Source organism: Pseudolysinimonas sp. (assembly GCF_039912695.1).
Taxonomy (GTDB): Bacteria; Actinomycetota; Actinomycetes; order Actinomycetales; family Microbacteriaceae; genus Pseudolysinimonas_A.
In genome coordinates this window covers 1-109,301 of the sequence record NZ_JBDSPJ010000023.1, presented here as the reverse complement: position 1 = coordinate 109,301, position 109,301 = coordinate 1, and the positions used below count along the sequence as shown (strand labels likewise).

Here is a 109,301-nt window from a genome sequence, read left to right as displayed (position 1 = left end):
GGCCGCGAAGGTACCCGCCGAGGCGGCTTCGCCCTGCGAGTTGATGAACCACATCTGGTAGGTGCGGTCCGACGGCAGGCTGCTGAGGTGCGAGACCAGGATGGCTGCTCGCTCGAGCGAATCCGACCACACGAGCGTCACGGTGCCTCCGCCGTCGACGTCAGCGCTCGCCCGTTCTGAATCAGCAGCGGCGACGATCCGGTCGACGCCCGATGCCTCGTGCGGGCTGAACGTCAGAGCGGCCACGCCACCCCCGACCACCAGCACAACCGCCGCGGCAGCCCCGATGAGCGCGGCAGCGGGACGTGCAAACCATGGCCCGCGCACGATGTTGGAGGTCTGCGGGAGCTCGTTCACGGCGCCGAGGATGGAGTCGCGCAGCGAGGTCGGCGGAGCGACCTGCTCGGTGGCGAGTCCGAGCATCGCCGCGGTCTCCCCGAACTCGCGCACCTCGGCGGCGAGACGCGGCGACCGACGCAGGTCGGCTTCTACCTCGCGGCGTTCCGCAGCCGTCAGAGCACCGGCAGCGTACGACGCAGCTCGCGTCGTGACATCGTCACGGGTCTCAGTCATGAGTTCACCCCCAGTTCGTCACGCAGCCGGATCATGCCGTCGCGCAGTCGGGTTTTCACAGTCCCCAGCGGGATGCCGAGGATCGAAGCCATTTCGTTGTGCGAATATCCGCCGTAGTACGCGAGGATCACCGCTTCGCGCTGCAGCGCTGTGAGGCGACTCATCGAGCGTTTGACACGTTCGTTTTCGATGCGGATCTCGACCAACTCTGAGACCGAGTCGAAGTCGCGCTCCATGTCGCGAATGCCGATCTTCAGGTCACGCTCGTGGCTCTTCTGCGATGCCCGGATGCGGTCGACCGCTCGGCGGTGGGCGATCGTGAGTACCCACGAGATGCCGCTCCCCCGGGTCAGATCGAATTTGCCCGCGGACTGCCAAATCTCCAAGAAGATCTCCTGAGTGACCTCTTCCGACTGGGCGCGATCGCGCAGCAGGCGGGTGACGAGACCCATCACCCGATTCGAAATTCGGTCGTAGACCTCGGCGAAGGCGGTGCGATCACCGGCGGCGACCTCCATCAACAGGTTCTCGATCGAGAGCTCCTGTGTGGATTCGGTGGCCGGCGGCACGATCGTCAGTCTCGCATCGCGGCGAGCTTCTGCCCGGAGGCGACGACGTTCGCCCCCTGCGTCGGAGAGCGAGATGACGACTGAACTCATGGCGTCCGCTCCTTTCTGGTGGGCGAGTCGCGGGGAAAGTTTGTCGACCGGGACGCGATGTCTGGGATGGCCTAGGCCCACCGCATCCCGGTCTGTAGAGAGTTCGGCGCCCCTCCCCCTTTTGGATTGGAGGCCCGTGGATGGGGAGGGGCGCCGAAGTTGTCGAGAGAAGTCGAGATCATCCGAACGTGAACGAGTACACGGTGACTCCGGCCAGCACTGTGAGTTCGATCTCACCCTGTTTCGCTCCGGTGAGTTTCAGCACCTCGTAGGAGTTCGGTGAGCCGTTGACCGCGATCTCGACGCGTGTGCCGTCGACGGTGGCGATCACCGTCCCCGATCCGCCGAGTACCGCGCGCACCTCCTGGGTGGCCGTGTACTCGAGCCTCACTTTCGCCGAGCCTCCGGTTGGGGTGGCTCCCTGAAAGTCGACGGTCCAGTCGCCTGTCAGGGCGAAGGTGTCTCGGGCCTGGTCGGCCGGGTAGCTGAACTTCTGGTCGCCGGAGCCGTACGCCCCCTCGCCGCCGTAGTTCACGACTTTGCCGGCACTCAGGTAGGTCTCCGGAGTGGTGGAGCCGGCGACGGGAGTATCGTCCTCGACGGAGGTCAACGCGGGCAACGTAAGGCCCGGGTCGGCATCCTGAAGCAACTGCCGGATGAGCGCTTCCGTGGTGCCGTAGCCGCCCTCACCCAGATGGATGTGACGCACCACCCCGTTGGCGTCGATCAGGTAGCTCGCGGGCCAGTACCGGTTGCGGTAGTTGGTCCAGGTCGAGAGCGAGTTGTCCATCGCGACGGGGTAGTCGATCCCTAAGTCCTGGATCGCCTGCTCGACGTTGCGCTGCTCCTTCTCGAAGGCGTACTCGGGCGCGTGGATGCCGATGACCTGCAGCCCGGCATCGCGGTACGCCTGATCCCAGGCCGTGACGTGAGGCAGGGACCGCTGGCAGTTGATGCAGGCGTAGGTCCAGAAGTCGATCAACACGACCTTCCCGTGGAGGTCGGCCAGATCGATCGCCTGACCGTCGGGGGTGTTCAGCCAGGCCGTGATGCCGGTGAGGTCGGGAGCGGTTCCACAGCTCTCGAGCTCGGTGGCGCCCTGGGTGCAGAGGTCGAGGTCTTTATTTTGGTCGTTCACCAGCCCGCCGAGGTCGAGAGCCTGCTGCACCTCATCCGATTCCGCGAGGGTCTGCTGGATGCCGCCGGTGTAATCCGGGATCAGACGCTGCAGGAGGGCCGGCAGGTTGAAGACCAGCCCGACCGCCAGGGCGAGCATGGTGACCCCACCGACGACGCGAATGAGTCCCTGACGCTTGCGGAACGCCTTGATCCGTTCGGCGACGCCACGGCCGGCGAGCGCGAAGATCAACAGCGGAACCGACGTACCGATCGCGAAGGATGCCGTGAGCACGACGGTGTCGAGCCCGATCCGTCCGGTCGAACCCGCGACGGTGATGGCCGCAAGCACGGGGCCCGCGCACGGGACGAAGACCAGCCCGAGTGCGGCTCCCAGCAAGAATCCGTTGCGGTCGGGGCTGACGTACTTCTGCGGAATCTTCGAGAACGGCTTTTCGAGGAGGTGCTGGAACTGCGGCACGATCAGGCCGATCCCGATGAGGCTCAGCACCACGATGCCCGACCAGCGCAGCACATCCTGAGGCAGCCCGATGAGAGCGAGCAGCAGCGACCCGATGAGGGTCACCACGCTGAAACTGAGGGCGAGCCCCGCGATAACCAGGAACGGTCGCCAGCGTGACGGCTTCTTGGTTTCGCCGTCCTCTGACATCCGCGAGCTCGCGGCGCCACCGGACAGGAAGATGACGGGGAGCACCGGGAGGATGCACGGCGAGATGCCCGTGACGAGTCCGCCGAGCAGCCCGATGAGGATCAAGGTGAGTGACATGACCCGGTGTTCGGAACCGGAGAGCCTTTCGACGGGTCTGCGGATTTTCTTCGCCACCGACCCATCCCTCGGCCGAGGGGCTCCGAAACATCCCTCGAAGCGAACGTCAATGGGGCGGACGCCGGGGGATCTGGGCCCCCTTCACACCGAAGGGATGATCCACATGCGCATCACAACTCGTATCGCCGGAGTCGCCGTGTTCGCGATGCTCGGCATCGGTCTCGCGGCTTGTAGCCCGGCGGCCACCACCGCTGACCCGACCATGGGTTCGTCGCCCAGCGCGGAAGCCATGGACCCGGCGTTCAACGACCTGGTCGGCTCGGGCTGCGCGGCCTACGCTGCCGCGGTTCCGGATGGCGGCGGCTCAATCGTCGGCATGTCGCAGGACCCGGTGGCTGTCGCGGCCTCTAACAACCCGCTGCTGACGACCCTGGTGGCCGCAGTTTCGGGCAAGTTGAACCCCGACGTGAACCTCGTCGACACGCTGAACGGTTCCGAGTTCACGGTCTTCGCTCCGGTGGATGACGCTTTCGCCAAGCTCGACCCGGCGACCGTCGAAGCCCTCAAGCTGCCCGAGAACGCAGCGCTGCTCTCGAGCATCCTGACCTACCACGTTGTTGCCGGCCAGATCCTTCCGGCTGACCTCGACGGCATGCTGACCACGGTCAACGGCGCGACCCTCACGGTCACGGGGAGTGGCAACAACATCAAGGTCAACGACGCCAACGTGATCTGCGGTGGCGTTCACACCGCCAACGCGACCGTCTACCTGATCGACAGCGTTTTGATGCCGTAACTTTCCACGGTTGATCGAAGCGACCGAGTCCTGTCTCCTGGGATTCGGTCGCTTCGCCGCTTAATGGCGGGACAGGGATGGGGGGGAGAAGTACCAGGCCGCAGAAACGCCTCTCGGCGCAAGGCCGCTCGAAGCGGCGAAATATGGAGCCCGGGGTTACTGCGGCCCGGCGTCGCCCAGTTTAGTCGAGGCCATCCGAGCGGGCGAGTCGTGCGCAGACCGAGAGTTCGTTCGCCGTGGTGGTCAGCCGCAGAGCACGGGTCGTGAGTTCCGTCGCACGGTCGGGGCTCGCGGCATCCTGATCGTCAGCGACGCTCGTGGCGCCCGCGGCGGTAACTCGGCAGAAGGCGGCGGCGCGGTCGAGCGCGAGTGCGAAGTCCCCGTCGAACACCCCCCGCAGGATGCGATCCGCGAGTTCGGTGATCTCGTCCGGCCCCGCCGGGGTCGGCGCGCCCACGACGACCGGGTCGATCGTCGACAGCACTTCAGCGCCGCGCTGGAACAGCAGACTCACCCCCGCCGGATCCTGGTGGATGAGCAGCCGGACCAGGTAGATGCGCCAGAGGGCGCCGGGAAGAGTGTTGGATGCCGACCGCGCCCACAGTTCGGCGAGCGCGTCGAGTCCGTGCTCGTCGGTGTAGTGAACCAACCGGTCGACGATCTCGGGGTCTCCCGACGACCGTGCGCGGTGCAGCAGCGCGTGCGCGCTCTCGTGGGCGATACGGATCACCTTGGCAGGATCCTCGCCCCCCACGAAGGACTCGAACTCGAAGCCGCCGAAGAGCGCCGGCTTGTGGAAATCGTCGGACACTCCCCCAACGGTACGCCGGTGCGGGGCGGTGTCTGAGCCGTCGCCTACTGTCGGGTTCCCCACCGATCGCGAGGTTCCGTGCGTCAACTTCTTTGCCCAGCGTGGTGCGTCGACACGCACGACTCCCGCGACGGTCGGCCCGTTCGCCATCACGGTGACACTCAGAGGGTGCCGGCGACAATTGAGGGGCGCGGCGCAGGCGGCATCCATTCGACCGAACTGGTTGTCGAGTTGTCGCGCATCCACGACGAGGTTGCCGTATGGCTCTACCTCGGCGACGGATGGACGGGTTTCTCGCTCTCCCTCGACTCCGCGGCACGACTGACCTCGGCGCTGCAGTCGAGTCTCCGCGCCGCCGGTACTCTAGATTCCGCGGGCCTGTAGCTCAGTCGGTAGAGCATCGGACTTTTAATCCGTTGGTCGTGGGTTCGAGCCCCACCGGGCCCACCAACTCACAACGTGACGGTGTGCGACTCCCCGACATCGGGAGCAGAACCCGTCACCAGCGCCTTGGCAACTTCGAAGGCGCGCACGACGCCCGGCTTGTCGACGTGCCAGTACTCGACGGAGTCGGCTGCCACCTCGAGCAATGCGACCGTTGGGTCCTCGCGACCGCCCTCGAACCAGGCTTCGGCCCACGGGTTCCAGAAGCGGTCGATGAGGGCGGCATCCCGCGTGACTGTCGCCGTGCCCGCGAGCGAAACGTGGCTGGCGCCGTCGGCGTAGGCAACGTTCACGTGAGGATCACCGGCGACGTCCTCCGTCTTCGGGCTCGGGTCCTGAGTGAAGAACCACACGTGACCGTCGAAGTCGTGGTCGAGCACGGCGAGGGGACGGCTGAAGAGCTCGCCCTTCGCACCGCGCGTGGTGACAGTTGCGAAGCGGGCGCCGCGCATGATGCCGTGAATCGTCTCAAGTTCGTCGTTCATGCCTCTACTTCATCCCGATCGATGCAGATCGGAAAGAGGTTGACGAGTGCGGCGTTCCGTGCTTATTGGCCGACAGCGACAGGCCGGTCCGGATGATTCGACCACTGACTCCACGATCCCGCGTAGAGCGAGGGGCGGAAGCCCGCGATCGTGAGTGCGGCGATCTCGTGGGCTGCTGTGACGCCCGACCCGCAGTAGACCGCGACCTCGTCGCTGGCATCGACGCCCACGTCGGAGAACCGGGCGCGCAGGGCTTCAGCGCTCAAGAAGTGCCCCTCGGCATCCACATTCGCAGCGGTCGGCGCACTGATCGCACCGGGGATGTGTCCCGCGCGCGGATCGACAGGTTCGACCTCGCCGCGGTAGCGTTCGCCGGCACGGGCGTCGAGTAGCGTGCCGTGGCTCGGGAACGATGCAGCGCCGTCGATGTCGATCGTGGGAAGGTGCCCGAAGTCGAGCACCACGTCGCCCCGAGTCGAGACCGCTTCGCCCGACTCGAGCTCGCGGCCGGATCGGGTCCAGGCGGCGAGCGCCCCGTCGAGCAACCGGACGTCGGCGATGCCCGCGTAGCTCAGCAGCCACCAGGCACGCGCAGCCGACTGGTTGGCGAGATCGTCGTAGACGACGACGGCGTCACCCTCGTTGATCCCCCACGACCGCGCCGCCTCCTGCAACCGTTCGCGGTCGGGGAGCGGATGACGCCCCTCGCTGGGTTCGCCGTGCGCGGCGAGTTGGGCATCGAGGTCGACGAACCGCGCTCCCGGAAGGTGCCCCGCGAGGTACTCGGGCCGACCGTCCCGGCGGTCGAGGCGCCACCTCACGTCGAGAACGATCGGGGGCGCATCCGATTCGAGTTCGCGCGCCAGCTCATCGACCGTGATCAGGATGCTCATCTCCCGAGTGTTGCCGGTTCCGCTCGCGCTCGCCAACGTTTCGTTGTGTGACGACGGGTGGCGTAACAGTAATTCACACTCGGATTCCGTCCCCGATCGCGGCATAACGTTGGCGCACCATGAACCCTGAAGCGGTCGCACTTGCGCTGGTGGCGCTCGTCGCCTTGGCGACCGTCGTTGGCATCGTGCTGCGTGCGACGGCCGGACGGGTTCGTCGTGCGACCGACGGCACCGTGATCCGCGCTCGGGAGCTTCCCGGCGTGCGAGGCCTTGGCCGTGGTGCGACCCTCCTTCAGTTCTCGACCGAGGTGTGCGCCCCCTGCACGACCACCCGTCGCGTTCTCGGCGGAGTCGCTGAGGCCGTCAGCGGTGTCACCCACGTCGACCTCGACGTGACCCACCGGCCCGACCTCGCGAGCAAGTTCCACATCATGAGTACCCCGACCACGCTCATCCTGGATCGTCGCGGTGTCGTGCGGGCCCGCATCGGCGGAGCCCCCCGCACCGCAGATCTGCGCGCCGAACTCGACCGCATCCTCGCCGCCGCCTAGGAAACCCCATGTCTACCGAAACCCAGAAGTCCGCCCACGCTCTGGCGGCGCAGCCGGGCCAAAAGGGCATCGACCCGCGAAGTCCGCGCTTCGGCGCCGGTATCACGGCGGTTCTGCTGCTCGTGGTTGTCGCTCTCGGCCTGAGCGTGCCGATTGGTGCGACGGTCGGCCAGCGGGTGCTCGAGCCGGGCTTCATCCTGTTTGCTCTCATCACTCTGCTGTTCGCGTGGGGTGCCTTCGCGGGCGTTCAGCGTCATCCGTACGGGCGCATCTTTCGCGCGCTCATTCGCCCGCGGCTCGCCCCGCCCACCGATCTTGAAGACCCCATTCCGCCGACCTTCGCCCAAGGCGTGGGATTTGTGATCACGCTGGTCGGCGTCGCGCTGCATCTGATCGGCGTCCCGTACGCCCTGGTGATCGCGGCCGGGGCGGCCTTCGTCGCCGCGTTCCTCAACTCGGTGTTCGCGTACTGCCTCGGCTGCCAGATCTACCTCGTGCTGCTTCGGCTGGGCCTGCTGCGTCGGTCGAGCGTGGCCGCGGGCTGAACCGACTCCGCCGGGCTTGCCCGCTGTCACGTCGATCTACTCAGACAGCCCGCTCAGGCCGCCCACTCAGGCCGCGAGGCCGTGCCGCGGGAGCCGCACGTCAAAGCGACAGCCGCCGGGAACATTGCGCACCGAAATGTCGCCGTCGTGAGCCTCGACGATGCCCTGCACAATCGCCAGCCCGAGACCTGCGCCGGATGAACGGCCCTCCCGCCCTTCCGGTGTGCGCGACGAGGTTGCCCGCCATCCAGCTTGGAAGATCTTCGACAGGTCAGCCTCCGGGATGCCGCCCCCGGCATCCTCGACCGTCAACATGACGTGACTGTCCCCGTCACGCCGCCCGGTGATCGAGATCTCGCTCCCGTGTGGCGAATGCTGGATGGCATTGATCAGCAGATTGCCGATCACCCGAGCGAGTTCGCGGGGGTCGCCGGCAACCGTCAGATCGCCACTGCCGGCCTCGGTGAGACTGATCGAGCGAGACCGCGCCAGCGCTCCCAGCTCGGCGACCGAGTCGCTCACGAGGTCGTAGAGCGACACGGGCTCGACCGTGAGCGCGAGAGCGCCCGAGTGGATCTTCGAGAACTCGAAGAGATCGTCAACGAGGGCGGTCAGATGGTCGACCTGAGACCGCATCTGCCGATGGAACCGCGTCGGGTCGTCGGCTAGGCCGTCTTCGAGGGCTTCTGCCATCGCCCGCAACCCGGCAAGCGGCGTGCGCAGATCGTGCGAGATCCACGTAACGAGTTCCCGACGCGACGCGTCAAGCGCCGCGACTTCTTCGCGCGCAGCAGCCAACTTGCGGCTTGTCGTCGCCAGGTCGCGGGCGAGGGCGGCGAACTCCGAACTGTCCGTGGTCGCGATCGTGGCAGTGATGGGTTCTCCGTCGCCGAGGGCGCGGGCCATCGCTCGCAGTCGAGCACTGTCCCGGGTGAAGCCGCGGGCCAGAAGCAGGGCAACTCCGACCGAGACCAGCCCCGAAATCACCGAGACGTAGGAGATGACCATGAGGTCGTGATCCGAGAGGTACATCGCTTGAGCCACCGCGATGATCCCGATCGAGACCGAGACGATCGCTGTCGCCACCATCACGCACAGCCGAACGAGCATCGGGGCGCGTCGCGTCGCCCGGAGGAGCACCAGACCGATCAACCCGACGCTCACCGCGCAGGCCAGCGAGATCGCGACGACGACGACGAGATCGGAGAGCGGCAACATCACGAGCCCTTCATAGGTCGAGGCGGTATCCGACGCCCCAGACTGTCACCAGAATCACGGGCTCCGTCGGGTTGAGTTCGATCTTCTCGCGCACCCGCCGCACCGTCACGGTCACTGTCGACAGATCGCCAAACTCCCAGTTCCAGACCGCGCGCAGCAACTGCTCGCGATTGAATGCTTGGCGGGGGTGCTTGAGCAGGAACGAGAAGAGATCGAACTCCCGCGCCGAGAGCGGCAACTCGGTGCCGTCGCGCCGAACGATGCGGGCCGACGGGTCGAGCGAGAACGGCCCGAGCTCGAACGCGGCTTCGGGAGTGAGATCACGAAGACTCCGGCGCAGGATGGATTGAACGCGCAGCACCAGCTCGCGGGGCGAAAACGGCTTCGACAGGTAGTCGTCGGCACCCGCTTCGAGGCCCACGATGCGATCCTCGGGCGACCCCAGCGCGGTGACCAGGATGACCGGGATCGTCGAACTGCTGCGAATCCGGCGGCACACCTCGGCCCCGTCGATTCCGGGGAGCATGCGGTCGAGCACGACGAGATCCGGCTTGCTCGTTGCGACGGCGGCAAGAGCCTCGAAACCGTCGGTGGCGGTGATCACCGAGAAACCCGCAGCGCGCAGATAACTGCTCGAGACTTCACGAACGGTGGGGTCATCTTCAACCAGGAGAACGCGCCGATCTGCCAACTCTCGATTGAGCTGTAAGACGGTGGATGGCGAACTCACACTCCCGAGTATGGACGGTGCTCTTCGCCACAACCTGGTGAGAGGTGCGGCTACAGGTTCACCGTCTCGAAGAGCAGCCCGAGCAGGTAGGTGACCGCGGCCGCGCCGAGGCCGATCGCGAGCTGACGCAGGGCGCGCTTGAGCAGGTTGCCGCCCGACAGCAGTCCGACAATCGTGCCCGTTGCCAGCAACACCAGCCCCACCGAGGCCGAGGCAATCGCGACCGCGACGAATCCGTCCGACCCGGCGAGGTACGGGATGACCGGAATGAAGGCCCCCGACGCGAAGAACAGGAAGCTCGACAGCGCGGCCGACCACGCCGATCCGATTCCGTCTTCATGTTCCTCTTCGGCGGTCTCGACACCGACCTCGTCAAGATGCAGCGTTGCCAGTACTTCGCTCGCGTGCTTTTCGGCGTCCTTCGCCGACATGCCTCGTGCCCGGTAGACAAGCGCGAGTTCGTTGGCATCGACGTCGAGGTCGGGCAGCGCACGCTGCGACTCGGGATCGGGCCGGGATGCCTCGAGCAGCTCGCGCTGTGAACGCACCGAGACGTACTCCCCGACCCCCATCGAGAGAGACCCTGCGAGCAGACCCGCGACGCCGGTCACCAGCACTGTCGCGGCCGGAAGGCCGGTAGCCCCGACTCCGAGCACCAGGGCGAGGTTGCTGACCAGCCCGTCGTTGACCCCGAAGACCGCCGCCCGCAGGCCACCGGCCAGGCGCCGCCGACCGCGGGCCGCGAGCCCACGCAGCACTTCGCCGTGAATGCGTTCATCGGCCGCCATCGCATCTGAGGCATCGGCGTCAGCGTCGTACGGTGAGCGCCCTTCGGCGCGTTGGGCCAGGACGAGCACGAAGAATGAGCCAAACCGGCGGGCGAGGCGAATCAGCAGGCGGCTGCCGAGGCTCGCCCGCGGAGTCGGGTGGGCGCGTTCACCCAGGAGGTCGAGCCAGTGCTGCTCGTGGCGCTGCTCGGCTTCGGCCAGGCCCCGCAGAATCTCGCTCTCCTCGCCGGTATAGCGCTCGGCGAGTTCGCGGTACAGCGCCGCCTCGGCCCGTTCATCGGCGAGGTAGCGGCGCCAACGACGGATCCGCGCCGGTGAGGCCGTCATCAGGCCGTTCCGCCGCCGGGGATGTACCGCAATCCCCACGACCCTTCGGAGGTCGCACCGGGTTCTATCCACTGCAGCCCCTGGCCGGAGTTGAGCGCGTCAGGCGGGGCGGTCATCGGCTCAACAGCAATTGCGTAGCCCGCACCGCCATCTTTCGGAAAGACGTCACCCGGCGTGAACACCTGCAGGTAGCCCCAGTCGACATCCTGAACCAATTCGACTTTCGAGCCGTCAGGAGCGGTGAGCCAGGCGCTCGCGCCATCGCGCAACGTCACGCCCCCGAAAGCGGTGTCGAGGTCGAGATCTCCGACCCTCAACCCCTCGCGAAGGTCAAAACGGGTCCCGTCGACGGCGAGCTCGCCGATCGGGTTGAGCCGGTCGTCGACATCGAAGTAGGTCGACGCCGCGAGGGTGAGCACGAGCTGGTCGACCGGAACGTCGCCGACGCGCAGGAACGGATGCGTCCCCACCGCGTAGGGCGCTCGATGCTCGCCGAGATTCGCAACGCCGTGGGTGACCGTGAGGCCGTCGGCACGAAGTTCGTAGCGCACCCAGGTGTCGAGCAGAAACGGCCAGCCGTGCTGCGGCGCGACGAGCGCACCGAGCAGCACGCTCGACGCCGTCTGCTCGCGAATCTCATAGTCGGCGAACCGCAGAAGCCCGTGCAGGGCGTTGCCTCGCGCGGTTTCGGTGATGTCGAGTTGCTGAATCTCGCCCTCCAGCATCCACTTTCCGTCGCGAACGCGGTTGGGCCAGGGGACGAGCACCGTGCCGTTGCCGAACGCCGGTGCGTCAGCCCCGTCGTTTGGCTCCGTGAGGTGCACGCCGCCCGCCACGGAGAGCGAACGCAGCACAGCCGCGACCGTGCCGACTTCGGCGCGAGCGCCATCCATCTCGAGAGTGATGCGGTGGCCAAGAGAGTCACGATTCGTCACGGATCAAGCCTAGGCCGGTGCGCGTCGCACGCCCGGCGGGAAGGACCGTATCCTCGATCCTGTGACCTGGCTCGTGACCGGCGGCGCCGGCTACATCGGCGCGCACGTCGTTCGCGAGTTCCTGGCTGTCGACATGCGCGTCGTCGTCCTCGACGACCTGTCGAGCGGTCACCGTGCATTCGTTCCCGCCGGCGTGCCATTCACTCGGGGAACGATTCTCGACGGCGGCCTGGTCGAACGCGTCATCGACGAGCACGACGTGAGCGGTGTGGTTCACGTCGCGGGTTTCAAGTACGCCGGAGTTTCGGTCGAGCGCCCGCTGCACACCTACGAGCAGAACGTCGACGGCACAACCGTGCTGCTGGCCGCGATGGCCGACCGCGGCGTCGACAAGATGGTGTTCTCGTCGAGTGCGGCCGTCTACGGCACCCCGGATGTCGATGTCGTGACCGAGCAGACGCCGAAGGCTCCGGCCTCCCCCTACGGCGAGACGAAGCTGATCGGCGAATGGCTGATGCGCGACCAGTCGATCGCGGCGGGGCTTCGCTACACCGCGTTGCGCTACTTCAACGTCGTCGGGTCGTCGGCCGACTCGATCTACGACAGCAGTCCGCACAATCTCTTTCCCGTCGTCTTCGAGGCTCTTCTGGCGGGGAAGACTCCTCGGATCAACGGCGACGACTACCCCACCCCTGACGGCACCAACGTGCGCGACTACGTTCACGTCGGTGACATCGCTCTCGCCCACGTCGCGGCGGCGAAGCGTCTCGACGCGATCGAACCACTCGAGCCTGCGTACAACTTGGGCAGCTCCACCGGCGTCTCGGTGGCGGACATCATGGCTGCGATCGCCCGCGTGACCGGCATCGCGTTCACGCCCGAGATCAGTCCACGTCGACCCGGCGATCCGCCCCGCATCGTCGCCAACGGCGACCTGGCGACCCGCGATCTCGACTGGCAGATGCGGCACACTCTCGACGACATGGTCGCGAGCGCGTGGTCCGCGCGACAGGCCGCGGGCGGCGCCGAGTGAAACACTCCGCCCACCTGGCCGACGGTCGGGAACTGTTTTACTTCGACGACGTCGACACCGTGCTCGGACCCGAGCGTCGCATCGACACCCGAACCCTCGACCCTCGCCCCGAGACCTCGAAGATGCGCCAGGACGTGCTGACCGGCGACTGGGTCTCGATTGCTGCCGCCCGTCAAAATCGGGTCTTCCTGCCGCCCGCGGATCGCGATCCACTCGCCCCCCAGACTGCCGACAACCCCTCGGAACTTCCGGATGTCTACGACGTCGCGGTGTTCGAGAACCGCTCGCCGTCGTTTGGGCCGGCCCTGGGCGACGCCCCCGGCGCGCCGCACGGACTCGATGACCTCGCCGAACTCGGACTCGGCCGCGAGCGCACCTCGGTCGGTCGGTGCGAGGTCGTCAGCTTCAGCCCCGAGCACGAGGGATCGTTCGGAACTCAGACCGAAACCCGCGCCCGTACGGTGATCGAGGCCTGGGCCGACCGCACCGCAGCCCTCTCCGCGCTGCCGGGGATCGAGCAGGTCTTCCCGTTCGAGAATCGCGGCGAGGCGATCGGTGTGACCCTGCACCATCCGCACGGCCAGATCTACGCGTACCCCTACGTCACCCCGAGAACCACCCGGATGCTGGAGGCCGCGGAACAGTTCGGGCCACGACTCTTCGACGACATCCTCGAGTTTGAGCGCGGGTCAGACCGCGTGGTGCTGGCCGGTGACCACTGGACGGCATTCGTGCCGTTTGCCGCCCGCTGGCCCATCGAGGTGCACCTTGTTCCGCACCGACACGTGCCCGACTTCTCGGCGACCGACGATGACCAGCGCGCCGAGCTGGCAGGTCTGTATCTGCGCCTGCTGCGCGGAGTCGATGCCCTCTATGACACTCCGACCCCGTACATCGCCGCCTGGCACCAGGCCCCGGTGCACGTGGGACGCGAGGCGCTGCGATTGCACTTGCAGTTGACCTCACCCCGCCGCGCCGTCGACCGCTTGAAGTACCTCGCGGGTTCGGAAGCCGCCATGGGTGCCTGGGTCGCCGACGTGAGTCCCGAAGCTGCGGCCGCCCACCTCCGCACCGCGATGGAGTCAGCATGAGCGACATCCGCGACGACGCGACCGAACTCTTCACCGCCATCACCGGCCGCACCCCGGACGGTCTGTGGTCAGCACCGGGCCGGGTCAATCTCATCGGCGAACACACCGACTACAACCAGGGCTTCGTGCTGCCGTTCGCGATCGACCGGCGAACTGTGGTCGCTGCTGGACTCCGAGAGGATGCCGTCATCCGGGTAGCCAGCACGTTCTCGACCGGGGTCGTCGAACTCCCGCTCGCCGAACTCGACGGCGTGCGGGGTCAGATGGATTGGGCGGATTACCCCCTCGGCGTCGCCTGGGGACTGGGCCGGTCGGGTGCCGACCTCGCCGCGGTCCCGGGTGTCGACCTGGTGATCGATTCCACGGTTCCGGTGGGCGCGGGGCTCTCGTCATCCGCAGCGATCGAATGTGCGGTCGCGGTCGCTCTCGACGAGCTGTGGCGACTTGGGATGTCGCGCCCAGCTCTCGCCCGAATCGGACAGCTCGCCGAAAACGAGTTCGTGGGTGCCCCCACCGGAATCATGGACCAGTCGGCATCCCTGCTGGGTCGCCCCGATGCCGCAGTGTTCTTGGACTGCCGAAGCCTCGAGGTCGAACTCGTCGATCTGGGGCTCGCCGCCGCCGGGTTGACTGTTCTCGTGATGGATACGCGCGTCGCGCACGCGCATTCGACCGGAGGCTACGGCGAGCGCCGGGCGTCCTGCGAGCGCGGCGCGGCAACCCTCGGGGTGAGCTCGCTGCGGGAGATCGGCATCCAGGATCTGGATCGCGCCCGCGAGCTGCTCGACGACGTCACCTTCCGGCGGGTGCGGCACGTGGTCACCGAAAACCAGCGGGTGCTCGACACGGTTCGCGCGTTGCGCGAGAACGGCCCCCTGGCGATCGGCGACCTGCTCGACGCGTCTCACCGTTCGTTGCGCGACGACTTCGAGGTCTCGGTGCCCGAACTCGACCTCGCCGTCGAGACCGCGCTCGAGAACGGCGCGATCGGAGCCCGGATGACCGGCGGCGGCTTCGGCGGATCGGCGATCGCCCTCGCGCCCCTCGACGCGGTCTCCCGCATTCAGGTCGCCCTCGACGGCGCGTTCGCCGAGCACGGTTTCACCAACCCCGAGGTGTTCACGGTGACGCCGTCAACCGGAGCTGAGCGAGACTCCTAGCGCAGGCCTAGCGGTTCTGGCGCTTAGCGGTTCTGACGCTCCGCCGCGTCGACAACGTTCGACAGCAGAAGGGCGCGGGTCATCGGACCGACGCCGCCCGGGTTGGGCGACAACCAGCCGGCAACTTCGGCGACTGCCGGGTCGACGTCGCCGTGCAGCAGCGCCTTGCCCGACGCGGTCATCCCGACCCGGGTGACCCCGACATCCAGAACCGCGGCGCCGGGCTTGATCCAGTCGGCCTTCACGAAATGCGGTACCCCGATCGCGGCGACGACGATGTCGGCACGGCGCACCTCGGCCGGCAGATCGACCGTGCGGGAGTGGGTGAGCGTGACAGTCGCGTCGGTGCCCTTGCGGGTGAACACGAGTCCCAGCGGCCGCCCGACCGTGAGACCGCGGCCGATGATGACGACGTGTTTGCCCGCGATCGGCACGTCGTAGCGTCGCAGCAGTTCAACGACACCCGCCGGGGTGCAGGGCAACGGGGAGTCCAGGTCGCCGTCGACGCCCAGCACCAGTCGACCGAGGTTGGTCGGGTGGAGGCCGTCGGCATCCTTTTCGGGATCGATCAGTTCGAGGATCGCGTTCTCGTTGATCCCCTTCGGCAGGGGCAGCTGCACGATATAGCCGGTAACGCTCGGGTCGGAGTTGAGTCCCGCGACGGCTCCCCGCACTTCGGCTTCGGATGCCGTTGCCTGCAGCGTGACCGGGATCGACGCGATCCCCACCTCGGCACAGTCGCGGTGCTTGCTCGACACGTACGAGATCGAACCCGGGTCCTCCCCTACCAGGAGGGTGCCCAAACCCGGGACGATCCCCCGTGCGGCAAGCACCTCAATACGGCCGCGCAGTTCGTTCTTGATCGCCGTCGCCGTCGCGATGCCGTCCAGCGTGATGGCGCTCATTTCCACGTTCCTGGGCTGGTCAGGCCGGGGTAGAGCGGGAAGGCCGAGGCAAGGGCCTCAACCCGGGCGCGCAGAGCCGGCAAATCGGGGTCGGGAGTGAGTGTTGCCGCGATGATCTCGGCGACCTGCACGAAGTCCGACTCCTGAAGACCACGGGTCGCCAGGGCGGGCGTTCCGATGCGGATGCCGGAGGTCACCATCGGCGGACGCGGGTCGTTGGGCACCGAGTTCTTGTTGACCGTGATGCCGACGTCGTGCAGAAGATTTTCGGCATCCTGACCGGTCAGCACCGAATCGCGGAGGTCGACGAGCACGAGGTGCACGTCGGTGCCGCCGGTCAGCACCGTAACGCCTGCTGCCGCGAGATCGGGCTGAGTGAGACGCGCGGCGATCACCCGCGCACCGTCAAGGGTGCGCTGCTGGCGGTCAGCGAACTCCGGCTCCATCGCCAGTTTGAACGCCGTCGCCTTCGCCGCGATGACGTGCATCAGGGGTCCACCCTGTTGGCCCGGGAAGACGTTGGAGTTCACCTTCTTGGCGATCTCGGGATCGTTGGTCAGGATGAAGCCCGAGCGAGGACCACCGATCGTCTTGTGCACCGTCGACGAGACGATGTGCGCGTGCGGGACGGGGTTGGGGTGCAGACCCGCGGCGACGAGTCCGGCGAAGTGCGCCATGTCGACCCAGAGGATCGCGTCGACCTCATCGGCGATCGCCCGGAATGCGACGAAATCGAGCTGCCGCGAATACGCCGACCAGCCCGCGATCAGCACCTTCGGCTTGACCTCGAGGGCCCGCTGGCGCACGACATCCATATCGATGCGCATCGTCTCCGGGTCGAGACCGTAGGCGTGCGCGTCGTACAACTTGCCCGAGAAGTTGAGCTTCATGCCGTGGGTCAGGTGACCGCCCTGGGCCAGTTCGAGACCCAGGATGCGATCCCCGGGCTGCGCGATGGCTGACAGCACCGCGGCGTTGGCCGACGCTCCCGAGTGGGGTTGAACGTTGGCGAACTCGGCGCCGAACAGCTTCTTGGCCCGCTCGATCGCGAGCACCTCGACGACGTCGACAAACTCGCAGCCGCCGTAGTAGCGCTTGCCCGGGTAACCCTCGGCGTACTTGTTGGTCAGCACGGAACCTTGGGCCTCGAGTACCGCACGTGGCACGAAGTTCTCGCTGGCGATCATCTCGAGGGTGGTGCGCTGACGGTTCAGCTCTTGCTCAAGCGCGTGGGCAACTTCGGGGTCGACTTCGGCGAGTGGAGCTGTGAACGCCGAGCTGGGCGCGGTGATTGACGACACGGGAGGTTCCTTTCAACGCAGGAGGCTATCGAGACGGCCCAGGCGTACGGCCGCGATCCTCTACTGCGTCGCTTCCTGATGGTGACCCATCCGAACGCCAGTCGCGACCCGCTGAGTCTAGCGCGGTGAGCATCTCCTCGACCGTGGTCAGCTCGATCAGCGGAGCGTACATCGCCATCGTCGTGAGTGCGCGCTCGTGGTCGGCCGCAGTTGGGGCGGCACAGGCGTCGGCCACCACTCGCACCCTGATGCCGGCATCGGCGGCCGCGAGCGCCGTCGAGATGACGCAGCAGTCGGTCGAGACGCCGGCCAGAACGATTTCGGATGCACCCCCGATCGCCGCAGCGAGCGCGGCATCCCACTTTCCGAAGGTCTCCCGAGTCTCGACGGGTCCGGCGCCGACGAAGCGTGCGTCGAGGGCGTACAGCTCATCAGTCGCGGGCACGAGCGCAAACGGCCAGACCGCGAAGTAGTCGGCCCAGGCGCCCTGCGGGTTCTCGGGAGCGACGTAGCGCGTGAATACCGTGCGACCACGGAATGCGGGCATCAGACGGGCAATTCCGGATGCCGCCCGCTCGTAGTCAGGGGCGGCCCAGGGGCTCGAGGGGTGCGCGAAGATCTTCTGGAGGTCGATGGCGACCAGCCACGGCATCCCGTTCGCGGTCATCGGTTCAGCCATGCGGACCATCCCCGGGGTGAGCGGCGATCCGCGCCCGATCGGTGCTCAGCACCCAGACGAGGCCGGCCGCGACCACGGCGGCGGCGACCCACGGGATGACGGCGATCCCCAACTGGTCGAGGACGACGCCGCCCAGCAGCGCTCCCAGGCCGATTGCGCTGTTGAACGCGGTGGTGACGACAGCGCCGCTGAGATCGCGGATCCGGGCCGAAGCGCTGTGCAGGGCGCGGGTGTGAAACATCGCCGGAAGGCCGCCGAAGGCGGCACCCCAGAGCATCATGACGATGATCGCCGGCACCAGACCCCTCGCCAAGAGTGCCGTGAGCACGATGCACACGACGAGGCTGACGGCCATGAGGTTGAGCACGAGGCGCGGGAAGCGGTCGCCGAATACGCCCGCGATCACCACACCAACACCGCCGGCGATCCCGTAGAACAGCAGCAGCAAGCTGACCAGATCGGCGGGCACTCCCGCCACGGCGATCGACCACGGAGCGATGTAGGTATAGAAGAGGTTGTGTCCCGTGGCGATGATCAAAACGGTGACCGCAACAATCGTCAGCGCGAACACCGATCGATCCTTCGCGGGAATGACGATCGAGCCGGTTACGGTGAACTGCTTCGGCACCCGGTGTTCGACGGGCGGCAAGAAGATGACCGTCAGAACGGCGAACAGCACGACGAGTGCCGCCATCGTTGCAAACGCCAGCCGCCAGCCGAGCGCGTGGCCGATCGCGGCGGTAAACGGGACCCCGAAGATGAAGGCGAACGCTCCCCCACCGGTCGTCACGGAGACGGCGCGAGCGAGTTGTCGCGGAGAAACGAGCAGGGCGATGTACGGGCTTGCGACCGCCCAGAACAGACCGTGCGCGAGCCCACCCAGGATGCGGGCGGCAGCAAGCAGCTCATAGGTCGGCGCCACGGCGGCGGCGACGTTCGCGATCGCGAAGACGCCGAGGAGCACGACCAATAGCCACTTGCGAGAAAACCGGCGGGTGAGCAGGGTGAGCGGCCCGGTGCTGATGACCACGGTGAACGCGAACAGCGAGACCAGAAGGCCCACGCGAGACTCGGAGACCTGAAGTCCTTCCGCAATGTCGGGAAGGAGACCGGTCGGCAAAAACTCGCTGGAGACCGAGACGAAAATCGCTCCCGCCAGGATCAGGAGGCGAAAGAGAGGGAAACGCTCGCCGGACGGCGCAGACATCGAGGTGAAAGCCTTCGATCGGGGTGGGACGTACGCCGCCCGCGGGAGCCCGAGGAGTGCCGCGCTCGATTCCACGATACTCGCGGCGACGCGACGCACGGCTTCTTCGGGATGCCGGGGAAACCTCCGCCGTCAGAAGATTCCCAGCACCGATTGCGACTGTCCGTGCCGGAATCATGTCAGGGTAGTTGTCATGTCGACTTCATCCCGCGTTGCTGCTCTCGGATTCGCCGGCCTCGGCCTCGCCGGAGCGTTGGCCGGATGCTCGGCCGGTACGCCCGCAGGCCCGGCCGTCGACACCTCGGCCGTCTACACCGACGGCACCTACACCGCCGATGGGTCGTATGTCGTGCCCAGCGGCACCGAATCGGTCACCGTCGAATTGACGCTCAAGGGCGACATCGTGACGAATGTCGTGGTCACCGGCCACGCAACTGACCCCCAGGCGATCCAACACCAGAGCGAGTTTGCGGGCGGGATCGCTGCGGTCGTCGTCGGCAAAGACATCGACACGCTCCAGGTGTCTCGGGTCGGCGGCTCGTCGTTCACCAGCATTGGGTTTAACAAGGCCCTCGCCGAGATCAAGGCCGACGCCGTCCAGTCCTGACCTCGCGTCGAGGTCGATCTGATGATCGTCGACCCGCTCCCGATCGCCTGGCAGTTCGAGGCCATTGGCACGGTCTGGCGCATCGATACCGCCGTGCCCCTCGGCGATGGGATGCGGCGGGCGGTCGAACAGCGCATCGCACGTTTCGACGCGGATTGGTCGCGATTTCGTGACGATTCACTCGTCGCTCGAATCGCGCGCGAGCCCGGCCACTACCGCCTCCCCGACGATGCGGGCCCCCTTCTTGACTGGTACCGCGAGCTCTACGTTGCGACCAACGGGCGGGTCTCGCCCCTCATCGGTCGCACGCTCGAAGCGCTCGGCTACGACGCGTCGTACCGCCTCCGGCCGGCCGACGACATCCCGTCCGTTCCCGCCTGGGACGACGCGGTTGCGTGGGACGGCACTTTCCTCGACACCGTGCGGCCGGTGATGCTCGATGTCGGGGCGGCAGGAAAGGGCTACCTCGTCGATCTGGTCAGCGACCTGTTGCTCGAGGGGGGCGTGGCCGAGCACATCGTCGATGCCAGTGGCGACCTGCGCACGCGCGGAGTACCGATGCGGATCGCACTCGAGAACCCGATCGACCCGACTAAGGCCGTTGGGATCGCCGAACTTGCTGACGGGGCGTTCTGCGCGAGCGCGGTCACCCGTCGCGCCTGGGGACCTGGCCTCCACCATGTCCTCGACGCGGTGACCGGCATCCCGGTCGCCACCGTGCTCGCAACCTGGGTGATCGCCCCGACCGCGCTGTTGGCCGACGGTCTGGCGACGGCACTGTTCTTCGAACCCGCGCCCGAACTCATTGAGCGGCACGGCACGGCTTTCGCCAGAATGTTCCACGACGGTCGCATCGAGGCGTCCGACAACTTCCCCGGGGAGATGTTCGCATGATCGCACGGCTCGACACCCTGCTCGGCAAGATGACGATGTACCGGCAGGTCGTCTACACGCTGGCTGTCCTGCAACTTCTCGCCGTCCTGTTCTCGGCGCTCGGCCTGATCGGTACGGGCGGGCCACTCGAAATGGTCGTGTCGTTTGCCGTGCTGTTCGTCGCGACGACGCTCATCAACCGGCTCTTCGCCGCCATCTTCCGAATGCGCGCGCACAACCTGTCGACCTTGATCACGGCGCAAATCCTGTTCTTCCTACTCGCTCCCCCCCACCTGGACCAGCCGCTGCGCCTCGTCGCGTTGGCCGTCGCCGGTGCGATCGCCGTCGCGAGCAAGTACCTTCTCGCCATCCGAGGGCGCCATCTCGTCAACCCGGCGGCTTTCGGCACGTTGGTCATCGTGGCGCTCAGCGCGGTGGTCCCGGCCTGGCGCACCACCACCTGGTGGATCGCCACCGACTGGATGCTGCCATTCGTTGTCGTCGGCGGCATCCTCATCCTGTTCCGCACTCGACGTCTGCCGATGGGTGGCGTGTTCGTCGCCGCCGCGACGGTCGCCGGACTCGCCTACTACGTCATCCTCGGTGCTCCGCTTCTCGACTCGGTGCGGTTTGTGCTGGTCACGTCGCCGATCCTGTTTCTCGGCGGTTTCATGCTCAGTGAGCCACTCACCCTCCCCCCGCGTCGCTGGCAGCAGCTCGGGTACGCGGTCGTTGTCGGCGTGCTGATGTGGGGAACCTCCTGGATTCCGGTGGTCGGAAATCATCCCGAGTTCGCCCTCCTGGTCGCCAACGTTCTCGCGTTCCTGGTCGGCCAGCGCCGCGGCATCCGCCTCGTCTTCGCGGGCAAACGTCAGCTCAGCCCGACGTCGTGGGAGTTCGACTTCACCCCCGAGAAGCCGGTCACTTTCCGTCCCGGCCAATTCATGGAACTGACCCTGCCGCACGCGGGGAGCGACTCTCGCGGCTGGCGTCGCGTGTTCAGCATCGCGTCGGCTCCGGGCGGTCAGGTGCGCTTCGGCATCCGGTTGCCCGAGAAGTCGAGCAGTTTCAAGCGCGCGCTTCTCGACCTCGCGCCCGGATCGCAGGTGTCGGCGACGGCTGTCGGCGGCGACTTCCTGCTGCCGGCCGTCCCGAAGACGCCGCTGTTGCTCGTCGCGGGCGGGATTGGCATCACCCCGTTCATCGGATCCCTGGAGCAGGCGGCCGTCGAGAAGGGCTTGCGAGACATCGTCGTCGTCTACGCGATCTCGTCGACGGATGATCTCGCCTACGTCGACCGCCTCACCGGTGCCGGGTGCCGCGTCATCCTGGCGTCGCCCGAGAAGCCGGCCGAGCTGCCTGCTGGCTGGACCTGGATCGGTCCGGGGCGAGTGACGGGTGAGTCGCTGCTGGCCGCGGTTCCGGATGCGGTGAAACGCGAAGCATTCCTCTCCGGGCCGCCGACGATGGTCGCTGACCTTCGCCGAGCACTGCGTCAGTCCGGCGTACACCGGGTGCACACCGACGTTTTCGTCGGCTACTGAGCGCGCGGTCGTAACTGGGTCGGAGGCTGCTCGTAGGCTCGACGCATGGTGAGTTTCGCCGACAAGCCGATCCACGACTTCACCCTCGCGCAGTGGGAGACGTTCCTCACGAGCGATCCGTCGGCTGACGGCATTCGGCTGAAGCTCCGAAAGAAGTCGTCGTCGGCACCGGGCATCACCTGGCAGGAAGCACTCGACGTCGCCCTCTGCCACGGCTGGATCGACGGCCAGGCCGGTCGGTTCGATGACGACTACACCCTGCAGGCGTTCACTCCGCGGCGCAAGAACAGCCCGTGGTCGCAGATCAACCGCGAGCACGTCGCGCGACTGATCGACGAGGGTCGCATGCGGCCGGGAGGGCTGGCCGAGGTCGAGCGGGCCCAGGCCGACGGCCGATGGGATGCCGCCTATCGGCAGAAAGACGCCGTCGCGCCCGACGATCTGCGGGCTGCGCTCGACGCGAGCCCCGACGCCGCCGCCTTCTTCGCCGCGATGTCAGCGATCGAACGATTCCGCGTCATCTTTCGGATCGGAAATATCAAGACCCCCGCCGTGCGCGCCGCCCGCATCGCCGACGTCGTCGAGAAGGCGGCTCGCGGCGAGCACCACTATCGCGAGCCCGGTTCGACCCCGCCGCCTTTGTAGGCTCGCACTACGTAGTGCTGGCACTTCGTAGGCTGGGCCCATGCGCGGAGCCCACGAACCCGATCACCGCGGCCGCAGCAACCTGCACCTCACCGGACTCGGCCTCGACCGAAATCCGGATGTCGTGGTCGACGAGGTCGAACTGGTTGCGGCGGCCTGGCACGTTCTGCGCACCACCCGGTACCGGATGCGCGCGCCCGACGGTTCGTGGGAGTCGCACCAGTCGGAAACCTATGACCGCGGCAACGGCGCCACGATCCTGCTGTACGACCCGGATCGTCGAACGGTGCTGCTGACCCGGCAGTTTCGCTACCCGGTCTACGTCAACGGCCACCCCGACGGGATGCTCATCGAAACGGCGGCCGGGCTACTCGACGCCGACGATCCCGAAACCGCGATCCGGCGCGAAGCGATCGAGGAGACCGGTCACGAGGTGGGCGACCTTGAGCACGTCTTCGATGTCTACATGAGCCCCGGCTCGGTGACCGAGCGCATCCACTTCTATGCGGCGCGGTATTCATCCGAAACGGCGAAGCATCTCGGTGGCGGGCTCGTCGAGGAGGGTGAGCGCATCGACCTGGTCGAACTCGCCTTCGACGACGCGCTCGCCCGCATCGGGGATGACATCGTCGATGCCAAGACGATCATGCTGCTGCAGTGGGCCGCGCTGAACGGCCCGTTCAGCGACTAGCCCAGTTTGGCTTTCAGGTTGTCGTCGATCGCCTCGAGGAAGCCTTCGGTCGTCAGATACGCCTGCTCGGCAGAGACCAGCGACGCGAGGTCCTTGGTCATCTTGCCGCTCTCGACGGTCTCGATCACGACATCCTCGAGGGTCTGCGCGAAGTCGATGAGGGCCTGGTTGCCGTCCAACTTGCCGCGGTGCATGAGCCCCCGTGTCCAGGCGTAGATCGAGGCGATCGGGTTCGTCGAGGTGGGCTTGCCCTGCTGGTGCAGGCGGAAGTGCCGGGTGACGGTGCCGTGTGCCGCCTCCGCCTCGACGATCTTGCCGTCAGGAGTCGTCAGAACCGAGGTCATCAGGCCGAGCGACCCGTAGCCCTGGGCGACGGTGTCACTCTGCACGTCGCCGTCGTAGTTCTTGGTCGCCCAGATGTAGCCGCCCTCCCACTTGAGCGCCGAGGCGACCATGTCGTCGATCAGGCGGTGCTCGTAGGTCAGGCCGCGCTTGTCGTATTCGGCCTTGAATTCGGCCTCGAAGATCTCTTGGAAGATGTCCTTGAACCGGCCGTCGTAGGCCTTCAGGATCGTGTTCTTCGTCGACAGGTAGACCGGGTAGTTGCGAGCCAAGCCGTAGTTGAAGGTGGCGTGCGCGAAGTCGCGGATGCTGGCATCCAGGTTGTACATCGCCATCGCGACACCGTCCCCCGGAGCCTGGAAGACCTCGAAGCTCTGCGCTTCGCTGCCGTCCTCCGGCTGGAACGAAATGGTGAGCGTGCCCTTGCCGTGGAAGCGGAAGTCGGTCGCGCGGTACTGATCGCCGAACGCGTGGCGGCCGACGATGATCGGCTTGTTCCAGCCCGGCACCAGGCGCGGGATGTTGGAGATGATGATCGGCTCGCGGAAGATCACGCCGCCCAGGATGTTGCGGATCGTGCCGTTCGGGCTCTTCCACATCTTCTTGAGGCCGAACTCTTCGACGCGCGCCTCGTCGGGCGTGATCGTCGCGCACTTCACGCCAACACCGTGCTTCTGGATGGCGTGGGCCGCGTCGATCGTGATCTGGTCGTCGGTCGCATCCCGACTCTCGATGCCGAGGTCGTAGTACTCGAGGGTCAGGTCGAGGTAGGGGTGGATGAGGCGGTCCTTGATGAACTGCCAGATGATGCGTGTCATCTCGTCGCCGTCGAGTTCGACGACGGTTCCTTCGACCTTGATCTTCTCCACAATGCCCTCTTCTCGCACAGCCCGACTGGCCGCGGACCAGCCTACCGGTTCTCCGAAGTATCTCGACATCAAGATACCTAAAGGGAAAGCTCGGCACCGTCATCCCTCCGGGTTACCCTGGGACGCATGGCCGAGCTGCGCATTGAAGAGCTGACCGCGGAAACAATCTCGGCGGCGAACAAGCTGACCCTGAAGCCCGGGCAGCAGGTCTTCGTCGAGCCCGCCACCTACACGAGCGCCGAACAGCATCTCGACCCGTCGGGCTCCTGGCCCCGAGTGATTCGCAACGGTGACCATGTCGTCGGGTATGTGATGGGTGCTTTCGATCCCGATGCCTCCGAGGAATGGCTGCGCGCTGCGCTGTGGCGGATCACCGTCGCGGCCTCCGCGCAGGGTTTGGGAGTTGGACGCTTCGCCATCGAGGCGTTTGCGGACGAGGCCCGCAAGCGTGGCTTCGAGCAGGTCACGGTCGTCTGGGCCCCTGGCGAAGATGGCCCGGATGCTTTCTTCCGCGCCGTTGGTTTCGAAGAGGTCGGCGAGACCCCGTTCGGCGAGACTCTCGGCGCGCTGAAACTCTGACTTCGAAACACTGAACTCGAAGCCCTGACATTCGGTGAGACCAGTCGCACCGGAGTTCGTGGAGGCGGTCCTCGACGTGGTCGCCGCCATCCCGCCCGGCTCGGTGATGACCTATGGGGATATCGCCGCAGTTCTCGGCTCCCGCGCCGCGCGTGCTGTCGGCAACGTGATGGCGGGCTTCGGGTCGCAGGTTCCGTGGTGGCGCGTGATCCGCGCCTCGGGGCATCCGGCGATCGGCCACGAAGACCGGGCTCTCGCACACTTCCGCGCCGAAGGCACGCCCCTCATTGAGACGGTTGACGGCTACCGGGTCGACCTTCGTCGTGCCCGACACCATCCCGAATAGACCCGCAGCGCCCGGCAGAGATCGTCGGCTAGACCAAACTGTCGCGCCAGGCCGCGTGCAGTTTCGCGAAACGGCCGGTGCCGGCGATCAGATCGGCGGGCGTGCCGTCTTCGACGATGCGTCCCTTCTCCATCACGAGCACGCGATCGGCGATCGACACGGTCGAGAGCCGGTGGGCGATGATGATCGCCGTACGGTCGGCCAGCAGGGTCGTAAGACCCTCCTGCACGAGGCGTTCACTCGGGATGTCGAGGGATGCTGTCGCCTCGTCGAGGATGAGCACGGCCGGGTTGGCGAGAAATGCACGCGCAAACGACAGCAACTGTCGCTGTCCGGCGGAGACCCGGCCGCCGCGCTTGTTTACGTCGGTGTCGTAGCCATCCGGAAGCTTCTCGATGAAGACGTCAGCGCCGACGGCTCGCGCCGCCGCACGGATCTCGTCGCGCGTCGCCTCCGGCTTGCCGAGCGCGATGTTCTCGGCGACCGATCCGCTGAACAGGTAAGCCTCCTGCGTGACCATGACGATCGCACGACGGAGGTCTTTCGGGTGCACCCGACGCAGGTCGATGCCGTCGAGGGTGACCGCACCGCTCGTCGGGTCGTAGAACCGGGCAAGCAACTTGGCAAGCGTCGACTTTCCGGCCCCGGTCGTACCGACCAACGCGACCGTCTGCCCAGCGGGGATGTGCAACGAGAAGTCCGGCAGGATGATGCGATCGTCGCGGTAGGCGAAGCGCACGTCATCGAAGTCGACCGCACCTTTCGCATCCCAGAGATCGACCGGATCGCTCGGATCGGGCACGCTGGGCTGCTCGTCGAGAACGCCGGAGATCTTCTCGAGCGCAGCCGCGGCCGACTGGTAGGAGTTGTAGAACATCGCCATCTCCTCCATCGGATCGAAGAAGCGACGGGTGTAGAGCAGAACGGCCAGCAGCGACCCGATCTCGAGACCGCCATCGATCACCCGGAATCCGCCGACGAGCAGGACGACGGCGACGGCGGCGTTTCCGATCAGAATGAGTCCCGGGTCGAAGAAGCCGAACAACTTGATGACCTTGGCGTTGGCATCCCGGTAGTCCTCGACGAGTCCGCCGAACTCTGTGTCGTTGCGGCTCTCGGTGCGGAACGCCTTGACGGCCCGGATGCCGGTCATCGTCTCGACGAACTTGACGATCACCCGGGCGGAGACGGTGCGCGTCAACCGGAAGCCCTGCTGCGACCGCTTTTGGAACCATCGGGTGAGGAACGCGAGCGGGATGAGCGCCCCGGCGATCACGAGCCCGCTCACCGGGTCGAACGCGACGAGGGCGACCGCAACGAACGTCATGTAGAGCACGCCGCGCACGAGCCCGTTGAGACCTGAGTCGAGAAGCTCGCGGATCGACTCGAGGTCGCTGGTCTGCCGCGCGATGATGCGCCCCGACGTGTAGCTCTCGTGGAACTCGAGGCTGAGCCGCTGCGCATGCAGGAAGACACGTCGGCGCAGGTCGAACAGAATCTCTTGGCTCACCCGCGCCGAGAGCATCGTGTACCAGGCGATCAGTACCGCCCCGACGATCCCGGCGACGAGGTACGCGACGACGCCGATCCCGAGGGGCAGGAGGTCACCCTTCAGCGCGGCGGGCAGCCCTTGGTTGATCCCGTACGCGATGAGCGCGGGTCCCGCGACCTGGCTCGCCGTGCTGATGACGACCACGATCAAGGTCACTGCGATCCGGGCCCGCAGCGGACGCAACAGCGACCCGAGCAGGCGAATCGAGCGCGCGCGGATCAGCTTGCTTTCAGCGCGCGAATAGTCGGTTCGCTCTTCGCCTTCGACTCCGCTGACGCTCACTTCTCTACCTCCCGCCGGTTGTCGGGTTCGAGGGATGAGATCACGTAGCGATAGTGCTCATTCGTCGCGAGCAACTCGGAGTGCGTTCCGACGGCGGTCACGCGACCGTCTTGCAGCAGAGCCACCCGGTCGGCGAGCTGCACGGTCGACGGCCGGTGGGCAACGATCAGCGCGGTCGTGGTGGCGAGTACCCGGCGCAGCGCCGCTTCGACCCGTGCCTCGGTGTCGACGTCGAGTGCCGAGAGCGGATCGTCGAGCACCAGTACCGCGGGACTGGCCGCGACCGCCCTCGCGAGAGCGAGCCGCTGTCGCTGTCCGCCCGAGAGGGAAAGTCCCTCCTCACCGACCGTCGTGTTCTCGCCGTCGGGCAGTTCGGCGACGAATTCGGCCTGCGCGATATCGAGCGCTTCGGCAAGAACTCGATCCCCTTCGGGTGAGGGCTCGGTCAATTCGGGGCGACCGAGCAACACGTTCTGCCGCACCGATGCCGAGAACAGGGTCGCGTCTTCGAATGCCATCGCGATGCGGCGACGTAGCTCTTCGCGAGTCAGATCCCGGATGTCGACCCCGTCGAGTTTGATCGCCCCACCCGTCACGTCGTAGAGCCGGGTGGTGAGAGCGGTCAGCGTCGTCTTGCCCGACCCGGTCAGGCCGACGAGCGCCATCGTTTCGCCGGGCTCGAGCACGAGGTCGACTCCGTCGACAAGATCGGGGCTGGATGCTGCCGTGTCGGGGTAGCGGAAGTGCACGCCTTCAAACGAGAGCCGGCCTTGGGGCTCGCGGATGGTGAGGGGGTTCTCGGGGTCGACGATCGGGTTGGGTTCGTCGAGTACCTCAAACAACCGGTCGACGGCGGTGCGGGTGTCGAAGGTCATCGAGAGCAGGAAGCCGATCGACTCGATCGGGAACCGCAAAACCGTGGCCGTTGCGAAGAACGCGACCAGCGCTCCGCCGGTCATCTGATCGTGTGCGACGAGCCACACGCCGGCTCCGAGGCACAGCGCGAAGGCGACATCCGGAACCAACAACAACCACAGCCAGATATTTGCGATCGCACGGGCTTTGTCGAGTTCGGTACCGCGCAACTCGTCGGCCTGACGCGTGAATTTCTCGAGCGAATACTTGCCACGACCGAACGCTTTGAGAACTCGGATGCCGTGCACGCTCTCTTCGACGGCGGTGGCGAGATCACCCTGCTGGTCTTGCGAGCGCCGCGCGACGACCGAGTACTTCTGCTCGAACACGTAGCCGTAGATCCAGAGCGGGATCGAGCAGACCAGGAAGATGAGCGCGAGGATCCAGTTCCAGAAGAACAGCACGACCGCGCCGACGGCGATCATGACGAAGTTCACGACCAGCAGGACGATGCCGAACGCGAGCCAACGGCGGATCAACCCGAGATCGCTCATCGCGCGGGAGAGCAGCTGCCCGCTCTGCCACTTGTCGTGAAACGAGACCGGCAAATCTTGCAGCCTCGCGTAGAGCGTCCTGCGCATCGCGGCCTCAACGTGAGTACCCGGGGTCAGCACGAAGAACCGGCGAGCCAGGATGAAGGCAGCCTCGAGCACACCGAGTACGAGCACGATGATCGCGGCGGGCCAGATCTGCGATCCGTCGCCGCTCGACAACGGACCGTCGACGAGCGCCTGCAGCACGAGCGGAAGCCCAAGTGCGACGAGACCGGCGAGCAGCGCCGCGACCATCCCGAGCGCGATTCGTGGCAGGGCGGAACGCACGAACGGCAGCAACCTCAAGAGGGTGCGCGCGGTTCCGTGGCGAGGGGTGCGGGGCGTGGACTCTGACATGGCGAGAAGTGCCGCCCCCGTCCCCGGGGGCAGCCCTCCAGCTTAGACGGTTAGTAGTCCTTCATGCGCTGCTGAAACTCCTCGACGTCGGTCTCGCTGAGAACGGCGTGCACGAGCACATCGATCTGCAATCCCTCGATCGGTTCGCTGCTGCCGGCGACCTGTGCCTCCCGTGCTGCGCGGAAAGTGCCGTCGTCGTCATGAGTCAGGTCGGAGATATCGGCATAGAAGGCGATCGGATCCGGCTCGTTGTCGCTGTACCACGACCACAGGGGCTGCGTTCGGGGGTTGGTGCTGCCGTAGAGGCGTTCGATGTAGGCCGGGTCGAAACCGCTCGACGGTTCGTTGAACGCCACCGCTCCCCGGAATCCGGAGTCCTGAAGCACCTCGTCAATCGTGTTCATCACTTTGAGCTTGAGGGCGTAGTCGGTAATCGGAACCGTCGTTGCCCAGGTTCCCGAGCGGTACTGCACGAGCATTGACTCGCCGCCGTAGCCATTGCGCTCCTTGCGGGTGGTGCCTGCGATCCCCTGCACCCACTGGAACCCGAAGTCGCGGGTCAGCCGAGCCCGGATCGCGGCCATCAGCTCGTCGCCCGCGGCCACAGCATCCTCGAGTGACATGCGCTCAAGGATCTCGTTTTCGCTCTGGCCCTTGATTCCCGGGTACGCGGCCCAGTGTTGATCCTCCGGGTCGACGGTCGCCCCAGCAACAGCATCCGGGCCGGGATGAGCGCCGATAGCGCTCGCGGCGCCGATCGTGCCCACATTGACCAGCAACACGATCGCGAGCGCGATCGAGCCGAGGGCTCGTCCGCGTCGGTCGGTGAGCGCTGCCACGACGGCGATCACTACTCCGAGCTGGAAGGCGAGCGTCACGACGCCATAGATCGCCTGCGTCGCCCCAGCCGCCCACATGCACAGCAGCACGAGGGCGAGCAATGCGGCAGCGCCGAGTGCGATCCAGCTCAGGGTGCTCGGCGGACGCCTCACCACGGGAGAAGGGTCGAGAGGCGGCTGGAGGGGCGACACTCGTCGCGCCGCGCGGTATCCCCCGGGCGGCGGCGAAGGGGGCGCGCCCTCCGATCCCCCCGAGTACTGGTTTCGGTCACCCCGAGTGCTCACCATGGACGATCCGTCCCGGACCCGCCGTCACCCTGTTGACCATCGAGGTAGTCGTCGCGCTCGTCTGTTCCCTGCTGGAGCTGCTCCTCGATGTTGGAGATCTGCCCGTCATCGGGGGTCGGCGGCGGCGGGGTCTCGTCCGGCGGCGGCGATTGATTGGTGCCACTGCCATCCGCGAGTTTTTCGCGGAGCCGCCGCTCCTCCTCCGTCATTGTGTCTTCCATGTTTTGGGTGGGATCAGGCGATACGGCGTCCGCTTCAGGCGTTGGGCATCCCTCGGGGCCCTCCAACATCACGAGAAGCGCCTGCTGCCAGGCCGCACTGGCCGCTGCGCGATCACCCGCGGTCGCCGCCGCGTCGCCGATTCGTTCGATCACGATCGCCAGGTTCACGCGCACGGCACACTGTTCCAACCCGTGCGCAAGCCCGAGCGATTCCTCGAATGCCGCGCGAGCACCCGTCAAGTCACCAGAACCGGTGAGACCCACTCCGACATTGAACGGTGCCTTGTACGGTTCGAAGAAGTTGAGCGGTTCCTGCCATCGCGCTGCCTGCACGGTTCCCGCGTAGTCGCCTGCCGCGTAGGCCGCAGCCGACTGGTAAGCGAAGGCGTACATGCTGAGCACTTTCACGCCGAGCAGCAGAACGAGAACGAGGATCGGGGTGGCGGCGATCATGGCCACCCGTCGCGCCAGGCGTCGACGGCGGTTAGCGCGCAGGACGGTCGTCGGCTCAGTCACGCGTCCCCCTTCGATCGGGTCCGCGACGGCACCCGCGCCGTGGTGACCAGCAGTGTCATCGCGCGAGCGAGTTCGACGGCCAGGAGGGCGGCAATCACGAGCGCGACGATCCAACTGAATTCCGCAACGGTTTGGGTCGATCCATCCGCTGTCGTCGTCGTGGCCGGAATATCCGGGAGATCCACCGCCTCGCCTGCCGTTCGCTCTTGGTACGTCACGCCGAGATCATCCGCGATGGTGTTCAGGTTCGCGGGATCGATCGTGGAGAGCGCTTGCTCACCCTGATAGGTGATGTAGGGGCCCGGGCCATTCCCGAGCGACGTGGTGCGCATGGGACCCCCGGCAGCGGTGCCGTAGCCGAGCACGGCACCCCCGGAGATCAGGTCGGCGCTGCCATCGAATGACTCGACCGCCCCGGACGACGTCTGTTCTCCGTCACCTAAATAGAACGCCAGTCGGATGCGTTCGGGCGTGAGTTTCTTGGCGGCCTGGAGGGTGTCTTCGAGAAGAGGTGCGGCAACACCGACCGAGCTGCCTCGGGAGTTCGCGGTGACTTCGGGCCGCAACACCGACACCGACGAAACGATCGCCGTCGAGTCGGTCGTCAGCGGCACGCGCACCACGGCGTCCGCGTCGAAGGTGATCACGCAGAAGCGCGCGCCGGGATAGCGGTTGACGATGTCTTGAACGTCGGCACGGACGCCGTCGATGCGCGGATTGTCGCCGTTCCAATCCTCGGCGACGATGCTCGCCGTCGTGTCGATCACGAACACGACGTCGACCTCGGTCGCGAGCGTTTGGGATTCGCCGCCCGGGACACCGGGGCGCAGCAAGAGGAGGCCGCAGGCGAACACCAGCAGGATGCGACTGACCCAGATCAGGCGAGTTCCACCGCGGCTGCGGACCAACCTCCACACTGCGGCTGCCGCGACCGCCAGCACGATCAGGACGACGAGCACGGCGGGAATGACGGGTTGGAAAATCATGTGCGTGCCCTCCAGCCGACGAGTACGAGGGCAAGCGCGGCGACCGCGAGCACCGCGAGCCAGGGTCCCGGTGCGTCGACGCGCACGATGCGGGGCTCACCCTCCAACATCGTCGCGTCTTCGGCCTGCACCTCGGCGACGACGCTCTCGACGGTGGTCGCATCGTGCAGGCTGAAGTACCCGCCCCCGGTCTGGATGCTCGCCTGCTGCAGGGCGAGACCTGTCGCCGATCCCGCCGTCGCGGGGTCAATCGCGAACACGCGCACGCCGAGCGAATGAGCGTAGGCGGCCGACTCCGCAAGGGTGATCGTCTCGGCGCCGTTCACCTCGTTGTCAGTAGCCAGGATGATCGAGCGTGCGCGGTCGGCATCCGGGTGGTCAAAGCCGAGGGCGCACGCCGCGAGCCCGTCGCCGACGAGCGAAGCGCCCGCGCCGTTGAGAGTGCCCACCCAGTGCTCGGGGGTGCCACTGTCGAGGTAATCGAGACTGTCCCCCATCCGGTCGAGCTGGTCGAGGATGAAGTCGTAATCGTCGGTGAGCGGAAAGATCTGTACCGGCGAGCTGTTGAAGATCACCAACCCGACGCGCTCTCCTTTGAAGTCCTTGGCGAGCCGCGAGAACACGTCGACGACCTCCCCGTCGACATCCGTCATCGAGCCCGACACATCGAGGCACAGCATGATGTCGCGGCTGAGCGTTTCGGGCTGGATGACGTGTTCCGCCATCGGGCGGGCAGCGACGACAGCTGCCGCCGCGATGGCGGTCGTTGCCAGAAGCAGGGCTCCCGTGATCGCGACGACCCGGGTTCGGGTGGCGCGCGCGACACTCGGAAGGGCGCGCACCCGTTCGGCACCGACGATCATGCTCCCGGAGGTCCGACGTCGACCTCGCAGCGCAAACAGGAGGCCGATCACGAGGGCCGCAGCCCCGAGGGCGGCGACGACGATTCCCAGCCAGGGAGTTTCTAGTGCCACGTGTGCACGACCTGCCGTGCGGCCTCGGCTCCGAGGGCCGGATCGAGCGGTGCCTCCCGGCGGAACTCGCTGGGATAGGCAAAGCGCCGAAGCGCGTCAACGAGTTCCGGTTGTGCGCCGCGCGCGACGAGGTCCTGCAGGGTCAGCACCGGTGCCTCGAGCCCGCTGTACTCGTTGACGAACGCCCGCATGAGTCGACTGAACTCGGCGTGAGCACGTCGAGCGTCGAGTTGGCCGACCGCGGCTTGCTGCTCGACCTCGTCGATTTGGGTCTGGTATTCCGCCCGCAACTGGGCAAGGACAGCGGTGGGATCGGCCGACGGCATCGTGTTGAGTCGGCGGGGTTGGGTCAGCGCTCTCACGAGCAGCCCGACGAGGATCGCCGCGACGACGACAGCGAATGTGAGCAGCAGCCAGGCTGCCCCGTATTGGGCAGGCGGGTAGAGCAGATCATCGTCGGGCATGTGCCCTCCGATTCAGCATCCGCAGCAGGTCGTCAACGACAGAGTCTTGCCCGACGATCATGGCGTGAGTGACTTCGAGGCGATCCAGCAGCGACTGGCGACGGGCATCGGCTTCGGCCCGCTGCGCATTGAACTCGGCGACGATCTCGGCACTGCCCTGAAGAAAGTCGGGAACCGTCCATCCCGAGTTGGCGTCGCGACGGGCGCGGACGGGAGGCTTGAGAAGTACGGGGTCGGCATCCCGCAGCGTCAGCCAGACGACATCGTGTTGCACCCGCAGCCGTCGAAGGTCGCGTTCACTGGCTTCGCTGATCGGCACGTCGTCAGAGATGACGACGATGATCATGCGCCGCGCGACCGTCTGCACAACGGCGCGCAGCAGCATGTCTCGGGGAGCGGCGTCGGTGGCGGCGTCGAGCGCCGTATCGAGAGAACGCAGCATCACCTCGACTCCCCCTTCCGAACGGCGGGACGCCAGTCGGCGAGCGCGGCCATCCTGCGCGTACATCAGCGTGACGTCGTCGCCGTGCTTCACCGCGAGAGACGCCAACGCCCCAACAGTGAGGATCGCGAGGTCTCGTTTGCTTCCCTCGTCGTGGGCGAGCGCGCGCATCCCGACTCCGCTGTCGACCACGAACAGAATCGTGTGACGGCGCTCGGCGTACGAGCGCTTCACCATCGGCTCGCCCGTGCGCGCCGTCGCCCGCCAGTCGATGTCGCGCACCTCGTCGCCCATCTCGTACGCCCGCAGGTCCTCGAAATCCAGGCTGCGACCGCGCACGAGCGAGGCGTATCCGCCGTCGAGCGGATGCATCGACTTGAGGGTCGATGCGATGAAGAGTTTGCTCTTCACGCGGGCGAGAATGCTGGCCATCGGATGCCGGTCAGGGCGTCGGTACCGCGCCGAAGACCGCGTCGATGATGTCCTCGCTGCGCACGCCTTCGGCTTCTGCTTCATAGCTCAGCAGCACCCGGTGCCTCAGGACGACGTGTCGCAGGGTCGAAATGTCGTCGGGCAGGACGTGGTCCCGGCCGTTCAGGAGCGCGTAGGCCCGCGCGGCGCGTACGAACGCGATCGAGGCTCGGGGGCTCGCCCCGTACCTGATCAACCGCGCCCGCTCGGCACCGATGTACTCCGTCGGGTTGCGGGTGACGTACGCGAGTCCGACGATGTACTTGCGCAGATCGGGCGACACATAGATCTGCTCCGCGACGTCTTGCAGCAGTCGCACATCGGCGACCGACGCGACCTTTTCGGCGTGGTTCTGCGGCGCGAGCACTCCCGAGTCGAGGCGATCGAGGATCTCGATCTCCTCCTCAGGGCTCGGGTACTGCAGGATCTCTTTGAGCAGGAAGCGGTCCATCTGCGCCTCGGGAAGCTCGTAGGTACCCTCTTGCTCGATCGGGTTCTGCGTCGCAATGACCAGGAACGGATCGGGCAGCAGGTGCGTCTCGCCGCCGATCGTTGTCTGCCGCTCCTGCATCGCTTCGAGCATCGCGCTCTGGGCTTTCGCGCTCGAGCGGTTGATCTCATCGAGCAGCACGATGTTGGCGTGCACGGGCCCGAGCACGGTGCGGAACTTGCCGGTCTGGGCCTCGTAGATCTGGGTGCCCGTGATGTCGCTCGGAAGCAGGTCGGCCGTGCACTGGATGCGCTTGAAGGAGGCGTCGATTGTGTCAGCCAGGGTGCTCGCGGCGGTGGTCTTCGCGAGGCCCGGGACGCTCTCCAGCAGCACGTGACCGCCGGCGATCAGCGCGACGAGCAGACTCGTGCGCAGGCGGTCTTGCCCCACGATCCGCTGCGAGTACGCGCCGGAAATCTGCGCGATGATCTCCCGCGCCTGGTCCATATGGTCGACTGCGTTCTGGGCCATAGGTGAAGACCTTCTGTTGAAATCGCGTGAGTGAAGCCTTAGGTGAGCACTTTTCACGCCCGGCGATCAACCCTAACGGACCCGTGGTGCTACTCCGCGGCGATGCCACCCACAACCAGCAGTGAGACGTCGTTCGAGCACCCTTCGAGGCCCTCGGCCGTCGCCTGCATCGCATTCGTGTCGATGTCAAAGCCCACCCCGGGTGGTGAGACCGCGAAATAGTAGGTGTCGACAATCGCGCAGCCGTCGACGATGCCCGCTTCGGTGATGGTGAGGTTCGCCACCGCCGTGTCATTCAGACCGAGCGTGACGGGGGAACCGGGGTCCGAGCTGTCGTTCGATGCCGGAGCGCCCATTCCGCCGGCCGTGTCGGGCTGCCCGAAATAGACCGTCGGATAGCCGCTCAGCGTGCACGGGGTGTCGAGGTGGTTTTGGAAGGTCAGGATGCCGTGGAGGTGACCGGCGGTGCCATCTGTCGCGGTGTAGGTCGCAATGAGCGAATCGCGCGTGCAGGGAGCACCAGCGACGGGCGCGCCCGAGGCCGCGCCACTGGGACTCGGTGACGCGGAGGCGCTCGCGGCGCCGCTCGGGGAGGAGGAAGGCACGCCGGCGCCTGCGCCCGGGACGCATGCGGCGAGCGCGGCCACCACGATCAGGGCGCCGACCACGGGCAGCGCGCGACGAACCGGGAAACGGTGAGGAATCTGAGGCATGCCCGAATCATAGGCGTGCCGTTCAGTGAAAGAAGTGCCGCTCGCCGGTGAAATACATCGTCACGCCGGCAGCCTGAACCGCGGCAATAACCTCGTCGTCGCGCACCGAACCTCCGGGCTGAACGATCGCTTTCACTCCCGCGTCGAGAAGCAGTTGCGGGCCGTCGGCGAACGGGAAGAACGCGTCGGATGCCGCCACACTCCCGCGCGCCTGGTCACCCGCCCGGTCGATCGCGAGCTTGCAGGAGTCGACGCGATTAACCTGCCCCATGCCGATGCCCACTGCGGCTCCGTTGGAGGCCAGCAGGATGCCGTTGGACTTCACGGCGCGGCACGCGATCCAGGCAAATTCAAGATCGGCAAGGGTCGCCGCATCCGCGGGGTCTCCCGCGACGAGCTTCCACTGCAGCGCTGGCGCGAACTGCCGGTCGACGGTTTGAACGAGCAGCCCACCCGAGATGCGGCGGAACTCGGTGGCGCCGTCGCCGAACCCGTCGGGTAGCTCGAGCAGGCGCAAGTTCGTCTTGCCCGCCAGCACGTCGAGGGCACCCGGTTCGAACCCGGGGGCGACGATGACCTCGGTGAAGATCGGGGCGATCGACTCCGCTGCCTCGCGAGTGATGGGACGATTCGACGCGATGACCCCGCCGAACGCCGACACCGGGTCGCACGCGTTCGCCAGCGCGTGAGCCTCGGCGATCGTCGAAGCGGTCGCGATCCCGCACGGGTTCTGGTGCTTGATGATCGCGACCGTCGGAGTGGCGTGGTCGTACGCGGCGCGCAGCGCGGCATCCGCATCGACGTAGTTGTTGTACGACATCTCCTTGCCCTGCAGCTGTCGGGCCTGGGCAATGCCGACGCCGTTCGGGCTCGCGTACAGGGCCGCGCGCTGGTGGGAGTTTTCGCCGTAGCGCAGCACCTCGCTGCGGATCCAGTTGGCAGCCATCCAGCCGGGGAATCCGCTGCCCTCATCGTCGGGGGCGAGCACACTCCCGATCCAGGAGGCAACGCCGATGTCGTAGCTCGCGGTGTGCCGGAACGCCTCGCGCGCGAGGTCGCGGCGCTGCAACAGCGTCGTGCCGCCCGCGGCGAGAGCATCCACGAGGTCGCCGTAGAGCGCCGGGTCGGTGAATACCGCCACGTTGGCGTGATTCTTTGCCGCCGCACGCACCATCGCCGGGCCACCAATGTCGATCTGTTCGACGATGGCGTCAGGTTCGGCTCCCGACGCGACGGTCTCGGCGAACGGGTAGAGGTTGACGACGACCAGCTCGAACGGCTCGATCTCGAACTTCGCGAGCTCCGCCTCATGTGATTCCAACCGCAGGTCGGCGAGCAGACCGGAATGCACTTTCGGATGCAGGGTCCGCACCCGACCGTCGAGGTGTTCGGGGAATCCGGTGAGGTCACCGATCTGGGTCACCGGGATGCCGGCCGCCGCGATCGCCGCCGAGGTTCCGCCGGTCGACACGATCTCGACCCCCGCCGCGACCAGCGCGCGGGCGAGCTCGACCAGACCGGTCTTGTCGCTCACCGCGACGATCGCGCGCTTGATCGGCACGAGGTTGCGTTCGCGGTAGAGCGAGGGGTCGATGGTTGCGCCGCTCAACTGAGCTCCTTCAAATCGATGTGGCCGTTTGCGATGTCGAGGACGACCTGCACCAAGAGTCCGCGTTCGACGAGCTTGATGCGGTCGTGCAACCGGGCCTCGGTGTCGCCCGGCAGAACCGGAACGCGGGTCTGAGCGATCACGGGACCCGTGTCGACACCATCGTCGACCACGATTACCGTCGCTCCGGTTTCGGTCGCCCCCGCGGCGAGCGCATCCCGAACCGCGTGAGCGCCGGGAAACTCGGGCAAGTACGCAGGGTGAGTGTTGAGCAGGCCGGGAGCAAGGGCCGCCACGACGGCGGGTGGGAGCAGCCGCATGAAGCCGGAGAGGATGACGACATCCGGCTCCCACTGCCGCAGCTGCGAAAGCAACTCGACACCCCACTCCTCGCGGGTCTCGAACGCCCCGAATGGAACGACGAAGGTCGGGATGCCGTACTCCTCACCATGAGCGAGACCGTCCGCATCGCGGTCTGCACCGATCGCGACGACCCGGGCCGGGAACTCGGCATCTTCGGAGGCTTCCAGAAGCGCTCGGAGGTTCGAGCCACCCCCGGAGATGAGAACGACCAGGCGCAGCACGGGCTCAGCCTACCGGCGGCGAAACTAACGTCGACGCGGCAGGCGACCCGCGGCCGCCAGGCCGATCGCCGTCGCGACGGCGAACTCGAGAGCCGCGATCAGACCAACCGCGATCGGGTCAGGACCGACGACGGCAAGGCGTCCGGGTCCGGCCGAGCCGCCCGATGCCGCCGCCAGGAAACCCAGCAACAGCCCACCGACCAGTCCTGAACCGACGGCGACGACGACGACGACGCGCGCACTGACATAGCCGTCGAGTGCGCGGGCAAGGGCGGGCCGCACGGCCACTCCGGTCAGGAACGCCGCGACCACCGGCACCAAGATCCCGACGAAGCCGAACGGCAGGTCACTCGTGGGCAGCGCACCCAGGACGGGAATCGCGGGCAGCGGCCCGAGCGCGGTGCCGAGAGCCGAGACGTGCGACCCCGCACCGATCGCGAAGCCCGGCCCGATCAACCACGACATCGCCCAGATCACCAGGTTGGGAAGCACGGCGACCTGACCCGCGGTCAGCGCGACGCCGCCGATCACTTCGGTGTGCAGGGTTTCGTAGAGGCCGATCATCTCGGTGAAGTGCACGACGAAGAGCACCGCGATCAGCACCGACGCAACGGCCGCCGTAACCGCGACAGCGCCGATCCCGGCTTTGAAGGATGCCACCACGCCGGCCCGCACATCCGGGCGCCAGTCGTCGATCCAGTCCCGCACCGAGCTCCCGCCCGCCCCGGGATGTCGATCACGCCCTGCCCGCACGACGCCGATCACCAGTCCGACCCCGAAGACTCCGGCGGGGAGGATGATTCCCTGCCAGAGCGAAGGGCGCGCGAGCGGGTGAAGCGCGCTCAGCGTGATGATCAGCGACACCACCGCGAACGCGACGAAGGCTGCGCATCCCCCGAGCAGACGGTGGCCGGTCTCCGCAACTCGACCTCCGGCGCGCGCGCCGAGCAACAGGGTGAGCAGAGCGAAACCGAGCAGCGCGATGGTGATCTTCACCGGGTCGCCCGCGGCGGGCAGACCGAGCGCGACCGCGATGGACGGATCGAGCGTGAACGTCACATCGACGCCGTGACCGAGCAGCCAGACATCCACCGACGCGCGCCAAAACACCGTCCAGTCGGGGCCGAATCCGAAATGCCCGACCCAAATCGCGGTCAAGGCCACGAGGGGAATCGCAACCCCGATCGCGGCGACCAGCAGTGCTTCGAGGGTCGCAAACAGCACTGTCAGTCGTCGAGTCACGACCCGACACCCTCGGTGTGCAAAAGGCGGCGCGAAAAGGTCAGCACATCGGGTCGGCGCTCGGCACCGTGCCACTGACGAAATACGCGTCCACGAGATTGTCGATGCACGCGACGCCCTGGTCGTAGACCGTGTGCCCCTCGCCCCGGTAGGTGATCATTACGCCACTCGAGAGCTGCTTGGCGAGCGATACCGCCTGCGCATACGGCGTCGCGGGATCGTTCGTCGTTCCGATCACGAGGATCGGCGGCGCGCCAGGAGCGTCGAACTGTGTGGGCAGGGTCGCGACCGGATACGGCCAGTTCGAGCAAGTCGCCTCAAGCGCCGCCGTATCGTCAAGCGCGGCATAGAAACCGAGCGACGGGGCCTTGGCCTTGATCACGTCGAGGTCCTGAAGAACATCCTTGTTGTCAGTGCCGAGGGTTCCCTCGTCGCAGGTTACTGCGGTGTAGATCTCGTAGCCATTGCCGTCGTAGTAGCCCGAAGAGCGGTGGTTGTACTGGTCTGCGGCGTCGAATGCGCCCTGGGCGTCGCCGGCCTTCAGATCGGTCAGCATCTGCTTGAGATCGGGCCAGAGGAACTGGGCGTAGAGGTCTTCGATCAGACCTGTCGCGGCAGTTGCCGAGTCGAGCGTGCGACCGTCAGCCGACGTGAGGTTCTTGCCATCCACCGACTTGAGTAGGTCGACGGTCTGCTGCACGGCCTGGTCGACTGATCCGCTGAACGGGCAATCTTTGCTGCCGAGGCACTGCGTGAGGAAGGCACGGTAGCCGCTCTCGAAACCGGCCATCTGCGTCGCGAGGGCGTCGAGGTCGTCGACCAGCGGATCGACCGCGCCGTCGAGCACCATTCGCCCGACCTTGTTCGGGAACAGCTCGGCGTACATCGTGCCGAGGTAGGTGCCGTAGGAGTACCCGAGGTAAGTCAACTTCTCGTCGCCGAGCACCGCGCGGATGACATCCATATCGCGCGCGACGGATGCCGCATCGAGGTGCCCGAGCAGGTCGCCGGTGTTCTCTTGGCAGGCCGCGATCCAGTCCTTCTGGCGCGCTGTCAACTCGTCGACCCAGGCCTGGGTTCCGTAGGCAGCGTCAAAGGTGCCGTACAGCAGCTCGTCTTTGTCGCTGCCATCCGTGTAGCACGTGATCGGAGTCGACTGTCCAACGCCGCGGGGGTCGAAGCCGATGATGTCGTAGTTCGCCGCGACCTTCGAGGTGACCGCGCCGCCCGAGTAGGCCACAAAGTCGAAGCCCGAACCGCCGGGGCCACCCGGATTCATCAGCAGCGAGCCCTGGGGGTTTTGGGCCTTCTGGCGCGCCATCGCGAGTTTGATCGTCGCGCCCGTCGGTTGCGACCAGTCGAGCGGCACCGTGATCGTCGTCGAGTCGAGCCGACCGCCCATCGACGTCCAGGTCAGGCTCTGGGTGTAAAACGGCACGAGGTCGGCATCCACCTTTTCGTCGGTGTGCGACGTCTCGGTGGTGGTCTGCCCCGATCCTCCCCCGGTACCGAAACCGAACGGGAAGCATCCAGTGAGCACGAGGGTGCCCGCGGCGAGAACTGCGGCGAGCGAAATGAAACGGCGGACAGACATCGATCCCCTTGGTCGGTGGCGGTTCGCCCAGCCTATCGGCGGACTCCCGACGGCTACAGCGCCGCGATGATCTCCCGCATGAGAGCCGCCGTTTCGGACGGCGTCTTGCCGACCTTGACGCCAGCTGCCTCAAGGGCGACCTTCTTGCCCTCGGCGGTGCCCGCACCGGCGGACACGATCGCTCCCGCATGGCCCATCGTCTTGCCTTCGGGGGCGGTGAAGCCCGCGACGTAGCCGACGACTGGCTTCGTCACGTTGGCCTTGATGAAGTCGGCAGCGCGCTCTTCGGCGTCGCCACCAATCTCGCCGATCATGACGATCGCCTTCGTCTCGGGGTCGGCCTCGAAGGCGGCGAGCGCGTCGATGTGGGTGGTGCCAATGATCGGGTCACCGCCGATGCCGATTGCGGTCGAGAAGCCGAGGTCGCGCAGTTCGTACATCATCTGGTACGTCAGTGTCCCCGACTTCGAGACCAGACCGATCGGACCCTTGTGCGTGATGTTGTTCGGGGTGATGCCGACCAGCGACTCCCCCGGGGTGATGATGCCGGGGCAGTTGGGGCCGATGACTCGGGTCGTGCCCTTCTGCTGGGCGTAGGCCCACGCCTCGGCGGTGTCCTGCACCGGGATGCCTTCAGTGATGACCACGAGCAACGGGATGCCGGCGTCGATCGCCTCGATCATCGCGTCTTTGGCAAACGCCGGCGGCACGAAAATGATCGACACATCGGCGCCCGTCTGCGCCATCGCCTCGGCGACGGTGCCAAAGACGGGAAGCGTCACGCCGCCGTCGTGCTCGACGGTCGTGCCGGCCTTGCGGGCGTTGACACCACCGACGACCTGAGTGCCAGCCTTCAACATCAGCGCGGTGTGCTTGGTGCCCTCGCCGCCGGTGATGCCCTGGACGATGACCTTGGAGTCCTTGGTGAGGAAGATCGACATACCGTCAGTCCTTTACTTCGAAGCCGGAATTAGTGAGAAGCCAGTGCAGCGGCCTTGTCGGCGCCGTCATCCATGGTGGTCGCGAGCGTGACCAGGGGGTTGTTCGCCGCAGCGAGAATCGCGCGGCCCTCGTCGACCTGATTGCCGTCGAGGCGCACGACGAGCGGCTTGGTCGCCGCATCGCCGAGGATCTCGAGCGCCTTCACGATGCCGTCGGCGACCGCGACGCAGGAGGTAATTCCGCCGAAAACGTTGACGAACACGCTCTTGACCTGCGGGTCACCGAGGATGACGTCGAGACCGGCGGCCATCGTGGTGGCGGAAGCCCCGCCGCCGATGTCGAGGAAGTTGGCGGGCTTCACGCCGCCGTGCCGCTCGCCCGCGTAGGCCACGACATCCAGGGTGCTCATCACGAGCCCGGCGCCGTTGCCGATGATGCCGACCTCGCCGTCGAGTTTCACGTAGTTGAGGTCGTGCGCCTTCGCCTTCGCCTCGAGGGGGTCGGCAGCATCTTTGTCTTCGAGAGCCTCATGGTCGGGATGCCGGAAGCCAGCGTTTTCGTCGAGCGTGATCTTGCCGTCGAGGGCAACGATCTCGCCGGCGCCGGTGAGCACGAGCGGGTTGACCTCGACGAGGGTGGCGTCTTCGGCGACGTACACGCCGTAGAGGCTGACGATCACCGGAGCAACCTTGTCGATGATCTCAGCGGGGAACTTCGCGGCGATCGCGATCTCTTTCGCCTTGGCCAGGTCGATGCCCTCGATCGGATCGACGGCGATGCGCGCGAGCGCTTCGGGCTTCTCGACGGCGAGCTGCTCGATCTCGACGCCACCTTCGTACGAGGCGAGAGACAGGTAGCTGCGATTGGCCCGGTCCAGCAGCACGGAGAAGTAGTACTCCTCCTTGATGTCGGCACCGGCCGCCACCATGACGCGCTTGACGATGTGGCCCTTGATGTCGAGACCGAGGATCGCCTTCGCGGCCTCTTCGGCATCCGCCGGGGTCTTAGCGACCTTGACGCCGCCCGCCTTACCGCGACCGCCGATCTTGACCTGCGCCTTGACGACAGTCACCCCACCGAGCTTCTCGGCGGCTGCCCGCACCTCTTCCGGGGTGTCGGCGACAATGCCCGCGAGCACGGGCACACCGTGCTTCTCGAACAGATCACGGGCCTGGTACTCGTACAGATCCACGGCTGAATTCTCCCGATGCGAAGTGGGCGGGCGGCCGAGGAGCGATGGCGATATCTCGATGTCGAGATGCTTCTGTCGGCCCCGCATAGCCTACCCCTGCGAACATGGGTGCATGACTGACCCCATGACGAGCCACATCCTCGGGCGTACCGCCCGCTCCGTCTCAGCAATCGGCCTCGGTACCTGGCAGCTCGGCGGCGACTGGGGGACGGTGGATGATGGCGACGCCCGCGCCGTGCTCGATGCCTCGCTTGAGGCCGGGGTCACGATGTACGACACCGCTGATGTCTACGGCGATGGGCGTAGCGAGTCGCGGATCGGCGCGTGGCGCACCGACCGCGGGCTCGGCGACAGCATCTTCGTGGCGACCAAGATGGGCCGTCGGGTCGCTCTTGACACGGCAAACTACACGCTTGCGAACTTTCGCGAATGGACCGACCGGTCGCGGCGCAACCTTGCCGTCGACACTCTCGACCTCGTGCAACTGCATTGCCCGCCGGAAGGCGTCTTCGCCTCCGACGAGGTCTTCGACGCTCTCGACACTCTGGTCGCCGAACAGGTCATCACCGCCTACGGCGTGAGCGTCGAGACGACGGCTCAGGCACTCGCGTCGATCGCCCGCCCCGGAGTTGCGACGGTGCAGATCGTCCTCAACGCCTTCCGGCTCAAGCCGCTCGACGAGGTGCTGCCGGCGGCTGCGGCTGCCGGCGTTGGCGTCATCGCCCGCATCCCCCTCGCCAGCGGGTTGCTCTCGGGACGGTACGACCACGACACGCAGTTCGCTGCCGACGACCACCGCAGCTACAACCGTGACGGTTCGTCGTTCGACGCCGGCGAGACCTTCTCGGGCGTCGACTACGACGACGGGGTCGAGGCGGCACGCGAGTTCTCGGCGCTGGCCCGCGAACACGGCCTCGAACCAGCCGCGGCAGCCATCGCCTGGCTGACCCAAATCCCGGGTGTCAGTACCGTCATCCCGGGCGCCCGCAATGTCGACCAGGCCCGACGCAACGCGGCAGCGGGATCGGTCGCCCCGCTCGGGCCCGAGTTCACCGCCGCCGTGCGCGACCTCTACGACCGTCGCCTCCGGGCAGCGGTTCACGACCGCTGGTGAGGTGCGGAGGCGATCGGGGCCCACTTAACGCACACGACCGCTGGTGCCCGGCGAGTACCGGGTCACCAGCGGTCGTGGTGTGGGTTGGGCGAAGGGCTTAGCGGCCCCGCGAACCCTGCGTACGGGCGAAGAGCACGCCGGTGACGATCAGGAGGATCGCGAACAGCACCGCGAGCACCGTGCCGAAGTCGCCGAGCGCGGTGGCGGCAACGGCCGCCACCAGGATGATCGCCGCGACGATCGCCGTCACGATAAACGCGATCGCCGACTGGTTGGTGACCTCTTTGCCGACGTAGAGCGCGATGGACGCGATCAGCGTGCCCAGAGCGGCCGCCACGAGGGCGACCGTCACAAGCGCGGCGGGCAGCCCGCTGACCACGAGGGCCAGCGCGAGCAACAGCCAGCCGACGGCTCCGACGACCAGCGCGATCCGCGTGATCGTGCCGCGGAACGACGCGAGGGCGAGGATCAGGAACGCAACACCGATCGCCAGGTAGGCAAGGAACTCAAGCCACGGGGTGAGCGCCGCCACCTTGGCGAGCACGAGCACGAAGTTGAGAAGCAGCAGTGCTCCCGCGACGACGAGGACCATGCCGGCAATGGACCGGCGAGAGTTGGTTACAGCAGCCATACCTTGTTCTCCTTTGAACTGAGGGACTCAGCCATGCTGAGCGGCCCCAGCATAGGGGTATTGGGCCCTCGCGCGGCAGTGCCTCGCGCCTAGGCTGTGCGGCATGGCCGACATCCGCAGCTTCCTGTTCCGGCGACACCTGCGCAGCACCCCGACCGCTTTCATCGTGCATGCCAAGCGTGGCAAAGTGCGCCACCGCGGTGCCGGGATCTCGTTCTACTTCCGTGCGCTCAACGCGGCAATCAGCGAAATCCCGATCGCCGAAGGTGAACTCTCGATGCTCTTCGGCGCGCGCACCAAAGACTTTCAGGAGATCTCGGTGCAGGCCACCGTGACCTACCGTTTCGCCGACCCTGAGGTCGCCGCGACGCGGATCGACTTCTCGATCGACCCGTATCACGGGCGCTGGATCGGTAAGCCGCTCGAACAAGTCGGCACCCGCATCACCGAACTCGCTCAGCAGTACGCGGTGGAGTACATCTCAACCGTGCCCCTCACCGAGGTCTTGGGCACGGGGATTCCGAAGGTGCGGGCAGTCACCTCGCAGGGGCTGGTCGGCGACGCGCGCCTGGCCGAAACTTCGGTCGTGGTGATCGCCGTGCGTATCGTCTCGATTCGTCCGCAGGCCGACGTCGAGAAAGCCCTCGAAACTCCCGTGCGCGAGAAAGTGCAACAGCAGGCGGATGCCGCGAGTTACGAGCGCCGAGCACTCGCGGTAGAGCAGGAGCGCACCATCTCGGAGAACGAGTTGCAGAGCAAGATCGAACTCGCGACCCGCGAGCAACTGCTCGTGCAGCAGGAGGGCGCCAACGCTCAGCGCCGCGCGACCGAGGAGGCCGCGAGCGCGCTCATCGCGAGCAAAGCTGGAGCTGAGCGGCTCGGGCTCGAGTCGGCATCACGAGCTGACAGCGTTCGGGTGGTCGGCAAGGCCGAAGCCGAGACCGAGAAAGCGAAACTCGCGGCGTATGCGGGGGTCGACCCCAGCATCCTGACCGCGATGGCCTTCCGGGAAGTGGCGGGCAACCTGCCGTCGATCGGAACGCTCAACCTCACGCCCGACGTGTTGACGCAGGCGCTCACCCAGCTCAGCACCGTGCGACCGCCGAAGGCCTGAACCGGTGGCACTGCCCACCCGGGTCGTCCTCGTGTACCGCAGGTCGGAGTACGAGGAGTTGCTCGACCGGCACGCGACGTTTGGCCAGGCTGAGTTCTTCTTGCGCTCGCGAGGGCGCAACATCGACGACGTTCTGGCTCGCCACGAGGCGATCGAGAACGCGATGCACCTCGTGTCCACCAGCCTTCCGGATGACGTCCGCCAGGCGCGCGTCGAACGTTCCGACCTCGACCGCTACCTCTTCGCCCCCGAAGACGTGGTCGTCGCGGTCGGCCAGGACGGCCTGGTGGCGAACGTCGCGAAGTACCTCGCGGGCCAGCCCGTGATCGGTGTCGACCCCGAGCCGGGCCGCAACGCCGGCATCCTGGTGCCGCACTCTCCCGACCACGCTGCGGCGGTCGTCGCCAGCGTGCGCCGCGGAACGGCGGCGTTCGAGGAGCGCGCGATGGTGCAGGCGACGCTCGACGATGGCCAGACCCTGCTCGCCCTCAACGATCTCTACCTCGGTGACCCCGGCCATCAGTCGTCGCGCTACACGCTCGCGGTGCCGCAGCAGGATCCCGAACGGCAGTCGTCGTCAGGCATCATCGTGGGCACCGGGACCGGGGCGACCGGATGGTCATCGTCGATCGCCAACGATCGTGGGCTCGTCGACCTGCTGCCACCCGCGGAGTCAACCCAGCTCGCCTGGTTCGTGCGGGAAGCCTGGCCCTCCCCGGCGACCGGCCGCCGCCTGGGCTTCGGATTGCTCGATGCCGGCCAGACCCTCGACCTCACCGCCGAGTCGGAACTGCTGGTCGCCTTCGGCGACGGCATCGAACGCGACCGCCTGTCGATCGCGTGGGGTCAGCGGCTCACGGTCTCCCGCAGCGAGCATCGCTTGACCCTGGTGACCGGCGCCACCTGAACGTCGCTCTTGCCGCGGCTAGACGAAGCGCGCGGCGCTTTGGACGCGCGTCCGCACCTCAAACAGGTCGGTTCCCCCGAAAGCGACACCGGGCTCGCGTGCGCGGATGAGGTTCGCGAGGCGAGCGCGCTGCACGAGAAACGTGGGCGCGCCACGGATTGTCCCAACGGTCTCGACGCCCTCGGGGCTCGCGTCGTCGGGGGCGACAATCGCCAGCGCGGAGAACCTGACTTTCGCCTGCCGTTCAAACTCACGCGCCCTTGTCGCGAGGTCGTGCATCGGCCGTTCGTCCGGGTGGATGTCGTGGCCGACGATGTCTCCGCCTCGCGCAGCCACGCTGGCACCCCAGTCTTCACTGAGCATCCCCCAGAGACCGGTCGGCCCGAGCACGATGTGGTCGATTTTGCGCGCGGCACCTTGCCCCACAGCGCCCGAGGCAGTTCGCACGCTATTCCAGACCGTGAAGCCCATCCCGAGGCCGGCAAGCACGATCGCCGTGTCCTCCTCAGCGATCGCGGAGGCGAGGGGGTGCCGAACCGCGCGGGGCGTCGAACGAACGAGCTTGGGGTCGTACGGGTCCGGGATGTTGACGCCCGCCCCGACCCATTCGTGCAGCAGCTCGAGGTACTGCTCGCGGTTCCACCTGCCGGCATGACCGTGCATCAGTGACTCCGGACGCGTCGAGCCCATTCGCGACGACGTTGCCTGCGGTGCCCAAGATCGCGCGGATGGATTAGCGCGACTCCCCGGCCGCGCGGCCCCCGAGTCGTAGGCGGCCCGACCTTCGGGCGTGCCCAATTGCTCCCACGCGCGTTGGATGAGGTCGAACCGGGCCGCCTCCCCGCCGGTGTCGGGATGAGTTTCCCGAAGCTTGCGCCGATACGTGCGTCTCAGCTCGGAATCGCTCGCCTGCTCCGAGACGCCGAGCACCGTGTACGGACTCTCGGCGAGGGGGCTATCGGACACCCCACCATTCTCTTGCAGGCCTAGAGATTCGTGACCGGCGTGTCGGTCATCTCGACCGGGTCGAGAACCCGAGCCACTAGCTGACGCTGCTCGTGCGGGGCGCCCCAGAGGACGACAAACTCGATCCCGTCGTCGCCGAGCTCGCGGACCGAGACTTCGGTTACGTCCGACCGATCTGCACTCAGATAGTCCTGACCGTCTTGACGCCAGACCATCTGGGCGGTGCCGCGAGCCGTGTCCCAACTGACGGTGACCATGTTGTCGTCGCTCCAGGCCGTGACGGTGACGATGCCATTCGCCGCCCGGTCGACTTGCACGGGAAGGTCTTCAAGCTGCTCGGGCGAAGGTGCCGCGATCGGCGTCATCCGTCCACTCCGTAAACCCGGTCGGGATTGATGCCCAGGCGTGCTTCGCTGCGTGCCAGGTCGACCAGGTGCTTCGACTGAAGTTTCAGCAGCACGCTCCTCGGAAGGCGTTTGACCTGAACCCGGCCGCCGGAGGGCAGATCCCACCAGACCGACGGATCGGTTCCGCCCCGCGATCCCGTCGGTTCCCCGAGCAGATCCTTCAACACCTTCTTCTCGGCCGCGTGCGCTGCTCGCACCACCGCACCCGTTGCCGGATCGTCACGCCGGTCCAGCGGGATGCTGTCGGTGATCGAAAACTGGATCTCGTCGAGGTCGCCACGGAACATTACGAACCCGGCTTCCCGCCAACTCACCGCGAGGGTCGTCTGGGCGGCGCGAGGGCGAGTCATCTGCCATCCCAACTGGGCCGCGAAAGCAGCAGCAGTCTCGGCCGGAGCCGGCCAGATGATCGCGCCGAACGCCTCGAGGATCGGGCGCACATCGTCAGCCTCAGCCACGGCGAACCCGTCAAGGTCCTTCATCGGAGGCCTCCCAAGAGATCGCTGAGGTATTGCTGGTTCAATCGTAGATCGAAGACCGACACCGCTCCGGTGCCGCGCGCTTGCACCAAGTCGTACCGGACTCCGATGGTGCCGCCGGCGAGACCTTGCGCGAGATCCGGGCGGGTGTTCAAGAGCTCGCCGAGAGCGGGGTCTTTGCGGAACACGTCCGCAAAGTAGGCCGTAGACCCCTGCGGGGCGCGCACGCCATCCGGGAGCAGGCGACCTTCACCCAACGTCGCTGAACCACCTTTCGCCTCGACCACGATGAGCGTGTGACCGTCGGCCGACAGGCCGACGAGGTCAAACCGACCAGAGCCGGGAACATCGTCGATGAGCAGGGTGCTCTGTTCCGATGCGAGCCAGTCGCGCGCGGCGACCGTTCCGAGATCCTCGCTCGCGGCGCGCAGGTCACCCAACGACTGGCGTTCCGCTCCGGACGCGTCAAGGAGGTCGTCGAGAAGGCCGCCGATCGCCGGATCCGATCCGAACTGGGCCTTCAGGTCGGTGATCACGCGGTCAATATGCCCAACCGTCAACTCGGCTGGGTTCACCTCGACACCGTGATCCCGCAGCTCCGAGATGAGGTCATCGCGCGCGGCGACCGCCTCCGCACGTTCGCCGACAGCCGCGTCTCGCGCAGCCAGCGCCTCGTCGAACGCCGGGCTTGGCGGCAGGTCGACGTCAATCGCCACCTTGTCGACTTCGTACGGCAAGGTCGCGTCATCGGGGTTCGCTGGCGGCCCATCGGGATTCGTGCCGGGGTCGTCGGGGTCGCGAGTGGGCCCGTCACCGTCGTGCGTCGGATCGCCATCGTGTGGCGTCGGTTCTGAGTCCGGATGCCCGCTGGGAGGCTCGGCTGCCGGGTCATGCGGTGGGGGCGCGCCGTCTGCAGGATGCGAAGGCGGGCTGTCGGGGGCTTCGTGGGCCGGATGCGAGGGCGGGGGCGAGTCGTCGCCTCTGCGCGCCAGGTCATCCGCTCCCGTGCCGATGTCGTCGACGGGGCGCGTACCCCGCAAGTCAGCGAGGTCGTGGGCCGCGTGCGAGCCCACTCCCGCGACGTCGTCGACCACAACGGCCAAGTCATCGCCGTGCCGAACGACGACCGAAACACCGTCTACCAGGTGAGTTCCGGCCCGAGTGGCGGCTCCGGCAGCGTCATCCGCGAGTCGACCAGCGTCGCCAGCGGCTTCCAGACCGTGCGCGACGGCTCCCCCACCCTTCACCGGGAGGAGCAGGGAGGCGATATTGAAGACCGAGCGACCAGCCTGATCGCCCGGATCGTCGACCCAGTGCTGGAATCCGTTGTAGCCGTCCCAGGTTTGCGCGTCCCACCACTTGTCAGGGATCTCGTAGCCGACGAGTCCGGTCACCATGTTCCACGACGCCGTGTTCGAGTCGCGCATCCATTGCTGGGTGCCGTCGACGAAACCGGCGTCCCACCCCAAGTCACGCAGTTGGGGAGCAACGATCTCGCTGTAGATGGGTCCGCCCGTGAAGCCGACCAGACCGGTCGCCAGGTGGGCGAGGCCGAGCCACGCGGCGGCGTAGGTATCACGCTGCTGGGCGGTTCCCGGCATGAAGTAGCCGTCTTCGCGTTCCCCGGTGAACAACCCGGCGACCATCTGGAACTGCGGAGGTGGCCATGATCGGAAGTCGTAGCCAATCAGAAGAGCACCGAGCGCCGACCCCATCTCGCCGAGTCCGCCGATCGCGCCGCCGATCAGATGAGGAACAAAGACCGTGGACTTCTCGGCGCAGGATTCCTCGCGGTCTCCTGTTGCGCCCCACGGCGCCTCCAACTGGTCGGGGACCTTGGTGGCTGCCGCTACGACTGCCCCCGACGACAAACGGCCCGCCGCACGGATGTCGGCGGCGCACTGATCAGCTGCCTCACGCAACCTTTCGCCGATGAGGTAGGCGCGACCGACCAGGTCGTTGTTGGTGCGATTGAGGTTCGGGTCCTCGTACCAGTGCTCGATGATCGTCTGCCCGAAGCCGAAGCCGACCCAGAAGTCTTCAGGGTTAGCCATCCGAGGAGTGAAGGCGTTCGCGATCCGTACGAAGATGCGAGCCGACTCGACGAGATCGTCGGCGTCGCGAACGATCGGTCGCGTCGTGTCTGCGTAGTCGTAGAAGGCGCGCGCAACCCGCCGGAGCGCGTCGGCGAGGCGTTCCGATGCCGACTCAACCGGGCCCATTGCGGAATAGAGCACCGCGGCGCCATCGGCTGAGTACACGGCACGTAGCCCGTTCCATGCCTGGGTGATGTCCACACCGCCCTGGCCGATCGTGTCAGCTTTCGCCGAGATTGCGTCGGCTGCTGTCGTGACATTGTCGGGTACGACAGTCCGGCCCGGGATCAGGCTGGGATCGATGAGTTGCTGATGCATCAAATCGCTCCGTGCGGGGGAGGACTGCCGGCGCGAACCGCCTGGGACTGGATGATCGCGGCCATTTCGCTGTCACCGTGGTTGAGCGCATTCGTCGCTTCCCGCGCCGCGGTGACGGCACCGGGAACTCGGCCTTGGATCATCTGAAGTTCGTCGGCTGCGGTGCCCAAAAATGCGACGACGGCGTCGTTGACCGCGCTCGAGCGTGTGCCGTTGATCGCGAGCACGAAGTCGTCGTTGAGCCCATCCAGCGCGTCAAATACCGGGATGGCAACTTCGATCACGTCATTGGTAACGTCCCAGACCCCGTCCGGGAGCACACTCCAACTCGCCATATCGCACTCCCCTCCAGTCAAGATGATATGTTCTCGGCATTGTTGACGGCGCACCAAATTTCGCACCGGCCATGGAGCACCATCCGATGGTCGACAGCATCGCCGACGGCATCGTTCGTTCGGAGACGCGGTCGCCGCTCGTCATCCTCTCCCCCTCGCGCGCAGATCTCATCGTGCGCGCTGCTCAGGCTGGCCTGCGCCTCGCCATCGTCAGCGACGAGCGCAGCCGCCTCACGGAGCCGTTACGCTCCGCCCTTGCCGGCGGCGGCGGGCGGTGGATCGTCCGAGGCCCGAGTGGTCTCCGCGACGGTCTGACCGGGCGCGCACTCGCATCCCTGGTTGCCGCCTTTGACGATCCGGTGGGTGGCTCACCGGGTTCTCCCGACACTCTGCGCCTCGACCGGCCGTTGCAGACGCAGCTCGTCGTGTCGATGTCGCTGCGCCATCGGGCCGACGACGAAGCGAGGGTGGGCGGCGCAGTTGAGGCCTTCGCCGCGCTGTCCGGATCATTCCCCGCGGGGTGGGCACCTCACGAGCCCGTCGACCGGCCCTGGGATCCGGCAACCCTCACCGCATTCGCCCGCGAGCGGATGCCGAACGACTCCCGTCTGGTGGTCGCGGGATCGCCCGACCACCCGGTATCGGGAACGATTACCGTGAGCCGCACCCGGCACGGGGTCGAGGAAATCGACGAGGTGCTCGTCGGCGTCGGGCGACCCGGCACCGCGGCTGCCGATGCCGCGGTCGCTGCCGTTCCCGAGGTGCTGGCTGCGCTCGCCGAGCCGGGTCAGATGCTCCCGCTGTTCGTATTCGTCGGGATGCGTACCGGTTCGCCCGACCTCTCGACCGGGCCCTTCCTCGCGCCCGGAGTGCAGCCGCTCGCCCTCCTGTTTGGCGCAACCACCGTGCGCGACCTGAAACTCGATCCCGGTTCGCTCCGGGGGCCTTTCGTGGTGCGCGTCGTCGGGCGACCCCGCACGCCGTCGATCGTGATCGGGTTTCCGGGTGCGACAGCGCACGGCTGGAGCGCGCTGCTCGCGTTCGTCGACGAGATCGGGATCGAGCGGGTGCGTGACCTGCTGGGGCTCGACTTCGCCGACCCACGGTGGCAACAACTGAGGGAGTTCTGATGCCTCGAGAACTCGTCGTGCTGTCGCCGATGCCGGTATCAATGTCGGTCCTGGCCCGGGCACTCAGCGCAGCCCATCCCGGGCTCGCGCTCGAGGTGTCGCCCGACCGGTTCCTCGCCACGGCGCTCGACGACGGAGTGCGCCTCGTCACGCTGGTGCACCCCCGAGAGGTGGGCGTGCCCACCGAGGTCGGTCGGCTTCTTCCCCCGCTCCCCGAAGGATCTCCGCACACGCTGTGGTGGACCGACGCGCTGGTGCCGTGGGGAGATGCTGAGGAGCGCGGCGTCGCCGTCTCAAGCGCCCTCGCCGCAGAGCTCGGCGGCGTGCTCTACGACCCGCTGGGCGGACGCGGCGCGACAGCGCTCGGCGACACGACGCTCGACGACTAGAGCTTCTCGATCGGCGCGATCTTGACGAGCAGCCGCTTCTTGCCTGCTTGGTCGAACTGCACCTCGGCGATCGACTTCGTGCCCTGGCCCGTTACCAGCATGACCCGGCCCTCACCGAAGTCGGCGTGCCGAATGCGGTCGCCCACCTCGAGGGTCAGGTCGCCGTTGTCACGCACCTTGCCGGTGATCGCGTTTGCCCACTCGCGCTTCTCGCGCGGCGGCGCAGGAGGAAGTTCGGTGGAGTACGAGAAGCCGCGCGCGGGGCCACCCGCATATCCCCGGGCGTTGAGCGCGCGCGGCCTGCTGCCGCCACGGGACGTCGCATCCCCCGGCGACTGCCGCCAGTCGATCAGGCCCGCCGGAATCTCCTGCAGGTACCGGCTCGGCATCGCGACGCTCGTGTCACCGAATGCGGAGCGGGTCATCGACAGGGAGAGAAACAGCCTTTTCTTCGCGCGCGTGATGCCGACGTAGAACAGCCGTCGTTCCTCGGCCAGGCCGCCCGGCTCCCCCGCCGACATGCGATGGGGCAGGAGGTCTTCTTCGACGCCGGTGAGGAACACCGCGTCGTACTCGAGGCCTTTCGCCGTGTGCAGCGTCATCAGTGACACCGAGCCCGAGTCATCCTCGATCTCATCGGTCGCCGCGACCAGAGCCACTTCGGTGAGGAAGTCGAGCAAGGTGCCCTCGGGGTTGTTCTTGCCGAACTCCTTCGCGACCGACACCAGCTCTTCGACGTTTTCGACGCGTGCCTCGTCTTGAGGATCGCGCGTCGCCCGCAGAGCGTCGAGATACCCGGACTTGGTGATGAGAGCGATCAGGATGTCGGCGGGCTTGGCCGCAGCGGCGAACATCGCCTCAACCTCATCGAAGAGCTCCCCCAGGTCGAGGATCGCCTTCGTCACCTTCGGACCGAGGTCGAGCTGCCCGGCGTCGCCGAGGGCATCCCGCAGCGGAACTCCCACCTTGTCGGCGTGAGCCTGCAGGGCGGCCTCGGTTGCCGGCCCGATGCCGCGCTTGGGCGTGTTCAGGATGCGGCGTAGCGCCAGGTCGTCGGCAGGATTCGCGATCTGGATCAGGTACGCCATCGCGTCCTTGATCTCGGCGCGTTCGTAAAACTTGGTACCGCCGATGATCTTGTACGGCAGCCCCGAGCGAATGAACACGTCTTCGAGCGGCCGGGTCTGGGAGTTGGTGCGATAGAACACCGAGATCTCGCTGTACGGCATCCCGGAGGCGCGCAGGGCCGAGATCTCGTCGGCGACGAACTGCGCTTCGTCGTGCCCCGAGTACCCCGTGTAGCCGATGATCGGATGCCCGGCCCCGACGGTCGTGAACAGGTTCTTCTCGAGCCTGTCGAAGTTGTTCGCGATCACGGCGTTCGCCGCATCCAGAATGTTCTGAGTCGACCGGTAGTTCTGCTCGAGCAGCACGGTCTTCGTTTCCGGATAGTCGCGCTCGAACTCGACGATGTTGCGGATGTCGGCCCCGCGAAACGCGTAGATCGACTGGTCGGAGTCACCGACGACGGTCAGCGAGGCACCGGGTAGGCCGCCACTCGCGTCGACCTGCGTGCGGGTGTCGTCGGGAACATGCTGCGGCTTGATCGGGCGCGTCAGTTCGCGGATGAGGGCGTACTGCGCGTGGTTGGTGTCTTGGTACTCGTCGACCAGAACGAACCTAAAGCGACGCTGATACAGCGCCGCGACCTCGGGGAATGCCCGAAACAGATGCACCGTCTCGCCGATCAGATCGTCGAAGTCGAGCGCGTTCGCACGCCGGAGTCCCGCGGTGTACCGACGGTAGATCTCGAGAAACGCGACCTCGGCAGGGTCATCGGTGTTCATGTTGCGGGCGTAGGCCTCGACATCCACCAGCTCGTTTTTCTGCTTCGAGATCTTGCCCGCAACGATCCCTGGGGTGAGGTTGAGGGTGTCGGCATCCAGCTCTTTCACGATCCGCTTGATCAGCGCGCGGCTGTCGGCGGAGTCGTAGATCGTGAACCCGGCCTTCATGCCCATGACCTCGGCCTGACGACGCAGAATGCGCACGCACGCACTGTGGAAGGTCGAGATCCACATGCCGTCGGCGACGAACCCGACCAACTGGTGCACCCGCTCGCGCATCTCGGCCGAAGCCTTGTTGGTGAAGGTGATCGCGAGAATCTGCAGGGGCGTCGCTTCGCCACTCGCCAGAAGACTCGCAATGCGTCGAGTGAGAACGCTGGTCTTGCCCGAGCCCGCCCCAGCCACGATCAGCAGCGACTTTCCTCGGTAGAGCACCGCCTCGCGTTGCCGCGGGTTGAGTCCCTCGAGCAGCCGGTCGTCAATCGCAGGCTGGCTCATCGTGCTGTCAATTCTACGTTTCACGACCGACGGCGGCTCGGGCGTCGGCGGCCAGGTCGGGGTGATCGGCGAACACCCCGTCCACTCCCGTCGCCAGCAGTTCAGCAAACTCGGCACGCCAGTCACCGCGCTCCGCCGGGGAGCCCGCACCACGGTGACGGGTGGCGAGGAACGCGTTCTCCGGCCGAAGCGTCCAGGTGAAGACCGACAGCCCCGCATCGTGGGCACGCTCGACGAGAGCCGGGCCGCCGGCATCCAGCAGTACCGCCTTGTCGACACTCACGCCGTCGACACCGCTGCCGTCGACACCGCTGCCGAGAGCGATCAGCGCCTCGGTCGTCAGTCGGGATGCGTCCGGGGCCTCGAGGAGGTAGACGTACCTCCCGCCGACGCCGCGTTCGCGCACCTGCCCCAGCAACGACTGCTCGAAGCACTCGACGATGATCCGGTCACCGTCGTCCCAGGCGCGCAGTTCTTCGGCGACCCGACGATCCAGCGGAATGCCGATCGATGCGAAGTAGCTGGGATGCTTCACCTCCGCCACGATCGAGATCGGCCGTCCGGAGCGTTCGGCACCCGCGTCGAGGATGTCGAGTAGGTCGCTCAGGCGCAGGATCGGTTCCGCGCCGTCGAAAGCCGCGGCACCGGGGCGGAGGTCGGGCAGCCGCTCCCTCGCCCGCAGCGTGGAGAGTTCAGCCCAGGTGAAATCCTCCGTGAACCACCCGGTGAGGGTCCCGCCGTCGATTGTCTTCGTCACCCGCCGGTCGGCGAATTCGGGATGGCGCGCGACATCTGTTGTGCCCGAGATCTCATTTTCGTGGCGGAGCACGAGCACCCCGTCCCGGCTCGCAACGATGTCGGGTTCGATCGCGTCGGCCCCGAGGTCGATCGCGAGCTCGTACGCCGCGCGGGTGTGTTCGGGGCGGTAACCGCACGCCCCGCGATGGCCGATCACGAGCGGGCGGGGTGTGCTCACTCGATCACGATAATGTGAACGCGAAATGGCGACCTGTGCGAACTGCGGCGAAGCGCTGCGGCCCGGGTGGAAGTACTGCATCGCCTGCGGTGCGCGAACTGCTGTCCCGCTCACCGTCGGGATGGTGTCCGGGCGGCCGCACGGCGTTGACGAGACCGGTCCGGGTGTCAGTTGGTTGGCCGTACTGGCCTTCGTGCTGGGCTGTCTGTTGAGCCCACTCGCGGCGCTGTTCGGCCACCTGGCCATCGCGCAGATCAAGACGAGTGGAGAACGCGGTCGCGTACTCGCCTGGATCGCGGTTGCCCTCGGCTACCTCTGGCTCGTTACTCTCGCCGTTCTCGTCATCACCTACCTCACGATGAATGCCTAACCCTCGAATGGCCACCGCGAGGGACTTCGCGTGGCGTGAGCCGACAGCATCCATTCCCCTGCGGTGGGGTGCCTACCGCAGTCGCCTGAGCGGCGGACTGCTGATGATCGTCGCGGGGGGCGTTGCGATCGCCGGCGGCAGCGCCCTGAGTCCGTTTGCACAGTTCCTGCTGTTTGCGGGAACCGTTGCACACCTGGCCGGCTGGGCGGTGCTGCCGTCGGCCGGGTGGCGCCGGGTTTTGGCCATGTGGCCGTCGACCCTGGCGATGTGGTTCCTGCTGACCGGACCGCGCTGGATCGCGATCCTGGCCCTGCCCTACCTGGGCTGGCTCCTGGTACGCCATCGCGTGGGCTCCAGCTACGTCACCGTTTTGTTCGTGTTGGCCGGCGGGGTCATCGTTGCTCGGCTGTTTTCGGAGTACCCGCAAATGCTTGCTGCCGTCGGCGTTGAGGCGGGCATCATCGTCGCGTCAGCGGGAGCGGCGCGCGCCGTGCAGGCTGCCGGATCGCAGCTGCGCCGTGGGCGAAAGCCCAGCCTCCCCTAAGCCCACCCTCTTTAGACTGGCCTCATGGCTAATCCCGTGTTCAACAGTTCGCCTGCTTTCTCGCCGAAAGCCGCGCAGCGCATTGCTGCGCGCGAAGCCGCCGCACCCGCGATCCCGACCGCCGGCCAGCTTCAGCAGCAGTTCGCCCTCCCGGATGCCACCGCCGACCAGATGGAGCGGATGACCTACCAGGACACCATCTTCAAGACGCTCGCGGGGTTCGCCGTACTTCTCGTGGGTGCCGCCCTTGGCTGGGTGTTCTGGCCGCTCGCCGTGGTCGGCCTCGTCGTTGGACTCGTGCTGGCCCTGGTCAACACCTTCAAGCGCAAGCCGTCGCCAGCGCTCATCCTCGGCTATGCGCTCTTCGAGGGTTTTCTGGTCGGGGGCGTTTCCTACTTCTTCTCGCGGATGTGGGACGGCATTGTGCCGATGGCCCTCCTGGGAACCCTCGGCGTCGTCGGCGTCACCCTCGCGCTGTTCGCCAGCGGCAAGGTGCGCGCCTCGAAGCGCGCCACCAAGGTCTTCCTCGTCGCGATGGTCGGCTACCTCGCCTTCTCGCTCATCAACCTCGGGCTGATGGCGTTCGGGGTCACCGACTCGATGTACGGACTTCGCGGCCTGAACATCCCCGGAACGAGCATTCCGCTGGGCATCCCGCTCGGCATCCTCGTCGTACTGATGGCGGCCTACTCGCTGGTGCTCGACTTCGACTTCATCAAGCGTGGCGTCGACGCCGGGCAGCCGCGCATCTACGGCTGGACCGCGGCCTTCGGCATCATGGTCACGGTCGTCTGGCTGTACTTCGAGATCCTGCGCCTGCTGTCGTTCTTCCTGCCGCGCAACTAGGGCCGCGCAACTAGGGGCGCCGGAAGTCCATCGTCCAGTTGTGGACCCAGGTCTGACCCGCGTCGCGGGAAAAGTACTGGTTCCACTGCGGTGCCATCGGATCTGTGGCGACCCACTCGAAGCGCACGATCACATCCAGATCGCGGATGCGTTGGAGACCGTCGAACCGACCGACGCCATCCGTGAAGCCGCCGATGACTGGCTCGTCGAGCACTCCCGGAGCGTTCGTGGCGCTCCACCAAATGCGCCAGACGCCCTCATCGGGTGACCACAACCGCAGAGTGAAGCCGACGAATTCGTCGACCCACATTTGATCGACGTTGCCGGCTCCGTTGAGGATCGCCGAGACCTCTGAACGCGCGTCGAACTCGATCCATTCGGTGCACTCGGGATCGGTGTTGTCGCGGATTTTGCGATTGTGCACCGTCCACGTGCCCTGCAGAAAATCGAAGTCGTGTGCGCTCATGGGCGCACGTTACCGCCGACCAGGGTCATTCCCACTCGATGGTTCCGGGCGGCTTGCTGGTGACGTCGAGAACGACGCGGTTGACTCCCGCGACTTCGTTCGTGATGCGGTTCGAGATCTTGGCGAGCACCTCGTAGGGAAGGCGGGTCCAGTCGGCGGTCATCGCGTCTTCGGATGACACCGGCCGCAGCACGATCGGGTGACCGTAGGTGCGCCCATCCCCCTGTACTCCGACGGATCGCACATCGGCCAGAAGGACGACCGGGCACTGCCAGATCTCCCCGTCGAGGCCGGCCGCTGTCAGCTCGGCTCGGGCGATCGCGTCGGCCTTGCGGAGCAGATCGAGGCGCTCACGGGTAACTTCCCCCACGATGCGGATCCCGAGTCCTGGCCCCGGAAACGGCTGTCGGGCGACGATCACCTCGGGCAGCCCCAGTTCGCGGCCGATCGCGCGCACCTCATCTTTGAACAGCGTCCTCAGTGGCTCGACCAGGTCGAACTGAAGGTCCTCCGGCAGCCCGCCCACATTGTGATGGCTCTTGATGTTCGCAGTACCACTGCCCCCGCCGGACTCCACGACATCCGGATACAGCGTGCCCTGCACAAGAAAACTGATCGGTTCACCGTCGGACGCGGCTTCGGCAACGAGGTCCGCCGCGGCACCCTCGAACGATCGGATGAACTCGCGTCCGATGATCTTACGCTTGGTCTCGGGGTCGGTGACGCCGGCGAGCGCATCGAGGAACTGGTCGACGGCATCCACGGTCACGAGTCGGACCCCGGTGGAGGCGACGTAGTCCTCTTCGACCTGGCGACGCTCGTCCTGACGGAGCAGACCGTGGTCGACGAAGATGCAGGTCAGCTGGTCGCCGACGGCTTCGTGAACGATCGCTGCGGCAACCGCCGAATCGACGCCTCCCGAGAGGCCACAGATGACCTTCGCGGTGCCGACCTGGGCACGGATGCGGGCGACCTGGTCAGCGATGACGTTTCCGCTGTTCCAGTCGGCAGGAATGCCGGCCGCGTCGTGCAGAAAGTTCTCGATGACCGCCTGCCCGTTCGCGGAGTGCTTCACCTCGGGATGCCACTGCACGCCGTACATCCGACGCTCGTCGCTCGAGAATGCAGCGACCGGGGTGGCGGCCGATGACGCGAGCACCTCGAAACCCTCCGGCGCACGCACGACCGAATCGCCGTGCGACATCCAGGCGGTCTGCTCGGTCGGCTGGCCGGCCAGAAACACGCCGGGCTCACCGGTCAGGTGCACCTGGGTTGACCCGTACTCCCGCGAACCGGTCGGCGCGACCTCGCCGCCGAGTTGCTGCGCCATGATCTGGAAGCCGTAGCAGATGCCCAACACGGGAACACCGAGTTCGAGGATGCCCGGGTCGAGCGTCGGCGCGCCCTCCTCGTAGACGCTGGACGGACCGCCGGAGAGGATGATGCCGACTGGATCCATCTCGCGGATCTGCGCCGCCGTGACAGTGTGCGGCACGATCTCGCTATATACGTTGGCCTCGCGCACCCGCCGGGCGATCAATTGCGCGTACTGCGCTCCGAAATCCACTACCAGGACGGGGCGATCGGTCACGCGGCGGTCTCCACAGGTTGAGGGGCGGATGCGAGTACGTCGCGAACCCACCGGGGCACGCGGAACTCGAAGAAGAACGACAGCAGCGGCACAATGCCGCCGAGCGCGATGAACAGGAAGCGCCCGAACGACCAGCGGGTGAACCGCCAGAGGAGGAAGTCACACGCGAGGTAAAGCACGTACAGCCAACCGTGCGCGATCAGGATGAGAGTCGAGACGTCGATGCCGCCGCGCTCCGAGATCAACTCCTTCGGTGTCAGCTGGACGCCGTACGCCGCCGTGTACTCGATGTCGTAGCCGAACCCGTAGCGGAACACCATCATCAGGCACAGCAACAACAGGAAGAGACCGGTGATGATCGCCGAGACCCGGTAGACCGCGAGCACCTTCGGAATGCGGGGGAGGTCCTCGGGGCGAGGTCCGAGAAGCATGCCCTCAGTCTACGAGAGCGTCCGCGTCGTCACGCTCGACCTCGGTTCGCTCGACGGCATCCCGCACCAGGCGGTACCAGAGGTAGATCGCGAAGCTAGCGAACAGCGCCCACTCGATCGCGTAGAACACGTTCAACAGATTGAGCGTGATCTCGCGGTCCGGCGCGACCGCCGTGATGGTCTCGAGCCCGGCCGGAGCTTTCTCGAGCACGATGTAGCCGGAATAGATGCTCGGCGCGAAAGCGCTCCAGCGGTTCACGAGGTCGGCGACCGAGAGTGAGCTGAGCATCCCGTGCTCGAAGTCCGACGCCTGCGGGTCTTCGCTCGGGAGGTAGCGACCGACCCAGGTGCCGTCGGGCAGCGTCGGGTTGGCGGGAAGACCTGCCGCCGACCAGCCGAGCGCGACCGCGACCGACGACCCGTCATCCATCAGCAGGTGTCCGACCAGCCACGAACCGGTGTCGGCGCCACCGTTGTTACGCCCGATCAACACGACGAAGTCACCCGGGACGAAAGCACCCGCCACCTCAACGGTTCGCCCGAACTGCGCACCGGTGATTCCGGCTCGAGGCTGGGCGATGTCGCTTAGCGGCACGGCCGTCTCGGTATCGATGTCGACGACTTCGGCATTCTCGATGCTTCGGCTGAGCTGCCACTGCCCGAGTGCGGCGAACCCGGCCGCGATCGCGAGGCAGAGCAGCAGTGCCGCGATCCAGCGCGGGGTGCGCGCGATCGCCCAAAATCGGGCAGCAATCGAGGGGGATGTCGTGGTGCTCAATACTCCGGGTCCCGTTCGCGGCGTGGTTCAGTCTCGGTCGGCGGGCTGGCGGCACCGGGCGGCGGTTCGTCGGCTGCGATCTCGATCGCCGGCTCGTCGTCATCGACGCCCCCCGCCATCGCGAGTTCGGCCAGAGCGAAGTCGCTGTCGCGGGCGACGTCGAGCGGACGTTCCACCCGGCGTGGGCGGCCGAGCGCACCGATCCGCTCGGAGTTGACCGCCAGCACCGGTCCGATGATCGCCATCGACAGCACGTACAGACCAGCGAACGGGGTCAGGCGCGGATCGAGTCCGGCCGCACTTGCGAGGGTCGCCAGGATGAGGGTGAACTCCCCGCGGTTGTGCAACATCGTCGAGACGTTGAGCCCCTGCGCGGCGGTGAGACCGTTCATCCGCGCGATCAGTTGCCCGCCTGCGGTGTTGATCACGAGCGTCATCAGCACCGCGAGAGCGACGGGCACGACAACCTCGCCGAAACTGCTCGGGTTGAGCGCGAGCCCGAAGTTGAGGAAGAAGAATGCGGCAAAGACGTCACGCAACGGGAGCGAGAACTGCTCGATGCGCGCCTTGAATCGGGTCGCGCCGAGCACCAGCCCGATCAAGAACGCGCCGATGGCATCCGAAACGCCGAGCACCTCACCGATCCCGCCGAACAACACCGCGAGCCCGAAGAACGCAATGGTGAACAGCTCGTCGTCTCGGGTTCCGATCAGGCGCGAGACAAACCGCCCGCCGTAGCGCGCGATCGTGAACATGGCGATCAGGAACGCGAACGAGATCGCCAATTCGCCGAGGATCGGCCAGATCTCGGTCTGCCCACTGATGACGACCGTGACGATCGCGAGGTAGATCGCGATGAAGACGTCCTCGACCACCGCGATTCCGAGCACGACGGGCGTCTCGCGGTTGGCCAGGCGGCGCAACTCGATCAGCAATTTCGTGATGATCGCGCTCGACGACATCGCGGTCATTCCGGCGATGATCAGCGCCTCACGGGTCCCCCAACCGACCAGGAGGCCGAACACGAACCCGGTCGACATGTTGATCGCGATGCGGGTGCCACCCGAGATGAGCAGGCGACGAGCGTTGCCGAAGAATTCGTCGGTGTCGAACTCAAGTCCGAGGTTGAACAGCAGAAAGATCAGGCCGAAAACGGCAATCAACTCAACGTCCGCCGACTGGAAGTTGAGAAACGACACGAGCGAGAAGTTCGGGCTCGCGGCCAGTCCCACCAGCATGTAGATCGGGATGGCGGGCAGCCCGATCAGTTTGCCGAGGCGTCCCAGGATGTAGGCAAGGACGAACAGGACGCCCAGCATGATGAGGTCGCTGCCCAGCTGGTCGGAAGCCGCGGCCAGGTGCATCTTAGGTACCGGGCGGCGCGGGGCTCCCCGCGGGGGCCTTGGCGAATTCGCCGGTCCGGAAGAACTGGAACGCCTTCGCGACCTTCTCGGGGGCGCCCGCGACGACGAGAGTGTCGCCGGGGAATACCTTGAAGTCCTCGTCAGGGGCCGGGTTTGCCGACTCGCCTCGCACGACGGCGACAACCGTCACCCCCGGAAGTCCGCGGGTGGTGAACGATCCGAGCGGCTGGCCGGCGATGTGGTGGTCGTAGTCGACCGGGAACCAGTCGATGCTCAGGCCCGGAATCTGGTCCATCCCCGACAGCGACTCGGTGATGCGCGTGCCGCCGAGCAGCTCGGCGAGGGTGTGCGCCTCATCCTCATCAAGGCGCAGCGAGACCTTGCGTGCGTCACCGTCTTCGGCGTCGGCGAAGGTGATGAGGTCGCTGTGCCCCGACCGGTGGGTGATCACACCGATCTTGCCGCCGTCATCGGTGACGAAGGTGTGGAGCACCCCGACGCCGGGAAGCTTGACCCTGCGGACATCCACCATCGCGGCATCCTCCTTGAGGGGTTGGGGATGCCTCCAGCTTACGTGGCGCGTTCGCCGACGGCTCAGCCCTGGTGATAGGGCGCGATGACGACCTCGACCCGCTGGAACTCCTTGAGATCGGAGTACCCGGTCGTCGCCATCGAGCGGCGCAGGGCTCCGATCAAGTTCATCCGACCATCCGCGGTGTCGGCCGGCCCGAACAGCAGTTTCTCGAGCGGAGCGACCGTGCCGACCTCGACTCGGTGACCGCGCGGCAGTTCGGGATGCCGGGCTTCCGACCCCCAGTGCCAGCCGCCACCCGGAGCCTCTTCGGCGCGAGCCAGAGTTGATCCGAGCATGACGGCATCGGCGCCGACCGAGATGGCCTTCACAATGTCGCCCGAAGTGCCCAGGCCGCCGTCCGCAATGACGTGAACGTAGCGTCCGCCGGACTCGTCGAGGTAGTCGCGACGGGCGCCCGCGACATCCGCTACCGCTGTTGCCATTGGAGCGTGGATGCCGAGACTCGCGCGAGTCGTCGACGCGGCACCGCCACCGAAGCCGACCAGCACGCCCGCCGCCCCGGTGCGCATCAGGTGCAGCGCCGCCGTGTAGGTGCTCGCGCCGCCGACGATGACGGGCACATCGAGTTCGTAAATGAACTTCTTCAGATCCAGCGGTTCGACGGTCTTGCTGACGTGCTCGGCGCTGACTGTGGTACCGCGGATGACGAACAGGTCCACCCCGGCGTCGATGACGGTCTTGTAGTGCTCCTGGGTGAGCTGAGGACTCAAGGCACCAGCGACCGGCACTCCGGAGGCCCGGATTTCGGCGATGCGCTTGCCGAGCAGCTCGGGCTTGATCGGCTCGGCGTAGAGCTGCTGCAAGCGGGTTGTCGCGTTCTCGGCCGTGAGCCCACGGATCTCCTCGAGCACGGCGTCGGCATCCTCGTAGCGCGTCCAGACCCCTTCGAGGTCGAGAACGCCGAGGCCACCCAGCTTGCCAATCGCGATCGCACTCGCCGGGCTCACCACGGAATCCATCGGCGCCGCGAGTACCGGAATGTCGAAGGTGAACGCGTCAATCGTCCAGGTGACGCTGACATCCTGCGGGTCACGGGTACGCCGACTCGGGACGATCGCGATGTCGTCGAACGCGTAGGCCCGCCGCGCGCGCTTGGCGCGGCCGATCTCGATGTCGCTCACTTGGTCGAGCTTAGGGGCTACTTCTGCCGACTTGGCTGGAGCCGTGCGCGGTTGGACCCTGATCCACGAGGGTCCAACCGCGCCCCGCTCCGTCTAGGCACACCCGCCTCACTCAGTAGGGCAACGAGAGTCGGAAGATCCCTGAGATGGGCCCACAGGATGCGGACCACCGGCGAACCGGTGACCCGCAGCCGATCCTCCCGCTTCTTCTCTCGCCACACGACTTCCGCCGGGTCACCGTCGGTGAACTCGTATCGGGTGTACTTCTGCTTGCCGTCGAGCTCGCCGAAGACTCGAACGCCGTCTGCTCGAAGCCAGGAGAAGTCGACACGCATTTCACCGAGTCGGTCGCGCACAACGAACTGGGTCTCGGGAGTTTCGAATCCCAGCTCGAATATCACCGCCCGCACGGTCGACTCGCCCCCATTCTCCGCGCCCTCGTCCGCGAACTCGATCACGCTCGCGGCGACCGCACGGCCGTACGAGCTCGAGCGAAGACGGAGGACATCCCTCAGCTCGCTTCGCTCGACGCCATGACGCAACGCCCAGTCCGCTGCGGCAACCCCCGTCACGAACCCCTCAGTAGCCGCGATATCGACGACGGTGCGAGCGAGTGTCGTCACGCGCAACCCGTTGCGGATCACGACGGGCGCACCCGCCGCCCCGACGCACGTTCGGCGCACCCCCGGTTCAGACTTGCCCCCGCCGCGGTAGGGCGAAAGGAGCAGGATGTCGTCCGGCCACTGCTCCCCGGGCATCCCCCAGAGGGCCGCCGCCGAGCGACCCGCAATGATGGCGTCCTCGACATCCTCGGCGACCGCAGTCGCGAGAATAACGTGGCGCGCACGGGCATCGAGCGCGTCCCAGAAAGCCGCGGGACAGTACTGCCCCCTCCGGATACGGACGAGTGCCCCACGACGTACGGCGCGCCGGATCGACTCCTTCGTCCAACCAGCGGCGAGAAGGTCGGCGGTTCGGAGGATCAGCGCGCCCGGTTCAGCATCCATCCCCCGATGCTGACGACCCGCCGCCGCGGAGCGAGTCGCCCGCGTCCGGTCGTGACGTACCTCGCCCCGCACGCGGCAGTGGAGGACCGGTGCCGCCCTCGGCCTGGACCCAGTACGGCGCGCCTGGACCCACGTCGTGCTGGGTCTAACCGCGCTTGGCTGGATCTAAGCGACCACCCGCGACCACCCGGCGGCGTCAGGCCGAGTAGTTGGGCGCCTCGACGGTCATTTGGATGTCGTGGGGGTGCGACTCTTTCAGACCGGCGGGGGTGATGCGCACGAACTTGCCGCGCGCCTTCAGTTCGGGGATGGTGCGCGCACCCACGTAGAACATGCTCTGCCGCAGGCCGCCCATCAATTGGTACACCGTCGCGGCGAGTGAGCCCCGGTACGAGACCCGGCCCTCGATGCCTTCGGCGATGAGCTGTGCATCCGACGGAACATCGGCCTGAAAGTAGCGGTCGCGCGAGTACGCGGTCTTCTTGCCGCGGTCGCTCATCGCGCCGATCGAGCCCATGCCACGGTAGTTCTTGAACTGCTTGCCGTTGACGTAGACCAGATCGCCCGGGCTCTCATCGGTTCCGGCGAGCAGCGAGCCGAGCATCACGGTGTCTGCCCCGGCGACGAGCGCCTTCGCGATGTCCCCCGAGTACTGAAGCCCACCGTCGGCGATGACCGGGATGCCGGTCTCCCGCGCCGCGAGAGACGCCTCGTAGACGGCGGTGACCTGCGGAACTCCGACGCCGGCCACAACCCGAGTGGTGCAGATCGAGCCTGGCCCGACACCCACCTTGATCGCGTCAGCACCCGCGTCGATCAGCGACTGGGCGCCCGAGCGGGTCGCGACGTTGCCGCCGATGATGTCGATGGAATCGAAGGCCGAGTCGCCCTTGAGGCGCGCGATGATGTCGAGCACACCCTTCGAGTCGCCGTTCGCGGTGTCGACGACGATGACGTCGACACCGGCGTCACGAAGGGCACCAGCACGCTCCCAGGCGTCGCCGAAGAAGCCAATTGCGGCACCGACGCGAAGGCGTCCGGCTGAATCTTTCGTCGCGTTCGGATACTTCTCGCTCTTGTCGAAGTCCTTGACGGTGATGAGGCCCTGCAGGCGACCGTCGGCATCGATGAGCGGCAGCTTTTCGATCTTGTGCTGCGCGAAGATCGCGACCGCGCTATCCGGATCGATTCCGACCGGAGCGGTGATGAGCGGCACCTTCGTCATCACGTCGCGTACGAGAGTCGTCGCCTTCTCGAACGGCGAGACGAAGCGCATGTCGCGGTTCGTGATGATCCCGACCAGGCGTCCGTCACCTTCGATTACCGGCAGACCCGAAACGCGAAACTGACCGCAAATCGCGTCGACCTCGGCCACTGTCGCATCCGGTGTCGTGGTTACCGGGTTGGAAATCATCCCGGACTCACTGCGCTTGACCTTGTCGACGTGCATCGCTTGGTCGTCGATCGACAGGTTGCGGTGCAGCACCCCAAGCCCACCCTGGCGGGCCATCGCGATCGCCATGCGGGACTCGGTGACGGTGTCCATCGCCGACGAGAGCAGCGGCGAGAAGACCTCGATGCGCCGGGTCAGGCGAGACGAGGTCTCAGCCTCCGACGGGATGACGTCGGTGTGCCCGGGCAGGAGCATCACGTCGTCGTAGGTGAGTCCGACAAATCCGAACGGATCGGGCTGGTCCATGGTGTCCTCGCAGAGCAGGTTGGAACGAAAAATGCCCCGGCTGCGGCGGTGAAGCCCGGTAGTCGATATTAACGGCTTCTGGGCGCAAACATTCCGCAGCTGTCGCCTGAAAGGCGAAGCAGAAACTCAGGGATGACGCTGTCGCCTGAAAGGCGAAGCAGAAAACTCAGGGATGACGCTGTCGCCTGAAAGGCGAAGCAGAAAACTCAGACGTCGCCGCCGAGGTAGGCCGCCTTGACCGCCGGATCCACCGCGAGTTCCGGACCGGTGCCGCTGCGCACGATCTCGCCCGTCTCGAGCACGTGGGCAACATCCGATCGCTTAAGCGCCTGGTTGGCGTTCTGCTCGACCAGAAGCACCGTGGTGCCCTGCTCTTTGATCTCGTCGATGATGGCGAAGATCTGCCGGATTAGTTTCGGCGCGAGCCCCATCGACGGCTCGTCGAGCAGCACCAGCTTGGGCCGCGCCATCAGCGCGCGACCGATGGCGAGCATCTGCTGTTCGCCCCCCGACATCGTGCCGGCGAGCTGGCCGATGCGTTCGTGAAGACGGGGAAACAGACCGAAGACGCGATCGAGGTCTTCTTTCACCCCTCCGCTTCGACGGTCGGTGCGCAGCAGAGCGCCCATGTCGAGGTTCTCGCGCACGGTCATCCCCGGGAAGCAGCGACGTCCTTCGGGCGACTGAGTGAGGCCCAACTTGACCCGCTCGTAGGAGGGCGTCTTGGTGATGTCTTTGCCGTTGAAGACGATCTTGCCCTTACGCACCGGGCGCAGTCCCGAGATGGTCTTCAGCGTGGTCGTCTTGCCCGCGCCGTTCGCGCCGATGAGGGTCGTAATGGTGCCCTCTTCGACCGCGAACGAGATGTTGCGGATCGCCTCAATGTGGCCGTAGTTGACCGACAGATTGTCGACCTCAAGCAGCGTCGTCATCGTCACCCTCATCGTCGGTTCCGAGGTACGCCGCGATGACGACCGGGTTGGCCTGGATCTCGGCCGGGGTGCCCTCGGCAACTTTCTTGCCGAACTCAAGAACGATGACTCGGTCGCAGACGCCCATGACCAGCTTCATGTCGTGCTCGACCAGCAGCACGGTGTTGCCAGCATCCCGAATGTCGCGGATGAGCTGCATCAGGCGCTGCTTCTCGGCGGGGTTGAATCCGGCCGCCGGTTCATCGAGGCACAACAGCTTCGGCTTCGTCGCCAGGGCCCGAGCGATCTCGAGTCGGCGTTGGTCGCCATAGGAGAGGTTGACCGACACCTCCTCGCCGCGTGCGGCGACCCCAACAAAACTCAGCAGTTCGCGTGCCAGTTCTCGCCCCGCGCGCTCGGTGCGGCGGAAGTACGGCGTGCGGAAGATCGCGCGCAGCACACCAACCTTGCTGTGCACGTCGGCGCCCACCAGAACGTTGTCGAGGGCCGACATCGACGGAAACAGACGGATGTTCTGGAAGGTCCGCGCGATCCCGAGCTTGGTGATCTGGTGTCGCTTCTTGCCCCGCAGTGGCACGCCGTCAAAGGCGACCGTGCCACTCGTGGCCTGGTAGACCCCGGTGATCACGTTGAAGGCCGTCGTCTTACCCGCGCCGTTCGGGCCGATCAGTCCGAGAATCTCGCCCGGCCGAATGTCGAACGTGACGTCGTCGAGGGCGACGACTCCGCCGAACTTGATCGTGACGTGATCGACGTCCAACAGCGGCTGCACGGCGGTATCGGTCGCGACGTCGGTGTCAGACATCCGCCACCACCTCACTGTGGTCGAGTCGCGCGTTCTGTCTCGCCGCGCGTCTCGCTTTTCGTTGGCTGTATGACGGGAAGAGTCCCTGAGGCCGGAAACTCACGATGATCACCAGCGCAATTCCGAAGAACCACAGCCGCCAGTTCTCGAGTTCGCGGAATCGTTCGGGCAGGTAGGCGACGATGACGGCGCCGATGATCGCACCCCAGCGGTTGCCCGAACCACCGATGACGACGGCGGCGACGAACAGGATCGAGAGGTTGGCCGGGAAGCTGACCGGGTTGATATACCCAGCCTTTGCCGCGAACAGCGCACCCGCAAGCCCGCCGATGAACGCGCCCGACGCGAAGGCGAGCAGCTTGAACTTGAAGGTCGCGACACCCATGATCTCGGCGGCATCCTCGTCTTCACGAGTCGCCTCCCACATCCGTCCGACGCGACTGGTCTTCACGAGCCGCTCGATCAGGATGACGATGATCAGCGCCGTGAGGGCGAGCCAGAAGTACGGGGTCGCGTCGAGCACTCCGAACACGAGGAACTTCGTTGAGCGACTGAGGTCAATGAGCGGGTTCAGCCCATCCCAGGCGAGGTGTGGGATCTGGAAGAGCCCATCCGGTGCGCCGATGCTCTGCGGTGCCGGGATGGCGTTGATGCCGCCCGTTCCACCCAGCCACGCGGTATTGCGGATCGTGATGCGGATCAGCTCGCCGAACCCCATCGTGACGATGGCGAGGTAGTCGCCGCGCACTCGCAGGGTCGGGGCGCCGAGCAGCACACCCGTGAGGAGCGTGATACCCATCGCGATCGGCAACACCAGCAGGAACGGCCAGGCGAAGTGATAGGCGGTGAGGATGCCGACGGTGTACGCCCCGGCCGCGTAGAAGCCGACGTACCCGAGGTCGAGAAGGCCGGCGTATCCCGTCACGATGTTGAGCCCGACGGCGACGATCGCGTAGAGCGTCACGGTGAAGAGCACATTCGGGAAGTCGCTGTTCGGGGTGGTGATCAGCGGCGGGTTGATGATCGGCAGGGCGTAGACCAGGAGCACGCCGAGGACAATCAGCGGAATTTTGAGCCGCTTGCGGGCGATCACCGCCCCGACCGGAGCGAACCTGTCGTCGAGCCAGTCACCGGCCCGCTGGAAGTACTTCCTCATGCGCGAGCCCTTCCGAGCGTCTGCCCGAGAAGACCGGTCGGCCTAATCAGCAGGACGAGGACCAGGAGCAGGAACGCCACGACGTCCTTCCACTGCGTGCCGAAAATCGCCGACCCGAAATTCTCGGTGACGCCGAGCAGGAGTCCGCCCAGCAGCGCGCCGCGGAGGTTGCCGATGCCGCCCAGCACCGCGGCGGTGAACGCCTTGATACCGAGCACGACTCCGATGCTCGACGAGGTCGAACCGACCTTGATCTGATACAGAACGGCGGCGACTCCGGCCATGATGCCGCCGATCAGGAACGTCTTGCTGACAACGCTGGTCGCGTTCGATCCCATCAGCGCAGCCGCTTCGGGATCTTGAGCGACGGCCCGGATCTCGCGACCGAGCCGGGTGCGGCGAATGAACTGGTCGAGGAGCACCATCATGATCAGCGCCGCGGCGATGATCGTGATGTCGGTGTCGCGAAGGTTGAAGTTGCCGATCGACAGCACTGTCGTGGGCTTGATGGTCAGCGGCAGCGTGGTGATTCCGCGGGCGCGGGCGATGTAGTCCGCGAAGAACGTCGAAAGATCGATATGGCCCCCGAAGATCCCGATGACGGCGTTGACCGCGTTGTTCAGGAACTCGACGATCAGGTCGCGGATGCCCATGGTCTCGGACAGCACGAACGAGGCGCCGATGGCGGAGATCAGGATGATGTAGCTGAGGGCGCGTTTGCGCACGAGTCGCCGGTAGGCGACCCGTTCGACGAGCATCGCGAGTCCGCCCGAAGTCGCGGCAGCGACCACGAGGGCGAGGACCAGGTAGGGCACCGCCCCGGCGAGGTCTGTGTTGCCGTGCAGCCCCAGAAGGATGAAGAGCCAGGCCACCGCGAACGTGCCCCACATGAACACGTCGGCATGGGCGAAGTTGATGAGCTGCAGCACTCCGTAGACGAGCGTGTAACCCAGGGCGAGCAGAGCGTAGATCGACCCGAGTACGAGCCCGGTGACGGTCAATTCAACGATGTTGTTGAAGAGGAACTCGAAGTCCAAAGAAGTGGCTCTCTGTCGAGGGGTTCAGGTGCGGCCGGGCCAGTAGAGACCCAGCCGCACCTGAAGAAGACGGTCCCATGATGCACCGGGGTCAGAGACCCCGGTGCATCAACGGATTACTCGGCCGGGCCGCCGTAGATCGTCTTGCCACCCTTGACCGTGTAGTAGAAGACACCCGAGGCGCCATCGATTTCACCGCCGGGGGTGAACTTGATGTGCTTGGTGATGCCGTCAGCGTCGTACGCGTTCACGAACTTGAGCAGGTCGGCACGCGTCACGTTGCCCGCGGCGATGCCGTTGAGCAGAACCGTCGCGGCGTCGTACGCCTCGAGCGTGTAGGCACCGATCTCGCCCTTGTCAGCAACCGTGAGGGCGCTCCACTTGGCCTTGAACGCGTCACTCGCGTCGAGGATGCCGGGGAACGTCAGGATCGCGCCGTCGGTGAAGTCGCCAGCGGTGAGGAACGCCGCGTCGACCGTGCCGTCGCCCGAGAGGAAGACACCCGTGTAGCCGCCGTCACGGAGCTGCCTCATGAAGAGAGCGGCTTCCGGGGCGTAGCCCGCGTAGTAGATCGCTTCGGCGCCAGACGCCTTCACCTTGGTGACGGTGGCGGAGAAGTCGGTGTCCTTGACCTGAACCTTGTCGCTACCGATCAGGACCGAACCCAGCGCCGTGCGAATCTCGTCGCCCAGACCGACGCCGTAGTCACTCGAGTCATCGACGACGTACACCGTCTTGTACTTGAGGGTGTTGACCATGAGCGCAGCGGCGGCGGGGCCCTGAGCGGAGTCCGGCGCGACGACGCGGTGGAAGGTTGTCCAGTTGTTCTTCGACAGGTCGGGGTTGGTCGCCGACATCGAGACGGTCACCAGACCGGCTTCGGCGTACGCCGGGCCCGTCGCTTTGGTCTCGCCCGAGAAGGCGGGGCCGGTGACGCCGAGAACGGCCTTGTCGTTGATGAGGTCGGTCGCGACGGCCGGAGCCTGCGCCGGGTCACCCTGGGTGTCGGAGTAAACGACCGTCACCTTGGGAGCGTTCGGGTTGGCTGCCGTGTAGTCGGCGAGCGCGACCTCGATGCCGGCCTTGGCGTACGAGCCGTAGGCCGAGTTGTCGCCGGTCAGCGGGCCCTGATACGCGATCTTGTACGCCTCAGTGCTGCCGCCGGTACCACCGGTACCGCCGGTGGTACCACAGCCGGCGAGCGCAATGGCCGCCGAGACGCCGATCGCGATAGCGATCGTGGCCTTCTTGAATCCCTTCATAGGGTTTCACCTTTTCTGTTTATCGATGTGACTTGCTGGGTCTTGGCTGCACACGTCGGTCACAGGGCAAGTTGTCTCGTGCCCGGCGAGTGCGATGCCCTGACGGTACGGGAGTTTTGTTTCGCCAGGATTACGCGATCAGAAGTTTTTGCCGTTCCGTCGACACCGGAACCTAATCGTTACGCGGCTCTAGCCGACGCGAGTCGAGACCAGGGAGTACTTGTTTTCGCCGTTGTAGACGACGATTCCGTACGTTCCGCGGACGACATCGCCATTCTCGTCGAGGTTGACGGACCCACTCACGCCGTCATAGTCGATGTCGCTTTGGGTCGTGAGCACGTCGAGGCATTCCCCGAAACTTGTGCATTTGATGCCCCCCACAGATGCCGCTTGAAGCTCACGCGAGATCGATGCCCCGCCGTCGTCGTGAGCGAGCTCGGCGGCGAGTGCGGCCAGAATCGTCGCGTCGTAGGCCTCAGCCGCGTAGTGGAAGTCGATCACTCCCGGATCTTCCGCCTTCACTTTCGCCTGGAATCCAGCATCCGGTGACGCGCCGTCGAGGATGCCGTTGGCGGTGTTGAGCAAGCCGGCCGGCAGGGCTTGCGAATAGTCGGCCAAGTTCTGGGTGGTCAGCCAGAGTTTCGCTCCGCCAAAGTCGGCGGCCGAGAGCTGCGTGATGAGCGCCTTGGTCTGGTCGCCGTTGTCCAGGGTTGCCAGCACCACAGCATCCGGGGCCGCTGCCTTGACATCCGCGGCGATCTTCGCGGCATCCGAATCCTTCGTCACCTTGATGGCGGTCAGATCGATTCCCGCGGCATCCAGACTGGAGACCAGCGCCGCTGAGAGCGACGTGCCGAGAGCGTCGTCGCCGTAGACGAGGGCGACCGATTTCACGTTCTTCTGCGCGAACACGTCGGCCAGCACGATCGCCTGGTGTGGATACGAGGCGATGGTGCGCGAGAAGATTCCCGCGGTATCGAGCACGGTGAGTTGTGGGAACGTTGCGGCCGGCGAGATGAGCGGGATTCCGGCATCCGCCGCCGGCTTCAGGAGTCGCTGAGCCAGCACCGAGGATGACGGTCCGATGATGACATCCACTTTCGCCGCGACCAGGGCGGCAAACGACTCCTCGGCCAGCTGCGAGGTGGCGTCGCCCGAATCGCGATTGACGACGACGACCGGCTGCCCGTTCACACCCCCCGCGGCGTTGATCTCGCGCACCGCGGCGTTGACGCCAGCGACCTGCGCGGGGCCGATGAAGGTGACCCCGCCGCTCGATGGGAAGAGAGTGCCGATCGTCAGAACACCGTCGCCCGTAGGAGTCGGTGTCGGCGAGGGCGTCGGTGTTGGGGTGGGAGTGGCACTACACCCGGCGACAGCGGCCAGCATGACGGCGAGTCCGGCTGCCGCGACCCCCCGAAGGAGCTGACGGCGAACGAGATGATTGCGAACGAGCTGGCGTGGCATCCCCGGGCTCCCTTCCGACGGCTCCGTCAGAACCCTAACGGCGAGTCAGACGCGCTCGAGGGAGGCGCGTCGCGCTGAACGCGAGGTCAGGATGAGGTCGGACATCAGCACGACAAGGGCCAGCCAGACCAGCCCGAAGCCGACCCAGCGCTCGGGCGGCATCACCTCGTGCAGAATGAGCCACCCAAAGAAGAACTGCAGGATCGGCGCCAGGAACTGGGTCATCCCGAGAGCGACCAACGGGATGCGGCGTGCCCCCGACGCGAACAACAGCAGCGGCACGGTCGTGACCACGCCTGCACACAGCATCGCGATCGTGTGCCCCGCGCCGTTGTTGCCGAAAGCAATCCCGCCACCGATCGCGCCGACCAGGATGAGTTGGACGACCGCGACCGGCACCAGCCACGCGGTCTCGATGGTCAAGCCGCTGACGGCGTCGACTGATTTACCGACCACGCGTTTGATCAGTCCGTACGAACCGAAGCTGAAGGCGAGCCCGAGCGCGATCCACGGGAAGCTGCCGTACCCGATCGCGATCACCAGAATCGCCGCGAAGGCGATCCCGAGGGCGACCCACTGCGCGGGCCGCACCTTCTCGCGCAACACCAGCACGCCCAGCAGAACCGTCACGATCGGGTTGATGAAATAGCCGAGTGAGGCCTCGATGACGTGTCCGGCGAGGGCAGCCAGTACGAAGATCTGCCAGTTGAGATAGATCGCGACCGCTGCGCCCGCTATCAGCAGCAGGGTTCGCCGATCGCGGATGATCGCCCCGACGCGCTGCCAACCGCGGCTGATGCTCAGCAGGATGACACAGAACGCGAGCGACATGAGGATGCGGAACGCGACAACCTCGAACGCCCCCGACGGCCGCAGCAGCAGGAAATATGCCGGAAGGAAGCCCCAGAGCAGGTAGGCGAGGATCGCGTAGAGGTAACCCGCGCGGCTTTGCGGCGGCGGAGCGGGGGGCACCGCTTCAACCTAGCCGCACGCGAAAGGCCCCGCCGGAGCGGGGCCTTTCGGGAGTAAACCTGGTCAGCAGAAGCTGGGGTCAGCCGATGACCGCAAGAACGTCGCGAGCCGAGAGCACCAGCAGGTCGTCGCCGCCGAACTTCACCTCGGTGCCGCCGTACTTGGAGTAGATGACCTTGTCGCCGACCTTGATGTCGAGCGGAACGCGGTTGCCGTTGTCGTCGATGCGACCCGGTCCGACTGCCACGACCTCGCCCTCTTGGGGCTTCTCCTTCGCGGTGTCGGGAATCACGAGACCCGACGCGGTGACCTGCTCGGCGTCGACCTGCTTGATGACGATGCGATCCTCGAGCGGCTTGATGGAGACCGACACGTGTGACCTCTTTCTAAAGGCTCTGTTCTGAAGTTCAGTTGGCACAGTCCGACTGAGAGTGCCAGAGACCACCTTAGCGTCTCGTTAGCAGTCGATCAATGCGAGTGCCAGTCTCGAGTGCGCGGTGCCCAACGTGCGTGGTTCAGGAAGCTTGGCATCCATTGATCGTTCGACGACCGGTGCGCGGTCGCCATCCTGATCCGCGCACGTCAGAATGGCGGGATGGAGGTCGCAGACCTACGCCGGATCCTCACGCCCGAGGGCCTGCGACTGCTGGATGACGTCGGCGACATCGCCGCGACGGCGGATGTGCTGCGAGTCGTCTCGAAATTGCGCGCGGCCGGGCACGACGGCGGCCTCGTCGCGGCGGTGCTTGAGCAGTCCCGGCTACGCGCGAAAGCTCGCCCCAAGTTCGGCGACTTTGCCGACCGGATGCTGTTCACCCCCGACGGTCTCGAGCAGGCGACACGATTGCGGGTTGCCGCGCTGCACGCGGGGCGATTCGCTGGGGCCGGTATCGACGTGGTCGCCGACCTCGGCTGCGGGATCGGTGCGGACTCACTCGCGATGGCCGCCCTCGACCTCGGAGTTGTCGCCGTCGAACGCGACGAACTGACGGCAGCGGTTGCCTCATTCAACCTCGCCCCCTTCCCCACGGCGCGGGTGGAACTGGGTTCCGCCGAGGATGCCGACCTCGCGGGCGTTGGCGGCGTGTGGCTTGACCCTGCGCGACGCAACGGGTCGGGGCGTCTCACCGACCCCGGCGACTGGTCACCCTCGCTCGACTGGGCTTTCGACCTCGCCTCGCGACTCCCGACCGGGATCAAACTGGGCCCGGGCCTGCCGCGCGACCTCATCCCGGACGGCGTCGAAGCACAGTGGGTTTCGGTTGATCGGGATGTCGTCGAGCTGGTGCTCTGGTCGGGGCCTCTCGCGCGCTCAGGCGTTGGCCGCGCGGCGCTCGTTCTGGGCGCGGCTGGCCCGGCCGAGCTCACCGCCGCAGCGGATTCCCCGGATGCCGAACCCGGCGATCTTGCCGAGTATCTGCTCGAACCTGACGGCACCGTCATCCGCGCACGGTTGATCGGAGACCTCGCTCGAAGCGTCGACGGTCGGATGCTCGACCCGACGATCGCCTGGATCACGTTGCACACCCCGGTCGCGTCGCCCTTCGGCCAGTCGTTTCGGGTGCTCGAGCGCTACCCCCTTGATCTGAAAACGCTCAAGCGCGAGTTGCGCGCCCAGGGCATCGGAACTCTGGAAATCAAGAAGCGGGGAGTCGACATCGATCCCGCGCAATTCCGCACCCGGCTCGCCCTCGACGGCGACCGTTCGGCAACGTTGGTGCTGACCCGCATCGCGGGCTCGCGCGCCGCGATCCTGGTCGAACGCGTCTAGCGCAGCAAACTCCCCGAACGTCGACCAGTCGTTGGCGCTACGTCTGCACGATCGTTACGGGCAGAGTCGAGTCCGCGCCAAAGTCGAGGAGTGACGGCGCGTGCCCTTCGGCGACGAGCCTCGCCCCGAGCGCCGCGATCATCGCGCCGTTGTCGGTGCACAGCGTCAGCGGTGGAATACGCAGCGCGATTCCAGCTTCGGCCGCACGTTCGGTGGCCAATTCGCGCACCCGGCTATTTGCGACCACCCCGCCGCCGAGCAGCAGGCGTGGAACGCCCAAATCCCGGCACGCCGCGATCGCCTTCGCGGTGAGAACGTCGGCGACCGATTCGCGAAATGACGCCGCGATATCCGGGATGTTGACCTCGCCGCCCGCTTGCTCCACGTAGCGGGCGACGGCGGTCTTGAGGCCCGAGAACGAGAAGTCGTAGCGGTGCCTGTCGAGATCCTTCGGATGCGTGAGCCCCCTCGGGAAGCGGATCGCGTTCGGGTCGCCCTTCGCGGCCTCCGCGTCGATGCGGGGGCCTCCCGGATAGGGCAGACCGAGCAGACGAGCCACCTTGTCGAACGCCTCACCGGCGGCGTCGTCGAGAGTCTCACCGAGCAGCTCGACGTCGCGCGTCAGGTCGCGAACCAGAAGCAGCGAGGTGTGTCCGCCCGAGACCAGCAGCGCGATGGTGGGCGTTTCGAGGTCGCCTCCGTCAGCGCGCAACAGGTCGGCGCCGACGTGCCCGACCAGGTGGTTGACCCCGTAGAGCGGAAGGCCGCGCGAAATGGCGAGCGCTTTCGCGGCTCCCACTCCGACCATGAGCGCGCCGGCCAGCCCCGGTCCCGCGGTGACGGCAATGGCGTCGAGATCATTGAGGCCGACTCCGGCTTCGGCCAGGGCGGCCTCCAGGGTCGGGCGCAGTGCTTCAAGATGCGCCCGCGCCGCGACCTCCGGGACGACGCCGCCGTAGCGGGCGTGCTCATCCATGCTCGAAGAAATGACGTTGGCCAACAGCTCGGTGCCGCGCACGATGCCGACGCCCGTCTCGTCGCACGACGTCTCGATGCCCAGGACGAGCGGGCCGCCCCCTCCGTCGAAGGTCATCAGAGGTCGCCCGCAGCGAGAAGTTCGAGTCGCATGATCACGGCGTCGATGCCGTCGGGTTGGTAATAGTTGGGCCGCACCGCGATCTCGTCGAAGCCGAGCTCGCGGTACAACGCCTGCGCGCCCGGGTTGTCGGCACGCACCTCGAGGAACACCTCGGCAGCGTCCCGGCGCCGGGCTTCGTCGAGCAGCGCGAGCATCAGCGTGCGACCCAGCCCCGCGCGGCGGGCCGTCTCGACAACGGCGATGGTCTGGATGTCGGCCTGCCCCGAACCCTGCGGAGCGAGCAGCCCCGCATACCCGTCGAGCCCGCCGGCCTCCGTCTCGGCCACGAGGTAGTAGCCGTGCGGCCCGTTGAGTTCTTCCGCCATCATGTTCGACGACCAGGCGTCCGTGGTGAAGGTCGTCGTCTCGATCGCCATGATCGCCTCGAGGTCATCCGGCGTCGCGCGCCGCAGCATCCCGGTCACTTCTTAACCACCGGCATCGTGACATCGGGGGCGCGCAGATACAGCGGTTCCGCCGGGCCCAGCGCGCCACCCGCCGCCAGCAGCAGCTCGGCGACGAGCCCGAGGGATGCCGCGCTCACCTCGGCGGGGTTCAGAATCGGCACCCCGGGGTGGAGGCTTTCGATCGCGCCGAAACCGTCACGGGCCACGAGGTGCGGGCCGTCGAGGACCAGGCCGTCCTGGTACAACGACCAGGCAACCTCTTTGCGGCGCGCATCGGTCACGACCAGCACGCGACCGTCGTGGCCGTACGCGACGGCGTCGTGCGACACGATCGGATGCACGGGAACGCCGATGCCGAACGCGAAGGCCCGCGCTGCGGCAATCCCGACGCGGAGGCCCGTGAATGGTCCCGGGCCCATGCCTGCGACCACGCCCGTGATCTGGTCGGGAGAAACGCCGGCTTCGGTTAGAGCCCGTTGCATCAGCACCCCGATCGCCTCGGCATGGTGCCGCGTGCCGGGCTCCGACGCGAAGGCGAGGGTACGGGCGCCCTCGACAACGGCGACGCTGGTTCCCGCGGAGGTGTCGATCGCGAGCAGCACGAGTCGAGCCTAGGTTGCGGGTGCGGCCAGTGCCGCGTCAAGCTCACCCCAGCGCGAACCATGGCCATCGATCGTGACCGCCCGCGAATCGTCAGCCGCCGCCCGCGAGATCGCAACGTCGATCCACGACTCGGCCACGCCATCCAGTTTGCCTGCCCCCCACTCGACCACGACGATCGCGCCGTCGTAGTCGAGGTCGAGGTCGTCGAGTTCAACCGCGCTGTTCAACCGGTAGGCGTCGACATGAACGAGCGGCACTCCCGCCTCGGTGGGATGCTCGCGCGCGAGCACAAAGGTTGGGCTGGTGACCGAGCCCCGCACTCCGAGGGCTGCGCCCACGCCACGGGTTAACGTTGTCTTGCCTGCCCCGAGGGGACCGTCGAGCACGACCAGATCGCCCGCGGCCAGCAGCGCCGCGAGCCGCGCCCCGAGAGCCTCCATCGCATCGGCATCCGGGATCGTGAGGCGGGTCGTCACGGTGCAGCCGCGCCCTGAACAGCCGTGCCCTCAAAATACGTTCGCGGCACGCGGGCACCGACTCGGGTCACGACTTCGTATCCGATAGTGTCCGCCGCGCGTGCCCAGTCGGCTGCACTCGGAGCCCCGGATGCCGGATCGCCCCAGAGCACCGCGCGGTCGCCCACCGCAACGTCGTCGTCGCCGACGTCGACGAGAAGCTGATCCATCGCGATCCGGCCGACGTTCGGGTACTGCTTTGCGCCGATCGAGACGACTCCGCGGCCCGAGGCAGAACGGGGAACACCGTCGGCGTACCCGACGGGAATGAGCGCCAGGGTGGTGTCGTGGTCGGCGCGGTGCAGGTAGCCGTACGACACCCCGGAGCCTGCTGCCACCCGACGCACGGCGGCGACGGATGCCGCGAACTCCATGACGGGTCGCAGCCCCAGGGTCGCCGGGTCGACCTCGTCGGAGTACCCGACCCCGTAAAGCCCGATCCCGATTCGCACGAGGTCAAACCGCAACTCGGGACGCACGAGGGCCGCCTGGGTCGACGCGAGGTGACGCAGTTCGGGATCGAGCCCGGCATCCCGCGCCGCGTCGAGCAGTTCGGTGAACCGTGCCGCCTGAAGATCGTCATCAGCAGCCGAGGTGTTGGAGAGGTGCGAGAAGATCCCGCGAACGTGCAGCTGCCCGCGGCGTTCGTACTCTGCTGCTCGGGCGAAGGCGGCCTCCGCTTCGCCCGGCGCAAAGCCGTTACGGCTCAGACCGGTGTCGAGTTTCAGCTGCACCGTGGCTCCGGCGCTCGCGGCACGTTCGAGCTGGTCGATCGTGCTGACCCCGAGGTCGATGCCGTGCTGAGCCGCAAACTCGGCGTCGAGGTGCGGTCCGTGCAACCAGGCGAGGATCGGGGTCGCGATTCCGGCTTCACGCAACTCGCGCGCTTCGCCGAGGTCGGCGACACCGAGCCATCCTGCCCCGGCTTCTTCGAGTGCTCGCGCGACACCGACGGCGCCGTGCCCGTAGGCGTCGGCCTTGACGACGCCGAGCACCTGAGCGGGCGAAACGGCCACGCTCAGCACCGCGAAGTTCGACCGCACCGCGTCGAGGTCGATCTTCGCTTCGCGGATGGCGTTCACGCGTCGGGACTTTCGAGAAACTCCGCGATGATCTGGGCGATCGCGACGCCCGCATCGTGCGACATCGAGAGGTGGACGGCGCCGATTCCTCGGCGTGCGGCGATCTGGGCGGCGGCCCCGGAGAGCACGATCGACGGGTTGCCCGTTTCGTCCGCGACCACCACCATGTCGTGCCAGCGCACCCCGGTGGATTCTCCCAGCGCCTTCATAAAGGCTTCTTTCGCCGCAAACCGGCCGGCCAGGGACCTCAGCGGAAGGTCGCGTTCGCTCTCAGCGAACAACCGGTCGCGCAGAGCGGGAGTCCGTGACATCGCCCGCTCGAACCGAGCAAGGTCGACGACGTCGATCCCAATTCCCGCGATCGCCACGGTCAGCGTCACTCGACGGTGACGGATTTGGCGAGATTGCGAGGCTGGTCGACATCCAGACCCTTTGCGGTTGCCAGCTCCATCGCAAACACGTGAAGCGGCACCACCGCCAGGAGCGGCTCGAACAGCGGACCGGCGAACGGGATGCGGATGACCTCGTCAACGAACGGGATCACCTCAACGTCGCCGATTTCGGCGATCGCGATGACTCGGGCACCGCGTGCCCGAATTTCTTGGATGTTGGAGATCACCTTGGCATGCAGAGAGTTCGGGTCGCGCGGCGACGGCACGATGACAATCACCAATTGCCCCGGCTCAATCAGCGCAATCGGTCCGTGCTTGAGCTCGCCTGCGGCGAACCCTTCGGCATGGATGTAAGCCAGCTCTTTGAGCTTCAGCGCCCCTTCGAGGGCGATCGGGTATCCCGCATAACGGCCGAGGAACAGAACGGATTGCACATCGCCCATCCACTTCGCGAACTCCGCGATGCGCTCCGAACTCGACTCGACGACCTGGTCAAGTTTGTCGGGCAGGTTCTGCAGTTCGATCGCGAGCTCGGCGATCGCGTCCGGCGTCAGCTTCCCGCGCAGTGCGGCGAAGTGCAGACCGAGGAGGTAGAGCGCGGTGACCTGGGCGACGAACGCTTTCGTCGACGCGACCGCAACCTCGGGTCCGGCGTGCGTGTAGAGCACGGCATCCGATTCGCGCGGGATGGTGGCGCCCTGGGTATTGCAGATCGAAAGCGTGCGCGCGCCGTGTTTCTTGGCGTACTGCACGGCCATCAGGGTGTCCATCGTCTCGCCCGACTGGCTCACCGAGACGACGAGAGTGTGCTCATCGATCACCGGATCGCGGTACCGAAACTCGTGTGAGAGTTCGACCTCGACCGGAATGCGCGCCCAGGCCTCGATGGCGTACTTGCCGACCATGCTCGCGTAGGACGCGGTACCGCAGCCGATCAGAATGATGCGGGTGATGCCCGCGAAAAGCTCGTCAATGACCGCCAGCTCGGGCAGTCTGATGGTGCCCTCGACAACACGGCCCAACAGGGTCTTGGCGACGGCCTCGGGCTCTTCGCTGATCTCCTTCTTCATGAAGGTCGGCCAGCCACCCTTCTCGGCGGCAGAAGCATCCCAGGCCACCTCGAACTCGCGAGTCGCCACCGGGTTGCCCGCGAAGTCAGTCACGACGACCGAATCGGGTCTGATGGTGACGATCTGGTCCTGACCGATCTCCATCGCGCGGCGGGTGTATTCCACGAACGCTGCGACATCGGATCCGAGGAAGTTCTCACCATCGCCCAGGCCGATCACGAGGGGCGAGTTGCGGCGAGCCCCGACCACGACTCCGGGTTCGTCTTCATGCACGACCAGAAGCGTGAACGCGCCCTCGAGCTGGGCCACGGTGCGACGCAAGGCCGTCGTCAGGTCACCGGTCTCGTTGTACAGCGATCCGACCAGCAACGCGGCGACCTCGGTGTCGGTCTCGCTGGTGAACTCGGCGCCCTGAGCGAGCAGGCCGCGTTTGAGTTCGGCGAAGTTCTCGATGATCCCGTTGTGGATGAGAGCTAGCTTGCCGCCATCCCCCAGATGCGGATGCGCATTCCCATCCGTCGGACCGCCGTGAGTGGCCCACCGGGTATGACCGATGCCGGTGTGGCCGTCGGGGATCGGGGTGTCGGCGAGCTCGTCGGTGAGCATCCCGAGTTTGCCCGCCTTCTTGCGGGTTCCCAGGTGCCCGGCGTCGTCGAGCACCGCGACTCCGGCCGAATCGTAGCCTCGATACTCGAGTCGCTTGAGACCGCTCATCAGCACCTGGAGGCTGCTTCCAGGGCCGACGTACCCGACGATGCCACACATGACCCCGATTCTATGTTTTCCTGGTCAGCGATGTCCGACGCAGGTTCGCCCCGAAGCAGCTCCACCCCTTTCCTCGAGATTGATCGCGCGGAATGGGCGGCGCTCGCTCCGACGACCCCCCATCAGCTGAGCGAAGACGAGGTCGGACGACTCCGAGGTCTCGGCGAGACTCTCGACCTTGCCGAGGTGGCGGAGGTCTACGTACCGCTGAGTCGACTGCTCAATCTCTACGTCGTGGGTGCCCGCGCGACGGGGGCCGCCGCGAATGCGTTCCTTCGCCAAGAAGTCAGCCCCACGCCGTTCATCATCGGCATCGGCGGATCAGTCGCGGTCGGCAAATCCACCACCGCCCGGTTGCTGCGGGATTTGCTCGCCCGCTGGCCGGACACCCCGAACGTTGAGTTGGTGACGACTGACGGATTCTTGTGGCCGAACGCAGAACTCGAGCGCCGCGGCCTGATGGACCGCAAAGGGTTCCCCGAGAGCTACGACCGACGCACACTGCTGCGTTTCGTGTCCGACGTGAAGAGCGGTGTCGCCGACGTGCGCGCGCCGGTGTACTCACACCTGGTCTACGACGTCGTGCCCAACGAAACGGTGACAGTGCGGCGACCCGACGTGCTCATCGTCGAGGGTCTCAACGTGCTGCAACCGCCCAGCAACGGTCGCCTCGCGGTGAGCGACCTGTTCGATTTCACCATCTATGTGGATGCGCGCACCAGCGACATCGAGACCTGGTACGTCGAGCGATTCCTCGGTCTCCAACGCGGTGCTTTCGCTGATCCGACGTCGTACTTTCACCGCTACTCGTCACTCACCGAACCGGAAGCCGAGGAGCGCGCCCGAGAGATCTGGCGCGAAATCAACGGACCCAACCTTGAGCACAACATCCTGCCGACGCGCGCGCGCGCATCACTCGTGCTGCGCAAGGGACCGAACCACTCGGTCTCGACGGTGCTGCTCCGGAAGATCTAGACGGAGCGTTCCAGCACGAACACCGGGATCTGCCGCGATGTTTTGAGCTGGTAGTTCACGTAGTCGGGCCAGGCCTCGACCGCACGATCCCACCACGGCTCCTTCTCGGCTCCCGTGACCTCGCGAGCGACATAGTCGTGCTTCGCTGGGCCGTCCTGGAGCTCGACCTGCGGGTTCGCAACGAGGTTGTAGTACCACTGTGGGTTTTCCGGTGCACCGCCGCGCGATGCGACGACCGCGTACACACCGCCGTGCTCGACGCGCATGAGCGCGGTCTTGCGCAGGCTGCCCGACTTCGCGCCGACCGTCGTCAGCACAATGATCGGCTTGCCGCGCAGCTCGTCAGCCTCCCGGCCGCCCGACGCCTCGTACCGTTCGGCTTGCGTGCGAGCCCATTCGCTGGTGCTCGGTGCGTAGTCACCCTCAAGCGGCATTAGTCGAGTCCTGTCCCGGAGCGGTCGATCACATCTCCTGAGGTCGTGTAACGGTAGGTCGCGCTGAAATATGCCGAACTCAGAGAGATGTCGACTTCGACAATCCCCTCGTTCGACATCCGAACCGAGGGGTAGAACGATTCGAAGGAGTCCCAGCCGGCATCCTGCTTGGACCTCTCGACGAGCTCTCCCACGATCGAGAAATCGATCCGGGATGCATCGAACGCGCCGTCGATCGCCGCACTCTCGGGATCTCGACTTTCGATCCGGCCATACCGCCAGACATAGCGATCAGTCGTAACGGATGTCGAAGATGTCGGTGCCTCAGCGATGACGTAGCTGTCGTAGAAGGAGATATTCACGAACTTGTACGTGCCCACCGCGTGAGCTAAGTCATCCACTGCTTCCTGCTGGTGAAGTCCGGTGCGCATGTCGTTGCCGTCCCAGAATCGACCCTGCGCGATGTTGCCGGCCGTCCAGCCGATGATTCGGTACGACGGAATAAGCGTGATCGCCGCCCCGACCAGGATGACCGAGATCGCGAGCGCGCGACTCCACCACGGCACGGTGGGCCGGAGGGGTATCGCGCCTGCAGGCGCGACGGGAACGACCGTTGCCGCCGCCGGTTCCGCCACCGTGGTGGCAGTGATCGGGACCGCAGTGGGCTCGGGATTGAGCACCGCGACGCGCGCGACCGGAATCGAAGCTGCCGAGGCAACGATCCCGGGGACCCGCCGGATGCCCGTCGGCGACGTGGGCGTCCGGGACGTGCTGCTGGCAAACGTGCCCGCCAGGATGAAAAGTGGGATCGCGGTCGACCAGACAATCGTGTACAGCCAGTCGCCCGTCACGAGCTCACCGATGACCCCGCCGATACCGGCCCCGACGATCAGCTGGAAGACGACGTGCGACACCACGCGCACGATCATGACCATGTCCCGACGGCGACCAGCACGTCGACGCGATTCATTGACCGGGCCACACCGGTGCATCATTCGGCACCGCGGCATCCTGCGGCGTCGAGTTGGGTCCCTTGATCGCAACCACCTGGGGCCGATCGGTAGCCAGTCGCACAACGGTAATGATTTCGCCACGACCGACGAGCGCGCCGTCAGATTGCGCGATGCGAACGGTGTCGCTCACGGTGTAGGCGGGCAGATCTGTCGCGGCGACGACGAGAGTCACCGCATACGCCGATCCGTTGTTGAGACGCGCTCCGGTCGCGCGCGCCTGACGGACTCGCGCGAATGCGGTACGTCCCGCCGTCACAGCTGAGCCGAGCTGAGCTGCGGAGACACCGGTGCGGCCGAAGAGCGGAAGGACGAGGGTGAAGACTCCCAGCAGGATTGTCGCGATCACAGCCACCAGTGCGACGACATACAGCCCGATCCGAAGGCCCAGGTTCTCGGGATCAACGACGAACGAGGCCACCCCAAACGCGACCAAAAACGCGACGAATGAGATGAGGGTGAAGAGGCCAAGGCGCACTCGCATGGCCGTCAGTCTAAAAGGCCAGTCGGCGCTGGACGACCTCGGCGAGTTCTGCGGCGATCGACGTGGCGGCATCCCCGTCGGCCGCTTCGACCATGACCCGCACGAGCGGTTCCGTGCCCGACGGTCGCAGAAGTACCCGGCCGGTCGTTCCCAACCGCACGGTCACGGCGGCGACTGCTGCCGCGATCTCAGGATCGGAGGAGAGCCGTGTCAGGTCGACGTTCGCGACATTGACCAACACCTGCGGGTACACGGTCATCGCGGCGGCGAGCTCGGCGAGCGGCTTTCCCGTCCGGGCAACCTCGGCTGCCAGATGCAACCCGGTGAGTACCCCGTCGCCCGTGGTCGAGAAGCGGCGGAACACGATGTGCCCCGACTGTTCTCCACCGAGTGACAGGTCGAGTTCGGCGAGCGCCTCGAGCACGTACCGGTCACCCACCGCCGTCTCGAGCATCGTGATGCCGTGCTCGGCCATCGCGAGGCGCAACCCGAGGTTGCTCATCACGGTGGCAACTAGCGTGTCGGCCGCGAGAAGACCCCGCTGCCGCATGGAGATCGCGAGGATCGCCATGATGCGGTCACCGTCGATGATCTCGCCGTTCGCATCGACGGCCAGGCACCGGTCGGCGTCGCCGTCGTGGGCGATTCCGAGGTCGGCGCCGAGTTCGAGCACTTTCGCGCGGAGCGGTCCGAGGTGGGTCGATCCAACGCCGTCGTTGATATTCAGACCGTCAGGGTCGTCGCCGATCGTGGTAACGACTGCTCCGGCATCCGCAAAAACCCGGGGTGAAATGCCGGCAGCAGCACCGTTCGCGCAGTCGATGACGACGTGGAGACCGTCGAGCCGCACGTCGAGAGTGCCGAGGAGATGAACGACGTAGCGATCTTCGGCATCCGAGAACCGACGGATGCGCCCCACGTCCCCGCCGGTCGGCAGTAGCTCGGGAGCGGCAAGCGCGGCCTCAATACGGTCTTCGACTTCGTCGGGAAGTTTGGTGCCCCCGTAGGCAAAGAACTTGATCCCGTTGTCGGGTGCCGGGTTGTGCGAGGCCGAGACAACGACCCCAAAGTCAGCGCCGATATCGTCGACCAGAAACGCCGCGGCGGGGGTCGGGATGACGCCCGCGTCGAGCACGTCGATCCCCGAACTCGCGAGCCCAGCGGCGACCGCGGCAGAGATGAACTCTCCCGAGATGCGCGGGTCGCGCGCGAGCACCGCGCGCGGACGCCGCCCTTCAGCGCGCCGACGTTCGGCGTGACGTCCCTGAGTGAGGACCGTCGCTGCCGCCTGAGCGAGGCTGAGGGCGAAGTCGCCGGTGATCAACGCACCGTTCGCCAAGCCGCGAACGCCATCGGTTCCGAAGAGGCGTGACATCGCCCTACCGGGCCCGGATCAGCGCTTCGAGAACTGGGAAGCCTTGCGGGCCTTCTTGAGCCCGGCCTTCTTGCGCTCGATGACGCGAGCGTCACGAGTCAGGAAGCCGGCCTTCTTGAGGGCGGGACGGTTGTTCTCGCGGTCGATCTCGTTGAGAGTGCGAGCGATCGCGAGGCGCAGCGCACCGGCCTGACCCGAGGGGCCACCGCCGGTGATCTTCGCGATCACGTCGTAGCTGCCCGTGAGTTCGAGGAGTTTGAACGGGTCGGTGATCAGCTGCTGGTGCAGCTTGTTCGGGAAGTATTCCTCGAGCGTGCGACCGTTCACCTTGAAGGTGCCCGAACCCGGGTTCAGGCGAGCACGAGCGATCGCCTCCTTGCGGCGGCCGACGGCCGAACCGGGCACGTTGACGATGCGGGGGGTACGAGGAGCAACGACCTGCTCGGCCGGAGTCTCGGTCGAGAAGCTGGACAGCGTCTCGCTGTCGATGGTGTCTTCAATCTTGGCCATGTCCGAAATCCTTAGCTTTTTCCAGAGCCCTACTGGGCAACCTGGTTCAGGGTGTAGGCCGTCGGCTGCTGCGCAGCATGCGGGTGCTCGGCGCCCGCGTAGACCTTGAGCTTCTTGATCTGGGCACGACCCAGCGAGTTCTTCGGCAGCATCCCGCGGATGGCCTGCTCGACGGCGCGCGTCGGGTGCTTCTCAAGCATCTCGACGTAGGTCTGAGCCGACAACCCGCCCGGGTAACCGGAGTGGCGGTAGGAGAGCTTCTTCTCGAGCTTCTGACCGGTCAGGGCCACCTTCTCGGCGTTGATGACGATCACGAAGTCACCCATGTCCATGTGCGGAGCGAAGGTGGGCTTGTGCTTGCCGCGCAAGAGAACGGCGGCGTGACTGGCCAGACGACCCAGAACGACATCGGTCGCGTCAATGACGACCCAGTCGCGCTTGATGTCCGCCGGCTTAGGGCTGAACGTACGCGTCACAGTAGGAACTGCTTTCTTCGAGGAGTTCGTGAATCCCACTCCGGTGAGCGTTCTCGCTAGATGTCTCCGAAATTCAGATTTCTCTGGAATAGAGATGAGCGGGAACCCTGCGGTGGAGGGCTCGGATTGCGGCCTCCGACTGGAGGCAACTTCGTAAGACTAGTCCAGCCCATCATCCGGGTCAAACGAAGCCGGCGCTGCACGTCGCGCGCGCGTCTGAGCGGCTCGCGCAACGAGGTCCGCCGCCGGTGGGTAGCCGACTCCGACCAGGGTGAGCCCCTTGGCGGGCGCGACCGCAAAATCCGATCCGCGCGTCTGCTCGTCGCGCACCTCAGCCACCCGTGCGACGCCGAGCCGCCCGTCTCCGGCCGCGAGACAGGAGCCGACCAGGGCGCGCACCATGCTGCGGCAAAACGCGTCGGCCTGCACCCGCGCGACGAGGACACCGTCGACATCCCGTGCCCACGCGAATTCCTGAAGGGTGCGGATGGTCGTGGCGCCTTCCCGTGGACGACAGAACGCGGCGAAGTCATGCAGCCCGAGCAGCGAGGTCGCGGCCTCCGACATCGCTGCGTCGTCAAGGACCGTTGGATGCCACATCTCGTAAGCGCGACGTCGAGGGTCGTGCAGGGCGCTGGCATCCGCGATGCGGTATTCGTAGCGGCGCCAGGTGGCCGAGAACCGGGCGTCGAAGCCTTCGGACGCGAGTGTCGCACTCTGCACATGGATGTCGCCCGCGGCTCCGGCGATTCCGTTGAGACGCCGCACCAGGGTGCCCAGACCTCGCGGCGCGGACCCGCCGCGAGGTGGACGGTCGAGGTCGGCGATCTGTGTGTCGGTGAGGTCCAGATGGGCAACCTGCCCCGTCGCGTGCACGCCGACGTCGGTGCGGCCGGCGACCGTCACGACCGGCGCGTCACCCTCAGTGCGGAAGATCGTGGCGAGCGCCGCCTCGAGTTCGCCCTGCACGGTGCGCAGCTCCGGCTGTTTCGCCCAGCCGCTGAACTCGGTGCCGTCGTAGGCGAGGTCGAGCCGGATGCGAGTCACTCGAGAATTCTCCCCCACCGATCTCGGTGTTCCACGACGCCGCCTCGGTCCCGTCGCGGAGCTACGCTGGTCGGCGGAGTTCCCCCACATGACACCGCCTTCGACGACCCCGACGACAAGGCCCAACACCGCCTTCCGGGTGGCCGGCCTCGACGGCATCCGTGCCCTCGCTGTCGCGACCGTGATCGTCTTCCACCTCGTGCCGGGAACCCTCGTCGGTGGTTACCTCGGCGTCGACATCTTCTTTGTCGTGAGCGGCTACCTGATCACGACACTGCTGCTGCGTGAACGGGCGAGCGTGGGCCGGATCTCACTGAGCGGATTCTGGACCCGTCGCGCCCGTCGACTGCTCCCGGCGCTCTTCGTGCTGCTGCTGGTCTGCACCGCTGCCGCCCTCACCGCCGGCAGTGATGCCCTGGTCGGGATCGGCACCCAGGTGGCTGGCGCGGTGACATTTTCGAGCAACTGGCTGTTCATCGCCGCCGGTTCGACCTACTTCGACGCCGGTATGCCCGAGCTGTTCCGCAATCTGTGGTCGCTCGCGGTTGAGGAGCAGTTCTACCTGCTCTGGCCGCTGCTGCTCGTGCTCGTTGTGGTCCGCATCCCGCGCTGGCTGAAGCTTGCGGGAATCGGTGCGCTCGCCGTTGCGTCGGCGACAGCCATGGCCGTGCTCGTGAATCCGGCCGACTCGACGCGCGTGTACTACGGCACCGACACCCACTCTTTTGGCCTCGCGATCGGCGCCTTCCTTGCGGTGCTCGTCCTGGGTCGACCGATGGACGGCCGGGCGCTGCGCTCAAGTTTGGCGATTGCCGGTCCGCTCGCGGTGGCCGGACTCGTCGCCCTCGCCATTTTCATGCCGGGAGATTCGCCGTTGACCTACCGTGGCGGGTTGGCACTGGTCGCCGTGCTGAGCGCCGTGGCGATCGCGTCTCTCCTCGTTCCCGGGTCCCGGTTGGCGCGGGTTCTCGACCGGCCGCCGCTGCGCTGGGTCGGCCTGCGCAGCTACGGTCTCTACCTCTGGCACTGGCCCGTTTTCGTGTTGCTCAGCTATGGGCTCCCCACCTGGCCGCACGAAGGCCTCGAGGGCTGGGCGCTCGGCGGTATCGCCCTCGCGATCACGGTGGTGGCGGCGAGTCTCTCCTACCGCTTCGTCGAACAGCCGGTGCGCCGCCTCGGGTTCCGCGCGACAGCCCGCGCTGTGCTCAACGTTCGGCCGCGCAGCCTTCGGGCTCTCGGCGCGAGTCTCGCGATGGTGGTGACGATCGCGCTGGCCGGGGTCGGGGTGGCCGCGGCGCTCTCCGACCCAGGACGCGGCGAAACTGAAGCGATCATTGAGGCCGGTCAGCAAGCGATTGTGGATGCCGGTGCCACCCCGGCGCCGCAGGCGACCCCCGGAGCACAGATCGCGACCGGCGATCAGATCACGGCCATCGGCGACTCGGTCATGCTCGCCGCGGCGCCCGCCCTCCAGCAGCAGTTTCCGGGCATCGCGATCGACGCGGCGGTCTCCCGCCAGATGTACTCGGCACCCGGAATCGTGCAGAGCCAGCTCGATGACGGATCACTGCGCACGGTCGTCGTTGTGGCGCTCGGCACAAACGGCCCGATCGAGCGTTCAACTCTCGATCGGATTCGCACCATCATCGGGCCGAACCGCGAACTCATCCTCGTCAACGCTCAGGCACCCCGTGGCTGGATCCCCGGGGTGAACGCCGAACTTTCGTCGTTCGCGCTCGTCTACCGCAACGTCGAGTTGGCGAACTGGTACGACGCCGCGCAGCCGATCCTCGGCGAACTGGCACGAGACCAGATCCACTTCGGGCCGATCGGCGCTGGGGTGTTCACCGCCACGATCGAAGCGGCCGTCGAACGTCTCGCCGAGTTGCCGCCGTTGCGCGACGACTCGACCGCCCTCGCGGTGCCCACACCCGAATAGCCTCAGAATTCTTCGACGAACGCGACGCTACGGGACTCAGGGTGGAACCCCATCCCGGTGTAGAGGCTGAGCGCTCCCGACGGGTTCTCGCTGTCGACATCCAGCGCCACCTTCTCGTGACCCTCCAGCCGATAGCGGCGCAACGCCTCCGCGATGAGGGCTGGCGCGACACCCTTCTTGCGCCAGTCGCGCGTGACGCCGATCAGCGGGATGTAGCCGCCCACATACCCCTGCCGGTCGAAGTCGTCGGGCACGACCTGGGTGAGCACGAACCCCACCACTCGGTCGCCATCGAGCGCGATCACCGACAGATCGAGGCGGAAGGTCGGCTGCCCGGTGAACGACTCCCATCCCTCCGCCGACGTCGGCTGACTGCCCCAGTGGTCACGGAACGTCTCGTTGCGCGCGATCAGTAGCCGGTCGATGTCCGCGACCGTTGGCGTCACGAGCTTCAGCGCCGGGTCGAGTGACAGGTTCGGGATGTCGTCCCCGAGATCCCGAATCATCTTGGTGAAGTAGCGCACCAGCGGCATCCCGACGTGATGCGCGAGGCGCAGACCGCTCTCGTTCGCCTCTTCGACGTAGAGCATGTGCCAACCCGGTAGGTCGAGATCGGATGCCGCGAACTGTTGGCGGGCTCGCGTGCGATGCCAGGCGAGCAACTCGCGACCGATGCCACGGCCCCGATGCGACGGCCGGACTCCGCCGAAGGCAATCGAGCGCACCACCGTCTCGGGCTCGGGCGGCAAGATCTGCAGGCCATAGGCGACGACCTGGCCGTCGGATTCCGCAATCACGGTGTCCGCGTCGAGCTGCACCCAGGAATGCCGGAGCTCCTCATCGACCTCGTCGCGGGTTTCCGACCATTCCGGATGATCGGCCGCAGCAATCGCGGCATTCAGTTCGACGAGTGCATCGACGTCGTCGAAAGTGATGCGTCGCCAGGAAACACCAGAGGGGCCCGAGGGCAACTCAACCGCCGCGGGTGCGACGATCCTGCTGCTCAGCGGGCCCCTCATGGGTGGTCTACTTTTCTGCGTCCTCGGCGGGCGTCTCGACCTCGGGGGTCTCGACCTCGGGGGTCTCGACAGCCTCGTCGGTTGCTGCCGCATTGACCTGGTCGGCCTCTACCTCGTCGGCCTCGACTGCCTCGACGGCGGAGTCCTCGTCGGCCGGGGCCTCGGTGGTCTCGTCGATCTCGGGCTTGGCGACCTTGGCAGGCTTCTCGGACGCAACCTTCGCGGCCGCGGCCTTCTTCGCCGACGGCTTCTTCACGACGGGCTCGAGCACGAGCTCGATGACCGCCATCGGAGCGTTGTCACCCTTGCGGTAGCCGGTCTTCGTGATGCGGGTGTAGCCGCCCTCACGGTCCTCGACCTGCGGGGCGATCTCGGTGAAGAGCTTGTGCACGACACCCTTGTCGGAGATGACGGCGAGCACCCGGCGACGGGCGTGCAGGTCTCCGCGCTTGGCGAATGTGATCAGGCGCTCGGCGACCGGACGCAGACGCTTGGCCTTCGTCTCAGTCGTCTGGATGCTCTCGTGCGTAAACAACGCTGCGGCAAGGTTCGCGAGCAGCAGGCGCTCGTGAGCCGGGCCGCCTCCGAGGCGGGGACCCTTAGTGGGCTTAGGCATTCTGTGTCTCTCTCGTGCTCAGGAGCAGCAGCCGGGCCCGGGGGCTCAGTTGCTCTCCGCGTCGTCGTCGTAGCCGCCGTAGAAGTGCGCGCCGTCGAAGCCGGGAACGCTGTCTTTCAGCGTGAGGCCCATCTCGGTCAGCTTGTCGCGCACCTCGTCGACCGACTTCTGGCCGAAGTTGCGGATGTTCATCAGCTGGGTCTCCGACAGAGCAACAAGCTCCGCGACCGAGTTGATGCCTTCGCGCTTGAGGCAGTTGTAGCTGCGCACGCTCAGGTCGAGGTCTTCAATCGGCATGCTGAGTTCGCTGCTGAGTACGGCATCCACCGGAGCGGGTCCGATCTCGATGCCCTCAGCTGCGGAGTTCAGCTCGCGGGCGAGACCGAACAGTTCAACGAGCGTGCGACCGGCAGACGCGATGGCGTCGCGCGGCGTGATCGCCGGCTTCGTTTCGACGTCAACGACCAGGCGGTCGAAGTCGGTGCGCTCACCGGCACGAGTCGCCTCGACGCGGTAGGTGACCTTCAGCACGGGCGAGTAGATCGAGTCGATCGGAACCTGACCCGCTTCGGAGAACTCGCTGCGGTTCTGCGTCGCCGACACGTAGCCGCGGCCACGCTCGATGGTGAGTTCGAGTTCGAACTTCGCTTTGTCGTTGAGGGTCGCGATGACCAGCTCGGGGTTGTGGATTTCGACCCCGGTCGGTGCCGAGATGTCGGCAGCCGTTACCTGGCCCGCACCCTGCTTGCGCAGGTAGGCGGTGATCGGCTCGTCGTGCTCACTGGAGACGACGAGGTTCTTGATGTTCAAGACGACCTCGACGACGTCTTCCTTCACACCAGGAACTGTCGAGAACTCGTGCTGGATGCCATCGATACGGATGCTGGTGACTGCTGCGCCCGGGATGGACGACAGCAGCGTGCGGCGGAGCGAGTTACCGAGCGTGTAGCCGAAACCGGGCTCCAGGGGCTCGATGATGAACCGCGAACGGAACTCGGAGATGCTCTCCTCGGACAGGGTGGGACGCTGTGCAATGAGCACGTGTATTTCCTTTCAGCGAGGGCGTCCGCCATATGACGCCCACGGAAGAACGGCGGGTGGCTGGGCCGCCGGTGTGTTGAGTTGTAAAAATCGGGGTGAAGCTGCGTGCGTTAGACCCGGCGACGCTTCGGCGGACGAACTCCGTTGTGCGCTTGCGGGGTGACGTCGTTGATGGTGCCAACCTCCAGGCCAGCAGCCGTGAGGGAACGGATCGCGGTCTCGCGGCCTGAACCCGGTCCCTTGACGAAGACGTCGACCTTCTTCATGCCGTGCTCCTGCGCCTTGCGCGCGGCAGCTTCAGCAGCCATGCCCGCGGCGTAGGGGGTCGACTTGCGCGAGCCCTTGAGTCCGACGTCGCCGCCGGAGGCCCACGCGACGACCGCACCCTGAGGGTCGGTGATCGAGACGATGGTGTTGTTGAACGTCGACTTGATGTGAGCCTGGCCCACCGCGATGTTCTTCTTTTCCTTGCGGCGCGGCTTACGGCCGGCTGCAGCTGCCTTGGGAGCGGCCATTACTTCTTGCCTGCCTTCTTCTTGCCGGCGACGGTGCGCTTCGGGCCCTTGCGGGTGCGAGCGTTGGTCTTGGTGCGCTGACCGTGCACGGGAAGCCCGCGACGGTGGCGGATGCCCTGGTAGGAGCCGATCTCGACCTTGCGGCGGATGTCGGCCTGAACCTCGCGGCGCAGGTCACCTTCCACCTTGTAGGTGGTTTCGATGAAGTCACGAAGAGCGACGAGCTGGTCGTCGGTCAGGTCCTTGACTCGGATGTCACCGGAGATCCCGGTTTCTTTGAGGGTGAACAGCGCGCGAGTGCGGCCGACCCCGTAGATGTACGTGAGTGCCACTTCCACGCGCTTGTCGCGCGGGATGTCGACACCGGCAAGACGTGCCATGTGCGTTACTCCTGAAAGGAATCGGAGGTCTGTGCCTCACCGGTGCCCGGGCCTCCGACCTGGGGTGTCCCCTCTTGCGAGGTTCTTGGTGATGCTGGTGGATGTTGAGTTGTGGGCTGGCCTGGGAACCTCAGGCCGGAGGCCCTCGGCACCACAAGCCGGAAAGTCCGAAAGGACTTTCCTAGCGTCAGGGCTTTAGCCCTGACGCTGCTTGTGGCGCGGGTTGGACTTGCAGATGACCATGACGCGGCCGTTGCGACGGATCACTTTGCAGTGGTCACAGATCGGCTTGACGCTCGGGTTGACCTTCATGACTCTTCTTCTCTCGCTGTCATCGTTCCTCCGGAATCCGGAGGTTCGTTACTTCTCAGCTCTGCTCAGCCCTTAGGGGCTTCAGTTCGGGTGAACTACTTGTAGCGGTAGACAATGCGGCCGCGGGTGAGGTCGTAGGGGCTTAGCTCGACGACCACGCGGTCTTCCGGAAGGATCCGGATGTAGTTTTGGCGCATCTTGCCGGAAATGTGAGCGAGCACGCGGTGCCCGTTCGTCAGCTCCACGCGGAACATCGCGTTCGGCAGAGCTTCCAGCACCGAGCCTTCAAGCTCGATGACGCCGTCTTTTTTTGCCATACCTCTACTAGTGCTTTGCTGATCTGCGGGGTTTGTAGTGCGCAGGCACGCCGAAGCGGCCGGAAGGCACCAAGGGTCTACATTACGACATCCGGCAGCTTTGTGCCAACCCGCGTCAGATCGCGGGGGTGCCGGTTACGCGGCGGCGTTCAGCCCACGTGCGGCGAGGGCTTCAAAGATCCGCCCGGTGACCTCGTCGATCTCGCCGAGACCGTCGACCTCGATGAGAAGACCGCTCGCGCGGAACATCTCGATCAACGGCGCAGTCTCGCGGATGTAGACATCCTGCCGGTGCCGGATCGACTCTGCCGAGTCATCGACGCGACCCTGGTCGATGGCGCGCTGACTCAGGCGCCGCACGATCTCGTCTTGATTGGCGACCAGACGGATGACAGCGTCGAGTGAGTGGCCGTGCGAGGCCAACCGCTCATCGAGATAGCGAACTTGGTCAGTTGTGCGCGGGTACCCGTCGAGCAGGAACCCGCCGGCCGCATCCGCCTCGTTGAGCCGATCAGTGACCAGAGCGTTGGTCAGAGAGTCAGGGACGTAGTCGCCGGAGTCCACGATCGCCTTGACCTGCTTGCCCAGATCGGTTTGGTCGGCGATGTTCTTGCGAAAGATGTCGCCCGTCGAGATCGTCGGAATCCCGAACCGATCCGAGATTCGCGCCGCCTGAGTCCCCTTGCCCGCACCGGGAGGGCCGACGATGAGCAACCGGGCACCGCCCTGATGCCCGTGAAGGGCGTCGTCCTGAGGCCCTCGAAGGGTCACCGGAGCAAGCCCTCATAGTGCCGCTGCTGCAACTGCGAGTCGATCTGCTTGACCGTCTCGAGACCCACCCCGACCATAATCAGGATGCTGGTGCCCCCGAACGGGAAGTTCTGGTTCGCCTGAATGAGCACGAGCGCGATCAACGGAAGCAGGGCGATGAGCCCGAGGTAGAGCGAACCCGGAAGCGTGACGCGGGTCAGCACGTAGTCGAGGTACTCGGCCGTCGGACGACCGGCCCGGATGCCCGGGATGAAGCCGCCGTACTTCTTCATGTTGTCGGCGACCTCCTCAGGGTTGAAGGTGATCGCGACGTAGAAGTAGGTGAACCCGACGATGAGCAGGAAATACATCGCCATGTACAGCGGGTGGTCGCCACGGGTCAGGTAGGCCTGAATCCAGCTCACCCACGGTGCGGGGTCGGCGCCCGATGCGGGCTGATTGAACTGCGCGATGAGCGAGGGCAGGTACAGCAGCGACGAGGCGAAGATGACGGGCACGACGCCGGCCATGTTGACCTTGATCGGAATGTAGGTGTTGTTACCGCCGTATGTTCGCCGGCCGACCATTCGTTTCGCATATTGCACCGGGATGCGTCGCTGGGACTGTTCGACGAAGATCACCGCCGCAATAATGGCGATCCCGATCGCGATCACACCCGCCAAGACCTCCGGGCCCTGCACCTGCGCGATCTGAACGAGCGAGTTCGGGAAGGTTGCGGCGATCGACGTGAAGATCAGGAGCGACATGCCGTTGCCGACGCCGCGCTCGGTGATGAGCTCGCCGAGCCACATGATGAGCCCGGTACCTGCGGTCATCGTGATGACCATGAGCAGGATGCCCATCGCCTGGGCGACCGCGGCAGCGGCCGGGTCGTCGGCTGTCGGCAGCGCGAGCATGTTGGTGCAGTTGGGGATCAGCTGGTCGTTGCGCGCAACGGTGATCAGCGTGGTCGACTGCAGGATGCCGAGCGCGATGGTGAGGTAGCGCGTGTACTGCGTCAGGCGCGCCTGACCGGACTGACCCTCCTTGTAGAGAGTCTCAAAGTGAGGGATGACCACCCGCAGCAGTTGCACGATGATCGACGCCGTGATGTACGGCATGATGCCGAGCGCGAAGATCGACAGTTTCAGCAGCGCACCACCGCTGAACAGGTTGATCAGCGCGTAGAGGCCAGCCGCGGTGTCGTTGCTCCCGTCAGAAAGTGGCGTCAGGCAGTCCTGAACGCGCTGGAAGTCGACGTACGGCGCCGGGATGAATGACCCCAGCCGGAAGATCGCGATGACCGCGAGAGTGAAGCCGATCTTCTTACGAAGGTCCGGCGTGCGGAAGATCCGTGCGATGGCACTGAACACGACGCCTCCTGGAGTGCGGTAACTGAACTGGCGGTAAATCGACACTGCCCGTAGCGGGCGGTGCGTGGCGACCGCGGAGGGTCGCCACGCACCAAACTACGGGTTACTTGACGGAACCGCCCGCCGCGACGATCTTCTGCTCCGCGGAGCTGGAGACCTTGTCGACAGCGACGTTCAGCTTAACCGCAATCTCTCCGGTTCCAAGAACCTTGACCTTCTCGTTCTTGCGCACGGCACCCTTGGTGACGAGATCGCCGATCGTGACGTCTCCGCCCTTCGGGTACAGCTCGGAGAGGCGGTCGAGGTTGACGACCTGGTACTCGACCCGGAACGGGTTCTTGAAGCCGCGCAGCTTGGGCGCGCGCATGATCGAGTTCAGGTTTCCACCCTCGAGTCCGACGCGTACCTGGTAGCGGGCCTTCGTGCCCTTGGTGCCACGACCGGCCGTCTTGCCCTTTGAACCTTCACCACGCCCGACGCGCATGCGGTCCTTCTTGGCACCGGCTGCGGGACGGAGGTGGTGAGCCTTGAGCACCTGGGGACGGGTCGGAGCCTGTTCCTTCTTGGCGGCGGGCTTGGCGGGCGGCGCCTTGGTGGAGGACGCCTTGGCAGCAGGCTTCGCGGCCGTCGTCTCGTCCTTGCTCGCGGCAGCCTTCGACGTCGTCGCCTTGGGCGCAGCAGCCTTAGGCGCAGCAGCCTTGGCGGCGGCAGCCTTCGGAGCGGCAGCCGCCTTCGGGGCAGCGGCCTTCGGAGCGGCAGCAGCCTTCGGGGCGGCGGCCTTTGCCGGCGCCTTCTTGGGAGTTTCTTCAGCCATTAGTCGATCTCCTCGACCTTCACGAGGTGCGCGACCGTCTTCACATAGCCGCGGTTCTGCTTGTCGTCCGGACGCACGACGACATCGCCGATGCGGTGAAGCCCGAGGCTGCGCAGCGTGTCACGCTGGTTCTGCTTCTCGGAGATCTTGGACTTGATCTGGGTCACTTTGAGTCGGGCGGCCATCAGGCACCTGCCTTCGCTGCTGCGAGGTCGTCGGCCTCTGCACGTACCAGACGTGCGGGGGCGACATCCTCGAAAGGCAGTCCACGACGGGCGGCGACGGCACGCGGCTCTTCGAGCTGCTTGAGTGCCGCAACAGTCGCGTGAACGATGTTGATGGTGTTCGACGACCCGAGCGACTTGCTCAGGATGTCGTGGATGCCAGCGCATTCGAGCACGGCACGCACCGGACCACCGGCGATAACGCCGGTACCGGCGGCGGCCGGACGGAGCAGCACGACACCGGCGGCGGCTTCACCCTGCACCGGGTGCGGGATCGTCTTGCCAGAGCGCGGGACGCGGAAGAAGTTCTTCTTCGCCTCCTCGACACCCTTCGAGATCGCCAACGGCACCTCACGGGCTTTGCCGTAGCCGACGCCGACCATTCCGTTGCCGTCGCCCACGACGACGAGGGCGGTGAAGCTGAAGCGACGACCACCCTTGACGACCTTGGATACGCGGTTGATCGTCACGACGCGCTCGAGGAACTGGCTGTCGCCGCGGTCCCGCGAGTTGCGGTCGTTACGGGGGCTGCGCTCGCGGCTGCCCCGACGGGCCTCGCGCTCGTTCGAGTTTGGTGCCGTCCCCGCGGCGGTCTCAACGACCTGGCCCTCGGGAAGCTCGGCGACCTCTTCGACGACGGCCACGGGGACCTCGACCTCGGTCGGCTCGGTGTTTTCGGTCGACTCGGTGTTCTCGACGTCGCTCACAGGTTCAGCCCTCCTTCACGGGCGCCTTCGGCGATCGCGGCGACGCGACCAGCGAAACGGTTACCACCGCGGTCGAACACAACAGCATCCACCCCGGCCTTCTTCGCGCGCTCGGCGAGCAACAGCCCGACCTTCTTCGCCTTGGCAGTCTTGTCGCCCTTGTCGCCGCGCAGGTCGGCTTCCAGGGTCGACGCGGAGGCCACGGTGTGGCCCTTGGTGTCGTCGACGATCTGCACGAAGACGTGCCGAGCCGAGCGGGTCACGACGAGGCGCGGACGCTCGGATGAACCGACAACGCGCTTGCGGAGCCGGGCATGCCGACGGTCACGCTGCGCGGACTTACTGACGGTAGCCATTACTTCCCACTCTTTCCGGCCTTGCGGCGGACGACTTCGCCGGCGTACCGCACGCCCTTGCCCTTGTAGGGCTCGGGCTTGCGCAGCTTGCGGATGTTAGCGGCGACCTCGCCGACGGCTTGCTTGTCGATGCCGCGGACAGTCACTTTCGTGTTGCCCTCAACCTCGAACGAGATGCCTGCAGGCGGATCGAAGGTGATCGAGTGCGAGTAGCCGAGAGCGAACTCCAGCGACTCACCCTTCGACTGCACCCGGTAACCGGTGCCGACGATCTCGAGGCCCTTGGAGTAGCCCTCGGTCACACCGGTGATCTGGTTGGAGATGAGCGTGCGCGTCAGTCCGTGCAGCGAACGCGAAGCGCGCTCGTCGTCGGGACGCGTGACCGTGAGGGTGCCGTCTTCGAGGGCAACCTCGATCGGCGAGGCGACGTTCAGGCTCAACTCGCCCTTGGGGCCCTTGACGGAGACGGCACGGCCGTCGATCGTCACGGTGACACCCGCGGGAACGGTGATGGGGAGGCGTCCAATACGAGACATGTCAGATCACCACACGTAGGCGAGGACTTCCCCACCTACGCCTTTCTTGGTCGCCTGACGATCGGTCAGGAGCCCCGAAGAGGTCGACAGGATGGCGACGCCAAGTCCGCCGAGAACGTGCGGGATCTCGGTCGACTTTGCGTAAACGCGCAGGCCGGGCTTCGAGACGCGCTTGATGCCGGCGATTGAACGCTCGCGGTTCGGCCCGTACTTCAGGTCGATCGTGAGGGTCTCGCCGACGCGCTCGTTCTTCACGACCTTCCAGGACGAGATGTAGCCCTCCTTCTGGAGGATCTCGGCGATGTGGGTCTTGAGCTTGCTGCTGGGCAGCGAAACCTCGTCGTGGTAGGCGCGGTTCGCGTTGCGCAGACGGGTCAGCAGGTCTGCGACCGGGTCTGTCATTGTCATTTCGGTTGAATTCCTATTCTCAGACGGTTTCGGTCCTGCCAGGGCTCAATCAAAGATGGCCAGGAGCCGACCTGTGTGATCGGTACTGCGTTCGGTTTTACGTAATTACTTGCCCGCGTCAGCGGCCTGGAACGGGAAGCCCAGCTCGCGCAGCAAGGCGCGACCTTCGGCATCCGTCTTGGCCGTTGTCACGACGGTGATGTCGAAACCGCGAACGCGGTCGACATTGTCCTGGTTGATCTCGTGGAAAATGCTCTGCTCGACAACACCGAAGGTGTAGTTGCCGTTGCCGTCGAACTGCTTGTCCGACAGACCGCGGAAGTCACGGATGCGGGGCAGGGCGAGCGACAGCAGACGGTCGAGGAACTCCCACGCGCGGTCGCCACGGAGCGTGACGTGAGCGCCGATCGGCATGCCTTCGCGCAGCTTGAACTGAGCAATCGACTTGCGCGCCTTGGTCACCTGCGGCTTTTGGCCGGTGATCAGGGTGATGTCCTTGATGGCGCCATCGATGACCTTGGAGTCGCGAGCAGCCTCGCCGACACCCGTGTTCACGACGACCTTGACGATCCCCGGAACCTGGTGCGGGTTGGTGAACCCGAACTCCTCCGTGAGGGTCTTCGAGATCTCGGTGCGGTACTTCTGCTTCAGGCGCGGCAGAGCGCGCTTTTCGGGCGCCGTGGCGGTTGCGGTAGCCATTACAGCTTCTCTCCGGACTTCTTCGCGTAACGGACGCGAACCTTCTTCTTGACGCCGTTCTTCTCGACGACCTCCTCGCGGAATCCCACGCGGGTGGGCTTCTTCGACTTGGGGTCAACAACGGCGACGTTGGAAACGTGGATCGGGGCCTCGTGAGTCTCGATGCCACCGGTCTTCGTGCCGCGCTGGGTCTGGCCGACCTTCACGTGCTTGGTGACGAAGTTGATGCCTTCGACGATGACCTTGTCGCGTTCGACCAGTACCTCGATGACCTTGCCCTGCTTGCCGCGGTCTCCGCCGCGGGCCTGGGTCGGACCCGAGATGACCTGAACGAGGTCACCCTTCTTGATGTTCGCCATGGGTTACAGCACCTCCGGCGCCAGCGAGATGATCTTCATGAACTTCTTGTCGCGCAGCTCGCGGCCCACCGGGCCGAAGATGCGGGTTCCACGCGGGTCGCCGTCGTTCTTGAGGATGACAGCGGCGTTCTCGTCGAACTTGATGTACGAGCCGTCGGCACGACGGGTCTGCTTCTTCGTGCGAACGACGACAGCCTTGACGACGTCACCCTTCTTCACGTTGCCGCCCGGGATCGCGTCCTTGACCGTCGCGACGACCTGGTCGCCGAGTCCGGCGTAGCGACGACCGGAGCCGCCGAGCACGCGAATGACGAGAAGCTCCTTAGCGCCCGTGTTGTCCGCGACCTTGACGCGGGATTCTTGCTGCAGCATGAGCTACTTCGCCTTCTCTACGATTTCGACGAGACGCCAGTTCTTCGTCGCCGAGAGCGGACGAGTCTCTGCGATGAGCACCATGTCGCCGATACCGGCGCTGTTGTTCTCGTCGTGGACTTTGACTTTCGAGGTACGACGGATGACCTTGCCGTAGAGCGGGTGCTTAACGCGGTCCTCGACCTCGACGACGATCGTCTTGTCCATCTTGTCGCTCGTCACGAAGCCGCGACGCGTCTTGCGATACCCGCGGGCACTCTCGTCGCGCACGTCGCGTGCGGACGATTCGTGACCACTCGCCGTAGCGGGGGCAGCCTTCGCAGCCGGCTTCTTGGCCGCAGCGGCCTTGACCTCGGCCATTAGTTGTTCTCCTCGGTGGTCTCGGACTCGGTCGCGTCAGCGACAACATCCGACTTCTTGGTCTTCTTGGCGGTGCTCTTCGCCGTCACCGATGCTTCGATCGGGACGGGCGTGGCACGGATGCCGAGCTCACGCTCACGAAGCACGGTGTAGATGCGGGCGATGTCGCGCTTGACGGCGCGCAAGCGGCCGTGGCTCTCGAGCTGACCCGTTGCCGACTGGAAGCGCAGGTTGAACAGCTCTTCCTTGGCCTTCTTCAGCTCGTCTGTCAGCTTCTCGTTCTCGAAAGTGTCGAGTTCGACCGGCTTGAGCTCTTTGGTTCCGACGGCCATTATGCGTCGCCTTCCTCGCGCTTGATGATGCGGGCCTTGAGCGGCAGCTTGTGGATCGCACGGGTGAGCGCCTCGCGAGCGAGACTCTCTTCTACTCCGGCGACCTCGAACAGCACGCGGCCAGGCTTGATGTTGGCGATCCACCACTCCGGCGAACCCTTACCGGAACCCATGCGGGTTTCGGCCGGCTTCTTGGTGAGCGGACGGTCGGGGTAGACGTTGATCCACACCTTGCCGCCACGCTTGATGTGACGGGTCATCGCGATACGAGCGGACTCGATCTGACGGTTGGTCAGGTAGGCGGGCGTCATCGCTTGGATGCCGAACTCGCCGAAGCTGACCTTGGTACCACCGGTGGCAGCGCCCGAACGTCCGGGGTGGTGCTGCTTGCGGTGCTTGACCTTGCGGGGAATAAGCATGATTTAGCCCTCTGCTCCTGCCGCGACGGGCGCGTCGGTACGCGGACCACGAGCGCTCGGGCTACGGGGTCCACGGTCGTCGCGACGCTCGGGCCGGGTCGACTTCTGCGACGCCTGCTCGCGAGCGAGTTCCTTGTTGGTGATGTCGCCCTTGTAGATCCAGACCTTCACACCAATGCGACCGAACGTCGTGCGCGCCTCGTAGAAGCCGTAGTCGATGTTCGCGCGAAGGGTGTGCAGCGGCACACGGCCTTCGCGGTAGAACTCGGAGCGCGACATTTCTGCGCCACCAAGACGACCCGAAACCTGGATGCGCACACCCTTGGCGCCGGCGCGCTGGGCACCCTGCAGTCCCTTGCGCATCGCGCGGCGGAAAGCCACGCGGGCGGAGAGCTGCTCGGCGATGCCTTGAGCGACCAGCTGAGCCTCGGCCTCGGGGTTCTTCACCTCGAGGATGTTGAGCTGGATCTGCTTGTTGGTGAGCTTCTCGAGGTCGGAGCGAATGCGCTCGGCCTCGGCGCCCCGGCGACCGATCACGATACCGGGACGGGCCGTGTGGATGTCGACGCGGACGCGGTCACGGGTGCGCTCGATCTCGATCTTGGCGACACCGGCACGGTCGAGGCTCGTCTTCAGGAGCTGACGGATTTTGACATCCTCAGCCACGTAGTCGGCGTAGCGCTGACCGGGCTTCGTCGAGTCGGTGAACCAACGCGACACGTGGTCGGTGGTGATCCCGAGGCGGAAGCCGTACGGGTTGACTTTCTGGCCCATTACTTGGCCTCAGCCTTCTTGGTCGTCGTCGCCTTGCGGGCGGCGGGCTTCGCGGAGGTCTTGACGACATCCATGAACTCGTCCGGCGTCGCGAGCTCCACGGTGATGTGGCTCGTGCGCTTGAGGATCTTGAACGCGCGTCCCTGTGCCCGGGGGCGGAAACGCTTCAACGTTGTGCCCTCATCGACGTAGGCCCGGTGCACGACCAGGTCTTGCTCGTCGAGGTACGCGTTGGCGGCATCCGCCTTCACGCGGGCGTTCGCCATCGCCGAGGCCACCAGCTTGTAGACCGGCTCGCTCGCGGCCTGCGGCGCGAACTTGAGGATGGCGAGGGCTTCGACAGCCTGCTTGCCGCGGATGATGTCCACGACCCGGCGGGCCTTCTGGGGAGTGACGCGAATGTGCTTCACGCGAGCGGTAGCGAGAACCATCAGCGGCGCCGTCCCTTCTTGTCGTCTTTCTCGTGCCCACGGAAAGTGCGGGTGGGCGAGAACTCGCCGAGCTTGTGCCCGACCATGGTCTCCGTCACGAAGACGGGGATGTGCTTGCGACCGTCGTGCACGGCGATGGTGTGACCCAGCATTGCCGGGATGATCATCGATCGGCGCGACCAGGTCTTGATCACGTTCTTGGTGTTGGCATCGTTCTGGGTGACCACCTTGCGGAGCAGGTGATCGTCAACGAACGGGCCCTTTTTAAGACTGCGCGGCATTCCTCTGGCCTATCCCTTGCGCTTCTTGCCGACGGTGCGACGGCGGACGATGAGCTTGTCACTGGGGAGATCGCGCTTACGCGTGCGACCTTCCTTCTTGCCCCACGGGCTGACCGGGTGACGTCCACCGGACGTCTTCCCCTCGCCACCACCGTGCGGGTGGTCAACCGGGTTCATGGCGACACCACGGACTGTCGGGCGAACGCCCTTCCACCGCATCCGGCCGGCCTTGCCCCAGTTGATGTTCGACTGCTCGGCATTGCCGACCTCGCCGATCGTTGCGCGGCACCGAACATCGACGTTGCGGATTTCACCCGAGGGCAGCCGAAGCTGCGCGTACGGGCCGTCCTTCGCAACCAGACGAACTGACGAACCGGCGGAGCGGGCCATCTTGGCGCCACCACCCGGACGCAGCTCGATCATGTGGATGACGGTTCCGACCGGGATGTTCTTGAGCGGCAGGTTGTTGCCGGGCTTGATGTCGGCGCCGGGACCCGACTCGATGACATCGCCCTGGTTGAGCTTCGCCGGCGCGATGATGTACCGCTTCGTGCCGTCGACGTAGTGCAGCAGCGCGATGCGAGCCGTACGGTTCGGGTCGTACTCGATGTGAGCGACCTTGGCGTCGACGCCGTCCTTGTCGTTGCGACGGAAGTCGATGACGCGGTACTGGCGCTTGTGCCCTCCGCCGATGTGGCGGGTGGTGATGCGACCGGTGTTGTTGCGTCCACCCGACTTGGGCAGCGGCTTCAGCAGCGACTTCTCGGGCGTGGAACGCGTGATCTCGACGAAGTCGGCGACCGACGAACCACGGCGACCGGGGGTCGTGGGCTTGTATTTGCGAATGGGCATGTCTGTTCTCCCTGGTCCTTAGCCGACAGCCGTGAAGATGTCGATCGAACCGGACTTCAGCGTGACGATCGCCCGCTTGGTGTCTTTGCGCTTGCCGGTGCCGAATCGCGTGCGGCGGGTCTTGCCCGTGCGGTTCAGCGTGTTGACCGACGCGACCTTGACGTCGAAGATCTTCTCGATCGCGAGCTTGATCTCCGTCTTGTTCGACCGCGGGTCGACGACGAACGTGTACTTGCCGTCGTCGATCAGGCCGTAGCTCTTCTCGCTGACGACGGGCGCGATGATGATGTCGCGCGGGTCCTTGTTGTAGCCGCTCACTCGCCGGCCTCCTTCTTCTCCGCGTCGACGGCTGCGTCTTTCTTGTTCGTCGAGCGACGCTCGACGAACCAGTCGTACGCCGCCTTGGTGAAGACGATGTCCTCGCTGACGACCACGTCGTAGGCGTTGAGCTGGTCGACGGTGAGCACGTGCACGTTCTTGAGGTTGCGCACGCTCTTCAGCGTGATCTCGTCGTCGTGCTCGATGACGATCAGCACGTTCTTGCTGGTCGCCACGTTCTCGAGCACCGACAACGCGTTCTTGGTCGACGGCGCTCCGTTGGAGCCGAAGCTGTCGATGACGTGGAGACGCTCGCCGCGTGCGCGGTCGGAGAGGACGCCGAGCAGTGCCGCGGCGATCATCTTCTTGGGGGTGCGCTCCGAGTAGTCGCGCGGGACCGGTCCGTGCACGATGCCACCGCCGCGGTGCTGCGGCATGCGGATCGAGCCCTGACGGGCACGACCGGTGCCCTTCTGCTTGAACGGCTTGGTACCGGAGCCGGAGACCTCGCCGCGACCCTTGGTCTTGTGCGTGCCCTGGCGGGCGGCCGCGAGCTGCGCGGTCACCACCTGGTGGATCAACGGGACGTTCGTCTGCACGTCGAAGATCGCGCCCGGGAGGTCGACCGAACCGGTCTTCTTTCCTTTGGCGTCGACGACGTCGAGAGTCGTAGCCATGGTTACTTGGCTCCCTTCACCGCGTTGCGGACGAAGACGATGCGGCCGCGGGCGCCGGGGACGGCTCCCTTGACCAGGATGAGGTTGTTCTCGAGGTCGACCGAGTGGACCTTGAGGCCCTGCACGGTGACGCGCTCGCCACCCATGCGACCGGCCATGCGCATCCCCTTGAAGACGCGGCTGGGCGTCGAGGAGGCGCCGATGGAACCCGGCTTGCGGTGGTTGCGGTGCGAACCGTGGCTCGAGCTGACGCCCTTGAAGTTGTGGCGCTTCATGACGCCGGCGAAGCCCTTGCCCTTGGAGGTGCCCACGACATCCACGTACTGGCCGGCCTCGAAGATGTCGACCGCGAGCTCCTGGCCCGGAGTGTACTCGGCGGCGTCGGACGTGCGCACCTCGGTGAGGTGGCGGCGCGGAGTGACGCCGGCCTTGTCGAAGTGACCGGTTGCAGGCTTGTTGACCTTGCGCGGGTCGATGGCACCGTAGGCGATCTGCACGGCGGTGTAGCCGTCGACCTCGGTGGAACGGACCTGGGTGACGACGTTCGGGGTGATCTGGACGACGGTGACAGGGATGAGCTTGTTGTTCTCGTCCCAGACCTGCGTCATGCCGAGCTTGGTGCCCAGCAGACCCTTGACGGTCTTGAGTGCAGACATGATCTTGTTTCCCTGGGCTCTAGAGCTTGATCTCGATGTTGACGTCGGCGGGCAGGTCGAGTCGCATGAGCGAGTCGACCGCCTTCGGCGTCGGATCGATGATGTCGATGAGACGTTTGTGGGTGCGCTTCTCGAAGTGCTCGCGGCTGTCCTTGTACTTGTGAGGACTGCGGATCACGACGACCACGTTCTTCTCCGTGGGCAGCGGGACCGGACCGACGACGGTCGCGCCCGCACGGGTCACGGTGTCGACGATCTTGCGCGCCGAGGCGTCGAGTCCGGCGTAGTCGTACGACTTGAGCCGGATGCGGATCTTTTGTCCCGCCATGTTGTCTCTCTTCTCTCTTCTGTGCGCGACCGTCTCGGGCCCCGCACACACGCGCAACACTGCTGTTCGCGCACCGCTGTTCTTCTGTCAATCCCGCCCTGCTCTGCGCATGGCGCAGGAATCCACGCAAGTGGATTCGGGTTGGGATTCGAGTGAAACGTGTTCTGCTGCCTGCGGCCCAGCCTCATCCCGCGTTTCCGCGGGGGGCTGTGCACAGCGAGTGCAGTGACCCGCGCACGCTGGCGCGCACGGGATGTTGAACTAGACGAGTTTGCCACACCCCGGCATTTGCTGCAACCCGGGCGTGTCGCGCGCGCCCTCCCTCGAGGCCCGTTTGCGCGTTTGACGCGGAATCAGAGTGTTTTACGCGGATTCGGGGGTGCTGCCGGAGCCGATTCCGCGTCAAACGCGAGGGACGCCGGCTTGATCGAGCATGTCGCGGAGCGGGGAGACGGTCCATGCGTCGGACCAGCTCCACCGGATGACGGCGAACCCGAGCCGGCGGATGCCGTCCTCCCGGCGCTTTTCGCGCCAGAGATCGTCGGCAGTCGCGTACTTGACGCGCCCGTCAGCCTCGCCCACGACGCTCGCCTCCGGCCAGAAGAAGTCGACCCGGAACAGTCCACCGTCGGCCGGCAATTCGTGCTGCTGAGTCGGGAGGACAAATCCGAGCTCTGCGATTCGGGCGAGGCTGAGGGACTCGAGCGGCGATTCCGAGAGTCCCCGTGCTACCTCGAGTGCACGAACGAGCGGGGCGACGCCGTGGAAAGGCCTCCGACGTCGCGCCCACGCGGTCACCCCGCGATGCTCCACTCCGTGGGCGAACACGTGATCGAGCGCCGCCACACCCTGGGCGAGCGAGCCCGCGCGGGCGATGTCGACCGCGGTTCGGCGCAGTGACGTTACCTGCAATCCCGCGCACTGCTGCACGTCACCGGGGTCCCAGCAGGCGCGCGTCCACCGCACGCCTTCGCGCCGTGACATCCCGTTCGGCCCTTCGTAACTGGCTCGCACGACATCCGGAAACCCTCCGAGTACGGGGATGCCATGCACCGCCGCCGCAGATTCATGCGAGTAGACCGCGCGAGGGGTGAGCGCTCTCGCCGCCGCGCGCACCTTCAGCAGGTGGCGTTCGCGCTCGGACCCGGCCAGCCATTCGCGTGCGTCGACGTATGCACCGGGCCGAAGCCGCACTCGCTCCACTCATCGAGTGTCCGCCGGAGCCCGCTCCCCGCGATACGAGATTCGCAAGCCGTGGAGAGTCAGGCCGTGATGACCTGGTGCACGAGGGGTACGCCGGGCCGGTACGCGAGGTGCACGTAGGTCGGGGCGTCGAGCACCACGAGGTCGGCCCGGGCGCCCGTCCGCAGGTGCCCGATGTCGTCGCGGCGCAGGGCAGCAGCCCCTCCCAGCGTCGCCGCGCGCACGGCCTCGGCGGGCGTGAGACCCATGTCGCGCACGGCCATCGCGATGCAGAACGCCATCGAGGTGGTGTAGCTCGAGCCCGGATTGCAATCGCAGGCGAGCGCGACGGTGACCCCGGCATCCAGAAGTCGGCGAGCGTCGGGATAGGGCTGCCGCGTCGAGAATTCGACGCCCGGCAGCAGCGTGGCGACCGTCGTCGACCCGGCCAGCGCGTCCACGTCGGCGTCGGTCAGGTAGGTGCAGTGATCGACCGACGCTGCGCCGAGCTCGACGGCGAGGCGCACGCCGTCCGATTCGCCGAGCTGGGCAGCGTGCATGCGCAGCCCGAGACCCGCGGCGGCACCGGCCTCCAGGATGCGGCGCGACTCCTCGACCGTGAACGCGCCGGTCTCGCAGAACACGTCGATCCATTTCGCGTGAGGCGCGCACGCCTCGAGCATCTCACCGCACACCAGGTCGACGTAGTCGTCGCGTCCGATGCCCTCGGGCACGACATGCGCGCCGAGGTAGGTGACCTCGTCGGTGAGTGTCGCGGCCACGTTCAGGGCGCGCTCCTCGTCGCTTACGGTGAGCCCGTAGCCCGACTTGATCTCCATGGTCGTCGTGCCCTGGCGGCGGGCCTCGGCGATGAGTCTCTGGGCGTTGGCGAGCAGCGCGGCATCCGACGCCTCGCGGGTCAGCCGCACCGTGCGCCGGATGCCGCCCGCCTCGTACGTCTCCCCCGCCATCCGGGCCTCGAACTCGTCGGCGCGATCGCCCGCGAACATCAGGTGCCCGTGGCTGTCGACGAACCCGGGGAT

At 66.3% G+C, this 109,301-nt stretch carries 125 protein-coding genes, 1 tRNA gene, 1 pseudogene and 1 riboswitch (1 of these 128 running past the window's edge); of the genes and pseudogenes, 26 read left to right on the top strand and 101 right to left on the bottom strand.

Going from position 1 to position 109,301, the window contains the following annotated elements; all coding sequences use genetic code 11:
- The 3 genes from ABIR17_RS10980 to ABIR17_RS10970 all read right to left on the bottom strand — a co-directional run.
- On the bottom strand, positions 1 to 573 hold the 5' portion of the coding sequence (locus ABIR17_RS10980) for an anti-sigma factor (RefSeq protein WP_348004435.1). 138 nt of this gene lie to the left of the window's left edge; only the first 573 of its 711 coding nucleotides appear in the window; the start codon lies at positions 571 to 573; its stop codon lies off the left edge, out of view.
- Positions 570 to 1,232, bottom strand: coding sequence for an ECF RNA polymerase sigma factor SigK (sigK, locus tag ABIR17_RS10975; protein ID WP_348004434.1), 663 nt, complete (start codon positions 1,230 to 1,232; stop codon positions 570 to 572). The genes ABIR17_RS10980 and sigK overlap by 4 nt, the downstream gene beginning before the upstream one ends.
- A 178-nt stretch (positions 1,233 to 1,410) precedes the next feature.
- Positions 1,411 to 3,135 (bottom strand): cytochrome c biogenesis protein DipZ, encoded by a 1,725-nt coding sequence (locus ABIR17_RS10970; RefSeq protein WP_348004433.1) that lies wholly within the window; start codon positions 3,133 to 3,135, stop codon positions 1,411 to 1,413.
- 163 nt (positions 3,136 to 3,298) lie between these two features.
- On the opposite strand from ABIR17_RS10970, the gene ABIR17_RS10965 reads away from it, so the two are divergent.
- A complete protein-coding gene (locus ABIR17_RS10965) occupies positions 3,299 to 3,931 on the top strand; it encodes a fasciclin domain-containing protein (protein WP_348004432.1) in 633 nt (210 codons plus the stop codon).
- 181 nt (positions 3,932 to 4,112) lie between these two features.
- Here the strand turns inward: ABIR17_RS10965 and ABIR17_RS10960 are convergent, their stop codons facing one another.
- On the bottom strand, positions 4,113 to 4,742 hold the full coding sequence (locus tag ABIR17_RS10960; RefSeq protein ID WP_348004431.1) for a DNA-directed RNA polymerase subunit beta: 630 nt from the start codon (positions 4,740 to 4,742) through the stop codon (positions 4,113 to 4,115).
- Positions 4,743 to 4,910: 168 nt separating this feature from the next.
- Between ABIR17_RS10960 and ABIR17_RS10955 the strand changes: the two genes are divergently transcribed.
- Complete coding sequence (locus ABIR17_RS10955; RefSeq protein WP_348004430.1) at positions 4,911 to 5,126, top strand: hypothetical protein; 216 nt, start codon at positions 4,911 to 4,913, stop codon at positions 5,124 to 5,126.
- Positions 5,117 to 5,192, top strand: a tRNA-Lys gene (locus ABIR17_RS10950). The genes ABIR17_RS10955 and ABIR17_RS10950 overlap by 10 nt, the downstream gene beginning before the upstream one ends.
- A 2-nt stretch (positions 5,193 to 5,194) precedes the next feature.
- Here the strand turns inward: ABIR17_RS10950 and ABIR17_RS10945 are convergent.
- On the bottom strand, positions 5,195 to 5,671 hold the full coding sequence (locus ABIR17_RS10945) for a pyridoxamine 5'-phosphate oxidase family protein (protein ID WP_348004429.1): 477 nt from the start codon (positions 5,669 to 5,671) through the stop codon (positions 5,195 to 5,197).
- A 62-nt stretch (positions 5,672 to 5,733) separates the two neighbouring features.
- Positions 5,734 to 6,564 (bottom strand): sulfurtransferase, encoded by an 831-nt coding sequence (locus ABIR17_RS10940; RefSeq protein ID WP_348004428.1) that lies wholly within the window; start codon positions 6,562 to 6,564, stop codon positions 5,734 to 5,736.
- A 119-nt stretch (positions 6,565 to 6,683) separates the two neighbouring features.
- On the opposite strand from ABIR17_RS10940, the gene ABIR17_RS10935 reads away from it, so the two are divergent.
- A complete protein-coding gene (locus ABIR17_RS10935) occupies positions 6,684 to 7,115 on the top strand; it encodes a thioredoxin family protein (protein ID WP_348004427.1) in 432 nt (143 codons plus the stop codon).
- A gap of 8 nt (positions 7,116 to 7,123) precedes the next feature.
- The gene (locus tag ABIR17_RS10930; RefSeq protein ID WP_348004426.1) at positions 7,124 to 7,660 is read left to right on the top strand and encodes a DUF4395 domain-containing protein; all 537 of its coding nucleotides are present in this window, start codon (positions 7,124 to 7,126) and stop codon (positions 7,658 to 7,660) included.
- Positions 7,661 to 7,726: 66 nt separating this feature from the next.
- Here ABIR17_RS10930 and ABIR17_RS10925 read toward each other — a convergent pair whose 3' ends face one another.
- From ABIR17_RS10925 to ABIR17_RS10910, 4 genes are all read right to left on the bottom strand, one after another.
- Positions 7,727 to 8,878, bottom strand: coding sequence for a HAMP domain-containing sensor histidine kinase (locus tag ABIR17_RS10925; protein ID WP_348004425.1), 1,152 nt, complete (start codon positions 8,876 to 8,878; stop codon positions 7,727 to 7,729).
- 10 nt (positions 8,879 to 8,888) lie between these two features.
- On the bottom strand, positions 8,889 to 9,569 hold the full coding sequence (locus ABIR17_RS10920) for a response regulator transcription factor (protein ID WP_348004424.1): 681 nt from the start codon (positions 9,567 to 9,569) through the stop codon (positions 8,889 to 8,891).
- A gap of 89 nt (positions 9,570 to 9,658) precedes the next feature.
- Positions 9,659 to 10,723, bottom strand: a complete 1,065-nt coding sequence (locus tag ABIR17_RS10915) for a VIT1/CCC1 family protein (protein ID WP_348004423.1) — start codon at positions 10,721 to 10,723, stop codon at positions 9,659 to 9,661.
- The gene (locus ABIR17_RS10910; protein WP_348004422.1) at positions 10,723 to 11,658 is read right to left on the bottom strand and encodes an aldose 1-epimerase family protein; all 936 of its coding nucleotides are present in this window, start codon (positions 11,656 to 11,658) and stop codon (positions 10,723 to 10,725) included. The genes ABIR17_RS10915 and ABIR17_RS10910 overlap by 1 nt, the downstream gene beginning before the upstream one ends.
- A gap of 61 nt (positions 11,659 to 11,719) precedes the next feature.
- On the opposite strand from ABIR17_RS10910, the gene galE reads away from it, so the two are divergent.
- Genes galE through galK form a run of 3 tightly spaced genes read left to right on the top strand, consistent with a single transcriptional unit; the run spans position 11,720 to position 14,942 of the window.
- The gene (gene galE, locus ABIR17_RS10905; protein ID WP_348004421.1) at positions 11,720 to 12,691 is read left to right on the top strand and encodes a UDP-glucose 4-epimerase GalE; all 972 of its coding nucleotides are present in this window, start codon (positions 11,720 to 11,722) and stop codon (positions 12,689 to 12,691) included.
- Positions 12,688 to 13,782, top strand: a complete 1,095-nt coding sequence (galT, locus tag ABIR17_RS10900) for a galactose-1-phosphate uridylyltransferase (protein ID WP_348004420.1) — start codon at positions 12,688 to 12,690, stop codon at positions 13,780 to 13,782. The genes galE and galT overlap by 4 nt, the downstream gene beginning before the upstream one ends.
- A complete protein-coding gene (gene galK, locus ABIR17_RS10895) occupies positions 13,779 to 14,942 on the top strand; it encodes a galactokinase (protein WP_348004419.1) in 1,164 nt (387 codons plus the stop codon). Before galT ends, galK begins: the two co-directional genes overlap by 4 nt.
- Positions 14,943 to 14,965: 23 nt before the next feature.
- Here galK and ABIR17_RS10890 read toward each other — a convergent pair whose 3' ends face one another.
- From ABIR17_RS10890 to ABIR17_RS10875, 4 genes and pseudogenes are all read right to left on the bottom strand, one after another.
- Positions 14,966 to 15,847 (bottom strand): bifunctional methylenetetrahydrofolate dehydrogenase/methenyltetrahydrofolate cyclohydrolase, encoded by an 882-nt coding sequence (locus ABIR17_RS10890; protein WP_348004418.1) that lies wholly within the window; start codon positions 15,845 to 15,847, stop codon positions 14,966 to 14,968.
- The gene (glyA, locus tag ABIR17_RS10885; protein ID WP_348004417.1) at positions 15,844 to 17,148 is read right to left on the bottom strand and encodes a serine hydroxymethyltransferase; all 1,305 of its coding nucleotides are present in this window, start codon (positions 17,146 to 17,148) and stop codon (positions 15,844 to 15,846) included. Before glyA ends, ABIR17_RS10890 begins: the two co-directional genes overlap by 4 nt.
- A 29-nt stretch (positions 17,149 to 17,177) precedes the next feature.
- Positions 17,178 to 17,263, bottom strand: a riboswitch (ZMP/ZTP riboswitch).
- A gap of 96 nt (positions 17,264 to 17,359) precedes the next feature.
- Positions 17,360 to 17,800, bottom strand: a pseudogene (locus ABIR17_RS10880) (isochorismatase family protein); the annotation flags it as partial.
- A 19-nt stretch (positions 17,801 to 17,819) separates the two neighbouring features.
- Complete coding sequence (locus ABIR17_RS10875; RefSeq protein ID WP_348004416.1) at positions 17,820 to 19,034, bottom strand: MFS transporter; 1,215 nt, start codon at positions 19,032 to 19,034, stop codon at positions 17,820 to 17,822.
- Positions 19,035 to 19,227: 193 nt separating this feature from the next.
- Here ABIR17_RS10875 and ABIR17_RS10870 point away from each other — a divergent pair, with 193 nt between their 5' ends.
- The 5 genes from ABIR17_RS10870 to ABIR17_RS10850 are packed head-to-tail and all read left to right on the top strand — an operon-like array spanning position 19,228 to position 23,394.
- Positions 19,228 to 19,641 (top strand): hypothetical protein, encoded by a 414-nt coding sequence (locus tag ABIR17_RS10870; protein ID WP_348004415.1) that lies wholly within the window; start codon positions 19,228 to 19,230, stop codon positions 19,639 to 19,641.
- Positions 19,642 to 19,662: 21 nt separating this feature from the next.
- On the top strand, positions 19,663 to 20,535 hold the full coding sequence (locus ABIR17_RS10865) for an FAD:protein FMN transferase (RefSeq protein ID WP_348004414.1): 873 nt from the start codon (positions 19,663 to 19,665) through the stop codon (positions 20,533 to 20,535).
- The gene (locus ABIR17_RS10860; protein ID WP_348004413.1) at positions 20,532 to 22,058 is read left to right on the top strand and encodes an oxidoreductase; all 1,527 of its coding nucleotides are present in this window, start codon (positions 20,532 to 20,534) and stop codon (positions 22,056 to 22,058) included. Before ABIR17_RS10865 ends, ABIR17_RS10860 begins: the two co-directional genes overlap by 4 nt.
- Positions 22,059 to 22,103: 45 nt before the next feature.
- Positions 22,104 to 22,703, top strand: a complete 600-nt coding sequence (locus ABIR17_RS10855) for a YdeI/OmpD-associated family protein (RefSeq protein ID WP_348004412.1) — start codon at positions 22,104 to 22,106, stop codon at positions 22,701 to 22,703.
- A gap of 40 nt (positions 22,704 to 22,743) precedes the next feature.
- Positions 22,744 to 23,394 carry an NUDIX domain-containing protein gene (locus tag ABIR17_RS10850; RefSeq protein WP_348004411.1) on the top strand — a complete coding sequence of 217 codons (651 nt, stop codon included), beginning with the start codon at positions 22,744 to 22,746 and terminating at the stop codon, positions 23,392 to 23,394.
- Here ABIR17_RS10850 and ABIR17_RS10845 read toward each other — a convergent pair.
- The gene (locus tag ABIR17_RS10845) at positions 23,391 to 24,605 is read right to left on the bottom strand and encodes an NADP-dependent isocitrate dehydrogenase (protein WP_348004410.1); all 1,215 of its coding nucleotides are present in this window, start codon (positions 24,603 to 24,605) and stop codon (positions 23,391 to 23,393) included. The two genes, ABIR17_RS10850 and ABIR17_RS10845, sit on opposite strands and share 4 nt — an antisense overlap.
- Positions 24,606 to 24,731: 126 nt before the next feature.
- On the opposite strand from ABIR17_RS10845, the gene ABIR17_RS10840 reads away from it, so the two are divergent.
- Positions 24,732 to 25,184 carry a GNAT family N-acetyltransferase gene (locus ABIR17_RS10840; RefSeq protein WP_348004409.1) on the top strand — a complete coding sequence of 151 codons (453 nt, stop codon included), beginning with the start codon at positions 24,732 to 24,734 and terminating at the stop codon, positions 25,182 to 25,184.
- Positions 25,185 to 25,218: 34 nt separating this feature from the next.
- On the top strand, positions 25,219 to 25,530 hold the full coding sequence (locus ABIR17_RS10835; RefSeq protein ID WP_348004408.1) for an MGMT family protein: 312 nt from the start codon (positions 25,219 to 25,221) through the stop codon (positions 25,528 to 25,530).
- 28 nt (positions 25,531 to 25,558) lie between these two features.
- On the opposite strand, the gene ABIR17_RS10830 is transcribed toward ABIR17_RS10835, so the two are convergent.
- From ABIR17_RS10830 to sucC, 16 genes are all read right to left on the bottom strand, one after another.
- A complete protein-coding gene (locus ABIR17_RS10830; protein ID WP_348004407.1) occupies positions 25,559 to 27,364 on the bottom strand; it encodes an ABC transporter ATP-binding protein in 1,806 nt (601 codons plus the stop codon).
- On the bottom strand, positions 27,361 to 29,169 hold the full coding sequence (locus tag ABIR17_RS10825) for an ABC transporter ATP-binding protein (RefSeq protein ID WP_348004406.1): 1,809 nt from the start codon (positions 29,167 to 29,169) through the stop codon (positions 27,361 to 27,363). The genes ABIR17_RS10830 and ABIR17_RS10825 overlap by 4 nt, the downstream gene beginning before the upstream one ends.
- 50 nt (positions 29,170 to 29,219) lie before the next feature.
- On the bottom strand, positions 29,220 to 30,164 hold the full coding sequence (locus ABIR17_RS10820; protein WP_348004405.1) for a hypothetical protein: 945 nt from the start codon (positions 30,162 to 30,164) through the stop codon (positions 29,220 to 29,222).
- A 125-nt stretch (positions 30,165 to 30,289) separates the two neighbouring features.
- Complete coding sequence (locus ABIR17_RS10815; RefSeq protein ID WP_348004404.1) at positions 30,290 to 31,033, bottom strand: hypothetical protein; 744 nt, start codon at positions 31,031 to 31,033, stop codon at positions 30,290 to 30,292.
- Positions 31,030 to 32,019 (bottom strand): VWA domain-containing protein, encoded by a 990-nt coding sequence (locus ABIR17_RS10810; RefSeq protein ID WP_348004403.1) that lies wholly within the window; start codon positions 32,017 to 32,019, stop codon positions 31,030 to 31,032. Before ABIR17_RS10810 ends, ABIR17_RS10815 begins: the two co-directional genes overlap by 4 nt.
- Complete coding sequence (locus ABIR17_RS10805; protein WP_348004402.1) at positions 32,016 to 32,993, bottom strand: VWA domain-containing protein; 978 nt, start codon at positions 32,991 to 32,993, stop codon at positions 32,016 to 32,018. The genes ABIR17_RS10810 and ABIR17_RS10805 overlap by 4 nt, the downstream gene beginning before the upstream one ends.
- Complete coding sequence (locus ABIR17_RS10800; RefSeq protein WP_348004401.1) at positions 32,984 to 33,457, bottom strand: hypothetical protein; 474 nt, start codon at positions 33,455 to 33,457, stop codon at positions 32,984 to 32,986. The genes ABIR17_RS10805 and ABIR17_RS10800 overlap by 10 nt, the downstream gene beginning before the upstream one ends.
- On the bottom strand, positions 33,444 to 34,331 hold the full coding sequence (locus tag ABIR17_RS10795) for a DUF58 domain-containing protein (protein WP_348004400.1): 888 nt from the start codon (positions 34,329 to 34,331) through the stop codon (positions 33,444 to 33,446). The genes ABIR17_RS10800 and ABIR17_RS10795 overlap by 14 nt, the downstream gene beginning before the upstream one ends.
- Before the next feature lie 10 nt (positions 34,332 to 34,341).
- Positions 34,342 to 35,331: a MoxR family ATPase gene (locus ABIR17_RS10790; RefSeq protein WP_348004399.1), complete on the bottom strand. Its 990-nt coding sequence runs from the start codon at positions 35,329 to 35,331 to the stop codon at positions 34,342 to 34,344.
- Between the two features lie 89 nt (positions 35,332 to 35,420).
- Positions 35,421 to 36,044, bottom strand: coding sequence for a DUF4232 domain-containing protein (locus ABIR17_RS10785; protein ID WP_348004398.1), 624 nt, complete (start codon positions 36,042 to 36,044; stop codon positions 35,421 to 35,423).
- Positions 36,045 to 36,066: 22 nt separating this feature from the next.
- Positions 36,067 to 37,653: a bifunctional phosphoribosylaminoimidazolecarboxamide formyltransferase/IMP cyclohydrolase gene (gene purH, locus ABIR17_RS10780; RefSeq protein WP_348004397.1), complete on the bottom strand. Its 1,587-nt coding sequence runs from the start codon at positions 37,651 to 37,653 to the stop codon at positions 36,067 to 36,069.
- Entirely contained in the window at positions 37,650 to 38,237 is a 588-nt protein-coding gene (gene purN, locus ABIR17_RS10775; protein WP_348004396.1) for a phosphoribosylglycinamide formyltransferase, read from the bottom strand. The genes purH and purN overlap by 4 nt, the downstream gene beginning before the upstream one ends.
- Before the next feature lie 24 nt (positions 38,238 to 38,261).
- Positions 38,262 to 39,479 (bottom strand): DUF6350 family protein, encoded by a 1,218-nt coding sequence (locus ABIR17_RS10770; RefSeq protein ID WP_348004395.1) that lies wholly within the window; start codon positions 39,477 to 39,479, stop codon positions 38,262 to 38,264.
- Positions 39,480 to 39,519: 40 nt separating this feature from the next.
- Positions 39,520 to 41,073, bottom strand: a complete 1,554-nt coding sequence (locus ABIR17_RS10765) for an alpha/beta hydrolase (RefSeq protein WP_348004394.1) — start codon at positions 41,071 to 41,073, stop codon at positions 39,520 to 39,522.
- Between the two features lie 53 nt (positions 41,074 to 41,126).
- The gene (sucD, locus tag ABIR17_RS10760; protein WP_348004393.1) at positions 41,127 to 42,014 is read right to left on the bottom strand and encodes a succinate--CoA ligase subunit alpha; all 888 of its coding nucleotides are present in this window, start codon (positions 42,012 to 42,014) and stop codon (positions 41,127 to 41,129) included.
- 29 nt (positions 42,015 to 42,043) lie between these two features.
- Positions 42,044 to 43,207 carry an ADP-forming succinate--CoA ligase subunit beta gene (gene sucC, locus ABIR17_RS10755; protein ID WP_348004392.1) on the bottom strand — a complete coding sequence of 388 codons (1,164 nt, stop codon included), beginning with the start codon at positions 43,205 to 43,207 and terminating at the stop codon, positions 42,044 to 42,046.
- A gap of 124 nt (positions 43,208 to 43,331) precedes the next feature.
- Between sucC and ABIR17_RS10750 the strand changes: the two genes are divergently transcribed.
- Entirely contained in the window at positions 43,332 to 44,321 is a 990-nt protein-coding gene (locus tag ABIR17_RS10750; protein ID WP_348004526.1) for an aldo/keto reductase, read from the top strand.
- A 97-nt stretch (positions 44,322 to 44,418) separates the two neighbouring features.
- Here ABIR17_RS10750 and ABIR17_RS10745 read toward each other — a convergent pair whose 3' ends face one another.
- Positions 44,419 to 44,952, bottom strand: a complete 534-nt coding sequence (locus ABIR17_RS10745) for a hypothetical protein (protein WP_348004391.1) — start codon at positions 44,950 to 44,952, stop codon at positions 44,419 to 44,421.
- A gap of 103 nt (positions 44,953 to 45,055) precedes the next feature.
- Between ABIR17_RS10745 and ABIR17_RS10740 the strand changes: the two genes are divergently transcribed.
- Both ABIR17_RS10740 and ABIR17_RS10735 read left to right on the top strand, forming a co-directional pair.
- A complete protein-coding gene (locus ABIR17_RS10740; RefSeq protein ID WP_348004390.1) occupies positions 45,056 to 46,066 on the top strand; it encodes an SPFH domain-containing protein in 1,011 nt (336 codons plus the stop codon).
- A 4-nt stretch (positions 46,067 to 46,070) separates the two neighbouring features.
- The gene (locus ABIR17_RS10735) at positions 46,071 to 46,973 is read left to right on the top strand and encodes a hypothetical protein (RefSeq protein WP_348004389.1); all 903 of its coding nucleotides are present in this window, start codon (positions 46,071 to 46,073) and stop codon (positions 46,971 to 46,973) included.
- 18 nt (positions 46,974 to 46,991) lie between these two features.
- Here the strand turns inward: ABIR17_RS10735 and ABIR17_RS10730 are convergent, their stop codons facing one another.
- From ABIR17_RS10730 to ABIR17_RS10710, 5 genes are read right to left on the bottom strand one after another with little or no spacing between them, the layout of a single operon-like run.
- Positions 46,992 to 47,939, bottom strand: coding sequence for a J domain-containing protein (locus ABIR17_RS10730; RefSeq protein ID WP_348004388.1), 948 nt, complete (start codon positions 47,937 to 47,939; stop codon positions 46,992 to 46,994).
- A 20-nt stretch (positions 47,940 to 47,959) separates the two neighbouring features.
- Positions 47,960 to 48,304 (bottom strand): hypothetical protein, encoded by a 345-nt coding sequence (locus ABIR17_RS10725; RefSeq protein ID WP_348004387.1) that lies wholly within the window; start codon positions 48,302 to 48,304, stop codon positions 47,960 to 47,962.
- On the bottom strand, positions 48,301 to 48,828 hold the full coding sequence (locus ABIR17_RS10720; RefSeq protein WP_348004386.1) for a DUF6301 family protein: 528 nt from the start codon (positions 48,826 to 48,828) through the stop codon (positions 48,301 to 48,303). Before ABIR17_RS10720 ends, ABIR17_RS10725 begins: the two co-directional genes overlap by 4 nt.
- A complete protein-coding gene (locus ABIR17_RS10715) occupies positions 48,825 to 51,239 on the bottom strand; it encodes a hypothetical protein (RefSeq protein WP_348004385.1) in 2,415 nt (804 codons plus the stop codon). The genes ABIR17_RS10720 and ABIR17_RS10715 overlap by 4 nt, the downstream gene beginning before the upstream one ends.
- Complete coding sequence (locus tag ABIR17_RS10710) at positions 51,239 to 51,574, bottom strand: DUF6507 family protein (RefSeq protein ID WP_348004384.1); 336 nt, start codon at positions 51,572 to 51,574, stop codon at positions 51,239 to 51,241. The genes ABIR17_RS10715 and ABIR17_RS10710 overlap by 1 nt, the downstream gene beginning before the upstream one ends.
- A gap of 86 nt (positions 51,575 to 51,660) precedes the next feature.
- On the opposite strand from ABIR17_RS10710, the gene ABIR17_RS10705 reads away from it, so the two are divergent.
- Together ABIR17_RS10705 and ABIR17_RS10700 are read left to right on the top strand one after the other, a co-directional pair.
- Positions 51,661 to 52,704: a DUF6177 family protein gene (locus ABIR17_RS10705; RefSeq protein WP_348004383.1), complete on the top strand. Its 1,044-nt coding sequence runs from the start codon at positions 51,661 to 51,663 to the stop codon at positions 52,702 to 52,704.
- Complete coding sequence (locus ABIR17_RS10700; protein ID WP_348004382.1) at positions 52,704 to 53,093, top strand: hypothetical protein; 390 nt, start codon at positions 52,704 to 52,706, stop codon at positions 53,091 to 53,093. The genes ABIR17_RS10705 and ABIR17_RS10700 overlap by 1 nt, the downstream gene beginning before the upstream one ends.
- Here ABIR17_RS10700 and ABIR17_RS10695 read toward each other — a convergent pair.
- A complete protein-coding gene (locus ABIR17_RS10695; RefSeq protein ID WP_348004381.1) occupies positions 53,090 to 55,438 on the bottom strand; it encodes a UvrD-helicase domain-containing protein in 2,349 nt (782 codons plus the stop codon). The genes ABIR17_RS10700 and ABIR17_RS10695 overlap by 4 nt on opposite strands.
- Positions 55,439 to 55,451: 13 nt before the next feature.
- Positions 55,452 to 56,414: a glycerophosphodiester phosphodiesterase family protein gene (locus ABIR17_RS10690; protein ID WP_348004380.1), complete on the bottom strand. Its 963-nt coding sequence runs from the start codon at positions 56,412 to 56,414 to the stop codon at positions 55,452 to 55,454.
- Between the two features lie 25 nt (positions 56,415 to 56,439).
- On the opposite strand from ABIR17_RS10690, the gene ABIR17_RS10685 reads away from it, so the two are divergent.
- Genes ABIR17_RS10685 through ABIR17_RS10675 form a run of 3 tightly spaced genes read left to right on the top strand, consistent with a single transcriptional unit; the run spans position 56,440 to position 58,174 of the window.
- Positions 56,440 to 56,784 carry a DUF4190 domain-containing protein gene (locus ABIR17_RS10685; protein ID WP_348004379.1) on the top strand — a complete coding sequence of 115 codons (345 nt, stop codon included), beginning with the start codon at positions 56,440 to 56,442 and terminating at the stop codon, positions 56,782 to 56,784.
- Between the two features lie 7 nt (positions 56,785 to 56,791).
- Positions 56,792 to 57,328, top strand: a complete 537-nt coding sequence (locus tag ABIR17_RS10680; protein WP_348004378.1) for a PHB depolymerase family esterase — start codon at positions 56,792 to 56,794, stop codon at positions 57,326 to 57,328.
- 24 nt (positions 57,329 to 57,352) lie between these two features.
- On the top strand, positions 57,353 to 58,174 hold the full coding sequence (locus ABIR17_RS10675; RefSeq protein ID WP_348004377.1) for a Bax inhibitor-1/YccA family protein: 822 nt from the start codon (positions 57,353 to 57,355) through the stop codon (positions 58,172 to 58,174).
- A 10-nt stretch (positions 58,175 to 58,184) separates the two neighbouring features.
- Here ABIR17_RS10675 and ABIR17_RS10670 read toward each other — a convergent pair whose 3' ends face one another.
- The 17 genes from ABIR17_RS10670 to groES all read right to left on the bottom strand — a co-directional run bounded on the left by ABIR17_RS10670 (position 58,185) and on the right by groES (position 75,230).
- On the bottom strand, positions 58,185 to 58,640 hold the full coding sequence (locus tag ABIR17_RS10670) for a hypothetical protein (protein WP_348004376.1): 456 nt from the start codon (positions 58,638 to 58,640) through the stop codon (positions 58,185 to 58,187).
- Between the two features lie 25 nt (positions 58,641 to 58,665).
- On the bottom strand, positions 58,666 to 60,231 hold the full coding sequence (gene guaA / locus ABIR17_RS10665; RefSeq protein WP_348004375.1) for a glutamine-hydrolyzing GMP synthase: 1,566 nt from the start codon (positions 60,229 to 60,231) through the stop codon (positions 58,666 to 58,668).
- Positions 60,228 to 60,662: a DUF3817 domain-containing protein gene (locus tag ABIR17_RS10660; protein ID WP_348004374.1), complete on the bottom strand. Its 435-nt coding sequence runs from the start codon at positions 60,660 to 60,662 to the stop codon at positions 60,228 to 60,230. Before ABIR17_RS10660 ends, guaA begins: the two co-directional genes overlap by 4 nt.
- Before the next feature lie 4 nt (positions 60,663 to 60,666).
- Positions 60,667 to 61,440 (bottom strand): SURF1 family cytochrome oxidase biogenesis protein, encoded by a 774-nt coding sequence (locus ABIR17_RS10655; protein ID WP_348004373.1) that lies wholly within the window; start codon positions 61,438 to 61,440, stop codon positions 60,667 to 60,669.
- Entirely contained in the window at positions 61,437 to 62,804 is a 1,368-nt protein-coding gene (locus tag ABIR17_RS10650) for a cation:proton antiporter (RefSeq protein WP_348004372.1), read from the bottom strand. The genes ABIR17_RS10655 and ABIR17_RS10650 overlap by 4 nt, the downstream gene beginning before the upstream one ends.
- 1 nt (position 62,805) lies before the next feature.
- Positions 62,806 to 63,336: a TrkA C-terminal domain-containing protein gene (locus ABIR17_RS10645; protein ID WP_348004371.1), complete on the bottom strand. Its 531-nt coding sequence runs from the start codon at positions 63,334 to 63,336 to the stop codon at positions 62,806 to 62,808.
- Between the two features lie 62 nt (positions 63,337 to 63,398).
- The gene (locus ABIR17_RS10640; protein WP_348004370.1) at positions 63,399 to 64,520 is read right to left on the bottom strand and encodes a GuaB3 family IMP dehydrogenase-related protein; all 1,122 of its coding nucleotides are present in this window, start codon (positions 64,518 to 64,520) and stop codon (positions 63,399 to 63,401) included.
- A gap of 17 nt (positions 64,521 to 64,537) precedes the next feature.
- On the bottom strand, positions 64,538 to 65,527 hold the full coding sequence (locus tag ABIR17_RS10635) for a type IV toxin-antitoxin system AbiEi family antitoxin domain-containing protein (protein ID WP_348004369.1): 990 nt from the start codon (positions 65,525 to 65,527) through the stop codon (positions 64,538 to 64,540).
- 196 nt (positions 65,528 to 65,723) lie between these two features.
- Positions 65,724 to 67,226 carry an IMP dehydrogenase gene (gene guaB / locus ABIR17_RS10630; RefSeq protein WP_348004368.1) on the bottom strand — a complete coding sequence of 501 codons (1,503 nt, stop codon included), beginning with the start codon at positions 67,224 to 67,226 and terminating at the stop codon, positions 65,724 to 65,726.
- Between the two features lie 206 nt (positions 67,227 to 67,432).
- Positions 67,433 to 68,158 carry an ABC transporter ATP-binding protein gene (locus ABIR17_RS10625; protein WP_348004367.1) on the bottom strand — a complete coding sequence of 242 codons (726 nt, stop codon included), beginning with the start codon at positions 68,156 to 68,158 and terminating at the stop codon, positions 67,433 to 67,435.
- Positions 68,142 to 68,963, bottom strand: coding sequence for an ABC transporter ATP-binding protein (locus tag ABIR17_RS10620; RefSeq protein ID WP_348004366.1), 822 nt, complete (start codon positions 68,961 to 68,963; stop codon positions 68,142 to 68,144). The genes ABIR17_RS10625 and ABIR17_RS10620 overlap by 17 nt, the downstream gene beginning before the upstream one ends.
- Positions 68,956 to 70,119, bottom strand: coding sequence for a branched-chain amino acid ABC transporter permease (locus ABIR17_RS10615; RefSeq protein ID WP_348004365.1), 1,164 nt, complete (start codon positions 70,117 to 70,119; stop codon positions 68,956 to 68,958). The genes ABIR17_RS10620 and ABIR17_RS10615 overlap by 8 nt, the downstream gene beginning before the upstream one ends.
- Complete coding sequence (locus tag ABIR17_RS10610) at positions 70,116 to 71,156, bottom strand: branched-chain amino acid ABC transporter permease (RefSeq protein ID WP_348004364.1); 1,041 nt, start codon at positions 71,154 to 71,156, stop codon at positions 70,116 to 70,118. Before ABIR17_RS10610 ends, ABIR17_RS10615 begins: the two co-directional genes overlap by 4 nt.
- Positions 71,157 to 71,272: 116 nt before the next feature.
- Positions 71,273 to 72,418, bottom strand: coding sequence for a branched-chain amino acid ABC transporter substrate-binding protein (locus ABIR17_RS10605; protein WP_348004363.1), 1,146 nt, complete (start codon positions 72,416 to 72,418; stop codon positions 71,273 to 71,275).
- A gap of 189 nt (positions 72,419 to 72,607) precedes the next feature.
- Positions 72,608 to 73,885, bottom strand: coding sequence for an ABC transporter substrate-binding protein (locus ABIR17_RS10600; RefSeq protein WP_348004362.1), 1,278 nt, complete (start codon positions 73,883 to 73,885; stop codon positions 72,608 to 72,610).
- 45 nt (positions 73,886 to 73,930) lie between these two features.
- Positions 73,931 to 74,857, bottom strand: coding sequence for an EamA family transporter RarD (gene rarD, locus ABIR17_RS10595; protein ID WP_348004361.1), 927 nt, complete (start codon positions 74,855 to 74,857; stop codon positions 73,931 to 73,933).
- 79 nt (positions 74,858 to 74,936) lie between these two features.
- Entirely contained in the window at positions 74,937 to 75,230 is a 294-nt protein-coding gene (gene groES / locus ABIR17_RS10590; protein WP_348004360.1) for a co-chaperone GroES, read from the bottom strand.
- A gap of 222 nt (positions 75,231 to 75,452) precedes the next feature.
- Between groES and ABIR17_RS10585 the strand changes: the two genes are divergently transcribed.
- Positions 75,453 to 76,628: an SAM-dependent methyltransferase gene (locus ABIR17_RS10585; RefSeq protein ID WP_348004359.1), complete on the top strand. Its 1,176-nt coding sequence runs from the start codon at positions 75,453 to 75,455 to the stop codon at positions 76,626 to 76,628.
- Between the two features lie 37 nt (positions 76,629 to 76,665).
- Here ABIR17_RS10585 and tsaD read toward each other — a convergent pair whose 3' ends face one another.
- Genes tsaD through glmS form a run of 7 tightly spaced genes read right to left on the bottom strand, consistent with a single transcriptional unit; the run spans position 76,666 to position 82,600 of the window.
- A complete protein-coding gene (gene tsaD / locus ABIR17_RS10580; RefSeq protein WP_348004358.1) occupies positions 76,666 to 77,721 on the bottom strand; it encodes a tRNA (adenosine(37)-N6)-threonylcarbamoyltransferase complex transferase subunit TsaD in 1,056 nt (351 codons plus the stop codon).
- Entirely contained in the window at positions 77,721 to 78,182 is a 462-nt protein-coding gene (rimI, locus tag ABIR17_RS10575) for a ribosomal protein S18-alanine N-acetyltransferase (RefSeq protein ID WP_348004525.1), read from the bottom strand. Before rimI ends, tsaD begins: the two co-directional genes overlap by 1 nt.
- 5 nt (positions 78,183 to 78,187) lie before the next feature.
- On the bottom strand, positions 78,188 to 78,775 hold the full coding sequence (gene tsaB, locus ABIR17_RS10570) for a tRNA (adenosine(37)-N6)-threonylcarbamoyltransferase complex dimerization subunit type 1 TsaB (RefSeq protein ID WP_348004357.1): 588 nt from the start codon (positions 78,773 to 78,775) through the stop codon (positions 78,188 to 78,190).
- A 9-nt stretch (positions 78,776 to 78,784) separates the two neighbouring features.
- The gene (gene tsaE, locus ABIR17_RS10565) at positions 78,785 to 79,252 is read right to left on the bottom strand and encodes a tRNA (adenosine(37)-N6)-threonylcarbamoyltransferase complex ATPase subunit type 1 TsaE (RefSeq protein WP_348004356.1); all 468 of its coding nucleotides are present in this window, start codon (positions 79,250 to 79,252) and stop codon (positions 78,785 to 78,787) included.
- The gene (alr, locus tag ABIR17_RS10560; protein WP_348004355.1) at positions 79,249 to 80,373 is read right to left on the bottom strand and encodes an alanine racemase; all 1,125 of its coding nucleotides are present in this window, start codon (positions 80,371 to 80,373) and stop codon (positions 79,249 to 79,251) included. The genes tsaE and alr overlap by 4 nt, the downstream gene beginning before the upstream one ends.
- Positions 80,370 to 80,753: a holo-ACP synthase gene (locus ABIR17_RS10555; protein WP_348004354.1), complete on the bottom strand. Its 384-nt coding sequence runs from the start codon at positions 80,751 to 80,753 to the stop codon at positions 80,370 to 80,372. The genes alr and ABIR17_RS10555 overlap by 4 nt, the downstream gene beginning before the upstream one ends.
- Entirely contained in the window at positions 80,750 to 82,600 is a 1,851-nt protein-coding gene (glmS, locus tag ABIR17_RS10550; RefSeq protein WP_348004353.1) for a glutamine--fructose-6-phosphate transaminase (isomerizing), read from the bottom strand. Before glmS ends, ABIR17_RS10555 begins: the two co-directional genes overlap by 4 nt.
- 30 nt (positions 82,601 to 82,630) lie before the next feature.
- On the opposite strand from glmS, the gene coaA reads away from it, so the two are divergent.
- Positions 82,631 to 83,575 (top strand): type I pantothenate kinase, encoded by a 945-nt coding sequence (gene coaA / locus ABIR17_RS10545; RefSeq protein WP_348004352.1) that lies wholly within the window; start codon positions 82,631 to 82,633, stop codon positions 83,573 to 83,575.
- On the opposite strand, the gene ABIR17_RS10540 is transcribed toward coaA, so the two are convergent.
- From ABIR17_RS10540 to truA, 7 genes are all read right to left on the bottom strand, one after another.
- Positions 83,572 to 84,009 (bottom strand): nitroreductase family deazaflavin-dependent oxidoreductase, encoded by a 438-nt coding sequence (locus ABIR17_RS10540; RefSeq protein WP_348004351.1) that lies wholly within the window; start codon positions 84,007 to 84,009, stop codon positions 83,572 to 83,574. The two genes, coaA and ABIR17_RS10540, sit on opposite strands and share 4 nt — an antisense overlap.
- Positions 84,009 to 84,944, bottom strand: a complete 936-nt coding sequence (locus ABIR17_RS10535) for a hypothetical protein (RefSeq protein ID WP_348004350.1) — start codon at positions 84,942 to 84,944, stop codon at positions 84,009 to 84,011. The genes ABIR17_RS10540 and ABIR17_RS10535 overlap by 1 nt, the downstream gene beginning before the upstream one ends.
- Before the next feature lie 31 nt (positions 84,945 to 84,975).
- Positions 84,976 to 85,503, bottom strand: a complete 528-nt coding sequence (locus ABIR17_RS10530; protein WP_348004349.1) for a hypothetical protein — start codon at positions 85,501 to 85,503, stop codon at positions 84,976 to 84,978.
- A 10-nt stretch (positions 85,504 to 85,513) separates the two neighbouring features.
- Positions 85,514 to 86,878, bottom strand: a complete 1,365-nt coding sequence (glmM, locus tag ABIR17_RS10525; protein ID WP_348004348.1) for a phosphoglucosamine mutase — start codon at positions 86,876 to 86,878, stop codon at positions 85,514 to 85,516.
- Between the two features lie 18 nt (positions 86,879 to 86,896).
- Positions 86,897 to 87,388, bottom strand: a complete 492-nt coding sequence (rpsI, locus tag ABIR17_RS10520; protein ID WP_348004347.1) for a 30S ribosomal protein S9 — start codon at positions 87,386 to 87,388, stop codon at positions 86,897 to 86,899.
- A 29-nt stretch (positions 87,389 to 87,417) separates the two neighbouring features.
- A complete protein-coding gene (rplM, locus tag ABIR17_RS10515; protein ID WP_348004346.1) occupies positions 87,418 to 87,864 on the bottom strand; it encodes a 50S ribosomal protein L13 in 447 nt (148 codons plus the stop codon).
- A 159-nt stretch (positions 87,865 to 88,023) separates the two neighbouring features.
- Entirely contained in the window at positions 88,024 to 88,911 is an 888-nt protein-coding gene (gene truA / locus ABIR17_RS10510) for a tRNA pseudouridine(38-40) synthase TruA (RefSeq protein ID WP_348004345.1), read from the bottom strand.
- 88 nt (positions 88,912 to 88,999) lie between these two features.
- On the opposite strand from truA, the gene ABIR17_RS10505 reads away from it, so the two are divergent.
- Positions 89,000 to 90,850 carry an acyltransferase family protein gene (locus ABIR17_RS10505; RefSeq protein WP_348004344.1) on the top strand — a complete coding sequence of 617 codons (1,851 nt, stop codon included), beginning with the start codon at positions 89,000 to 89,002 and terminating at the stop codon, positions 90,848 to 90,850.
- A 2-nt stretch (positions 90,851 to 90,852) separates the two neighbouring features.
- Here the strand turns inward: ABIR17_RS10505 and ABIR17_RS10500 are convergent, their stop codons facing one another.
- The 31 genes from ABIR17_RS10500 to hutI form a co-directional block, all read right to left on the bottom strand.
- Positions 90,853 to 91,869, bottom strand: a complete 1,017-nt coding sequence (locus ABIR17_RS10500) for a GNAT family N-acetyltransferase (RefSeq protein WP_348004343.1) — start codon at positions 91,867 to 91,869, stop codon at positions 90,853 to 90,855.
- 7 nt (positions 91,870 to 91,876) lie between these two features.
- Positions 91,877 to 92,485, bottom strand: coding sequence for a 50S ribosomal protein L17 (rplQ, locus tag ABIR17_RS10495; RefSeq protein WP_348004342.1), 609 nt, complete (start codon positions 92,483 to 92,485; stop codon positions 91,877 to 91,879).
- Positions 92,486 to 92,530: 45 nt separating this feature from the next.
- A complete protein-coding gene (locus ABIR17_RS10490; protein WP_348004341.1) occupies positions 92,531 to 93,526 on the bottom strand; it encodes a DNA-directed RNA polymerase subunit alpha in 996 nt (331 codons plus the stop codon).
- Between the two features lie 110 nt (positions 93,527 to 93,636).
- On the bottom strand, positions 93,637 to 94,041 hold the full coding sequence (gene rpsK / locus ABIR17_RS10485; RefSeq protein WP_348004340.1) for a 30S ribosomal protein S11: 405 nt from the start codon (positions 94,039 to 94,041) through the stop codon (positions 93,637 to 93,639).
- Positions 94,041 to 94,421, bottom strand: a complete 381-nt coding sequence (gene rpsM, locus ABIR17_RS10480) for a 30S ribosomal protein S13 (RefSeq protein ID WP_348004339.1) — start codon at positions 94,419 to 94,421, stop codon at positions 94,041 to 94,043. Before rpsM ends, rpsK begins: the two co-directional genes overlap by 1 nt.
- Positions 94,422 to 94,616: 195 nt before the next feature.
- Positions 94,617 to 94,733, bottom strand: a complete 117-nt coding sequence (gene rpmJ / locus ABIR17_RS10475; RefSeq protein ID WP_055821300.1) for a 50S ribosomal protein L36 — start codon at positions 94,731 to 94,733, stop codon at positions 94,617 to 94,619.
- Between the two features lie 95 nt (positions 94,734 to 94,828).
- On the bottom strand, positions 94,829 to 95,050 hold the full coding sequence (infA, locus tag ABIR17_RS10470; RefSeq protein ID WP_348004338.1) for a translation initiation factor IF-1: 222 nt from the start codon (positions 95,048 to 95,050) through the stop codon (positions 94,829 to 94,831).
- A 135-nt stretch (positions 95,051 to 95,185) separates the two neighbouring features.
- Positions 95,186 to 95,821, bottom strand: coding sequence for an adenylate kinase (locus ABIR17_RS10465; RefSeq protein WP_348004337.1), 636 nt, complete (start codon positions 95,819 to 95,821; stop codon positions 95,186 to 95,188).
- Positions 95,818 to 97,173, bottom strand: a complete 1,356-nt coding sequence (gene secY, locus ABIR17_RS10460; protein ID WP_348004336.1) for a preprotein translocase subunit SecY — start codon at positions 97,171 to 97,173, stop codon at positions 95,818 to 95,820. The genes ABIR17_RS10465 and secY overlap by 4 nt, the downstream gene beginning before the upstream one ends.
- A 103-nt stretch (positions 97,174 to 97,276) precedes the next feature.
- Positions 97,277 to 97,987, bottom strand: coding sequence for a 50S ribosomal protein L15 (gene rplO, locus ABIR17_RS10455; protein ID WP_348004335.1), 711 nt, complete (start codon positions 97,985 to 97,987; stop codon positions 97,277 to 97,279).
- Entirely contained in the window at positions 97,987 to 98,172 is a 186-nt protein-coding gene (rpmD, locus tag ABIR17_RS10450) for a 50S ribosomal protein L30 (RefSeq protein ID WP_348004334.1), read from the bottom strand. The genes rplO and rpmD overlap by 1 nt, the downstream gene beginning before the upstream one ends.
- A complete protein-coding gene (rpsE, locus tag ABIR17_RS10445; RefSeq protein ID WP_348004524.1) occupies positions 98,172 to 98,855 on the bottom strand; it encodes a 30S ribosomal protein S5 in 684 nt (227 codons plus the stop codon). Before rpsE ends, rpmD begins: the two co-directional genes overlap by 1 nt.
- Positions 98,856 to 98,914: 59 nt before the next feature.
- On the bottom strand, positions 98,915 to 99,274 hold the full coding sequence (rplR, locus tag ABIR17_RS10440) for a 50S ribosomal protein L18 (RefSeq protein WP_348004333.1): 360 nt from the start codon (positions 99,272 to 99,274) through the stop codon (positions 98,915 to 98,917).
- Positions 99,274 to 99,810 (bottom strand): 50S ribosomal protein L6, encoded by a 537-nt coding sequence (gene rplF, locus ABIR17_RS10435; RefSeq protein ID WP_348004332.1) that lies wholly within the window; start codon positions 99,808 to 99,810, stop codon positions 99,274 to 99,276. The genes rplR and rplF overlap by 1 nt, the downstream gene beginning before the upstream one ends.
- Before the next feature lie 6 nt (positions 99,811 to 99,816).
- Positions 99,817 to 100,218 carry a 30S ribosomal protein S8 gene (rpsH, locus tag ABIR17_RS10430; RefSeq protein ID WP_348004331.1) on the bottom strand — a complete coding sequence of 134 codons (402 nt, stop codon included), beginning with the start codon at positions 100,216 to 100,218 and terminating at the stop codon, positions 99,817 to 99,819.
- 105 nt (positions 100,219 to 100,323) lie between these two features.
- Complete coding sequence (gene rplE / locus ABIR17_RS10425; protein ID WP_348004330.1) at positions 100,324 to 100,917, bottom strand: 50S ribosomal protein L5; 594 nt, start codon at positions 100,915 to 100,917, stop codon at positions 100,324 to 100,326.
- Positions 100,917 to 101,276: a 50S ribosomal protein L24 gene (rplX, locus tag ABIR17_RS10420; RefSeq protein WP_348004329.1), complete on the bottom strand. Its 360-nt coding sequence runs from the start codon at positions 101,274 to 101,276 to the stop codon at positions 100,917 to 100,919. The genes rplE and rplX overlap by 1 nt, the downstream gene beginning before the upstream one ends.
- Positions 101,277 to 101,279: 3 nt before the next feature.
- Positions 101,280 to 101,648 (bottom strand): 50S ribosomal protein L14, encoded by a 369-nt coding sequence (rplN, locus tag ABIR17_RS10415; protein WP_348004328.1) that lies wholly within the window; start codon positions 101,646 to 101,648, stop codon positions 101,280 to 101,282.
- A 3-nt stretch (positions 101,649 to 101,651) separates the two neighbouring features.
- Positions 101,652 to 102,008: a 30S ribosomal protein S17 gene (rpsQ, locus tag ABIR17_RS10410; RefSeq protein WP_348004327.1), complete on the bottom strand. Its 357-nt coding sequence runs from the start codon at positions 102,006 to 102,008 to the stop codon at positions 101,652 to 101,654.
- Positions 102,008 to 102,340, bottom strand: a complete 333-nt coding sequence (rpmC, locus tag ABIR17_RS10405; RefSeq protein ID WP_348004326.1) for a 50S ribosomal protein L29 — start codon at positions 102,338 to 102,340, stop codon at positions 102,008 to 102,010. The genes rpsQ and rpmC overlap by 1 nt, the downstream gene beginning before the upstream one ends.
- Complete coding sequence (rplP, locus tag ABIR17_RS10400; RefSeq protein WP_348004325.1) at positions 102,340 to 102,759, bottom strand: 50S ribosomal protein L16; 420 nt, start codon at positions 102,757 to 102,759, stop codon at positions 102,340 to 102,342. The genes rpmC and rplP overlap by 1 nt, the downstream gene beginning before the upstream one ends.
- Positions 102,760 to 102,762: 3 nt before the next feature.
- Positions 102,763 to 103,533 carry a 30S ribosomal protein S3 gene (rpsC, locus tag ABIR17_RS10395; RefSeq protein ID WP_348004324.1) on the bottom strand — a complete coding sequence of 257 codons (771 nt, stop codon included), beginning with the start codon at positions 103,531 to 103,533 and terminating at the stop codon, positions 102,763 to 102,765.
- Positions 103,533 to 103,964, bottom strand: coding sequence for a 50S ribosomal protein L22 (gene rplV, locus ABIR17_RS10390; RefSeq protein WP_348004323.1), 432 nt, complete (start codon positions 103,962 to 103,964; stop codon positions 103,533 to 103,535). The genes rpsC and rplV overlap by 1 nt, the downstream gene beginning before the upstream one ends.
- Entirely contained in the window at positions 103,964 to 104,245 is a 282-nt protein-coding gene (gene rpsS / locus ABIR17_RS10385; protein WP_348004322.1) for a 30S ribosomal protein S19, read from the bottom strand. Before rpsS ends, rplV begins: the two co-directional genes overlap by 1 nt.
- Positions 104,246 to 104,254: 9 nt before the next feature.
- A complete protein-coding gene (gene rplB / locus ABIR17_RS10380; RefSeq protein WP_348004321.1) occupies positions 104,255 to 105,097 on the bottom strand; it encodes a 50S ribosomal protein L2 in 843 nt (280 codons plus the stop codon).
- Positions 105,098 to 105,115: 18 nt separating this feature from the next.
- Positions 105,116 to 105,415 (bottom strand): 50S ribosomal protein L23, encoded by a 300-nt coding sequence (gene rplW / locus ABIR17_RS10375; protein ID WP_348004320.1) that lies wholly within the window; start codon positions 105,413 to 105,415, stop codon positions 105,116 to 105,118.
- Positions 105,412 to 106,092 carry a 50S ribosomal protein L4 gene (rplD, locus tag ABIR17_RS10370; RefSeq protein WP_348004319.1) on the bottom strand — a complete coding sequence of 227 codons (681 nt, stop codon included), beginning with the start codon at positions 106,090 to 106,092 and terminating at the stop codon, positions 105,412 to 105,414. The genes rplW and rplD overlap by 4 nt, the downstream gene beginning before the upstream one ends.
- Before the next feature lie 2 nt (positions 106,093 to 106,094).
- Complete coding sequence (gene rplC / locus ABIR17_RS10365) at positions 106,095 to 106,748, bottom strand: 50S ribosomal protein L3 (protein WP_348004318.1); 654 nt, start codon at positions 106,746 to 106,748, stop codon at positions 106,095 to 106,097.
- Positions 106,749 to 106,767: 19 nt separating this feature from the next.
- Positions 106,768 to 107,076, bottom strand: coding sequence for a 30S ribosomal protein S10 (gene rpsJ, locus ABIR17_RS10360; RefSeq protein ID WP_348004317.1), 309 nt, complete (start codon positions 107,074 to 107,076; stop codon positions 106,768 to 106,770).
- A 402-nt stretch (positions 107,077 to 107,478) separates the two neighbouring features.
- Complete coding sequence (locus tag ABIR17_RS10355) at positions 107,479 to 108,270, bottom strand: hypothetical protein (RefSeq protein WP_348004316.1); 792 nt, start codon at positions 108,268 to 108,270, stop codon at positions 107,479 to 107,481.
- Between the two features lie 68 nt (positions 108,271 to 108,338).
- On the bottom strand, positions 108,339 to 109,301 hold a 963-nt coding region (gene hutI / locus ABIR17_RS10350), incomplete at its 5' end, for an imidazolonepropionase (protein WP_348004315.1).

Excerpts from the sequence above, each read along its gene's own strand:
- sigK (WP_348004434.1), bottom strand. The coding sequence starts at position 1,232 with ATGAGTTCAGTCGTCATCTCGCTCTCCGACGCAGGGGGCGAACGTCGT.
- ABIR17_RS10970 (WP_348004433.1), bottom strand. The coding sequence starts at position 3,135 with ATGTCACTCACCTTGATCCTCATCGGGCTGCTCGGCGGACTCGTCACG.
- ABIR17_RS10965 (WP_348004432.1), top strand. The coding sequence starts at position 3,299 with ATGCGCATCACAACTCGTATCGCCGGAGTCGCCGTGTTCGCGATGCTC.
- ABIR17_RS10945 (WP_348004429.1), bottom strand. The coding sequence starts at position 5,671 with ATGAACGACGAACTTGAGACGATTCACGGCATCATGCGCGGCGCCCGC.
- ABIR17_RS10940 (WP_348004428.1), bottom strand. The coding sequence starts at position 6,564 with ATGAGCATCCTGATCACGGTCGATGAGCTGGCGCGCGAACTCGAATCG.
- ABIR17_RS10935 (WP_348004427.1), top strand. The coding sequence starts at position 6,684 with ATGAACCCTGAAGCGGTCGCACTTGCGCTGGTGGCGCTCGTCGCCTTG.
- ABIR17_RS10930 (WP_348004426.1), top strand. The coding sequence starts at position 7,124 with ATGTCTACCGAAACCCAGAAGTCCGCCCACGCTCTGGCGGCGCAGCCG.
- ABIR17_RS10925 (WP_348004425.1), bottom strand. The coding sequence starts at position 8,878 with ATGTTGCCGCTCTCCGATCTCGTCGTCGTCGTCGCGATCTCGCTGGCC.
- ABIR17_RS10915 (WP_348004423.1), bottom strand. The coding sequence starts at position 10,723 with ATGACGGCCTCACCGGCGCGGATCCGTCGTTGGCGCCGCTACCTCGCC.
- galK (WP_348004419.1), top strand. The coding sequence starts at position 13,779 with ATGAGCGACATCCGCGACGACGCGACCGAACTCTTCACCGCCATCACC.
- ABIR17_RS10890 (WP_348004418.1), bottom strand. The coding sequence starts at position 15,847 with ATGAGCGCCATCACGCTGGACGGCATCGCGACGGCGACGGCGATCAAG.
- ABIR17_RS10875 (WP_348004416.1), bottom strand. The coding sequence starts at position 19,034 with ATGTCTGCGCCGTCCGGCGAGCGTTTCCCTCTCTTTCGCCTCCTGATC.
- ABIR17_RS10870 (WP_348004415.1), top strand. The coding sequence starts at position 19,228 with ATGTCGACTTCATCCCGCGTTGCTGCTCTCGGATTCGCCGGCCTCGGC.
- ABIR17_RS10865 (WP_348004414.1), top strand. The coding sequence starts at position 19,663 with ATGATCGTCGACCCGCTCCCGATCGCCTGGCAGTTCGAGGCCATTGGC.
- ABIR17_RS10860 (WP_348004413.1), top strand. The coding sequence starts at position 20,532 with ATGATCGCACGGCTCGACACCCTGCTCGGCAAGATGACGATGTACCGG.
- ABIR17_RS10855 (WP_348004412.1), top strand. The coding sequence starts at position 22,104 with ATGGTGAGTTTCGCCGACAAGCCGATCCACGACTTCACCCTCGCGCAG.
- ABIR17_RS10850 (WP_348004411.1), top strand. The coding sequence starts at position 22,744 with ATGCGCGGAGCCCACGAACCCGATCACCGCGGCCGCAGCAACCTGCAC.
- ABIR17_RS10840 (WP_348004409.1), top strand. The coding sequence starts at position 24,732 with ATGGCCGAGCTGCGCATTGAAGAGCTGACCGCGGAAACAATCTCGGCG.
- ABIR17_RS10825 (WP_348004406.1), bottom strand. The coding sequence starts at position 29,169 with ATGTCAGAGTCCACGCCCCGCACCCCTCGCCACGGAACCGCGCGCACC.
- ABIR17_RS10810 (WP_348004403.1), bottom strand. The coding sequence starts at position 32,019 with ATGATTTTCCAACCCGTCATTCCCGCCGTGCTCGTCGTCCTGATCGTG.
- ABIR17_RS10800 (WP_348004401.1), bottom strand. The coding sequence starts at position 33,457 with ATGCCCGACGATGATCTGCTCTACCCGCCTGCCCAATACGGGGCAGCC.
- ABIR17_RS10795 (WP_348004400.1), bottom strand. The coding sequence starts at position 34,331 with ATGGCCAGCATTCTCGCCCGCGTGAAGAGCAAACTCTTCATCGCATCG.
- ABIR17_RS10790 (WP_348004399.1), bottom strand. The coding sequence starts at position 35,331 with ATGGCCCAGAACGCAGTCGACCATATGGACCAGGCGCGGGAGATCATC.
- ABIR17_RS10785 (WP_348004398.1), bottom strand. The coding sequence starts at position 36,044 with ATGCCTCAGATTCCTCACCGTTTCCCGGTTCGTCGCGCGCTGCCCGTG.
- ABIR17_RS10765 (WP_348004394.1), bottom strand. The coding sequence starts at position 41,073 with ATGTCTGTCCGCCGTTTCATTTCGCTCGCCGCAGTTCTCGCCGCGGGC.
- sucD (WP_348004393.1), bottom strand. The coding sequence starts at position 42,014 with ATGTCGATCTTCCTCACCAAGGACTCCAAGGTCATCGTCCAGGGCATC.
- ABIR17_RS10750 (WP_348004526.1), top strand. The coding sequence starts at position 43,332 with ATGACGAGCCACATCCTCGGGCGTACCGCCCGCTCCGTCTCAGCAATC.
- ABIR17_RS10745 (WP_348004391.1), bottom strand. The coding sequence starts at position 44,952 with ATGGCTGCTGTAACCAACTCTCGCCGGTCCATTGCCGGCATGGTCCTC.
- ABIR17_RS10740 (WP_348004390.1), top strand. The coding sequence starts at position 45,056 with ATGGCCGACATCCGCAGCTTCCTGTTCCGGCGACACCTGCGCAGCACC.
- ABIR17_RS10725 (WP_348004387.1), bottom strand. The coding sequence starts at position 48,304 with ATGACGCCGATCGCGGCACCTTCGCCCGAGCAGCTTGAAGACCTTCCC.
- ABIR17_RS10720 (WP_348004386.1), bottom strand. The coding sequence starts at position 48,828 with ATGAAGGACCTTGACGGGTTCGCCGTGGCTGAGGCTGACGATGTGCGC.
- ABIR17_RS10715 (WP_348004385.1), bottom strand. The coding sequence starts at position 51,239 with ATGCATCAGCAACTCATCGATCCCAGCCTGATCCCGGGCCGGACTGTC.
- ABIR17_RS10710 (WP_348004384.1), bottom strand. The coding sequence starts at position 51,574 with ATGGCGAGTTGGAGTGTGCTCCCGGACGGGGTCTGGGACGTTACCAAT.
- ABIR17_RS10705 (WP_348004383.1), top strand. The coding sequence starts at position 51,661 with ATGGTCGACAGCATCGCCGACGGCATCGTTCGTTCGGAGACGCGGTCG.
- ABIR17_RS10700 (WP_348004382.1), top strand. The coding sequence starts at position 52,704 with ATGCCTCGAGAACTCGTCGTGCTGTCGCCGATGCCGGTATCAATGTCG.
- ABIR17_RS10695 (WP_348004381.1), bottom strand. The coding sequence starts at position 55,438 with ATGAGCCAGCCTGCGATTGACGACCGGCTGCTCGAGGGACTCAACCCG.
- ABIR17_RS10685 (WP_348004379.1), top strand. The coding sequence starts at position 56,440 with ATGGCGACCTGTGCGAACTGCGGCGAAGCGCTGCGGCCCGGGTGGAAG.
- ABIR17_RS10680 (WP_348004378.1), top strand. The coding sequence starts at position 56,792 with ATGGCCACCGCGAGGGACTTCGCGTGGCGTGAGCCGACAGCATCCATT.
- ABIR17_RS10675 (WP_348004377.1), top strand. The coding sequence starts at position 57,353 with ATGGCTAATCCCGTGTTCAACAGTTCGCCTGCTTTCTCGCCGAAAGCC.
- ABIR17_RS10670 (WP_348004376.1), bottom strand. The coding sequence starts at position 58,640 with ATGAGCGCACACGACTTCGATTTTCTGCAGGGCACGTGGACGGTGCAC.
- ABIR17_RS10660 (WP_348004374.1), bottom strand. The coding sequence starts at position 60,662 with ATGCTTCTCGGACCTCGCCCCGAGGACCTCCCCCGCATTCCGAAGGTG.
- ABIR17_RS10650 (WP_348004372.1), bottom strand. The coding sequence starts at position 62,804 with ATGCACCTGGCCGCGGCTTCCGACCAGCTGGGCAGCGACCTCATCATG.
- ABIR17_RS10645 (WP_348004371.1), bottom strand. The coding sequence starts at position 63,336 with ATGGTGGATGTCCGCAGGGTCAAGCTTCCCGGCGTCGGGGTGCTCCAC.
- ABIR17_RS10635 (WP_348004369.1), bottom strand. The coding sequence starts at position 65,527 with ATGGATGCTGAACCGGGCGCGCTGATCCTCCGAACCGCCGACCTTCTC.
- guaB (WP_348004368.1), bottom strand. The coding sequence starts at position 67,226 with ATGGACCAGCCCGATCCGTTCGGATTTGTCGGACTCACCTACGACGAC.
- ABIR17_RS10625 (WP_348004367.1), bottom strand. The coding sequence starts at position 68,158 with ATGACGACGCTGCTTGAGGTCGACAATCTGTCGGTCAACTACGGCCAC.
- ABIR17_RS10620 (WP_348004366.1), bottom strand. The coding sequence starts at position 68,963 with ATGTCTGACACCGACGTCGCGACCGATACCGCCGTGCAGCCGCTGTTG.
- ABIR17_RS10615 (WP_348004365.1), bottom strand. The coding sequence starts at position 70,119 with ATGAGGAAGTACTTCCAGCGGGCCGGTGACTGGCTCGACGACAGGTTC.
- ABIR17_RS10605 (WP_348004363.1), bottom strand. The coding sequence starts at position 72,418 with ATGAAGGGATTCAAGAAGGCCACGATCGCTATCGCGATCGGCGTCTCG.
- ABIR17_RS10600 (WP_348004362.1), bottom strand. The coding sequence starts at position 73,885 with ATGCCACGCCAGCTCGTTCGCAATCATCTCGTTCGCCGTCAGCTCCTT.
- ABIR17_RS10585 (WP_348004359.1), top strand. The coding sequence starts at position 75,453 with ATGGAGGTCGCAGACCTACGCCGGATCCTCACGCCCGAGGGCCTGCGA.
- tsaD (WP_348004358.1), bottom strand. The coding sequence starts at position 77,721 with ATGACCTTCGACGGAGGGGGCGGCCCGCTCGTCCTGGGCATCGAGACG.
- rimI (WP_348004525.1), bottom strand. The coding sequence starts at position 78,182 with ATGCTGCGGCGCGCGACGCCGGATGACCTCGAGGCGATCATGGCGATC.
- glmS (WP_348004353.1), bottom strand. The coding sequence starts at position 82,600 with ATGTGTGGCATCGTCGGGTACGTCGGCCCTGGAAGCAGCCTCCAGGTG.
- coaA (WP_348004352.1), top strand. The coding sequence starts at position 82,631 with ATGTCCGACGCAGGTTCGCCCCGAAGCAGCTCCACCCCTTTCCTCGAG.
- ABIR17_RS10540 (WP_348004351.1), bottom strand. The coding sequence starts at position 84,009 with ATGCCGCTTGAGGGTGACTACGCACCGAGCACCAGCGAATGGGCTCGC.
- ABIR17_RS10535 (WP_348004350.1), bottom strand. The coding sequence starts at position 84,944 with ATGGTCATGATCGTGCGCGTGGTGTCGCACGTCGTCTTCCAGCTGATC.
- ABIR17_RS10530 (WP_348004349.1), bottom strand. The coding sequence starts at position 85,503 with ATGCGAGTGCGCCTTGGCCTCTTCACCCTCATCTCATTCGTCGCGTTT.
- glmM (WP_348004348.1), bottom strand. The coding sequence starts at position 86,878 with ATGTCACGCCTCTTCGGAACCGATGGCGTTCGCGGCTTGGCGAACGGT.
- rpsI (WP_348004347.1), bottom strand. The coding sequence starts at position 87,388 with ATGGCCAAGATTGAAGACACCATCGACAGCGAGACGCTGTCCAGCTTC.
- ABIR17_RS10505 (WP_348004344.1), top strand. The coding sequence starts at position 89,000 with ATGACACCGCCTTCGACGACCCCGACGACAAGGCCCAACACCGCCTTC.
- ABIR17_RS10500 (WP_348004343.1), bottom strand. The coding sequence starts at position 91,869 with ATGAGGGGCCCGCTGAGCAGCAGGATCGTCGCACCCGCGGCGGTTGAG.
- rplQ (WP_348004342.1), bottom strand. The coding sequence starts at position 92,485 with ATGCCTAAGCCCACTAAGGGTCCCCGCCTCGGAGGCGGCCCGGCTCAC.
- rpsK (WP_348004340.1), bottom strand. The coding sequence starts at position 94,041 with ATGGCCGCTCCCAAGGCAGCTGCAGCCGGCCGTAAGCCGCGCCGCAAG.
- rpsM (WP_348004339.1), bottom strand. The coding sequence starts at position 94,421 with ATGGCACGTCTTGCCGGTGTCGACATCCCGCGCGACAAGCGCGTGGAA.
- rpmJ (WP_055821300.1), bottom strand. The coding sequence starts at position 94,733 with ATGAAGGTCAACCCGAGCGTCAAGCCGATCTGTGACCACTGCAAAGTG.
- infA (WP_348004338.1), bottom strand. The coding sequence starts at position 95,050 with ATGGCAAAAAAAGACGGCGTCATCGAGCTTGAAGGCTCGGTGCTGGAA.
- rplO (WP_348004335.1), bottom strand. The coding sequence starts at position 97,987 with ATGGCTGAAGAAACTCCCAAGAAGGCGCCGGCAAAGGCCGCCGCCCCG.
- rpmD (WP_348004334.1), bottom strand. The coding sequence starts at position 98,172 with ATGGCCGCCCGACTCAAAGTGACCCAGATCAAGTCCAAGATCTCCGAG.
- rplR (WP_348004333.1), bottom strand. The coding sequence starts at position 99,274 with ATGGCTACCGTCAGTAAGTCCGCGCAGCGTGACCGTCGGCATGCCCGG.
- rplF (WP_348004332.1), bottom strand. The coding sequence starts at position 99,810 with ATGTCTCGTATTGGACGCCTCCCCATCACCGTTCCCGCGGGTGTCACC.
- rpsH (WP_348004331.1), bottom strand. The coding sequence starts at position 100,218 with ATGACAATGACAGACCCGGTCGCAGACCTGCTGACCCGTCTGCGCAAC.
- rplE (WP_348004330.1), bottom strand. The coding sequence starts at position 100,917 with ATGGCTACCGCAACCGCCACGGCGCCCGAAAAGCGCGCTCTGCCGCGC.
- rplX (WP_348004329.1), bottom strand. The coding sequence starts at position 101,276 with ATGGCGAACATCAAGAAGGGTGACCTCGTTCAGGTCATCTCGGGTCCG.
- rplN (WP_348004328.1), bottom strand. The coding sequence starts at position 101,648 with ATGCTGCAGCAAGAATCCCGCGTCAAGGTCGCGGACAACACGGGCGCT.
- rpsQ (WP_348004327.1), bottom strand. The coding sequence starts at position 102,008 with ATGGCCGAGGTCAAGGCCGCTGCGGCCAAGAAGCCGGCTGCGAAGGCT.
- rpmC (WP_348004326.1), bottom strand. The coding sequence starts at position 102,340 with ATGGCCGTCGGAACCAAAGAGCTCAAGCCGGTCGAACTCGACACTTTC.
- rplP (WP_348004325.1), bottom strand. The coding sequence starts at position 102,759 with ATGCTTATTCCCCGCAAGGTCAAGCACCGCAAGCAGCACCACCCCGGA.
- rpsC (WP_348004324.1), bottom strand. The coding sequence starts at position 103,533 with ATGGGCCAGAAAGTCAACCCGTACGGCTTCCGCCTCGGGATCACCACC.
- rplV (WP_348004323.1), bottom strand. The coding sequence starts at position 103,964 with ATGGTTCTCGCTACCGCTCGCGTGAAGCACATTCGCGTCACTCCCCAG.
- rpsS (WP_348004322.1), bottom strand. The coding sequence starts at position 104,245 with ATGCCGCGCAGTCTTAAAAAGGGCCCGTTCGTTGACGATCACCTGCTC.
- rplB (WP_348004321.1), bottom strand. The coding sequence starts at position 105,097 with ATGCCCATTCGCAAATACAAGCCCACGACCCCCGGTCGCCGTGGTTCG.
- rplD (WP_348004319.1), bottom strand. The coding sequence starts at position 106,092 with ATGGCTACGACTCTCGACGTCGTCGACGCCAAAGGAAAGAAGACCGGT.
- rplC (WP_348004318.1), bottom strand. The coding sequence starts at position 106,748 with ATGTCTGCACTCAAGACCGTCAAGGGTCTGCTGGGCACCAAGCTCGGC.
- rpsJ (WP_348004317.1), bottom strand. The coding sequence starts at position 107,076 with ATGGCGGGACAAAAGATCCGCATCCGGCTCAAGTCGTACGACTACGCC.